Genomic DNA, 87,884 nt, shown 5'->3' on the forward strand with positions numbered 1-87,884 from the left:
ACTTCCTCCCTCATTCAGATTGTTCTCGAACCTCAATCTTGGCACGTCGATGCCGTACCGAGTGGGGGAAGTCCCTTTTATTCGCTGAACCCGGAGCCCCAACAAGGGCTTGCCGCTGCGCGGCCAATGTGGCGGGCCGGTTAGTTCGGCGTTAGCGCTATTTATGAACGATCACGGAAAGCCCAAGATTCGCATTGACCGATTTACCGCTACGGCCGGTGCAGCGGTTCTGGTGGCCATTGCTGTAGGCTTCGTATTTTTCGCGTTTAGCGCTCTAGCAACGGGTTGCATTAGCTTAGAAGGCCCGACGGATGGAACAGGAATTCTTTATTGCAAACCTGACGCGCCATATTGGGTGGCCACCTTATCGTTTCTCTTAATAGGGCTTGTGCTAATTTTTGTCAGCGTCAAGCTTGTGCAAGCTGCGGATAAACATATTTGAAATGACTCAGAAGAGCGCTAACAAGTCACTCAACCCGGACCTCGCAGCAGAGACATGCCGCTTCGCGGCACGTGCTGCGGCCCCGTTAGCGTGGCGTTGGGCAGATTTCTAGGCGCCTTGACAATGCGTAGCCAATTGGCTACATTTGGGTATGCTCGAAATTCGCAAAACCGACATTTATGCCGATTGGATCGATAACCTTCGGGACCTCCAAGGGCGTGCCCGTATTTTGGTCAGAATCGAACGTCTTGCCATGGGGAATCCTGGCGATGTGAAGCCTGTCGGCGAAGGAGTTTCTGAGTTACGAATCAATTACGGACCTGGCTATCGCGTTTATTTCACCAAGCAGGGTGACAAAATTGTGATTTTGCTGGCAGGAGGTGATAAGTCAACACAAACCGCCGATATCAAGACCGCATTGCGGCTGGCGCGAAACCTGTAGGAGTTAATCATGGCGAAAACTATTACCACCCGTTACGACGTTGCTGAACACCTTCGCACTCCGGAAGAAATGGCGGCCTATCTTGAGGCATGCATGGAGGAAGCGAACGGTGACGCGTCTTTTATTGCTAAGGCATTGGGAGACATTGCTCGCGCCAAAGGTATGACACAAGTCGCCCGCGATGCTGGCCTCTCGCGTGAAAGCCTCTACAAAGCCCTTTCCGGTGATCGTGCTCCAGGTTTCGACACTATCCTTAAGGTTATCGGTGCACTTGGGTTGAAGCTGCATGCCGAGCCGGCTCATCATTGAACAACTGCCCAACTCGTTGCTGAACCCGGACGCGCGCCAACAGCTCGCCGCTTCGCGGCCACTGTCGCGTGCCCGTTAGCTCGGCGTTAGAACTACAAAAGGAGCGCATCGAACGTGTCAGACAGCTTTTCTCTTCCGACTCTACTAGACGGTGAAAACATTGTTCTTCGTCCCCTAGCTGCTAGCGACTATGAGTCGCTTTATCAGGTCGCGTCTGATCCGCTGATTTGGGAACAACATCCGAGTCGGACGCGTTATCTAAGATCAGAATTCGATCCGTGGTTTCAATTGGCAGTGAAATCGCGTTCCGCCCTCATCGTAATAGATCGTAATTCCGGTAGCGTGATCGGGACATCGCGGTACTACAATTGGAATAAGGAAAAGAAAGAAGTGGCGATTGGCTACACTTTTATCGCTCGTGCTTACTGGGGCGGTCCTACCAATGCCGAGCTAAAAAAGCTGATGCTTAATTTTGCGTTTCAGACTGTCGACCGGGTCTGGTTCCACGTGGCTGTCACCAATACGCGCTCGCGCAAGGCGGTTGAGAAAATCGGTGGAGTTTTCTCTCATACCGGTATCGAAAATTTATCGGGCGGAGCTCAAGAATATGCGTTTTATCGGATTGATCGTCCAGGTGTCAATCATGAACCTATTGCGTAAAGTTCCAACTCGTCGCTTAACCCGGAGCCCCAACAGGGACTTGCCGCTACGCGGCAGCGTGCTGCGGTCCCGTTAGCTCGGCGTTAAATTGATTTTCTATGAGCTACGACTATTCGTTATTTAAACCACTGAGCGATGGACCAATGAGCTCCTGGCCAGTCGAGTTGCCCAAAAAGCTTGGCTCGGTAGAAGAAGTTAAGCAAATTCTTTCGGCAGTTTTCCCCAATACGGATTGGGAACTATGTGATGATACATGGTTTGGTCGGTGGGAGAGCGAAGCAGCGTATGCCGAGTTCCAGCTAACACCGGAAAGTGATGCAGGAGTTCATTTTCTGACCATGAGAAGGGTTGAGCGCGCGGAAGTGGAGAGATTATGTGGGCACTTAGACGTGATCGCTATCGATAGCCAAACGATGGAGCAGTATTCAAATTCAAGTCAGCGCTGGCGTCGAACAGAATAAAAACTAACATGCTGTTGTTTCAGTACAGATCCGCCTGCCGCTCAGCTAGGCGTCAAATAGAACAGTCACAAAACTCTTCAACAAATCATTTATTCAACTTTACGGGGAATTTATGGAGAAGTTTCATCGTTTGGTATTGATAATGTTTGTCGGGTGGCTTTCTAAAACAGTTAATTCCTCGGCACATGCAGAAGATCGTATCGGTGTCTTAATGCTGCATGGTAATTTGAACACGCCCGGCGAAGCAGCCGATGCAGTGGTCGACTGGATAAAAACTAATGTTGGTAAGTGACTTGTGTATCAAACCGCCTTTGGGCATCTATTTATCTCGCCGCTCAACCCAGATTCGCGCCAGAGAGTTCGCCGCTTCATGGCATATGGCGCGGCCTGGTTAGTTCGGCATTAAATTTCAGGACAGCACGAATGACACCATTTCTCGCATTCCTCCATCATTTGGCCATCTTTATCCTTTTCGGCGCGTTAGTCGCAGAGCTCGTATTGCTGCAAGAAGTACTGACTCTGCGAAGTGCTCGCAAAATTCGCATCGCCGACATGGTGTATGGGGCAGCCGCTGGCACTGTGATCGTTGTCGGGTTGCTTCGAGTCTTCTATTTCGAAAAAGGCGCGGCGTATTATCTGCACAGTGTGCCGTTCTGGATAAAAATGGCGGCATTCGTTTCGGTGGGGGTCGTGTCGATTTGGCCCACGATTGAGTTTTTTTCTTGGGCCAGGTATTTAAAGGCGGGGCAGGCGCCGGTTATAACGCCACAAAAATTGAGCGTCATTCGTAAGCTGATTCACCTGGAGCTGATTGGGATAATGATCATTCTATTGGCTGCGGCATTCATGGCAAAAGGTATTGGCTACGTCGGCTGATTGCCCAGATATACGGGCATAGGCGTAAGCCAGGCGAGAAAGCAAACCAAGAATGCATAAGTAACGCGTTGCTTAACCCCGACTGCAACAAGAGCTGCCGCTTCGCGGCATGATCTGCGGCTTGCGGGTCCGGCGTAAGACTTCATATGGCGAAGCAGTTGACTCTTGAATCGTCAGCTACGTGCCACCCTCAGCCTGGCTTAAAATCCATAAAATATAAATTTAAAGTTCGAGGAAATTCGCCCATGAAACGCGCTCTCGTCGTTGCTTCGCTGGCCATGGCCCTGGCAAGTCCGGCTCATGCAGTCGGGCCGCTCGGCGCTATCCTGCTTAGCTACGTCAAGCAAGCATTGAAGGAAAAAATCGTTTCCTATGCCAAGGAGCAGGCAACCGGCTTGGTGAGAGATTCGCTGGCTGGAACTCCGGGAGGCAGCATGCTTGCCATGGTGCCCGGCATGGGCGGCTTCGCGCCGCGGCCTGGCATGCCGCCGGAAGCGATAGCGGCATTGAAGGCTTCCGGCGTCTACGATACGAATGCCGCGCCATTGACGGATGCGGAATGGGAAGAATACGAACAAACCATCACGAGGATGGCCAAGGCAGCCGGCAATGAAGATGACGTGCCGGATGTGCGACAAATGCGCGCCATGATGGCGAGCATGCCGCAAATGTCCGGTGTGCTGCGTATGCAGCTGCAAACGTTCCGGGAAGTGAAGTCCGAGCAGGCACGGATGCGCCAGGCGTATGCTGATATGTCGGAGGCGGAGCGGCAGGAAGTAGTGGCTGAACTGGTGAAGAATTTCCGTGAACAGTCGCCGGAAGATCAGCCCGCCGCGATGCGGGTGCTAAAGAGCGATGCGCTTGGTCTGCCGGAAGATTTGACGCAGCGCTTGCTGGTGGCGCTAAACTAGCATCGATGTCACCGACGGCATAGGATTCAAATAAATGAAACGACTATTCCCGCTTCTGCTACTTCTTCCCTGCCTGGCGCATGGTGGCGAGCCGCCCGCTGCGGCTCGGCAGGAAATCGCTCATCTTGTCGCTTACCTGAAAGAGTCCGGTTGCCAATTCAACCGCAATGGCAAGTGGTACAGTTCCGCCGAAGCGGTGGACCACATTAACGAGAAGTACCAGTACTTGCTTAAAAAAGACCTGGTCTCTTCTGCCGAAGACTTCATCGATCGCGCCGCCAGCCAGAGCAGCATGAGCGGCAAGCCCTATCAGGTCAAATGCGGCGGCAACGTGCCGGCGAAAAGCGGCCCGTGGCTGATGCAGGAATTGGGCAGGTATCGCGCGGGTAAAAAATAGCTTGCGCTGTTCGGCGGCGAGATTGATTGATCCGGCGACGGTCCCGCGTCACTACATGGCACACATGTGCCAGCGACATGGAAAGCATCTTGATAAGATGCCTGCTTCGCCGTTGGCGCGTTAATCGTCATGATCTGCCGCTATGCTTGAACTTCGTACCTTCGCCCTGTTTGTCGTAACCGCCATCGCGGAAATTGTCGGCTGTTACCTCCCCTATCTCTGGCTCAGGCAGGGCAAGAGCGCGTGGTTGTTAGTGCCGGCGGCGATCAGCCTGGCGCTGTTCGCCTGGCTGCTGACCTTGCATCCTACCGCTGCCGGACGCGTGTATGCCGCCTACGGCGGCGTCTATATCTGTGTGGCGATCCTGTGGCTATGGGTGGTCGACGGCATCCAGCCGACTGTCTGGGACATAGCCGGTGTCCTGGTGGCGCTGGTCGGCATGGGAATTATCATGTTCGCGCCCAGAAGCGCATGAGCGTTAAATCCCCACAATCGGCACGTGCCTCAGTCGCATCAACCTCAAGCTCAGCATCGTTAAGCCTCCCCATTCTTCCTTGCTGATACTGTTATTGCATACAGTATAATTTGCAGGATCATGATTTCGTTTCACTTCAATTCCGCACCAGGACCGCGCCGGGTTTTGTCATGAAGCGCGAACTCCGCCGTGTCGCCCACCTGGATATGGATGCGTTCTATGCATCCGTGGAGCTCTTGCGCTATCCGGAGTTGAAAGGGCAGCCCGTGGTGATCGGTGGCCGCTCGGTGGATAGACCTGTCATGCAAGCCGATGGCACTCGGCGCTTTGCCCGCTTGCGCGACTATGCCGGGCGCGGCGTGGTCACCACGTCCACGTATGAAGCGCGGGCGCTGGGCGTGTTTTCCGCGATGGGGTTGATGAAGTCGGCCCAGCTGGCGCCAGATGCGATTCTCTTGCCGGTGGACTTCGACGCCTATCGGCATTATTCGCGCCTGTTCAAGCAGGCCGTGGCCAGCATCGCGCCGCAGATCGAGGACCGGGGCATCGATGAAATCTATATCGACTTGAGCGACCTGCAAGAGGATACGCATTCGCTGGCGCAGCAGATCAAGCAAGCCGTGCGCAACGCCACCGGCTTGTCGTGCTCCATCGGCGTGGCGCCCAACAAGCTGCTGGCCAAGATTTGCTCGGATCTCGACAAGCCGGATGGGTTGACGCTCCTGACTCCGGAGGACATTCCCAAGCGGATCTGGCCGCTGCCGGTGCGTAAGATCAATGGCATCGGTCCCAAGGCCGGCCAAAAGCTTGAAGCGCTCGGCGTTCATACGATCGAGGACTTGGCCAAGGCCGCGCCCGGCCTGCTGCAGGATCACTTCGGCCGCAGCTATGCCGCCTGGCTGCTCGATGCGGCGCAAGGGGTCGATGAGCGGCCCCTCATCACCCGCTCGGAACCCAAGTCGATCAGCCGCGAAACCACCTTCGATCGCGACTTGCATGCGCGCCATGACCGCGAAAGCTTGTCGGGTATTTTTACCGCGCTGTGCGTGAAGGTGGCGGAAGACTTGCGCCGCAAAGGTTATGTCGGCCGCACCATCGGCATCAAGCTGCGCTATACGGACTTTCGCATCGTCACCCGCGACTTCACCTTGCCGGCGCCGACGGCCGATGCCGCCACCATTCGCCGTGCCGCCGGCGAATGCCTGAAGCGCGTGCCGCTGGAGCAGCGCTTTCGCTTGCTCGGCGTGCGCGTGGGCGCGCTGGAGCGGCCCAATGCCGCGCAGGATGGCGCGCAGTTTTATCAGGAACAGTTGCCCTTCGCGGAGTGAGCGATACGGCAAAGCTGGAGCATTCTGGTCGGTCTTTCAGGGATCGGTGTCAAGGTCGGGTATGCTTGCATTGTCGATGACGTTGGCAATTCCCATGAACTCTCTTCACTCCGCAAAAGAACGACTCCTCGCCCAGGCGCGGCAGGATTATCAACCCGAACTCGTCGCGGTCGACAGCGAGGCAATTTCCCGCCTGCCAGCCCGCGCCGATCGTTTCAGCCACATGACCGTTGGTTTGTTCGGCAAGCCTGCCGGACAAACGCCCGAGGGCGCGGCGGCCTATTGCGTCGCCTTGAACAGCGTGAACTTCATGTTCTGGACGCCGACCACGGATGGCGTGGCGCGCTACCACTGGGGCGATGAAGGCGGCGCGCATGGCTTGAAGGCGGCATTCGACGCCATCTGGGGCGACGAGACCACACCGGTGCGCTTGCGTGCCCGCCTTGGCTCGGGGGTGGAACAGGTGCTGATCGATGCCTTGGGCGAGATTTCCCTGGCGCGGCGGCGCGCGCAGTTTTTGCGTGAAGTGCTGTTTGAAGACCAGCTGGAACAGGCGGCTGCCGAACTGGTGGTTGCGGCCGGAACCGGCCGATTGACCGCCGACGATGCCGAGCGGCTGGCCAGGCGCTTTCCGATGGCGTATGGCCAGGACCCCTATCTCATGCGGGCGCAGCTGGCCATCATGTGGTACGCCGGTTATCTGCTCGAGCAAGGCATCCAGGTCGATTGCGATATCACGGTGGCGGCCAGCTACCAGATGCCGCGGGTGATGCGGTCGATTAAGGTGCTGCGCTTTGCGCCGGAACTGGCGGCGAAGATCGACAAGCATACGCTCATCATGCGCCACAGCGCCGAAGAACGCGCCATCCGCAGCGCGACAGTGCTGGGGGCGCAGGAAATGGCGCGGCACCTGGGCGTGTCCGAACATGCCATGGTCAACGTGTTATGGCAAAACCGCCATGCCTGCGGGGCGACGCCGTATCACCTGACCATTACGACCGATTACTGAGAGCGAGAAAAAATCCCGCATGCGGCGTTGGGCTTTTAGCCATGGGCAATTGGCTCCCCGTTCCAGGCTCAAGCCACATGCCACATGCGGGAGATACGCCTACTTCACGTCGATCGCGAAGTAATCCGGATTCGGCGGCGGATAGTTGAGTTTTAAGTCTTTCATGCTTTCTACCATGATCGATGCAATCGCCAGATTGCGGTGGCTCTTGCTGTCGGCCGGGATGACGTACCAGGGTGCATGGTCGGTATCGGTGGCCTCGATCGCCTTTTCATACAAGCGCTGGTATTGGTCCCAGTGCTGCCGTTCCTTCAAGTCGTTGAGATCGACTTTCCAGTGTTTTTGCGGATCGGCCAGCCGGGCTGCCAGGCGTTCCTTCTGTTCCTCGTAAGAGATGTGCAGGAAAAATTTCAGCAGCACCGTGCCGGTCTCTGTCAGCATGCGCTCGAAATCCTGAATCTGCCGGTAGCGCCGCTTGCATTCCCTGTCATCGATCAGCCCGTGCACCGCCGGATACAGCACGTCTTCATAATGGCTGCGATTGAAGATCACCATCTCGCGTTGCGCCGGCACTTCGCGGTGCACGCGCCAGAAGTAGTCATGCTCGCGTTCGGTAATGCTGGGGGCGCGAAACGAGACGCAACGCACGCCCAGCGGGTCGAGCCGGCCGAAGACGCCGCGCACCGTGCCATCTTTGCCGCTGGTATCCATGCCTTGCAGGATGATCAGCATCTTGCGGTCGTTTTCCGCATAAAAGATATCCTGCATGGCCGAGATTTCTTCAGCCAGTTCCGCCGTGCGCACCTGATCGGCCGCCTTGTCGCCGCTGGAAATCGGCTTGGTCTTGGCAGAATCGTCCTTCAGCTTGAGCGGAAGTTTGGCGCGGAAAAGGTCTTGTGCATGCACGCTGCGGCCTTTCAATGAATGTTGATCGGTTCAATACAGCATAGCGCGCCGCGCCGGGTCTGGCATTGATCGGCAGCGCCCTTGTCATCGTCCTGGGTTAAGTCTTCCGGCGATGGCCGCGACCCAGTTCAGATGCCGTCGAGCGGCAATGACGTTTTGCTGACGACGCGGCGCAAGACGAAACTGGAATGCACGCCGGTGACGCCTTCGATGCGCGTGATCTTGTTGAGCAGCAGTTCCTGATAGGCATCCATATCGCGCACCACGACTTTCAACTGGTAGTCGGCATCCTGTCCCGTAATCAACAGGCACTCCAGCACTTCCGGCAAAGCCGCCACGGTCGATTCGAAATGATTGAAGCGTTCAGGCGTATGACGATCCATGGAAATATGCACCAGCGCCATCAGCGTCAGGCCCAGCGTCTTGGCATCGAGCAGCGCGCGGTACGCAGTGATCAAGCCGCTTTCTTCCAGGGTGCGCAGGCGGCGCAGGCACGAGGAAGGCGACAGGCCGATACGGTCGGCCAGGTCCTGGTTGCTGATGCGGCCATCCTGTTGCAAGACTTCCAGGAGGTGGCGATCGTAACGGTCCAGTTGCATGATATATGGGTGTTTTTGGATGTATTGGCAATATATTCTATATTTTAAATGGTAAATGCAAGTAAATTGCAAATATTGAGAATAATAACCAATTTTTGCAAGCACATTGCAAGGCCGTTGCGTTATTCTTTCACCCATACCGCCGCATCCGGCATGGCAGCGTCACCGATCGCTGTCATGGCTGAATAGCTCACGAGGCTGGCAGGCTGGCCACCGGTGCGGACGCGTATACCTAATCGAAAAGAGAGAACAACATGAAAGCCTTTGACCACCGCAAATACCGTGCTGCCCCCGTCATCAACCTGCCCGACCGCCAGTGGCCGAACCGCACCATCACCCGTGCGCCGCGCTGGGCCAGCGTCGATCTACGTGACGGTAACCAAGCCCTGCTGGAGCCGATGAATGTCGGTCAGAAGCGCCGCTTGTGGGCATTGCTGGTCAAGCTCGGTTTCAAGGAAATCGAGGTGGGCTTTCCCTCCGCTTCGCAGCCCGATTACGATTTCGTGCGCTGGCTGATCGAAGCCAAACAGATTCCCGACGATGTCACGCTGCAGGTGCTGGTGCAGGCGCGCGAGGATCTGATCCTGCGCACCTTTGACGCCTTGAAAGGCGCCAAGCGCGCCATCGTCCACGTGTACAACTCGACCTCGACCGTGCAGCGCGAGCGCGTGTTCGGCCTCGACCGTGACGGCATCATCAAGATCGCCAGCCAGGGCGCGGCCATGGTCAAGCGCGAAGCCGACAAGCATCCGGAAACCGAATGGACCTTTGAATATTCTCCGGAGAGTTTTTCCAATACCGAGGTGGATTTCGCCGTCGCGGTATGCGAAGCGGTGATGGATGTGTGGCAGCCGAGCGCGGAGAAGCCCTGCATCATCAACCTGCCCTCGACGGTGGAGAGCACCACGCCCAATGTCTATGCCGACCAGATCGAATACTTTGCCACCCGCATCAGCCGCCGCGATGCGCTGATCCTGTCGGTGCATACGCATAACGACCGTGGCTGCGGTGTGGCGGCGGCGGAACTGGCCGTGTTGGCCGGTGCCGACCGCGTCGAAGGGACCTTGCTTGGCAATGGCGAGCGCACCGGCAACATGGATATCACCACCATGGCGATGAACCTGTACAGCCAGGGCGTCGACCCGGAACTCGATCTCTCCAACCCGGACGAAATCATCGCCGTCGCGCAGGAATGCACCGGCATCGCCCTGCATCCGCGCCACCCATGGTTCGGCGAACTGGTGTACACGGCCTTTTCCGGCAGCCACCAGGATGCCATCCGCAAGTGCCTGCACCAGCAAAAAGAAGACGAGCCGTGGCAAGTGGCTTACCTGCCGATCGACCCGAAAGATCTCGGTCGCGATTATCAGGCAGTCATCCGCGTCAATAGCCAGTCCGGCAAGGGCGGCGTGGCTTTCGTGCTGGAACGCGACTATGGCCTGGTGCTGCCGCGCTGGCTGCAGGTCGATCTGGCCCAGGTGGTGCAAAAGGCCAGCGAAGCCAGAAGTGGTGAAATCGACGGCGCCAGCATCCATGCCCTGTTCCGGCAAAACTTTGTGGTCGACCAGGGCGCGGTAGCCTTGCATGGCTATCAAATCCGCCACGAGGGTGGCCATGACGTCGTTGAAGCGACGATCAGCGAAAATGGCGCGCAGCGCCAGTTGCACGGCGAGGGTGAGGGCGCACTCTCGGCATTCATCGATGCGCTGATGCGCTTCAGCGGCCGGCAGATCAATGTGGTCGATTACAGCGAGCATGCCATTGGCGCCGGCACCGATGCCGAGGCGGCGGCCTATGTGCAGCTCAATATCAATGGCCAGCGCTATTCCGGCGCCGGCTTCGACCATGACACGGTGAGCGCGTCGCTGAAGGCGGTATTGTCGGCATTGAATCGCGCCTGCTCCATCGCAGGCGAGGCGATGGCGGCTTAAGCTTTAAGCACCGGCAAACAAAAGGCTCCATCGAGTGATTGGAGCCTTTTATATTTAGGGGCGCGCGTGGTGTCCCCAGCGCTTACGCCTAGGTCGCCAGAAAGCGCTCCAGCACGGCATTGAACTGCGCCGGCTTTTCCATCGGCAGCGCATGGCGGGCGTCGTTCACCACTTCCAGCCTGGCGCCCGGTATGCGCGCCACATAAGCTTCCTTCATCGACAAGGGCGTGTAATCCTGGTCGGCGGCGATCGCCAGCACCGGACAGGTGATGCCGCCGATGCGCTCCGCCACGCTCCAGCCGATCAGCGCGGCAAAGGCGTTCAGGTAAGCTTGTGGATCGTTGCGCGAGGTGCGCTCGATGAAGCGCTCGCGTTCGGCGCGGTTTTCCGGCTTGGGAAACAGGCGCAGTGCGATCATGGCGGCGAGCTTGGCCATACCCTTGCGGCGGACTACGTAATTGCGCATCCAGATCGCCAGTTTTTCCTTGAAGGTACGTACGGTCGCATCCGGGCCGCTGTTGACGATGGTGAGCGACTGCACCAGGCCCGGATAGTCAACGGCGAACTGAAAGGCAACGGCGCCGCCGAGTGAAATGCCGACCACGTGCGCCGACTCGATCTGCAGGGCATGCAGCAACCCCGCGGCGTCATTGGCGAATTGCGCCATGCTGTACGGGCCGGCAGGCTTGTCCGACGCGCCATGTCCGCGCAAGTCGAAGCTGATCACCCGGAAGCGCGCGGCGAAATGCGCGACCTGCGCTTCCCAGTCTTCCTTGCAAGAGCCCAGTCCGTGGATGAACAACAGTGGCGGGCCCTCTCCTTGCATGTCGTAGTCGATGCCGATGCCATTGATGTGAGCGCGTGCCATGATTTTCCCTTCTTGTTCCTTGCGCGATTCACGATGTCGCCGCTCTCCTTGATTCAATCAGGTCGCGCGGCAATGTCGTCACTAATAACGTCACTATAGGGATTTTTTGTTCGCTTTCCACTCGCCGGCCGGAGAGGCGCCGGCGCTTGACAAGTGCGGCTCGCTACGAGCCTGGCCGCAATCGAGGAATGGGATGGGGATCAGCCGTGCAAGGACACGACGCTGGAAATGCGTTGCGCGGCGGCCTGGAGCGGGCCAAGGAATTCCTTCACCATTTGCTTGGCGGATTTGCGTTGCGCATTGCCGCTGATGTTGACTGCCGCGATGATCTTGCCGTGGCGGTTTTTGATTGGCGCCGACAGCGAAATCAATCCCGCTTCCAATTCCTGGTCGACCACGGCCCAGCCTTGGGCGCGCACCGTGGCGATTTCCTTGCGCAAGTCTTTCGGTGTCACGAGCGTGCGCGGCGTATGGGCGCGCAAGTCCGACTCCGCCAGCACGGCATCCAGCTGTGCTTCGTCCAGGCCGGAGAGCAAGACCCGCCCCATCGAGGTGCAATACGCCGGCAAGCGGCTGCCGATGGAGAGGTTGATGGCCATGATCTTGTGGGTCGGCACCCGTACCACATAGACGATTTCGGTGCGGTCCAGCACGGCGGCCGAACTGCTTTCATGCACCTGCTCCACCAGGTCTTCCATCACCGGCCCTGCGCTATTCCACAGCGGCATGGACGTCAGATAGGCAAATCCCAGGTCGAGGATTTTCGGCGTCAGCCTGAACAATCGGCCATCCGCTTCGACATAACCCAGTGCCTGCAGGGTCAGCAGGATGCGGCGCGCGCCGGCACGCGACAGGCCGGTAGCGGCGGCGACGTCGGAGAGCGTTTGCGCCGGGCGGCTGGCATTGAATGAACGAATGACCGCCAGGCCGCGCGCGAACGACAACACGTATGAGTCGCCGGGACGTTCCGCCGCCTCATCGGCGGGATTGGGGATAGCGGGAAGAGCGTCGTTCATGGCCAGAAGTGCAGGTTCACGTTTGCAAAATGGTAAAGCCGTTGCCGCATGCAGGAAGCGGCGTGATGCCGCGCCGCAGCGTTGGCGGATTATACCAACCCGGGTCGGTACGCATGATGAAATTGCCAATGGTCATGTTCGACGATGCCATGAAGAAGCCGGGATTTGGCGGCAAATTGCCGCAAAACCATAAGAAATGGCTGCGACAGATTGAATGTCACCGATGGCTTGACAGTCATTTTTTTCACGCCTAGAATCGCCGCACATGTTCGCTAAATGAACAAACGTTCGTAAAACGAACAAATTATACCGTCCTTATTTCCGGGCTGGCGATTTTTTCAACAGCCCTTTGCAAGGCAAAAAATGATTAACAAGATCGTTTCATCCCTGACCGAAGCGGTTGCCGACATCCGCGACGGCGCGACCGTCATGATCGGCGGCTTCGGCACGGCGGGCATGCCGTCCGAGCTGATCGACGCCTTGATCGACCACGGCGCCCGCGACCTCACCATCATCAACAACAATGCCGGCAATGGCGAAACCGGCCTGGCCGCGCTCTTGAAAGCGCGCCGCGTGCGCAAGATCGTGTGCTCGTTTCCGCGCCAGGCCGATTCCCACCATTTCGACGCGCTTTACCGCGCCGGCGACATCGAGCTTGAACTGGTCCCGCAGGGGAATCTGGCTGAACGCATCCGCGCCGCCGGCGCCGGCATCGGCGGCTTCTTTACGCCGACCGGCTACGGCACCTTGCTGGCCGAAGGCAAGGAAACCCGCGAAATCAATGGCCGCCAATATGTCTTCGAGACGCCGCTGCATGCCGATTTCGCCCTGATCAAGGCGCTGGCCGGCGACCGCTGGGGCAACCTCGTGTACCGCAAGACGGCGCGCAATTTCGGCCCGATCATGGCCATGGCCGCCAAGACCGCCATCGCCCAGGTCGAACGCATCGTCGATCTCGGCGAGCTGGACCCGGAAGCGATCGTCACCCCGGGCATTTTCGTGCAGCGCGTGGTCGCCATCGGCGCCGCCGCCAAGAAGGAGGCAGCGTAATGACACAAGTGCGCAAGAAACTGAGTCGTGATGAAATGGCGCAGAAAGTCGCCCGCGACATTCCCGAGGGCGCTTACGTCAATCTCGGCATCGGCGTGCCGACTCTTGTCGCCAACCATATCGGCAGCGACAAGGAAATCATCCTGCACAGCGAAAACGGCGTGATCGGCATGGGCCCGGCGCCGGCGGCGGGCATGGAAGACCCCGACCTCATCAATGCAGGCAAGCAGTACGTCACCCTGCTGCCAGGCGGCGCCTTTTTCCATCATGCCGATTCGTTTGCCATGATGCGCGGCGGCCATCTCGATTACTGCGTGCTGGGCGCCTTCCAAGTCTCGGAAAAGGGTGATCTGGCCAACTGGCATACCGGCGCGCCCGACGCCATTCCGGCCGTGGGCGGCGCCATGGACCTGGCGCTGGGCGCCAAGAAGGTGTTCGTCATGATGGACCACCTCACCAAGCAAGGCGAAAGCAAGATCGTCAAGGCGTGCAGCTATCCCTTGACCGGCCAGGCGTGCGTGAACCGCATCTACACCGATCTGGCCATGATCGACGTCACCAGTGACGGCCTGGTAGTGCGCGAAATTTACACCGACCTCGATTTCGATGCCCTGGTCGAGCTGACCGGCGTGCCGATGAAGAACGGCACCGCGGCTTGAGCGTAAAGGAAACAAGATGAAAGACGTATTTATCTGCGATGCCATTCGCACACCGATTGGCCGTTACGCCGGTTCGCTGTCGTCGGTGCGCGCCGACGACCTGGGCGCGGTGCCGATCCGCGCGCTGATGGCGCGCAATCCCGATGTGGACTGGAAGGCTGTCGATGAAGTGATCTATGGCTGCGCCAACCAGGCCGGCGAAGATAACCGCAACGTGGCGCGCATGTCGGCGCTGCTGGCCGGTTTGCCGGTCGAGGTCGCCGGCAGCACCGTCAATCGCTTGTGCGGCTCCGGCATGGATGCCATCGGTTCGGCCGCACGTGCGATTCGCACCGGCGAAGCTTCCTTGATCATCGCCGGCGGCGTCGAGAGCATGAGCCGCGCGCCGTTCGTGCAAGGCAAGGCTACCACGGCCTTTTCGCGCGCTGCGGAAATCCATGACACCACCATCGGCTGGCGTTTCGTCAATCCGCTGATGAAAAAGGAATACGGCGTCGACTCCATGCCGGAAACCGCGGAAAACGTCGCCGACGATTACAAGGTCAACCGCGCCGACCAGGACGCCTTTGCCCTGCGCAGCCAGCAAAAGGCAGCCCGCGCCCAGCGCGACGGCACCCTGGCGGAAGAAATCATCGCCGTGCAAGTGCCGCTGAAGAAAGGCGAAACCGTCATGGTCGAGAAGGACGAGCATCCGCGCGAAACCACGCTGGAAGCGCTGGCCAAGCTGAAGCCCATCGTTCGTCATGACGGCACCATCACTGCCGGCAACGCTTCCGGCGTCAACGATGGCGCTTGCGCCGTGCTGCTGGCCGATGAAGAGGCTGTCAAGCGCTATGGCTTGAAGCCGCGTGCCCGCATTCTCGGCATGGCGACCGCCGGCGTGGCGCCACGCGTCATGGGTATCGGCCCGGCGCCGGCCACCAAGAAGTTGCTGGCGCATTTGAACATGACGATCGACCAGTTCGACGTCATCGAACTCAATGAAGCCTTTGCCTCGCAAGGTCTGGCCGTGCTGCGCGAACTGGGCGTGGCGGACGACGATACCCGCGTCAACCCGAATGGCGGCGCGATTGCGCTGGGCCACCCGCTCGGCATGAGCGGCGCGCGCCTGGTCACCACGGCGACGTATGAATTGCAACGCAAGGGTGGCCGCTATGCGCTGTGCACGATGTGCATCGGCGTCGGCCAGGGTATCGCGATGGCCATCGAGCGCGTCTAGAGCCGGATACAGCCTCAGATTGCCTTTCAGAACGGATAGCGACAGTTTGATAGAAGTACGAAGCAGTGCAGGAACGCATCGCGGTAAGCCGCCATGCATCACATCATTAACAAGCAAGAAGACAACCAAAAAAATTGGAGAGATTATGAAAAGCACCTTCACCAAGTTTTGCCGCCGCCGGCTGGCCGCTGCCATCGCCACCCTGGCGCTCGGCGCCGCCAGCACGGCTGCCATCGCCCAGGATCAAAAAAAGGGCATTTCCGATGACGTCGTCAAGATCGGCCTGCTGCTCGACTTGTCGGGCGTGCTGACCGATATCGCCGGCCAGGGCACCGCGACTGCCGTGCAGATGGCCATCGACGATTTTGGCGGCAAGGTCAATGGCAAGAAAATCGAACTGGTGTTTGCCGACCATAACAACAAGGCTGATATCGCCGCCGCCAAGGCACGCGAATGGTTCGATACCGCCAAGGTCGATGCCTTGCTGGATGTGGCCGGCTCCGCCACCGCCTTGTCGGCGCTGGAAGTCGCACGCCTGAAGAACAAGATCATCGTCTTCAATGGCCCGGGCACGCTGCGCATCACCACCGACCTGTGCGCCCCGACAGCGATCCACTATGCCTACGACACCTATTCGCTGGCCAATGTGACTGCCAAGGCGATGCTGAAAAACGGTGGCGATAGCTGGTACTTCCTGACTGCTGATTATGCCTTCGGCGCATCGTTGCAACAAACCGCGACCGAAGTGATCAAGGAAGCCGGCGGCAAGGTGCTGGGCGCGGTCAAGCACCCGACCAACGCTTCTGACTTCTCGTCTTACATTCTGCAGGCGCAATCGAGCGGCGCCAAGGTGATTGGCTTGGCCAACACCGGCGCTGACACGGTGAACGCCATCAAGGCAGCGCAGGAATTCGGCTTGCTGAAATCCGGTAAGCAAAAGCTGGCTGGTTTGCTGATGTTCATTAACGACATCCACGCGATCGGTTTGCCATCGGCACAAGGCTTGCTGCTGTCCGAAGCGTTTTACTGGGACCTGAACCCGGAAACCCGTGCCTGGTCGAAGCGCTACTTTGAAAAAGCCAAGCGCATGCCGAACATGATCCAGGCCGGTGCCTATTCCTCGACCATGCTTTATCTGAACGCCATCAAAGCAACCGGCACCGACGATACCGAGACCGTGATGAAGAAGATGAAGGCGACGCCGATCAACGACTTCTTCGCCAAGAATGGCAAGATCCGCGACGACGGCCGCATGGTGCATGACATGTACCTGTTCCAGGTGAAGGCGCCGAACGAATCCAAGTCCCCATGGGATTACTACAAGGTGATTGGCACCGTTCCTGCCGACCAGGCGTTCCTGCCGCTGGCAAAATCCACCTGCCCGCTGGTGAAGAAGTAAGTCTGGAAACCCGAATGCGCAAGGCGTGCATGGCAGCGCCATCGATGCCATGCGCATTCGGAATGCAATGAATCGACACAAGGGAAGCGTCATGAGCAATCCGCGCTGGAAACAACGGCCACCCGGTTCCAACTGGGGCGATTTCGGTCCTGACGACCAGCTCGGCCGCCTCAATCTTTTGACGCCGGAAAAACTGAAACAAGGCTTGGCGGAAGTGCATGATGGCCGCGCCTTTTGCCTCTCCCTGCCGCTGGATTACCCGGGCGGTAACGCGCTCAACCCCAACCGTAACCCGCCGATCCTGCGCCCGACCCTGCGGCGCGGCAAGGTCAACGTCAATTGCCAATTGTCGGAGCTGGAGCCCGGCCGCCCCGATGTGCTGTCGGATGACCTGGCGATTTTGCACCTGCAATATTCGACGCAATGGGATGGCTTGCCGCACGTCGGTTCCATGTTCGACGTCCATGGCGATGGGGTGCCACGCGCGGTGTATTACAACGGCTATGCCGCCGGCGACGATGTGATCGGCCCGGACGATGTGGCGGATTGCGGCTTGCCCGCGAATATCAAGCCGGAAAGCACGTCATGCGCAAAAGCCCTCGGCATTGAACACATGGCGCAAACCTGCGTGCAGGGCCGCGCCGCCATGATCGACCTGCGCGCGCACTACGGCGACGCCTATACCCTGGTCGGCTATGACAAGCTCATGCGCGTCATCGAACAGGACCGCGTGGAAATCGAAACGGGCGATATCGTTTGCATGCACACCGGCTTTGCCGATGTCGTGCTGAAGATGAACAAGCAGCCTGACCCGGCGGTATTGAAGAATAGTTGCGCCGTGCTCGACGGGCGCGACGAGCGTTTGCTGCAATGGATCAGCGATAGCAATCTCGCCGCCATCGCCACCGACAATTACGCCGTCGAGGCGTATCCGGCGCGCGACGACCATCACTGCTGCGCCTCCCTGCCCTTGCACGAGCATTGTCTCTTCAAGCTGGGCGTGCACCTGGGCGAATTGTGGCACCTGACGCCGCTGGCTGCATGGCTGCGCGAGCGCGGCCGCTACCGTTTCCTGCTGACGGCGCCGCCCCTGAAGCTCCCGGGCGCTTTCGCGTCGCCGGTGACGCCGGTGGCGACGGTCTGAGGCATTACCAAGGATGGAAAGACTGAAATGAGCAAGCAACGAGTATTGATCACCGGCGGCGCAGCAGGCATCGGCGCCGCGGCAGCCGAGCGCTGCCGCCAGGATGGCTACGAACCGGTCATCATCGACCGCGTCGGCGACGGCATAATCGCCGATCTCGCCGATCCTGTCGCCACCGGTAAAGCGCTGGCGCAAGCCCTCGAAGGCGGACCGATCACGCGGCTGGTCAACAATGTCGGCATGGTCTGCCCAGCGGACGCCGAGAACCAGACGCTGGAAGAACTCGAGCGCGCCTGGGCATTGAACGTGCGCTGCTCGATGCAATGCATGCAGGCGCTCTTGCCGGGCATGAAGGAAGCCGGCTTTGGCCGCATCCTCAACATGTCGTCGCGCGCCGCGCTGGGCAAGCAATTGCGCACTGCCTATGCCGCCACCAAGGCCGGCTTGATCGGCATGACGCGCGTCTGGGCGCTGGAGCTGGGCGCCTACGGCATCACCGCCAATGCCATCGGGCCGGGACCGATCGCCACCGAATTGTTCGAGCGCGCCAATCCGCCCGGCAGCCCGCGCACGCAAGCCATCATCGATTCGGTGCCGGTCAAGCGCATCGGCACGCCGGAAGATGTGGCGCAGGCAGTATCGTTCTTTCTGGACGAGCGCAGCGGCTTTGTCACCGGACAGGTCTTGTATGTCTGCGGCGGCATGACCGTGGGCGTGGCAGGTGTCTGACGTGAATACGTCCTTGCCAAACCGGAGCGACCAGACAGTAGCCATCGTCGGCGCCGGCAGCATCGGCGTAGCCTTTGCGCTGGTGTTCGCGCGCGCCGGCTGGCAAGTGCGCCTGCAAGACCCGGATGCCGCTAGACTGGCGGCGGTTCCCGGCGAAGTGGCCGAACGTGCGGCGGCGCTCAAGACATTCGACTTGCTCGATGAATCGCCGCAGACAGTGTGCGAACGCATCTCGACCATAACTGCATTGAGCGACGCCGTCGCGGAGGTGCCGCTGGTGCTGGAATGTGCGCCGGAAAAGGTCGAGATCAAGCGCGAATTGTTTGCGCAACTCGATAGCCTGACGCGCCCGGACACCATTCTGGCGAGCGTATCGTCAGCCCTGCCGGTGTCATTCTTTGCGGCAGAGTTGCCGGGCCGCTCGCGCTGCCTGATCGCCCATCCCGGCAATCCGCCATATCTGATTCCGGTCGTGGAAATCGTGCCGGCGGAATTTACCGCGCCGGCAGTGGCCGAGCGCGCCGAGCAGTTGTTTAATGAAGTCGGCATGGCGCCGGTGCGGGTGCGGCGCGAAGTCGAGGGTTTTATTTTCAACCGACTGCAAGGCGCCGTGCTGCGCGAAGCGTATTGCCTGGTGCGCGATGGCGTGGCGACGGTCGCCGACATCGACCGCGTCATGCGCGACGGCCTGGCGCCGCGCTGGTCCGTGATCGGGCCCTTCGAGACGGTAGACTTGAACACGCGAGGCGGCATCGCTTCGCATGCGCAAAAGATGGGGCCGGCTTACGCCCGGATGGGCAAGGAGCGCGGCCAGGATGACCCCTGGACGCCGGAGCTGGTCGCCGAAGTGGAACGCCAGCGGCGCGCAGCCTTGCCGCTGGATGAATGGTCATCGCGCGTCAGCTGGCGCGACCGCGAATTGATGGCATTGGCACGTGACCGCAAGAAGCGCGCCTCCAAGAATTGAACCTGTCGCAAGGCAGGAAGACAGTAAATCGAACGAATCATTGATTGACGAAAGGATCACCATGCTATTTCTCGTACATATGCAAGTCAACATTCCCGACACCGTGCCGGCCGAGCGCGCCACGCAGCTGAAGGCCGATGAAAAGGCGCTGGCGCAGGAATTGCAAAGAAGCGGCAAATGGCGCCATCTCTGGCGCGTCGCAGGCCAGTATGCCAACTACAGCGTGTTCGATGTCGAATCCAATGACGAGCTGCACAATGTCCTGATGAGTCTGCCGCTGTACCCGTTCATGAAGATTGAAGTCACGCCGCTGGCGCAGCACCCGTCGGCCATCGCCAAGAACTGAAACGGAGGCGCGTCATGCCCTATATGATCGAAACCTTCGACAAGCCCAATCGCCAGGAATTGCGCAAGCAAACCCGCAACGAGCATCTGGAGTATCTTGCCGCGCAGGCGGCCAAGCTGCTGGCATGCGGCGCCAAGCTCAACGATGACGGCAGCGATGCCGGCGGCGGCATCTATATCGTCGATGTGGAAACGCGCGTCGAAGCCGAGCAATTCATCGCTGCTGACCCTTTTTCCAAGGCCGATCTGTTCCGCGAAATCCGCATCACGCGCTGGCGCAAGGCTTACCTGGCTGGCCAGAGCTATCTGTGATGCGCCGGTCTCATTTTAATCGGAGGTAAAACATGCCCCAAGCCCAACTAGCCGACGTGAGCATCCATTACCAGCTCGACGGCGATGAAAAAAATCCCGTGCTGGTGATGTCCAACTCGCTCGGCACCACGATCGACATGTGGGCGCCGCAGGTCGCCGCCCTTTCCCAGCATTTCCGCCTGCTGCGCTACGACACACGTGGCCACGGCCAGTCGCAAGTCACGCCCGGCCCCTATTCCATTCCCCAGCTCGGCGGCGATGTGATCGGCTTGCTGGATTGCCTCGGCATTCAAAAGGCGCATTTCTGCGGCCTGTCGATGGGCGGCATCACCGGCATGTGGCTCGCCTCGGCGCATCCCGAACGCATCAATCGCCTGGTGCTGGCCAATACCGCCGCACTGATCGGCCCGCCGGAAAACTGGACCACGCGCGTGGACAAGGTGCGCCAGGAAGGCATGGCATCGATTGCCTCCGCCGTGGTGTCGCGCTGGCTGACGCCGGAGTACGCGGAAAAGCACCCCGAGCAAGTCGCCTACCTGGAAAACATGCTCAAGGCGACTCCAGCCGAGGGCTACGCGGCCAACTGCATCGCCGTGCGCGACGCCGATTACCGAGAAGCGGTCAAGAAGATTACGGCGCCGACGCTCGTGATCGCCGGCGCGGGCGACTTGCCTACGCCGCCGTCCGAAGGGCGTTATTTGGCCGAGGCGATCCCTGGCGCGAAATATGTCGAATTCGCCGGCGCCCACCTGACCAACCAGCAGGAGCCGGAACGCTTCAGTAACGCGGTAATCGAGTTCCTGCAAACCTAAAAATATCGTCTTCCTCCTCCTTCCCGCCTCCTGGGAAGGTTACATGCCCTGGCGTCGTGGACGACCAGGGCATTTTTTTACGCCGGCGTGACATGACCACGAACTTAGTACATCGTCGTGCTGATCCGCGCGGGCAAGTCCGCATCGTACTGCTGGCCATCGATATCGCCATGGCTCAAGTCTGCCAGGATGGTCCCTACGCTGGGCAAGCTGCTTTTCTCGACGTGGCTGTCGGCATGCCAGAGCCTGGAGCGCAGAATCGCCCGCGAGCATTGGAAGAATACCGATTCGACATGCACCTGCAAGACCGAGCGAGGCAGCTTGCCCTCCATGGCATGCTGCTCCAGGAGCTGGGGGTCGACGAGAATCCTGGCGCGGCCATTCACCCGCAGCGTCTCGCCGAGACCCGGGATTAAAAACAGCAGCGCCACGCGCGGATCCGCAATGATGTTGCGCAGGCTGTCGATCCGGTTGTTGCCGCGGCGGTCGGGAAGAATCAGGGTCTTGTCATCGACGATGGCGACGAATCCAGCCGGGTCTCCCCTTGGCGAGACATCCAAACCGTCTTCGCCCTTCGTCGCCAGGACGACGAAGGGCGACGCCTTGATGAGTTGCTGGTAGTGAGGATGAAGATAGTTGACTTCTTTCTTCAGCGAGGCAACGACCGGCTCTCCATAGATGTTTTCCAGCGATTCGAGATCGGAAATTTGATAGGGGTCTGACATGGTCTCCTCTATAAATTGGACTGGTTTTATGCCGCAACACCGACTACAGGCGCAAACGGCTGGTTCAGCAAATCGATGAAGGCATTGCCTTCCAGCGGCGGCGAATGCAAGTAGCCTTGCGTCTGGTCGCAGTCGAGGTCCTGCAGCAAGCTGAGCTGCTCTTCCGTTTCCACGCCTTCGGCCACGACTTCGATACCCAGCGAGTGCGCCAGCTGAATGATGGCCACGACGATCGAATAGCCCTTGGGGCTGATGGCCATGTTGTGGATGAAGCTGCGGTCCACTTTCATTTGCTGCACGCCGAACTGCTGCAGGTAACTGAGGCTGGAATAGCCGGTGCCGAAATCGTCGATGGCCAGCTCGAACCCGGCTTGCTGAAGCTTTTCAATGGTTTGCATGGTTTCGACGGCGTTTTGCATGGCCACCGTTTCGGTGATTTCAAACATCAGCTTGGCCGGAGCGATCTGGTGTTTGACGGTGATGCCAAGAATATCTTCGACGATGCGGGCCGAGCGCATCTGGATTTGCGACAGGTTGATGGCGATTCGCACGGTTTCCAATCCTGCCGTTTGCCATTCCTGCAATTGCCGGCATACCTCTTCAATGACCCAGCGTCCGACTTCCAGGATCTGGCCGGAGCGCTCGGCGATTGGAATGAATTCGGCGGGCGAGATCATGCCCAGCTTGGGATGCCGCCAGCGCAGCAAGGCTTCTGCGCCAAGGATATGGGTGCGGTCGCAGCTGAATTTGGGCTGATACACCAGGAATAGTTCGTCGTTCTGGATCGCCGCAGGCAAGCTGCGCTGGATATCGATGGCGCGGCGCGTGGAAGCATTCATGGCCGCTTCGAAGAAGCGGTAATTGTTGCGGCCGCTGGTCTTGACCTCGTACATCGCCGCATCGGCATGACTGATGAGCTCATCCACGCTCTTGCCATCGTCCGGATAGATGGCGATGCCGATGCTGGGAGAAATCCGCATGCCGAGCTGATGGGGTACGAATTCGTCATGGAAGCATTCGAGTAGTTTTTCTGCGATATGCCCGGCCATGCCCACGTCAGGCAATCCCTCGACCAGGATCACGAATTCATCGCCGCCCAGCCGTGCCACGGTGTCTTCCTTGCGCAAGGATTGTTGCAGGCGCGCCGCCACTTCCTGCAACAAGGCGTCGCCGACGGCATGACCCAGCGAATCGTTGATCGCCTTGAAGCCATCCAGGTCGATGAAGTAAAGCGCCACCCGCGCCCTGGCGCGTTCGGCAGCGACAAGGGCATGGCGCACGCGTTCAAACAGCAAGGAGCGGTTCGGTAAACCGGTCAGGGCATCGTGCATGGCCTGATGGTGCAACTTTGCATTGACCGTGGTGAGTGACTTCACATACTCGTTGGTGCGCATCTCCAGGCGCGCATCGAGAATGGACAGCATCAGGGTGATGGTCAGGATGCCGAAGGTGAGGCCGGCAATCGTCAGCGCCAGCCAGTTGGGGCTGATTTCCGACGCCACCGTGCAGACCGAGCCGAGCGGGAAATCGGCGGCGGCCATGCCCGTGTAATGCATGCCGGTGATGGCGATACCCATGACCAGGGCCGCGACAATGCGGCGCAGAAGCAGATGCTTTTCACGCTGATGCCGCAACCTGACCATGAGCCACAGCGCCGCCGTGGAGGCGCCGACCGCGATCAGGATCGAGAGCGTGAAAATGCCGGGGTGCCATTGGATGGCGGGATTCATCCGCATCGCGGCCATGCCGGTGTAATGCATGGCCGCGATGCCGGCGCCCATCATGATGCCGCTACTGAACAGCCGGGAGAGCGAAACCTTTTCCCGCGTGACGAGATGCAGCGCAAAGAAGGAAACCAACACCGCAATGACCAGTGACGCTGCAGTCAGGCCAAAATCGTAGCCGAGCGGGATCGGCAAGGAAAAGGACAGCATGCCGACGAAATGCATGCACCAGATGCCCAGGCCCATGGCAATGGCGCCGCCAGTCAGCCAGTACAGGCGCTGGTTTTTTCCGCTGACGGTGGCGATGCGCCCGGTAAGGTGGAGCGAGGTGTAGGACGCCAGCGTTGCGATTGTCAGGGAGGCAATTATAAGCGCAAGGCTGTAGGTGGGCTGCAGCATGACTCAATATTCAGCATATTTTTCTTGGGCCGAGCACAATACCGTAGTTATTAAGGCAAAGCCAATTAAAGGTTTTAATGCAATAGATAGTATTAACTTGCAGCTAACGTTTTGCAGCGCCAGGGCGGTCAATACCCTGATCATGTATGCAAATCCTTGCGCTGCACTGCCTTCATGGCGCCGCGTCTTTCATGTCGAGCTTGCGCAGCATGGCCTTGCTGATTGTCTGGCGCGTGTTCCCATACGCTTCCCATGGATCCTTCTTCAGCGCTTTCAAGCGCGCCGGCAGCGATTGGATATTCCACATGGCCGAATTGGTCACGTCATCGAGTTCATCCCAGGACAGCGGTGTGGAAACGCTCAAGCCTTGGCGCGCGCGCACCGAGTATGGCGCGACAGTGCTGGCCATTTTCTGGTTGCGCAAATGATCGATGTAGATCTTGCAGACGCGGTTTTGCTCGCCCATCTTGATGCCGAACTTGCGCGGAAAGGTCTCGGCCAGATGACGTGCCACGGCTTCGGAACAGCGCGTGACGGTTTCCCAGGTATGCCGGCGCGCCAGCGGCACCACCACGTGCAAGCCCTTGCTGCCGCTGGTTTTGACGAAGGAGTCCAGACCCAGCTCGTTCAGGAATTCCCTGAGCAGGCGCGCGCCGTCGACCACGCGCTGCCATTTGAGCTTGGGATCGGGATCGAGGTCGAATACCATGCAATCCGGCTTATCCATGCAATCGGCCCGGGCATTGCAGGTGTGGAGTTCTATCGTGCCCATTTGTGCCGCCGATACCAGGGCCTTGGCGGAATTGATGACCAAGAGCGGTTGATGTTCCGGATCGACCGATGGGTCAAGAATTGCGATTTCCGGAATCGCGGCGCGGATGGCATGCCGCTGAAAAAAGGCCTTGCCTGTCAATCCGCCCGGCGAGCGAAGCAGATAGACCGGGCGGTTTTTCAGGTAAGGCAGCAGGTAAGGTGCAACCGCATCGTAGTAGTGCGCCAAGTCCAGCTTGGTCAAGCCGCTTGCCGGGTCGATCACGCGCTCGGGGTGCGTGATGGTGATGCCCTGCAGCGTGGCAGGCTTCGATGGGGCATGCTTCAGCAACTTGCCTACCGGTTTATCCGCTTCCTCATCGATGCCGCTGTCGCTGCGCGCCGCCTCGTCCCTTTCCTTGATCAGGAGCCATTGCTGCTTGTTGCCGCCGCCAGCCATGCGCGTGCGCACCAGCGTCCAGCTGCCATGCAGCTTGTCGCCATACAGATGAAACTTGAGCTTGCCGTCACGATAGCCTTGCGCCGCATCCCCTCGCGCTTCCCAGATGCCGCTATCCCAGATCTCCACCTTGCCGGCGCCATACTGGTGCGCAGGGATGATGCCTTCGAAATCGGCATAGCTGATGGGATGATCCTCGACTTGCACCGCCAGGCGCTTGTCGGCCGGATTCATGCTCGGCCCCTTGGGAATGGCCCAGCTTTTCAGCGTGCCATCGAGTTCGAGCCGAAAATCATAATGCAGCTTGGACGCGTCATGCCGTTGCACCACGAAGCGCAATTCATCTTGCGCGCGCTGCGCTTGGCCGCGTGGTTCGCTCGTGATGCGGAAATTCCGTTTGGCATGGTAGGTCGCAAGTTTATTCGGCATGGCTTTTCCTCTATCTTGCTTGTGGTGCATAGGTCCGATGCGAATTTGCGGCAATGCTTTTGGCATTCACCTGTCGGCAAGCGCCGTGGTCGAATGGGCTGACGCACCGCTGTAACCATCGAATGCCATACGATTAATGTTACAAATTCGACAGACGAGGTACTGCTTAGTTCTTGTGCAATTGCAAGGCTGCGCTTGGCGATGGATTTTTGCCGACGCGGCGAATGTCGTACCAGTCATGAATATCTATGTCGGCACGAGTGGCTTTCAGTACGCGCACTGGAACAATGGCGTGTTCTATCCGCCGCGCACCAAGGATCGCCTGGCGTATGCCTATTCCAAAATGAACGTGTTGGAAATCAATTCCACGTTCTATAGCATCCCTAAGCCGGAGATGGTCGCTGGATGGGCAGAAAAGATTCCCGCTGGCGCCAAGATGATTTTGAAGGCGCCGCAGTCAGTCACGCATCGCCGCCGCCTGAGGCTGCAAAGCGCGCCGCATGTCAAACCGGGCGAACACTTGCTGCATTATTTCGCCGATGGCTGCCTGCGTATTCCCGAAGAAAAACGCGGACCCGTGCTGGTGCAACTTCCCAATCGCATGGCAATCGATCTGCAGCGCCTGGAAGCGGTATTGCAGTTACTGACGCAACGCTCGCTCAAGGTCGCGCTGGAAGTGCGGCATGCCTCGTGGTGCGTGACACCGACCTTCGAGCTGCTGGCGAAATATCGCGCCGCCCTGGTGGCGTCGGATTGGCACGAATTTGCCACGCCACTGGTGCCGACCGCGGATTTCATTTACTTGCGCCGGCATGGGCCGGACAGCGTCTACAGCAGCTTGTATAGCGAGGAAGCGGTTGCCGAAGACATCGCGCTGATCCGGCGCCAGCAGGTCGATGAGGCTTATGAGCTATTCAATAATGACGTGCATGGCTATGCACCGCAGAATGTGATGCAGATGCTGCGATTGCTGCGGCAGGAATGAGTTTCAGCCGGGCATAAACGGCATAAATAGCATTCACGTCATTACGGAAATCGATGTGTCTTGCGAGGCCGGCGGTCCGGCGCGTTCCAGACAAGGATGGCAGATATTCTCATTCCGGGAGGTCTGCCAGCTCCCATCGGGCTGCGCTGGCCAAACCCCATTCATGGCACCGCGTTAATTGCGAGCCGAGAATTTGCATCCGATAAACCCTCTGCTTTCGCTCATTGCCGGCGCCGCAACTCAATCTGAAATTTTTAGTCTACTTTGACAGAATGCTGGTTACAAGCAGGCTGTGCATTGGTTGGGTAAAGTGTTCTTACACATCATTAACGGGCGGGCAAATGTCGGTTAACGAATGGAGTGGTACCGAGGCGCTCGAAATTGCGGAACAGCGTTTCAGGGAATTTGCGGATGCGATGCCGCACATTATCTGGACTGCCCGCGCAGATGGCACGATTGATTATGTGAATCAGGTCTATCGCGACTTCGTGCAGCGCGACCTTGATGTGCCTAGCCAGAGCTGGATAGACATTCTGCATCCCGATGATGTGACGCCCACGCTGAGCGCCTGGCAGCATGCCGTCGCCACCGGCACCGAATACTCCATTGAATTTCGCGCGCTGCACCATACGAGCGGCAAATATCGCTGGCTTGCCGTCCGTGGCAAGCCGGTTCGGGATGAAGCTGGAAATATCCGCAAATGGTATGGCATTTGCACCGATATCCAGAGCGTCAAGGAAGCGCAAAGTGAAATCCAGCGTCTTGCCAACCTCGATCAGTTGACCGGATTGCCGAACCGACGGCTTTTGCAGGACCGCCTGGAACATGCCATGCGCGTCAGCAGCCGCAACCAGCAATGGGGCGCGGTCATGCTGATCGACCTGGATAACTTTAAACTGGTGAACGATACGCAGGGACATAGCCAGGGCGACGTGCTGATCCAGCAAGTGGCGCAGCGATTGGCGCGCTATCTGCGTGGAAGCGACACGGTGGCGCGTCTCGGTGGCGATGAATTTATCGTCATACTCGAAAGCATAGGCCATACCAGCATCGAAGCCGGCAGCCGCGCCGCACAAACTGGCGAAAAAATTCTTGCCATCCTGGGCGAGCCCTTTCAGCTATGTAATAGCCAGCACAGCAGCACTGCCAGTATCGGCGCGTCGCTTTTTCACGGCACGCAGCGCCCGGCGGAGGAATTGCTGAAGCGCGCCGAGGCCGCCATGTACCAGGCCAAGGCGGCCGGCAGAAATCTTTTTTGTTTTTATGATCCGGTGATGCAGTCGGCGATCAGCAAGCGGATGGCGATCGAGGATGCAATCCGTCATAGCCTGGAGCATGAGCTATTCACCGTGCATTACCAGCCACAGGTCGACTTGCACGAGCGCGTCATCGGTGCCGAAGCCTTGCTGCGCTGGACGCATCCGGATTATCGGCACGTTTCGCCGGCTGAATTCATTCCCGTTGCAGAAAATTCCGGGCAAATCCTGCAGCTAGGCCAGTGGGTGCTGCAATCGGCATGCGAGCAATTGGCGGCATGGGCGCGGCATCCCGCAACGGCGCGGCTGACGCTGGCAGTCAATGTCAGCGCCAAGCAATTCCGCCATCCCGAGTTCATCCATCAGGTGATCGGCATCATTGAGACAACGGGAATCCATGCAGGCAAGCTGAAGCTGGAAATTACGGAAACGGCATTGATCGAGAATATCAGCGATGCCGTGGACAAGATCCTTGTGCTGAAAAAACACGGCATTGGCATGTCGCTGGATGACTTTGGCGTGGGCTATTCTTCCCTGGCGTATCTGTGCGATCTTCCTCTTGATCAGATCAAGCTGGATCGCTCATTCATCCGGCGCATTCCGGGTAGCGCCAAGGATATGGCGATCCTGCAAGCCATGATCATGCTGGGCCAGAAACTGGGACTCACCATCGTCGCCGAAGGCGTCGAATCGACCCAGCAGTTACATGCGTTGACCGGAATCGGCTGCCAGCATTTTCAAGGCTTCCTGTTTTCCAAACCCTTGCCGGCGCCAGACTTTGCCGCTTACTTGCAAAAAAGCGTGGCGGATTGAGCCATCGTTTGCGATCGATGGCTGCAACCTGCCAGGCGCACGTGCAGCCGTCATCGCCGCGCCGCTTACGGCAAGGATTGCGTCGGCGCGACTTGCTGGTTGACTGGCGAATTGCTGCGTGCCGGCTGTGACGGCGCCGGGTTGCCATTGCCGCCGCCGAAAAGGCGGTTCCACAGACTGCTGATCGGGTCGCGCTCTTCCGCGCCGACGGTGCGCACCGCGCCCTGGTCGGCAAATTCCTGGTAAGCCCAGTCGCCATTGGCTTGCACCAGGCCATCGGGCATCGCGCGCTGGCCATCCGGGCGGCCGCGCAAGGCGACGCGCATGTAATCGACCCAGATCGGCAGCGCCAAGGTGCTGCCGAATTCGCGGTTGCCCAGCGACTTGGGCGTGTCGTAACCCAGCCAGGCCACGGCCACCACATCGCTGGCATAGCCGGCAAACCAGCCATCCATCGCATCGTTGGTGGTACCCGTCTTGCCGGCCAGGTCGGCGCGGCCAAGCTTCTGGCCGGCGGCTGCGGCCGTGCCGGAATGGGCGACGTCGCGCAGCATGCTATCCATCAGCCAGGCATTGCGCGCATCGAGCACGCGTTCGGCTTCATTTTCCGCCTCCGGCTTTTGCGCCAGGACGTTGCCCTTGGCATCGGTGATCTTGGCGATCAGGTAAGGCTGGCGCAGGTAGCCGCCATTGGCAAACACGGCATAGGCCGACGCCATCTGTGCCGGCGTCACCGACCCGGTGCCGAGTGCCAGGGTCAGGTTGTTCGGGTGCTTGTCCGGCGTAAAGCCGAAGCGGCCGAGATAGTCTTGCGCATACTGCGGCGTGACCTGTTGCAGGATGCGGATCGATACCACGTTCTTGGAACGCTTCAAGCCATAGCGCATCGATACCATGCCATCGTAGCTGCCATTGTCGTTTTGCGGCGTCCACGAGCGGCCATTGGCATCGGTCATTTCCAGCGGCGCATCGTTGATCAAAGTGCCGGGCGACAAGCCTTTTTCCAGCGCGGCGGAATAGACAAAGGGCTTGATGGTCGAGCCCGGCTGGCGCCAGGCCTGGGTGACATGGTCGAACTGGCTCAAGCCATAGTCGAAGCCGCCGACCAGGGCGCGGTACGAGCCGTCATGGGCATTGAGAGCGACAAAGGCTGCCGCCACTTCCGGCAATTGCACGATCGCCCATTTCTGCTTGGCGTCTTGCATGATGCGGATCACGGCGCCGGGTCGCACGCCGCTGTCACCCTTGGCGCCGAGCTTGGCGGCGGCAAAACGCAAGCCTTCGCCGCTGATGGTGATTTCTTCGCCGGAGAGCACTTGCACGCGCACTGCCTTGGATGACGTCGCCAGCACCACGGCTGATTTCAATTCACCGCTGTCCGGGTATTTCAGCAAGGCTTGGGCAATCGCTTCATCGCGGTCTTCTTCATCGTCCGGCAATTTGATGAAGGCTTCCGGCCCGCGATAGCCATGGCGGCGGTCGTAATCCAGCACACCGCGGCGCACGGCCGCATACGCCGCATCCTGATCGGTTTTGACGAGCGTGGTGACGACATTGAAGCCGCGCGTGTACGTCTCTTCCTTGAATTGCGAATACATGAACCTGCGCACCTGTTCGGCGGCGTATTCGGCATGGGCGCCGAAGCGTTGCGCGTTACCGCGGATTACCGGCTTTTCATTCACTGCCTGCTGGTACTGCGCTTCAGTGATGTAGTTCAGCTCGCGCATGCGCTTGAGGATATACAGCTGGCGCTGGCGCGCGCGCTTGGGGTTGACCACCGGGTTCATGGTCGACGGCGCCTTGGGCAAGCCGGCCAGCATGGCGGCTTCGGCCACGCTGATGTCGCGAATCGGCTTGCCGAAATAGGTGTAGGCGGCAGCGGCAAAACCATAGGCGCGTTCACCCAGGTAAATCTGGTTCATGTACAGCTCGAGGATCTGATCCTTGGAGAGTTCGCGCTCGATCTTATAGGCCAGCATGATTTCGTTGACCTTGCGCGAATAGGATTTTTCGCGCGACAGGAAAAAATTGCGCGCGACTTGCATGGTGATGGTCGAGGCGCCCTGCGCATTGCCGCCTTTGACAAAATTCGATAGGGCGGCGCGCAGCACGCCCTTGTAATCCACGCCATCGTGCCGATAGAAGCTTTCATCCTCGATCGCCAGGAGCGCCTTGGTCATCAGGGGCGGCATTTGCTTGATCGGCACGAACTCGCGCCGCTCTTCGCCGAATTCGCCGATCAGTACATTATCGGCGGTGAAGATGCGCAGCGGGATCTTGGGACGATAATCGGTCAGCGTATCCAGACTGGGCAGGCTGGGAGCGACCAGTATCAGCGCATAAGCCGCGAGCAAACCGCCAACCAGCGCCACGATGGCCAAGCCACCCAGAAACAGGCCGGCCAGGCGCCGGCGCCAGGAACGTTTGCCGGCGCCGGATTTGGCGCCCTTGGACGATTGTGAAGAGGAAGAGGATTTGGAAGATTTCGTTGATTTCATAAAGAAGTGCGCGCAGCCAACAATGCAGGTAGCAAATATGTGCGCGGCTGGACAAGCCAGAAAATAGCAATTTTATAAAACTAACCGCATGCAACTGTATCAGGCATTGCGAATCGGGGGTATGGTGATTACTTTTTGTAACGACAAAGTTGTGTAAGCGCAGCAATATCTTGCCGCCATAATGATCTTAGGCAATGTATCGGCGGAAAAGTTGCTCATGCACCATTAAATATCTCGGATCCGTCATCCTGCGTATCGCCTGCTGGCGTCATCTGCGGCCAAACTGGCAGTCGACGCGAGCGATTTGTGTTTAAATGCCGTCTTTCCGCCAGTTGGCAAAACTCTAGCCAGCATAATCATTTCATCGCTTGCCATTCATGTCTCTTGCGTCATCCCTCTCCACTCCTTCCCTCGCCGGCGCGGCGGTAGAACAGCCGCAACTCTGCTGGAATGAAGCAGGTGAAAACCGTTGCGCCTCGTGGCGCGCCGAAGGCGGCGCGACTGTGCCGAAACGCGTGGTGATCGGCGACGATACCCTGGCGGCCGATACGGCCTATCGTCTGGCTTGCGAGGGAACGGCCATCCTGTGGCGCGGCGACTTTCAGAATGCGCGGCAATTGCTGCAGGCGCTGGCACGGCGCCTCGACGGCAAGGGACGGCGCAAGGGCGGCAAAAAGCCCAAAGCCGCGGCCAACATCACCGAAGCTTTTCATTTCCATCGCCAGGCGCAGGCGCAGCGCGCCCGGGTGCTGGGCATGCTCCTGATTCCTTTCGATGCTGATTACGGCATTCCCCTGCGCCGCGCGCCCGATGTGCGCCAGGCTTGCCGCGAAGCGTACGGAGACAATACTGCGCCTTTCGTGACATCGCTGCGGGAGCTGCAAGGCATCATCGGCGCGCATGAATGGCGCAAGAAAGGTGTCGAGATTCCGGTGCTGGGAGCGCGCATTCATCCACATTACGGCGTGTTTTCACCGGTACGTGGCGAGTATCTGGAGCTGGTGGTCAAGGCGCCCTTGCCGGCGAATCCGCTGCCGCAGGCATTCGATATCGGCACCGGCACTGGCGTGCTGGCGGCCTTGCTGGCGCGCCGGGGCGCTACTCATGTCGTGGCGACCGATTGCGCACCGCGTGCACTGGCTTGCGCGCGCGACAATATCCAGCGCCTGCAACTGGAAAAACAAGTCGACATCGTTGAAGCCGACCTGTTTCCGCCGGGGCAAGCGCCGCTGATCGTGTGCAATCCGCCCTGGTTGCCGGCGCGCCCCAGTTCCGCGCTCGAACAGGCGGTGTATGACCCGGATAGCCGCATGCTGCGCGGCTTTCTGACAGGTGTTGGCGCGCACCTGGCACCCGGCGGCGAAGCCTGGCTCATCCTGTCTGACCTGGCCGAGCATCTCGGCTTGCGCTCGCGCGAAGACTTACTAGGATGGATCGATGCGGCAGGATTGAAGGTGGCCGGCCGGCTTGATGCACGGCCAATTCATCCCAAGGCCAGCGACCCCGACGACCCGCTGCATGCTGCACGGCGCGCCGAAGTGACATCGCTGTGGCGCCTGGCTGCCAAATAAGCGCGCAGTAAGCACGTATTCAGCAGGTACTGAGTGTGTATCCCTGATTAAAAATTGTCCGGCTTGCCGCCGAAAAGGCGTCGCCACCAGCCGCCTGGCTTGGCGGTATGGCGCCTTTCCACGCCGCCTGGTGCGCCCGTAGCACCGCGTGCAGCGGTGGGATAGGTGTGGATCGTCGTTGCGGCAGGTTGGGTGGTGACAGTTTGCGGTGCCGACGCGGCAGCATGACCAGAATGGTCTGGATGAGGGCTGGCGGAAGTGCTCTGCGGCGTAGTTGATGTAGTTGACGCAGTGGCGGCAGTAGGCGCGGTGGCGGTTGGTGCTGCTGGTGCCGCAGGCGGCACAGCGGCAGGCTTTGCGGCAGACGCAGCGGATGTTCCCGGTTGACGGGCTGGCGGCCGCACCGCCTGTTCCGGCTCCAGCGTCGGCACGGCGCGGGATTGCAGCGCCTGCTTGTCATATTCCAGGAACAGGATTTTGCTTTCCAGGATCTTGATCATGTGATCCTTGTCAGCCAGGCGCAGACGCAATTCGCTGGTCACCTGGTCTTTCACACGGCGCAGCTCGGCTTCGAGCGCAATGACACGCTCGAGCGAACGAATGCGCTCTTCCAGCAGCGCGATCTTATTCTTGTCGGCAGGATCCTTGCGGGGCTCCCGCGGCTTGGGAGCGGCTGCCGGACTATGCAGGCGGCCGTAAAAGCGCAGCAATTCCGCGGTGTCGATGCGGACGTCGCCATCCTGCAGCACGGTTCTGGTCAAACGCCCGTTTTCAATATCGCGCAACAGGGTCGTGCGCGCTTTGCGCACCAGCTTTGCTGCATCGGAAAGGTTCACAAGTGCCATGCCGTCAGTGAATTGGCAAATCCATAATTGACCATGCTAAGCCAGAAGAATTCGCCCGATAGCGGCATAGATCAGAGGCATGGCAGTCTGTCGGCGGATCGCTACATTTTTGCTTGCATTCGCCACACTTGACGCTGGCTCCGTCATGGCTGCCTGTTGTGTAATCGACCAGAAAGCGCTCAACTTTGGCGTCAGGGATTGACGGCAGCGGCAATAACTGCAAAAGTTCCATCAAGAAATTTACAATTATTAACAATGCGGAGACTGGCAACGCACGGCATCCCTTTTCTTTGAGGCGGCATGGATAACTACACCATCTTTACCAAAACGGCCAAAGGGTTGGGCGAAGCGCTGGGTAAAACCAAGAACCTGTCACGCGAACACCGCAAGATCCTCAAAGAAATCGATGGGAAGGCAAGTTTCGAAAACCTGATCGATCAGCTTGGCATGGACGACGCCCGGCTGGAGAAAGTCATCAGCAAGTTGCTGGCCGAGGATTACATCCGCGAATTCGGGTCGTCCGCGCCGCCCGGCACGCAATCCACCGGTGAGACCGTATTCGGCCTGACCGCGCCGGCGACGATTGAAGTCGCCAACAGCCAACTCACCATCGGCGACTTCTTTCGCGCCATGGAAGAGCCCGACGTAGCGTCGGGAGCGCATGCGGGCAACCTCGACTTCAGAAGCCTGGGCATGCTCGACGCGGACAGCGCCCGCCGGGCACGCGAAGAACAGGTCGCGCAAATCGACCAGACGCGTCGCGCCATCGAGGAAGAAGCCCGGCGCATTACCGAACAAATGCAGCGTCAGGCCGCCGAATCAGCGCGCCGCGAAAGCGAACGGCTGGCACTTGCAGCGGCGGAGCAGGCTCGCCTGGAAGCAGAGGCCAAAGCCAAGCAGGAAGCCGAACTCGCGCGCCAGCAAGCCCTATTGCAAGAACAGCTTCGCGCCAGACAGGAAGCGGAAGAACAGGCACGGCGCGCCGAGCAAGAGCGCGCCAGAAAAGAAGCCGAGGAAGCGGAAAGACAAGCCCGTATCAAGGCGGAGCAGGAAGCGCGCCGGCTGGCCGAAGAAGCGGCCCGGCGCGAGGAACAGGAACGCCAGCGCCGCGAGGCGGAGGAACGCGCCCGGCAGCAGGCTGAGGAAGACGCCAGGAAGCGGGCAGAAGCCGAGCGACAGGCGCAACAGGCCGCCGAAGCCAAAGCCAGAAAAGAGGCCGAGGCGCAAGCCAGGCGTGAAGCGGAAGAAGAGGCACGTCGCCAGGAAGAAGCAGCGCGCCGCGCCGCAGAAGAAGCCGAAAGGCTGGCGCAGGAACAGGCGCGCATCAAGGCATGGGAAGCAGCCCGTCGCGCCGCCGAAGAATTGGCAAAGCGCGAGGCGGAAGCGGCCGCCAAGGCAGAAACAGAACGTCAGGCGAAATTGAAAGCGGAGGAAGAAGCGCGGCTGGCAGCCGCAGCGCAGGCGCGCCTGCAGGCCGAGGAAGAGACACGTCGCGCTGCCGAGGAACAGGCCCGGCGCGAAGCAGAAGAACAGGCACGCTTGCAGGCGGAAGCGGAAGCACACCGCGCGGCGGAAGAAAAAGCCAGGCGTGAAGCGGAAGAGCAGGCCCGGCAGGAAGCGCGCGAACGGGCCCGGAAGGAAGCCGAGGAAGCGGCACGCCTGAAGGCAGAGGATAAGGCCCGTCAGAAAGCGGAAGCCAAAGCCAGGAAAGAGGCAGAAGCACAGGCCAAACGCGAGGCGCGCGAACAGGCTCGACGCGAAGCGGAAGAAAAAGCGCGCCAGGAAGCCGAGCGCAAGGCGCAGCAAGCCGCCGAAGCTAGGAGCAAAAAGGAAGCCGAGCAGCAGGCCAAGCGCGAAGCCAAGGAAAAGGCAAGGCAGGCCGCGGAAGAAGCAGCGCGCCTGAAAGCCGAAGAAGCGGCCCGCGTAAAGGCAGCTAAGGAAGCCGAGAAAGAAGCCGAAAAAGCGGCAAAGATTGCAGCCAAAGCCGAAGTCAAGGCAGCGGTCGGCGCAGATGCCGACAAGGCGGCAGCTCCCGCGTCGCCAGCGCCGGATGACACCATACAGCCAGCCATGGCGAGCGAAGAGCCGGCATCCAGGCGCGCCGTGCGCATCGCTCTGCCGTCATTGAACCTCGGCAGGCTGGTGCGCACGGGTGCCGTGGCAGTGGCGGCATTGTCTGTCATCGGCCTGGCAGCAGTCCACGTCATGCCATTCACCAGCCGCCTGGCGCTACTGCAAAAGGAAGCCAGCGCGCAGTTCGGCCAGCCGGTGCGCATCGGCGGCCTGAACCTGGCGCTGCTGCCGCAACCGCACTGGCGTTTGCAGGAAGTGGCGATCGGCGAGAATAAACAGATCGTCATCCCGCAGGTCAAGGCCAGAGCTTCGCTGGCCAGCCTGTTTGACGGCACCATGCAATTCACCTCCATCGAACTGGTCTCGCCCGCCATCGATGAAGAAGGCCTCGCCTGGATTCTGTTCGGACCAACATCGGGCACTTCATCAGGCGCACCAACCGGCGCACAAGCCGACACCCCATGGCAAGCCGCCATGCTCACCGCGAGCGATATCCGCCTGCGCACGCCACGGCTGCCGCTCCCGGTCTTTGACGGCAGCGTCGAAATCGATGACAAGAGCGGTTGGCGCAAGATCGCATTGAATGCGGCGGCGGAAAAACTCCACATCGACTTGATCCAGAAAGATGGCAAGCTGCAGTTCGAATTCACCGCCAATGACCTGCTCTTGCCGTTCGGCGCCACTCAGGGATTCGACAGTTTCAATGCCAGCGGCGCCATCGCGCGGGATGGCTTGGAGATCGATAAATTTACCGGCGTTGTCTATGACGGCACCCTCAGCGGCAACGCCGTGCTGCGCTGGAAGCAGGGCTGGAACTTGAAAGGCGAGGCGCAGGCCAAGCGGTTCGCGCCGGCGAAGCTAGTGCCTACTCTAATGCAGGGCGGCGCGCTGGATGGCAATTTCAAGTTTGCGATGCGCGCCGACGAAGCCGATAAATTGTTCGCCGCGCCGCAAGTTCGCGGCAGCTTCAATGCCAGCAGCGGCACCTTGCTCGGCATCGATATGGCCAGCCAGATCATGGGGCAGGCCGGCAGCGGCAGGACGGCATTCAATGAAATCGATGGCGATTTCATTCTCGATGGCGGCAAGCTGAAGCTGGCGAAAATGCACATGGCTGCCGGATTGCTGTCGGCGGCGGGCGACGCGGCCCTGGATGCCGATGGCAGGCTCGACGGCCAAATCAATATGGATTTGCGTACCGCGACCAGGCAGGCGCATGGCATCGTCAAGCTTGGCGGCACGGTGGGCGCGCCGAAGTTCAGCCGCTAGCTCATCGTCGCGCGACCGGCTTGCCTCATGCGTCGTGTGTCAGCGACGGGCGTATCGTTACGCTGACATGCCGAACAGTTTGCGCAGCGGGGCAAAGAGTCCGCCTGCCGCAGGTTTCACGACGCCGCTGAGCCGCTCGACGTAATGACGCACCAGGGCACGGTCGCTCGGATTCAAACTGATGAATTCGACGCCGAACGAATCGCCCAGCACGTGACGAATGCGGCCGCGCACGCTGAAGTGGCGCGAAATCGGCGCCGGCAGATGCACGATCAGCGACGCCGGCAAGTCGACATGGCAGCCGGCGAAGCGATGCTTGACGCTGATGCGGATACCGCCTTCGCTGATATCGACGGCATTGGTGACTTCGATGAAACCATCGCCATTGATATGCACGCGCACCGGTTGCTGGCGCTCGGGAGCGACGCGCGCAAACTGGCGCCGGTTTGCCGCAGTGGTATTGGTCTTCTCTGGCATGGGTAGTCTCTCCCTTTTAATCCAGTGTACGAACAGAAATTTTCACTGTCTACTTGCAGCGCCGCAAAGCCACTGCGGCGACACAGTCTTTAACAAACTGTGGTAAGGCCGATGCATCATGCGCTTAAGCGCAGGCCAGCAAAAAAGCTTGTGCATTGTTGAACAAACCGGTGCCGATAATGTCCTACGGGCTATAAGTCACCACTGCTACAACGAAAGATGGAACCAACAAGGGAAGAAATGCTGGCCAGGCTAGCCAAGGATGTATTCAACAAGCGCCAACGCCTGCTGCAAGCGGTGCAAGCCAGCGCGCAATCGCAAGGCAGCGACATCGCGCCAGTGCTCGAGGCGGAATACCGCGCCGCCGAACAGGAATACAGTCAAGCCAAGGCGGCATTCGCGCGCGCCATGAAAACGGATAAGCCGGCGGTCAGCTAGACATCGACTGCATAGTCAGCATGCCTGCGATCTGCCCGGTAACGACAAGGAAAACACCATGCCACCATGCTCTGCTTGCGCCGCGCTCGAGGGCGCGTCGGTTTCCACTTCGCCGCACGCCAATTTATTACTGTATTCGGAAACCGGGATCAATTTCTGGGAAAAGGCAACCGGCCGGGCCGACTATTACATCTGCCATGAATGCGGCACGGTATGGGAACGGGATCTGGCGCGCAGCGAGCCCAACGCCGTGTGGAAGCATGCTACCCGGCCGCTGGAGGGCGCGGAGATCGTCAAGGATATCGCGCGGCAGCAAGACCATGGGCAGCCGTGAGGCTTGCCCTGGCCTTGGTTGGCTTGAAGCGACAGAAATCATGTCCGGCTTCGGCAGGTGCGGCGCGGCTGTATTCGCGCTCTAGTTCTATGCTGCGCCGGCCGCGTAGCGTTGATCGCTGGCGCGTCCAAACTCGCTGATCGGCACCGGACGGCCAAAGAAATAGCCCTGATACGCATGGCATCCCAGCTCCTGCAGGAAGCGCCATTGCACTTCGGTTTCCACGCCCTCGGCAATGACTTTCATGTCGAGATTCTTGCCCAGCCCGACGATGGTGCGAACGATCGCCGCATCGTGGGGATTGGTGAGGACATCGCGCACAAAGGAGCGGTCGATCTTCAACTGGTCCAATGGCAGGCGCCGCAAGTAGGATAGCGAAGAATAGCCGGTGCCGAAGTCATCCAGCGAAAAGCCCACGCCATGCGCGCGCAACTGGGTCATCTTGGTGATCACGTCTTCGACATCGTCGAGCAGGATGCTTTCGGTCAGTTCCAGCTTCAGGCGCTGCGGCTTAGCGCCCGTCTTGTCCAGCACCGCCTTCACCTGGGCCACGAAGTCGCGTTCGCGGAACTGGCGGGCGCTGACATTGACGGCGACCGTCAAGTGAGCGGTGCCGGCGACGCCTGCCCATGCCACCAATTGCTTGCACGCGGCTTCCAGCACCCAGCGCCCGAGCGGCAGAATGATCGCGGTCTGCTCGGATAGCGGAATGAATTCGAGCGGGCCGACCAGCCCGCGTTGCGGATGCTGCCAGCGCACCAGGGCTTCGGCGCCGGTGAGGCGCCCGGCGTCATCGACCTGCGGCTGGTAAAAGAGTCGGAATTCTTCCAGGTCCAGCGCCTGCCGCAACTCTTCCTCCAGCTGGGCGTGAGCAGTGACCACCGATTGCATTTCCGGGTCGAAGAAACGCAGGCAATTGCGCCCTGCCGCCTTGGCTTCGTACATGGCGAGGTCAGCGCGCTTCATCACTTCTTCCACGCTGTTCATCGGCGCGCCGAACAGCGCCACGCCGATGCTGGGCGTGCAGTGATACTGATGGCCGACCAGGTGGTAGGGCTGGTTCAGCGCGGCGATGATCTTTTCTCCCACGGCTTCGGCCTGGATCGCCGCCTCGGCGGGATTGGCGCTCAAGTCTTCCAGCATCACCACGAATTCATCGCCGCCCAGCCGCGCGATCGTGTCGCAATTGCGCACCGACCAGGGCAGGCGCTCGGCGACCTGGCGCAGCAGCGCATCGCCATTGTCATGCCCGAGCGTGTCGTTGAGGATCTTGAAATTGTCGAGGTCGATGAACATCAAGGCGCCTTCATGTCCGCTGCGCGCGCTGGCAGCCAAGCCCTGGCGCAGGCGGTCCATCAGCAGGCGGCGATTCGGCAATTGCGTCAGCGGGTCGTAGAACGCCAGGTGGCGGATTTCTTCTTCGGCGGATTTGCGCGAGGTGATGTCGGTCTGGGTAAAGACGTAGTGGGTGGTCTGGCCTTCGTTGCCCTTGACGGCGGTGACGGTGGTCCAGTTCGGAAAGATGTCGCCGTTCTTGCGGCGGCACCAGACTTCGCCTTGCCATCCGCTGGTGCGCTGGATGGCGTGCTGTACCGCCGTGTAAAAGGCGTCGTCGTGGCGGTCGGAGCGCAACAGCGTGCTGGCCGTCTTGCCGACGGCTTCATGCGCGTCGTAGCCGGTGTTGTCGATGAAGGCATGATTGACGCGCAGGATAACCTGTTCGGCATCGGTAATCATGATCGCTTCCTGCGATTCGAAAGCGGTCGCGACGATGCGCAATTCTTCCTCGGCACGCTTACTGGCCGTGATGTCGCTAAAGCTCCAGACCCTGCCCACGACCTTGCCATCGAGCCGCTGCGGCAGCGAATTGCGCTCGAAGATGCGCCCATCCTTGAGCCGCACGATATCGTTGCTGGACATGTCCGGATGCTCATACAGATACTGCACCTTGGCCAGAAACGCCTGCGCATCTTCCACCTGGTCGATCACGGTGTTGAGGAGTACATCGTCGCTGTCGGGGGCCAACGCTGCCGGCGGGATGCGCCACATATCGATGAAGCGGCGATTGCAGATCTCGACCTTGCCGCCGGAGACGACCAGGATGCCATCCGCCGTCGCTTCGATGGTGGCGCGCTGCAGCGAGTTGGCCTTGCGCAGGCTGCGCACCAGGCCGGGCAGCGGCACCAGCACCAGCCACGCCGCGAATGCCGCGATGAACCATGACACGGCTGGCCGGTTGATGAAATATGGCTCGGGAGCCAGGCCCAATTTACTGAGCACGATATAGCTGCCCCAGGCCAGCATGTACGTGGCGATAAACAGGGTGCCCAGCTGGATGCTGGTGACGATGCAAAGCATCATGGCGATGGCCACGGCGGTGGCCACCGTAATGGGCGGCAAACCGAAAAAGATCAGGCCGACCAGCAAGACCCACATGAAGGAGGCAAACAGCTTGAGCGACAGTTCCGGCTTGCCGCTACGGCTTAGCCGCCACAGGCTCAGGATGATGACAACCTGCGCGGACGTCAGGATCGCCGTGACAAGCTTTCTGTAGAAAACGAAGGGAACGCCAATGCAGAGAAATACCAGCGCCAGAATCAGGAAGATGCGGTAGAAACTGTCCAGCAGCTTGATATTGGAAGAGGCGTCGTGTCTGGCGTCCATGAATCGAACTGGGCTGTATTGTTAGTATTGTTTTCAAACTTCAGCGAAGCATGACGGTCGCAAGTTTCGTGCGGTATGGGGAAACCTTCCGGGATGAAGTGTTTGCATCCATATAGTAATTAAAGTTTCATGCATGTATAGAACTATTTATGCTGCCTGTGCCGTTTTTGCTGCATTACTGAAAGTCGGTTTCTCCTTTTTGACTTGCTCATCCGCGTTGACAAAAAAATAGCCCCGCCAGGCGGCGGGGCTGAAGTGGCACACGGGAGAAGTCTTACTTGCTGACCTGGATGTTATCGATCAGCACGCGGCCGCTTGGCTTGCGGTCGAACTTGAAGACGATCCCCTTGATCTGGTTGAGCGCCAGCAGCGGTCTGCCGGCGACGAAATCCGCCATGGGAATACGCACCGTGCGCAGCATCGTGTGGGTAAAGTCGCTGCCGATGTTATCTTCGCCGCCCATCTGGTAGGCACGGTCGGGATAAGTCAGGCGCGCATAGTTTGATACCGGCAGCGCATTGCTGGCATAGGTAACACCAAGGTAGTTGATCAGCAATTGCACGGTGAAATCCTGGTCCATCCCCTTCGGATTCTTGTCCTGAACGAATTCGTACATCTGGCCGACGTCGAAGGACAATACCGGATAAGTGCTGACCAGCGAGCCCACCGTGGCGGTCGTGGCGAAATTCAGGCGGTATTCCGCGGCATTGCTTTGCCACGCCAGGCGCAGTGCATTGGTGGCCAGGTAAGTGTGCGGATAATTCTGATATGCCATGGGCGAGCCGAAGAACCAGATCTCATTCGGGAAGGTGTACATCTCTTCCATCTCGAACAGGCTGGAACCGGCATTGGTCACGCCGCTGCGCGAACCCGTCGCCGTATTGGCATCTTCCTCATAGTGATTCAGCACGACCCTGCCCTTGTCCTGGTAGCGCGGCGTAATCGTCACGCCGGCCGGCAGGCTGTTGTCCGGCGTCTTGTTGGTCAAGACATCGGTGGTGTTGGTCGCGCCCAGCACATTCTTCAGATAAGCGGTCAGGTACACCTTCAAGGTTTGCTGGCTCTGGTCCGGACGGATCAGGCCGGACAATGGGCGCACATGGAATGCCGCGTCGGCGCAAGCCTCGCTTTGATAACCGGCCACGCAAGGTGCGGCCCAGATGCTGTTGAAGTGCTTGTGGTTGGCGCCATCGACCATGTAGGCCGCCTTGATATGGGTCGGCGTGCCGAGCGTGGCGCGCTGCGCGCGCTCGAACTGGTTCTGGCCATAGAAGAAGCCGACGTCTTCATCGTGCGAGCCGTACAGCGTGGCATAGCCGACATCATCCAGCACGATCGGCGTCGACTGCGCCGGGTCGTTCGGATTGGCAGGATTGGCGAAGTACGGCAATTGCGTCTTCGGATCGGTGTCCGTCAGGATGTACTTGTCGGTCGGCGCGATCGAGAAGAGCGCGGCGATATTGAACTTGTAATAGTCCGGCGCAGTGGTCAGGCTGGACGAATGGAGGTTGTTCAATACCTTCGCCACCGAGATCGCTTCGCCGCCGCGCGAATGGCCGACCAGGGCGATCTTGGTCATGTCGACCTTGTTGTAATACTGGTTGCCGAAGGTGGTGCTCCACTTGCGCCACAGCTGCATGTGGCGCAGCAGGACGATGGCGCGCGCATCTATTTCACCGAAGGCGCCGTTGAGGAAATCCTCGTCGACGGCGACGGCGATGTAGCCATGGCTGGCCAGGTGCTGCTGCAGGTAAGCGTGGCCCTGGAAGCTCGGCTCTTCCGGCGCATGGTTGCCATGCAAGATGAAGACGATGGGGAACTTGCCGGTGGCGTTGGGCCGGTAGACGGTCGCGCGCAGCGGCGCCTTGTCCATGGTAATGCCCAGCACTTCGCTGACATGATAGGCCGGCGAATTGAAGTAACTGGTGATATCGGTGGTGGTGTTGGCGCCGCCAGTCCAGCTGCCGTAGGATTCCTGGATCACGGCATAGGTGCCGGGGTCGCCGTAGCCGGCGTGCGCAGGTTGCGTGAAGCCGGCCAGCGCGGCCAGCATGAAGGCGGCGCGTGCCGCCAGGTTTTTCAGGATGCTCATGTGCCGTTCTCCCTTATTCTGCCGGCGCTTTGAAGACGAGCGCGGTTTGTTGGGCGGCCTTGCCGACGGTGGCGTAGCGGAAGGGCTTGCCATTCATTTTTTTCAGCACTTGCGGGTCGTACACCTTGAAATAGATGCCATCCCTGGTGGCGCCGTATTCGCGCACCGGGATATCGCCGACGAAGAGCTGCACCGGCAGCGCATAGTTGGTCGGCACGATGCCCTTGACCTTCACCAGGTACACGGCATGGAAGCTGCGTTCGGCACCGGCGGCATCGCGTGCCGCCTGCGGCGCGACCAGCGCCTTCTTTTCGATCGAATAGGAATCCAGGCGAACGTTATTCGCCGCGTATAGCCCTGGAGCTGCGAGACATCCCAGCAGCAGCATCGGTATGGTTTTCTTCATGTTTTCTCCGACTGGTTTAAGAAATGCGCATGCTGCAGGCCGTGGATGCGGCGTTGCAGCATGCCAGGTCAGAAACGCCGCTACGTGTCGCAACGGGCTGGATCCTTGCCGGGTAGGCAGGGAGGAGACGGGCTGATTATGGTGCGATGCAAGATATAAGACAATTAACTAGTTGTAATACCAGTTATTTTTCTCTTGAATGAATGCGTGACTCCCGGCAATTGCAAGCCAAGGTAAAGGAGGGGGCGGTAACGAGGAAACGCGCTTGCCGCAGCGAGTGTGCACGTTGCGGCAAGCGTGTTAAAAGGAAGGAAAAATAGTGAAGGCGCCTAGCGACGCGACGACAGGACAATGCCACAGACGATGAGCACGAAAGCAGCGCCATGGTACAGCTGCGGCAATTCACCGAGGATGGCAGAGGACATGAGCGCCGTAAAAAGCGGGATCAGGTTGGTGAAAAACGCTGCGATATTTGGACCTACCCGCGCCACGCCGACACTCCACAAGCCCAGTGCGATGATGGCTGGTGCGGTCGAGACATACAGCAAGCCCAGTGCAAGCGTCCAGCCCCAATGGAAATGCGTCTGTCCCAGCGTCCATTCGCCTGCGGCAAACACGGCTGACCAGGCCGCGCCAAACATGACTTGTGCCAGAATGGCGCTGCTCCAGTTCTGACGGATCGACGCCGGTTCGGTCGGACGCGCCAGCATCCAGCTATAGATCGACCAAAGGATCGTGGCGACGATCATGATCGTATCGCCGAGCACCAGGTGCAGCGTCAGCAGGGCATGCAAGTCGCCGCGGCATAGCACGATGACGACGCCGATGATTGACAGGAGCGCGCCGACGATCTGCTTGCCGGTGAAATGCACGCCGAAAAAAATGCGGCCGATCGCCATCATGAAGATGGGCATGCTGGCGCCGACCAGCGTGACATTGATAGGCGCGGACGTATGCAGCGCCAGGTACAGCAAGCCATTGTAGAGGCTGGTGCCCAACAGGCCGAGCATGGCAAAGCGCTTCCAGTGCGGCCATAGACCGCTGTCACGGCGCAGTACCGTTCGTCCGAGCGGCAGCAAAATCACTAGTGCCACCAACCAGCGCACGAAGTTGATGATAAAAGGTGATGCCAGATTGCTCAGCATACGTCCGGCAATGGCGTTGCCAGCCCATAGGAATGGCGGGGTGAGCAACATAAGTACCGTGGTGAAATTCAGGGGCTGATTCAACAGAAAACTCGTGAGGTAGGATTGACGTCCGCCGTGGACATGCATGAACGGACGAGGCTGCAAGGATACCTTATTTTGGCAAAGTCAGACTGCCACGAGTGCGTTGTTGTATGAATTATAGAATGGCAACGAAAGAAAAAAATCATATCGCCGTCGCTGCCAGGAGCTGAAGCCGGAGGTTCGTAGTCATAGCGATAGGCATGAGCAATCTGTCAATCCTCTGCCAATCATTAAGCAAGCCGTTACAATGCCCGGCATGACTTGACGCTTCGACCTGTATCGATTCATCCAAAACGATCCGCATGAAAATCCAGTTCGCGTCTGACCTGCATTACGAATTCCTCGAAAAGCAATTCCCCGGTTACCGCATCATCCAGCCGGCTGAAGCCGATGTGTTAGTGATCGCCGGCGATATTCATCACGGTCCCATGGCGATCGACACCTTCGCCGACTGGCCGGTGCCGGTGGTGTACGTGCATGGCAACCATGAGCTGTATCGCCATGAGTACGGCGCGATGCTGAAGGCGCTGCGCGCCAGGGCACAGGGAAGCAACGTGCATTTCCTGGAGCGGGATGAGGTAGTCATCCAGGGCGTGCGATTTCTCGGCTGCTGCCTGTGGACCGATTACTGCCTGCCTCCCTACGAGATGGACTCGGCCATGCAGGCAGCTGAAGGCACATTGCCCGATCATCGCTTGATCAGATTCGGCGTGGATGTGTTTTCCGCGCGCGATGCACAGCACATTCATGCGCAATCGCGTCATTGGCTGGAGAACAAGCTTGCCGAGAGCTTTGCCGGTCCGACTGTCGTGGTCAGTCACCATGGTCCGCATCCGGAATCGGTGCATGCCCGTTTTGCCGGTTCAATCATCAATGCCGCCTTCGTCAGCGACTTGACTCCACTGCTGGGACGTGCCCAGCTATGGATTCACGGCCACGTGCATGACAGCTTCGACTATGAAGTCGCCGGCACGCGCGTCGTCACCAATCCGCGCGGCTATGCCACCAACCGCCTGGCGGCGGCTTCGCCCGAACAACTGGTATGGGAAAATCCCGTCTTCGATTCGCGCCGAGTGGTTGAAGTCAGCTAGCGCGTTTTACTCCGCCGTCACACAAAATTCAAAGCCCGGCATGGCTATGCGATTTGCAGTACACCCGCGCCACATTCAAAAAATTATGCAGGATGGGCGACTGGTCTTCCTTGCGGTACAGGCAGCTCAGGTCCACCGTTGGCGCAGGCACCTTCTTGATGGGGCGGTAGACGACATTGGGTATCTGCAGTGCGGTAGCAGACTCCGGCACCAGGCAAATGCCGAAACCGCCGCCAACCAGAGCGACGCCGGTCACAGCATCAGCAACTTCCTGCGTCGCCTGCATGTGGAAGCCTTCGGCGAGGCACAGTTCCATGACATAGTCGATGAAATTCGGCCGCGAACCGCTGGGGAATAGCACCACCGGATTGTTTGCCAGTGCGGAGAAGGCGATTTCCTTTTGCCGCGCCAGCGCATGGGTTTGATTCACGGCGACGTATAGCCGTTCATTCATCAAGACTTCCGCCGTAATGTCGGGCGTATCCCAGACCAGCCGGTTAAACCCTACTGCCAGGGTATGATTTCGTAGCGCATCGATCTGCTCCTTCTTGCCCATGGTATGCAGCACGATTTTCACATCCGGATAAATGGTCCGATAACTCAGCAGCAGTCCCGGGATCAGGCTCAGGATACTGGAACCGAAGACACCGACATCGATGCGGCCGAGCTGGCCGGCCTCGGCGCGTTGGGTCCTCTCCGTAGTCTGTTCGATCAGCTCAAAAATATTACGCACGCCATCAAGAAACATGCGTCCGGCATCGGTCAATTCCATGCCTTTGGCGGTGCGCAGGAACAGCGTCGCGCCGACGGTCTCTTCCAATAGCTGAATCTGACGCGTCAAGGGCGGTTGCGAGATATGCAGCCGCGCTGCGGCGCGCCCCATGTTCGATTCTTCGGCGACCGCCATGAAATATTTAAGCTGACGAAAATCCATGATCTGGAAAGTCTCCGGAGAAACGCCCATACGATTTAGGTATGGGATTTAGGCTAATTTGGTATTGGAAAGTATTGCCTGTTGCCGCTAATTTACCACATACGCACTGACGCCGAATCTGGAATCGGCGCCAAAAGCGAACCAATTACAAGACGACTAGCGAGACAAAAACATGCAATTTTTAATCTTCCTGTACGACGCAACCGATGCCGGCGCACAAGAGCGCCGCGCCAAAATCCGCCCCGACCATCTCAAGCGTGCCGAGCACTACCAGCATGCGAACCACCTGTTGATTGGCGGCGCCTTGCTCAACGAGGCTGGCGATGTGATCGGCTCGGCCGCCGTCATCCAGTTCGAAACCCGCGCCGAGCTCGACGAATGGTTCAACACCGATCCTTACAAGATCGGCAACGTCTGGGCGCGCATGGAAGTGCACAACTTCCGCGTCGCCCCCCATTACAACATCAAGCCCATCATCAAGGAGGCCCACTAATGGCAATCAAGGAAAATCTCAAATTGCGCGTCGTGCATGATCAACTGGAAGCCGGCGCCAGCATTACCCTGGACCCGGCAATGCGCGTCGTCTATTGCCGTACCGGCAACGTGCGCATTATCGAAGGTGGCCGCCGCCGCATCCTCAGCGAAGACAATGCGCAGCTGGTGCAAACCGAGACCACCATCGAAGCCGCCGTCGGCCCGGCCACCGTATGGCGCTGGGAACTGGTGCCGGTGGAATCCGACGATGCCGCCACGCTGGCGCACGGCGCCGGCGTCGTCAGCGAGAACAAGGGCGCGTACCCGTTGCCGCTGCCGGACGACGAACGCCAATTCTCGATCCGCTGCGACCGGGTCGCCTTCCCGCCAAGCGGCGAAGCGCTGACGCATATCCATGCCGCGCCGGGCGTGCGCTGCGTCCATACCGGCGAATTCTTCCACGATTCGCTCGGCAAGCAGTGGACCATCAAGCCGGGCGTAACCTGGCTGGAACGCGGACCGGAACCTGTGTACGCCAAGGTCTGGGACAAGGGCCCGGCCAATTTCATCCGCGTGATGGTTATCCCGAGCGCGTATTCCGGCAAATCGACGATCTCGTACGTCAAGCCTGAAGACGCGCAAAAGCCGAAGTCGCAGCAGTATTACCGCTACCTGGAAGAGGAAATCCAGCTGCCCGGCTAACGCCAGTATGGGAAGTAAAAATTTCAATTAAAAGGCCGCGGACACACGCGGCCTGGAGACAAGCATGGTAGAGAATGTGGCACGGCTAACCCCGACTCCCAGGATGACGCCATTCATTGAGGTGAGCGGCCTGGAGAAACGTTACGACACCCGTAACGGTCCGATCAATGCAATCGAAAAGGTCTCGTTCAGCGTCAGCAAGGGCGAGTTCATTTCCATAGTCGGCCCTTCCGGCTGCGGCAAGAGCACATTGATGAAAATGATCGGCAAGCTCTTGCAGCCGACCAGCGGCTCGATCCGGTTCCACGGTTTGCCCGCCGGCGCCGACAGTCCCGATCTCGGCATGGTGTTCCAGGATGCGGTGCTGCTGCCATGGCGCACCGTGTTCCAGAACGTCTGTCTGCCGATCGAGGTCATGGGCCTGGAGCGCGCCAAGTACGAGCGGCGTGCCCGCGAGCTGATCGAGCTGGTCGGGCTCAAGGGGTTCGAGAACAAGTACCCGTCCGAGCTGTCCGGCGGCATGCAGCAGCGCACCTCGATCGCCCGCGCGCTGGTCAGCGATCCGTCGCTGTTGCTGATGGACGAGCCATTCGGTGCGCTCGATGCCTTGACGCGCGAAACCATGACCCAGGAACTGCAGCGCATCTGGATGGAGAGCAAGAAGACGGTGCTTTTCATTACCCACTCGATCCCCGAATCGGTGCTGCTGTCGGACCGCGTGGTGGTGATGTCGGCCCGGCCGTCGAAGGTGCAGGAAATTATCGACATCGACTTGCCGCGTCCGCGCCAGCTGACCGATACCACTTCGGCGGCTTTCGGAAAATATGTTTCCCACATCCGCGGCCTGTTGTCCGCTACTACGGAGTTATAAACACCATGAGCCAGGTCATATCAGCAACCATTACTCCTGTGCGCCGTCTGCCCCGTTTCGACACCGGCAGCGTACTTTCCGTCGTTGTGGCCGTGGTGCTGCTGGGCGGCTGGGAATACTGCGTCCGGGCCGGCGTTATCCCCGGCTACCTGCTGCCCTCGCCGTCCAAGGTCGTCATGCAGCTGTACGCCGACCTGATGCATGAAAGCGTGCGCGTTGACATCTACTACACGCTGGCCGAAATCCTGCTGGGCTTTGCGCTGGCCACCGTGCTCGGCCTGCTGTTCGGCGCCGCGATCGCGCTGATCCCGATCGCCGACAAGATCCTGTCGCCCTACATCACCTGCCTGCAGACGATTCCAAAACCGGCGATCGCGCCGCTGCTGATCATCTGGTTCGGCTTCGGCATCAGCTCCAAGGTCGTCATCGTGGCGCTGATCGCTTTCTATCCGATCGTGGTGAATGCGGTGGTCGGCTTTCGCGGTTCTGACCCGCGCCAGATTCTGCTGATGCGCGTGATGAAAGCCTCGCGCTGGCAAATCTTCCGCATGGTGCAGTTGCCCAATGCGCTGCCTTACCTGATGGCCGGGCTGCAGATCGCCATGGTGTTTTCGGTGATCGGCGCAATCGTCGGCGAATTCCTCGGCGCTTCCCGTGGCTTGGGCGCGTTGATCATCCAGCGCCAGGCGGCAATGGATGTGGCGGGCGTGTTCTCGGTGCTGGTGGTGTTGTCGACGGTGGGCATCGTATTAAGCGTGATCATCAAGGCACTGTCCAAGAAATTGGTGTTCTGGGGGCCGGCAGAAGAAATTCGCGGCGTGTGACATTGATTTGAACCTGATTCAAAACTAATAACGGAGACGACATGAACAAGATTCTCAATCGCAGCATCAAGAAAGTAACAGCCGCTTCGGTAGCTATCACGTTCGCTTTTGCAGCCGGCGCCGTGCAAGCCCAGACCAAGCTCACGGTGCAAGGCGGCGCGCCGGTGCCGACCTATACTCTGCTTGGCCTGTACGTCGGCCAGCAGCTCGGCTATTTCAAGGCCGAAGGAATCGACCTGGAAATTCGTAATACCGCTAACGCCTCGACCGCTGTGCAGCTGATGGCGTCCAATAATGCAGACATTGCCCTGGCCACGGTCGAGCCGCTGCTGCTCGGTCAGGAAAATGGTGTCAAGGCCAAGGCATTCCTGCTAAACCACAAGACCCTGATGTACAACATTGCGGTGCCCAAGGGCTCAAACATCACGTCGCCGGCAAACCTCAAGGGCGTGAAGATCGGCGTCAGCAATCTCGGCAGCGCGTCGCTTACCGTGGCCAAATCGATATTGCTGAGTGCAGGCGTCACGCCGACCGCCGATACCTTTGTGCCGGTCGGCGTGGGCGACCAGGCATTGACCGCGCTGCGCAGCGGCAAAGTGCAGGCACTGGCGATGTGGGATGTGATGTACGCGGCGATGGAGCGCAATGGCCAGCAGTTCACTTACTTCAACCATCCAACCCTTGGCACCTTCGGCAATCTGGCCTCGATGGCATCGGACGCCACCATCGCGACCAAGCAGAAAGCCCTGTGCGGTTATGGGCGGGCGCTGGCCAAGAGCTCATTGTTCGCCGCTGAGAACCCGGAAGCCGCCCTGCAATTGTATTGGGACTTCAATCCGGCTGCCCGTGTCCCAGCCAACAATCCCGAGGAAATCAAAAAGGCAGTCGCCGAATTGAAATACATCGCTGATATCTTCAACGTAGGCTTTGGCCCCGGCGAAAAATATGGCGTGATCGATGAGGAAAAATTCAAGCAATACGCCGAGCTGCTGTACAAGGATAAAGGGACACCGGAAAAAACCCCGGCCGTTTCCAGCGTGGCAACCTCGGCGCTGACGGCTTGCATCAATGAGTTCGACCGCGCAGCGGTGCGCAAGGCCGCTAAAGAGTGGAAAAAGTGATTGCCTGGAGAACCTTATGAAAAAGATTAAATGCGCGCTGATCGGCTCCGGCAACATCGGCACCGATCTGATTTACAAGCTCAAGCGCAGCCCGCTGCTGGAGCCGGTGTGGATGGTCGGCATCGACGCCGAATCGGAAGGGCTCAAGCGGGCTCGCGAGATGGGCTTAAAAACCACCGCTGCCGGGATCGAGGGATTGCTGCCGCACGTGCAGGAAGACGGCATTCAGATCGCTTTCGACGCGACTTCGGCTTATGTGCACGCCGAGAACTCACGCAAGCTCAATGCGCTGGGCGTGCTGATGATCGACCTTACGCCAGCCGCCATTGGCCCGCTGTGTATCCCGCCAGTGAACCTGCGCGAACACGCCGGCAAAGGCGAAATGAACGTCAACATGATTTCCTGTGCCGGGCAGGCGACCATCCCGATGGTCTACGCAGTGTCCAGCATCCAATCCGTGAGCTACGGTGAAATCATCGCCAGCCTGGCCTCCCTGTCGATCGGCCCGGGAACACGCAAGAACCTCGACGAGTTCACCTATACCACCTCGAACGCTATCGAAAAAATCGGCGGCGCCAAGCTGGGCAAGGCCATGGCCATTATCAACCCGGCTGAGCCGCCGATGGTCATGCGGAACACGATCTACTGCGAAACCGATGAGCTGCCCGACCAGGAAGCCATCACCAGGTCGGTGAAAGCCATGATCGCCGAAGTGCAGAAATATGTGCCGGGTTACCGGCTGGTGAACGGCCCCGTGTTCGACGGTCATCAGGTCTCGATATATCTGGAGGTGAAGGGCTTGGGAGATTTTCTGCCCGCCTATGCGGGCAACCTCGACATCATGACCGCCGCTGCGACCCGTACCGCTGAAATGTTTGCCGAAGAGATGAATGCCGGACGTTTCAAGGCCCAATCGAAAACAATGGAGACGGTATGATGTCCCTTAAAGGAAGAAAAGTCATGTTGCATGACATGTGCCTGCGCGACGGCATGCATGCAAAGCGTCATCAGATGACGCTGGACGAGATGGTGCGCGTCGCGACCGCGCTGGACGATGCCGGCGTGCCCCTGATTCAAGTCACGCATGGCGATGGATTGGGCGGCTCATCGCTGAACTACGGCCGGTCACGTCACACCAATGAAGAATACCTGAACGCGGTCATCCCCAAACTCAAACGCGCCAAGGTATCCGTCTTGCTGGTGCCGGGCCTGGGTACGATGGACCAGTTGCGCTCGGCGCGCGAGTGTGGCGTGCATAGCGTTCATGTGGCAACCCACTGTACCGAAGCCGACGTCGCCGAGCAGCACATCGCCTACGCCCGCGGCATGGGGATGGACACCACTGGGTTCCTGATGATGTCGCATCTGAATTCGCCGGAAGGGTTGCTGAAGCAAGGCTTGCAGATGGAATCCTATGGCGCCAACTGCGTCTACGTGACCGACTCGGCCGGCTACATGCTGCCGGAAGACGTGCGCGCCCGCATCGGCCTGCTGCGCAATGCGCTGGATCCCAAGACCCAGTTGGGCTTCCACGGCCATCATAACCTCGGCATGGGAATCGCCAATTCCATCGCCGCCATCGAAGCCGGCGCCAACCGCATCGACGGCTCGGTGGGCGGCCTTGGCGCCGGCGCCGGCAACACCCCGCTGGAAGTGTTTGCCGCAGTATGCGAACGCATGGGTATCCAGACCGGCGTCGACCTGTTCAAGATGATGGATGTGGCCGAAGACGTGATCCTGCCGCTGATGGACCAGCTGGTGCGGGTCGACCGCGAGTCGCTGACCATCGGTTACGCCGGCGTGTATTCGACCTTCCTGCTGTTCGCGCGCCGCGCTGCCGCGAAATACGGCGTGTCGGCACGTGAAATCCTGATCGAGCTCGGCAAGAAAAAGCTGATCGGCGGCCAGGAAGACATGATCGAAGACACCGCGATGACCATGGCCAAGGAACGCGGCCTGCTCCCGAGCTGAACGCTTTCACAGGAACTGGCCATGTCAATATTTAAAGAATTAGCAGTCGTTGTCGGCGCCACCGGATCATTCGGCACGGAGATCGTTGCATCCCTCACAGCCGCAGGGCTCGGCGTCATTGCCGTAGCGAGAACAGCAAGTTCGCTGGCATCGTTGCAGGACCGGTTTGCCAATCTGATTCCTTGCGCGGCCGACATCAGCGACGACAGCGCGATCGAGAAGATTCGCGCCACGCTCGACCGGCCGGTGCGGATGGTGGTGCACGGTCCGGGCGTGGCGGTCGCCGGCGGCATTCTGGCGGCTCCGACTGCGGCGGTAGTCGACTCGGTCAACATCAAGGTGGGCGGCATGTTGCGCCTGACACGGGCAGTCGATGACCGACTGCTGCCACATTCGCGGCTGGTCGCCATTGGCGGCCATTATGGCCTGGAGCCGACGGCTTATGCGGCGGCGGCCGGAATTGCCAATGCCGCCCTGATCAACCTCATGCGCCAGTTAAGCCTGGCCTACGGCGAACGCGGCGTGACGGCTCACCTGATTGCGCCGGGACCTGCCGATACCGAGCGCTTGCATCGCGTCGCAGCCGATCGTGCCGCCAATCGTGGCATCAGTGTCGAACAGGTGTTGACCGAGATGAAAGCGGAGTCGTCCATTAAGGCGTTCACCACGCCGAAGCAAGTCGCCTGGGCAGTGGCCATGCTGCTGGCGGAAGAGGCCGATGCCATGACCGGCGCGACCCTCATGCTCGATGCCGGACGCCGGCGCGGACTGCCTTGATCAGCTGAAAAACGGAGACCTCGCATGCCAGTCGTTAACTTTCATATCGTCGAAGACAAATACACGCCAGGTCAACTGGAATGCCTGCTGCTGGAGTCGAGCAAACTTTATGCGGAAGTCCTGCAGTCGCCAATTGAACGGGTGCGCGCTTTCATTACTCCACATAAACGCTCGCTCTTCGCCGTGGGAGGAAAAATGGTGGCGTACGGCCAAGCCGATGCACCCTATTTCAGCTTCATCGTGCTGGAAGGGCGCTCGCTTGAAGAACGCCACCGATTGATGGCCGGCTTCACCGAGCTGATCGTCAACATCCTGGGCGTCAAGCGTGACCTGGTGCGAGGCAGCTGTACGCCAGTCCATCCGGATAACTGGTGCATTGCCGGCACACCTGCCAGCGTGGTGCGCCTCGCTGAAATTCGGGCGCGCGAAGAGAACGCATCCTGAGCCCGCATTTTCTTTTTCTTAATAATGACTGCAAAGATCATGGATCCCAAAAAAATTGAACAGTACGGAGACGAGCTGTACACGGCCTTCCTGGGTCAGACCACGGTGGCGCCCTTGATTGAACGCGAACCGGACATCACGATCGACGACGCCTACAAGATCCAGCAGCGCATGGTGGATCGCCGGGTCGCCGCCGGCGAAAAAATCGTCGGCAAAAAAATCGGCGTCACCAGCAAGGCGGTGCAGGATTTTCTCGGCGTATTCCAGCCTGACTTCGGCCAGCTCACTTCGGGCATGATTTACCAGGAAGGCGACACCATCGACCTTGGCAAGTTGATCCAGCCAAAAGCGGAAGCCGAACTGGCATTCGTATTGAAAGAGGATTTGAAAGGCCCTGGCATTACCGCAATGGACGTGATTCGCGCGACCGACTATGTCGTGCCCTGCTTCGAGATTGTCGATTCGCGCATCAAGGACTGGAACATCAAGATTCAGGACACTATTGCGGACAATGCTTCTTGCGGCGTCTACGTTCTGGGGAAAACCAAAGGCGATCCGCGCGCACTGGATATCACCATGGCCGGCATGGTGCTGGAAAAAAATGGCGAACTGTTTTCCACCGGGGTCGGCGCCGCGGTGCAGGGGTCGCCTGCCAATGCGGTTGCATGGCTGGCCAATACGCTGGGCGCGCTGGGGATTCCATTCAAGGCGGGGGAAGTGATCCTCTCCGGTTCACAGTCGGCGCTGGTATCGGTCGTCGATGGCGATGAACTCGCATGCACAGTCGGCGGCCTCGGCAGCTGCCATGTCAAATTTGCAGGAAGGAGCGCGGCATGAACGGCACCACATTATCTCGCGAAGAAGTCGTCCGTTTGACCGAGCGCGTCGAGGGCGCACAACTACGCGCCTATGAGATCCCCAAACTGACCGAAGAATATCCGGGCATGACCGTCGCCGATGGCTATGCGGTGCAAAAGGAATTGCGCCAGCGCTCGATTGCCCGCGGCAATCGCTTGATCGGCTGGAAGGTCGGTCTGACTTCGAAAGCCAAGATGGTCCAGATGGGCATTCATGAACCAAGCATCGGCTTTCTGATGAATGACATGGCTTGCCCTGAAAATTCGGCGATCGATATCTCCAAGCTGGTGCATCCGCGCGTCGAATGCGAAGTGGCTTTCGTGACGAAAAAGGCCTTGCAAGGACCGAACTGCACGAAAGAACAGGTGCTTGATGCGACTGACTTTGTATTGCCGGCGATTGAAGTTATCGACTCGCGTTTCAAGGCATTCAAGTTCGACCTGCCCAGCGTCATCGCCGATAACGGTTCCAGCGCGCGCGTGGTCAGTGGCGGCAGGGCGCGCTATCCGCAGGATGTCGATTTGCGCACGCTGGGCGCGGTGATGGAAAAGAATGGCGAGATCGTGTCGCTCGGGGCTTCCGCTGCGGTCCTCGGTCATCCGGCGGAAGCGATCGCCTGCCTTGTCAACATCTTGTATACACAGGGCGAGACCCTGCCTGCAGGAAGTTTCGTGATGAGCGGCGGCATTACCGAAGCGATTCATGTGAAAGCCGGCGACAGCATCATCGCGCGCTTCCAAGACCTGGGCAGTGTCTCGGTGCGTTTTGTCTGAAGGACAGTCGCCATGAAAGTCTTGATCGTCTTCGCGCATAACGAGGAAAAATCCTTCAACACCGCCATGAAAAACCTGGCGGTGGAGCGGTTGCTTGGCAATGGCCATGAAGTGATCGTCTCCGACCTGTATGCGATGAAGTTCAAGGCGGTCGCGGATGGCGACGATTTTCTTGAGCGCGCCAACCCTGACTACCTGGTATATGCCATGGAACAGCGCGTCGCCTATAAAAACGGCACCCTGGCGCCGGACATCATGGCGGAACTGGAGAAGGTGAAGTGGGCAGACCTGATTATCTTCAACTTCCCGATTTACTGGTACTCGATGCCCGCGATCATGAAAGGTTGGGTGGATCGCGTGCTGGTGTCCGGCTACTGCTATGGCGGCATGCGGTTTTATGACCGCGGCGGACTAGCCGGAAAGAAGGCCTTGGTGGCCACCAGCCTGGGCGGGCAGCCGCATATGTTCGAAAAGGATGGCATCCACGGCGAGCTTGAACTGCTGCTCAAGCCTATTTTGCAGGGGACGCTGGCCTATACGGGGATGGCGGTGTTGCCGCCATTCGTGGCATTTCATGTGCCTTATATTTCTGCCGAAGCGCGTGCTGCATATCTGGAAGACTATGCAGCGCGGCTGGACGCGCTGGAGTCTACCGAGGTAATGCGGTTTCCCAGCATGGATGACTTCGACGAAAAGTTGCATCCCAGGGTGGACAAATCTGCTTTGGCTATTTGACACACGCTCCCTCTGTTAAAGAGGGAACCCGGTAGTCAAACGGATATCAAGAAGCGTCAGCGAATGGCGTTTACAGGAAGCGGTCGAGAATCCTGCGGCTATGCTTGTCCAGCGCCTGCATATCGCGCACCAGGAATTGAATCCCGTGGCTGTCGGAAATCAGCAAGCCATTGCTGCCGACGCGACGGATATCCTCTTCGCCCCGCAAAACAAAGGAAGTGGCGCCGCGATCGGTGACGACGCTCCAGGTGCAAGGCGTGGCAAAGCTGGTGACGGACTCGATGCGCGAAACTTCCGGCATGAATTCGCGCCCGGCCAATTCTTCCTCGATCAGGCTGCGGATCGCCGGCGTCAGGTCGGATAAACGGTCGATCCACGCCACTTCGGCGCCATCGCCATTGACCAGCGCGATACCGTCATTGGGCGCCTGGATCGGGAAGGCGCGCACCGGCACCACGCCTTCATGAATGTTGCCATCTTCGCTGGTCAGGAGCAGGCGGCCGAACGGGTTGCGAGTCAAGGTAAAACGGGTGGTAGCCATGGTCTTATTCTCCCTGCAAGGCCATTTCGGCGGCATTCCGGGCTTGCGCCTGGTAGAGGCGATAGTAAGCCCCTTCCATTTCCATCAATTCATCGTGCGGCCCTTCCTCGACCACCTGGCCGCGGTCCAGCACGATCAGGCGATCGGCGCGCTGCAGGGTCGACAAGCGGTGGGCAATCGCAATCGTGGTGCGGCCCTGCACCAGGTTATCGAGCGCCTTCTGGATTTCCTTTTCGGTTTCCGAGTCCACCGACGAGGTCGCTTCATCGAGGATCAGGATGCGCGGGTTGATCAAGAGCGCGCGGGCAATCGAAATGCGCTGGCGCTCGCCGCCCGACAAGCCCTGGCCGCGCTCGCCCACCATCGAGTCGTAACCTTGCGGCAGGCGCAGGATGAATTCATGCGCATGCGCGGCGCGCGCCGCCGCCATGATTTCTTCGCGGGTGGCATCCGGTTTTCCATAGGCGATGTTTTCCGCGATGGTGCCAAAGAACAGGAAGGGTTCCTGCAACACCAGGCCGATATTGCGGCGATAGTCCGACAAGCCATAATTGCGGATATCCACGCCATCGACGCGGATGGCGCCTTCGGCGACATCGTAGAAGCGGCAGATGAGGTTGACCAGCGTACTCTTGCCCGAGCCGCTGTGGCCGACCAGGCCCACCATCTCGCCCGGCTTGATGCTCAAATTGATGCCGCGGTTGACGGCGCGGTTGCCATAGCGGAAACCGACATCGACGATCTCGATGCCGCCCTTGACGTTCTTCCATGGCACCGGGTTGGCCGGCTCCGGCACGCTGGAGACGTGATCCAGGATATCGAAGATGCGCTTGGCCGCCGAAGCCGATTTCTGCGTCACCGAGACGATGCGGCTCATCGAATCCAGCCGGCCGTAGAAGCGGCTGATATAGGCAATAAAAGCAGTCAGCACGCCCACCGTGATATCGCCCTTCGACACTTGCCAGATACCGAAGCCCCACACCACCAGCAAGCCCAGCTCGGTCAACAGCGACACCGTCGGTGAAAACAGCGACCAGGTTTTGTTCAGCCTGTCATTGACGGCGAGGTTATGTTTATTCGCTTCGCGGAAGCGGTTGGCTTCGCGCTGTTCCTGGGCGAAGGCTTTCACCACGCGCACGCCGGGAATGGTATCGGCCAAGACATTGGTCACCTCGCCCCAGACGCGATCGATCTTTTCAAACCCGGTGCGCAGCTTGTCGCGCACCACGTGGATCATCCAGGCGATGATCGGCAAGGGCAGCAAGGTCACGAGCGCCAGCCAGGGGTTGATCGAAAACAGGATCGCCGCCGTCATGGTCAGCATCAGCACATCGGTGGCGAAATCCAGCAAATGCAGCGACAGAAAGACGCAGATGCGGTCACTTTCGCTGCCGATGCGCGAAATCAGGTCGCCGGTACGCTTGCCGCCGAAGTATTCCAGCGACATTCTTAATAAATGTTCGTAGGTCGTGGTGCGCAAGTCGGCGCCGATGCGCTCGGACACCAGCGCCAATATATATGTCTTGGCCCACGACAGTCCCCAGGCCATCAGTGCCGCGCCCAACAGGCCAGCCAGATACAAGCCGACCAGGTGAGGATCGATCTGCTTGCCGTTCTGGTAAGGAATCAGCACGTTATCCATCAGCGGCATGGTGAGATAAGGCGGCACCATGGAAGCTGCCGTGCCCAATAGCGTCAGGAAAAAGCCAAGCAGTAGCTGACCCTTGTAGGGATGGGCAAAGCGCCACAGCCGCAACAGGGTCCAGGTCGACGGCGGCGTGTGAATCACGCGGGTGCACACCGGGCAGACATCCTGGTCCGGGTCGAGCGGCGCCTTGCAGCTTGGGCACGCATTGCCATCGGGTTCGGCCACCGGCTCGCCAGAGACGTGGCTCGCCTGCAACAAATTGAATTGGTCAATCAGCCGGATGGCTTGCAGGTTTTGGCCAAGGGTGAAGCGCCAGGATGCCAGCAAGCCGGTAGCGTCGACCAATTCCAGATGGCCGACGCCGGCATGATCGTGATGATGCAATGCCAAGCCATTACGAAAATGCCAGTTTTTCCACTCGGTTTCGCCCGGCGCCAAGGTCAGCAGGCGCTGCTCGGTCAAGGCCAGCAAGCCTTTTTTGAAGTGAAGGCGCTGGTCGAGGTCAACCTGAACCCATGCGACAACGTTTTCTCCTGGAGCAAGCTGCGTTGCCAGAGGGTTTTGCCATTCGGCTGGAAGGTCGTTGCGGGAAAGATCGGTTACAGGAGATGGGCTTGTCATTCTGGGATTGCTTGCGTAAGTGCCGGCAGTATGCAGTGCAGCAAAGTTAATTCAAGTAAAAAATGAGACAGTGAACGGGCCGACAAAATTCCGGTCAGCACTATAAACGGATGAGGCGGCAACTGGTTGAACCAAAAAGGAAATTTTTCTGCTGAAGGTAAGAGGCATGAAGGTTTGACAACAACGCCCTGGTTTGCCTTCGTTTCAGTGCCAGCAAAGCTACATGCAAAAAATTTTTGCATGTAGCTTAAGCGAAACTTAAAGAAATAGCTAATAATGCGAAGCCAGCGCTGCCTGCATTTACGTAACAATACATGAGCAAACACGACATTCAATTTCTGCGCGTGACCCATCTGCGTGGACCAAACATCTGGACTTACCGTCCCGTCATTGAAGCCTGGGTCGATATCGGCTCTCTCGAAGACTCTCCCTCCAACACCATTCCCGGACTGTACGAGCGCCTGACCACCTGGCTGCCAGGCTTGATCGAGCACCGCTGCGGCGTCGGCACGCGCGGCGGCTTCCTGGAACGGCTGCGCGAAGGCACCTGGGCTGGCCACATTCTCGAGCACTTGACGCTGGAATTGCAAACCATGGCTGGCATGAAGACCGGCTTTGGCAAGGCTCGCGAAACCGGCGTGCGCGGCGTTTATAAAGTCGTGTTCCGCACGCGCCAGGAAGAAGTCGGCCGTGCCGCCCTGTCCGCCGCCCGCGACCTGCTGCTGGCAGCCATCCATGACATGCCGTATGACGTCGGCGCCACGGTCGCGATGCTGACCGACATGGTCGATTCCCTGTGCCTGGGACCCAGCACTTCGCATATCGTCGACGCCGCCACCAACCGCAATATCCCGCATATCCGCCTCACCGACGGCAACCTGGTGCAGCTCGGCTATGGCAATGGCCAGCGCCGCATCTGGACCGCCGAAACCGACCGCACCGGCGCCATCGCCGAAGGCATCGCCAGCGACAAGGATATGACCAAGTCGCTCCTGCAATCCTGTGGCGTGCCGGTGCCGCAAGGCGTCATCGTCACCAGCGCCGAGGAAGCCTGGGACGAAGCGCAGGATATCGGCTTGCCGGTGGTCTTGAAACCGCAGGATGGCAACCATGGCCGCGGCGTCTCGCTCGATTTGAAGACCCGCGAAGAAGTGATCAATGCCTTCGAGCTGGCCGCCAAGGAAGGCGACGGCAATGTCATCGTCGAGCAATTCATCACCGGTAACGAGCACCGCCTGCTGGTGGTCGGCAACCGCGTCGTCGCCGCTGCCCGCGGTGAAACCGCCTCGGTCGTCGGCGACGGCGTGCAGAATGTCACGCAACTGGTGGATAGCCAGTTGAACACCGACCCACGCCGCGGCGACTCGGAAGAATTCCCCTTAAGCCTGATCAAGCCATCCGAATGGGGCGAGATCCTGCTGGAATTGCAGCGCCAGGGCTTGACGCCGGACTCCATCCCGGCCGCCGGGCAAAAGGTGCTGATCCAGCGGAACGGCAACGTCGCCTTCGATGTCACCGATGACGTGCATCCCGAGGTCGCTGCCCGCGCCACGCTGGCGGCACGCATCGTTGGCCTCGACATCGCCGGCATCGACCTGGTGGCAGAAGACATCAGCCGCCCGCTGGAAGCGCAGCGCGGCGCCATCATCGAAGTCAATGCCAGCCCCGGCTTGCTGGCCCATATCAAGCCGGCCAGCGGCAAGCCGCGCGATGTCGGCGCCGCCATCGTCGAGCACTTGTTCGGCACGGAGGAAGATGGCCGCATTCCGGTCATCGGCATCGCCGGCAGCCGCGATACCGCGCTCATCGGCCGCCTGACGGCATGGATGCTGTACGTGGGCGGCCGCCACGCCGGTCTGGCTTCCGGCACGGATGTGTTCATCAATGGCCGCAAGATCCAGCGCGGCGTCTGCACCAGCTTTGAAGCGGGCCAGCGCCTCCTGATCAACCGCGCGATCGAAGCCGCCGTGTTCGATAATAGCGCGCACATGATCCTGGCCGAGGGCCTGCCCTACGACAAATGCCAGGTCGGCGTGGTCACCGATGTGACCGTCACTCCCGAGCTGGCCGAGTTCTATATCCGCGAGCCGCAGCAAGCCTATAACGTCTTGCGTTCCCAGATCGATGTTGTGCTGCCTGAGGGCAGCGCGGTCTTGAATGCCGCCGATCCGCTGGTGGTCGAGATGGCTGATCTGTGCGACGGTAGCGTGCTGTTCTACGCCGTGAATGAAGACACGGCGGCGCTGGCATCCCATCGTAATGAAGGTGGCCGCGTCGTATTCCTGCGCCACGATGAAATCGTGCTGGCGCAAGGCGAAGACGAGCTTGCACAATTGCCGTTGCTGCCGTTTGCCGCCGGCGTGGAGCCGGAATCGGTCGTGGCCGCGGTGGCCACTGCCTGGGCTGCCGGCGTCGAGCCGCAATTGCTCAGTGCCGGTTTGCGCACTTTCGCTTTCCAGGCAGGCAAGGCTGCATAACGAGTAGTCGGGTAGTCAACAAGGCAGCCGCCGCTTATCGAGATATAACAGGAACAATAGGACCTAGTTCAACATGCAAGTTTCACGCATCCGCGCCCTGCGCGGCCCGAATCTCTGGACCCACCATACCGCCATGGAAGCGGTGGTCTCCTGCAGTGAAAGCAAGATTGCCATCAATAGCATTCCCGGTTTCGAGGAACGCTTGCGCGCGCGCTTTCCGCAATTGCCGCCGTTTCAGCCTGCCGGCCGCAACAGCGTCGTCTCGATCGCCCAGGTATTGGAACTGGCCACGCTGGCGCTGCAGGCCGAAGCCGGCTGCCCGGTGACCTTCAGCCGCACTACCGCCACCGTCGAGCCCGGCGTATTCCAGGTCGTGGTGGAATACAGCGAGGAAGCCGTCGGCCGCCTGGCGCTGGAAAAGGCTGAAGAACTGTGCCGCGCTGCCGATGAAGACCGCCCCTTCGACCTCGAAGGCGCGCTCGCCCAGTTGCGCGAACTTGATGAAGATGTGCGTCTCGGCCCCAGCACCGGCTCCATCGTCAATGCCGCGATTGCCCGTAATATCCCATTTCGCCGCATGACCGAAGGCAGCATGGTGATGTTCGGCTGGGGCAGCCGCCAGCGCCGCATCCAGGCGGCCGAGACCGATGCCACCAGCGCGATTGCCGAATCGATTGCGCAAGACAAGGAATTGACCAAGAAACTGCTGGCTGCCGCCGGCGTGCCGGTGCCGCATGGCCGCATCGCTGCGAACGCCCAGGATGCCTGGGAAGCGGCCTGCGAAATCGGCTTGCCGGTGGTGGTGAAACCCAAGGATGGCAACCAGGGCAAGGGCGTGACCGTCAACATCACGACCCGCGAACAGGTGGAGGCAGCGTTTGCCGCCGCCGAGGCCTACCGCGACGATGTCATCGTCGAGCGCTACCTGCCGGGACATGATTTCCGCCTGCTGGTGGTGGGCGACAAGTTGATTGCCGCCGCTCGTCGCGAGCCGCCGCTTGTGATCGGCGATGGCGTGCATACCGTGCGCGAGCTGGTCGAGATCGTCAATAGCGACCCGCGCCGCGGCAGCGGCCATGCCACCTCGCTGACCAAGATCCGTTTCGATGACATCGCCCTGGCGCGCCTGACCGAACAAGGCATGAATGCGGACAGCGTGCCGGCGCGCGGCCAGCGCGTGCTCTTGCGTAACAATGCCAATCTTTCCACCGGCGGCACGGCCACCGATGTGACCGACGATGTCCACCCGGATGTGGCGGCCTGCGCCGTCGCGGCGGCACAGATGGTCGGACTCGATATCTGCGGCGTCGACCTGGTGTGCGAAACCGTGCACAAGCCCATCGAGGACCAGAACGGCGGCATCGTCGAAGTCAATGCCGCGCCGGGCTTGCGCATGCACTTGTCGCCCTCGTACGGCAAGGGCCGCGCAGTGGGCGAAGCCATCGTCAATGACATGTTCCCCGACGGTGACGATGGCCGCATTCCCGTGGTGGCCGTCACCGGCACCAATGGCAAGACCACCACCGTGCGCGTGATCGCCCACATCTTCGGCAAGGATGGCCTGCGTGTCGGCATGACCAATACCGATGGCGTGTACATCGAGGGCCGCCAGATCGATAGCGGCGACTGCAGCGGTCCGCGCAGCGCCCGCAATGTTCTCTTGCATCCCGATGTCGATGCGGCCGTGTTTGAAACCGCGCGCGGCGGCATCCTGCGCGAAGGCCTGGCCTTCGACCGTTGCCAGGTCGGCGTCGTCACCAATATCGGCAGCGGTGACCATCTCGGTCTGAACTACATCACCACCGTCGAAGACCTGGCGGTCCTGAAGCGCGTGATCGTGCAAAACGTCGCCGCCGATGGCATGGCGGTCTTGAATGCCGCCGATCCGATCGTCGCCGGCATGGCCGATATCTGCCGCTGCGCCGTCACTTTCTTTGCTGCCGATGGCCAGCACCCGCTGCTGGCCAAGCATCGCGCCCTGGGCAACCGTGTGGTGTATGTCGACAATGGCGCGCTGGTAGCAGTGGAAGGCAAGTTCGAGCAGCGCATTCCTTTGGCGGAAGTGCCGATTACCGCCAATGGCGCGATCGGCTTCCAGGTTGAGAATGTCATGGCAGCGCTGGCAGCCGCCTGGGGCGCGGGCGCGAGCTGGGATGCCATCCGCAAGGGCTTGGCGACCTTCACCACCGATAGCCACAATGCGCCCGGCCGCTTCAATGTCTTCCATTATCGCGGCGCCACCCTGATCGCCGACTATGGCCATAATCCCGATGCGATCAATGCGCTGGTGCGCGCAGTCGAATCGATGCCGGCCAAGCGCCGCTCGGTCGTCATCAGCGGCGCCGGTGACCGGCGCGATGAGGATATCCGCGAGCAGACCCGCATCCTTGGCAATGCCTTCGATGATGTGGTGCTGTATCAGGATGCCTGCCAGCGCGGGCGCGCCGACGGCGAAGTAATCGCTCTCTTGCGCGAAGGCTTGAAGGGCGCCAAGCGCACCACCTATGTCGAGGAAATCAATGGTGAATTCATCGCCATCGACAGCGCACTGGCGCGCCTGCAGCCGGGTGACTTATGCCTGATCCTGGTCGACCAGGTCCAGGAAGCGCTGGCGCATATCGCCAAGCGCGTTGCCGAAGCCTGATCCTCTTCTTCCGCAAGACCTGCCTGTATCAGGGGGCGCCGGGCAATGCTCCGGCGCCCCCCTTTTCTCCAACGCCATTCCCTGCTGATCACATGCGGCGAACCTTCGGGCGTTGAAACCCGCCATGCGATCCTCATGGATTAATACGTGACTGGCCTGGCTGCCGGTATCGATGCGCCCGATGCATGCGGCGACGTGTCCGCCCGGCGCCGAAGGGCCTACCCAAATGCCATTTTTGAAAGGTCTATTCTTGCGCTAACGTGGCAGGATGATGCCACCCTTGCATCGTAAGGATGTAAGGGCGCAACAGAAATGTTAATAATCTTTACCCGCTTCGCCACCGGCAAAACGATGCTGCTAATATCGACCAACATAAAACGATATAAAAAAATGAGGCGCGGCGCGCCCTGCATCCTTGAGACTGGAAATCCATGGTAAATGTCGACACTCCCAAACTGCTGCGGTCGCTCGCCAAGCTGATCGAAAAGCCGGAGATCAAGGCGCTGCAAGTCTCCCTGGTGCAGACGCTGGAGCAATTGATCGAAGCGGAGGCGATTGCGCTATTCGACATTCGCACGCTCAAGCAGGTCGAATCCGACCATGCCGAGGATTTCCTTATCCGCGTCGGTGTCGACGATACCTTTGAAGACGATGATGCGCCCCTGATTTTGCTGCGCGAAGAGCCGCAGTTCATGGAATGCTATCGCAGTGAGCGCATGGTCGTGACGCGGCGCGAGGATGCGCCCGGCGCGCCGCTGCGCTTCATCCACCCGATTCTCGGGATGAAGAAAGTGAGCGGCTTTTTGGTGATCGATGCGGCGCAGCATATCGAGCGCGACCAGGAGATGGCGGCGATTTTCCTGGGGTTCATTCGTAATTACATGCTGCTGTTGAACGATAACCAGCGCGATCATTTGACGGGACTATTGAATCGCAAATCCTTCGACGACAAGGTCATGAAGATGATCCTGTCGCTCAGTACCGCTAACAAGCGCGACGCCGATAAGGTATGCTACTGCCTGGCCGTCCTCGATATCGATCACTTCAAGCGCGTCAACGATACGTATGGCCATCTCATGGGCGATGAAGTGCTGCTGCACTTTGCCCAGTGCATGAACCAGACCTTCCGCGATTACGATCTCTTATTTCGCGTCGGCGGCGAGGAATTCGTGGTGGTGCTGCGCAATGTCGATGGCGACCGTGCCGCCGCCGTGATGGAGCGCTTCCGCCGCGTGGTGGAAACCCATTACTTCCCGCAAGTGGGCCAGATCACTGCCAGCATCGGCGTGACTTTCATCGGGCCGCACGACTTGCCCGGCCTGGTGATCGACCGTGCCGATCAGGCGCTGTATTACGTCAAGCAGCATGGGCGTAACCAGGTGGCGTTTTACGAGACCCTGGTCGCGCAGGGAGCGCTGCAGCAAAAACAGGTAGAGAGCGACGTCGAGTTGTTCTGACTTTACAATAAACATGCCCTTTTCGATAGAACAAAAATACGCGCTGCTCGAGCGAATTACGCGAGCGGCGAGCTTGTCCTCCCTGCTGGATTTGCTGGGGGAGGAAATCGAACGGCTTGGCCTGGTGGATGGCTATATCGTCAATCTTTTCGACAACGACGGTGAAATCCTCAGTAGCCAAAAGGTTCGCCTGCCTTCCGAATACCGTTATCTGGAAGACACCTATTTCGGTTACAAGGTCTCGCTCAAAGGCGATACGCGCAATACCAATGTGCGGGCATTTCTCACGCGCCGTATCGCCCGCTTGAGCACGCATGAAAGCTCGGAGGATGAGCGCGAGAGCCTGGCGCGCTGGCGCGTGGAAGATTGTGTCGCCTTGCCGCTCATGCTCGAAGGCCAGCCCGAGGCGGCGCCCATCGGCACGCTCATGCTGCTCAAGCAAGGCGGTTCGATCGATGAGCGGATATTCGCCCTCATCGACGAGCTGACGGCATTATTCCTGGCGCCTGTGCGCGCCGCCTGGGCCAGCGCTTACCTGCAGGATTTTCATGACCGTTTCCAGCGTGCCGCCGGCGAGCATGCGCGCGCGCTCGATTTCATTATCGAGATCAACAACCTGACTGCACTCGAAAGTGTCTTTGACAAGTTTGCCGGCGATGTCTTCCGTCAGATTCCTTTCGAATGCATCGGCTTTTTCCTGCTGGAAGACGATCTCCTCAAGAACAAGCGGGTATCGGTTGCCGCGCCGCGCTTCCAAGCCATTGGCGATGCTTGGACGAGTTACCTGCGCGACTGCGATTACGACTTGCATAGCCTGTCGGGTGGCGTCTCGCATGCCTTCCTGAAAAATTCTCCGCTGATGTTCCATGATGCGCAGGAATTGCTGCACCTGCCGATGTCGGAGATGGATAAGCAGGCGCTACGCATCATGCAGACGCCGCGCACCTTGCTGGTGCTGCCGATCCGCTATCAGGGCAAGCCCATCGGCAGCATGGCTTTTTTCAGCCTGACGCAGATCGTCGCCATCCCGACCGCCGACTTGCAATTGCTGGAAAAGCTTGCCGCCTTTCTCGGCACGGCCGTCATCAACTGCAAGAATTTCGCCCTCAACCAAGCGCAAAACGCCGAACTGGAACGCCTGGCCACGCATGACGTGCTCACCGGCTTGCCCAACCGCGCGCTCCTGCGCGACCGCCTGCAACAAGGCATGGCGCGCTGGGCACGGCAGCGCCAGGCAGCCACGATTGCCTTCGTCGATCTCGACCACTTCAAGAATATCAACGATACCCTGGGCCACAGCGCCGGCGACCGCGCCCTGGTGGCCATCACCAACCGCTTGCGCACTTGCCTGCGGCAGAGCGATACCGTGGCGCGCTTCGGCGGCGATGAATTCGTCATCATCCTCGAAGACCTGGATAACAACGGCAACCATGAGCAAGTCCTGCAGCGCGTGCTGGAAGGCTTGTGCGAACCGATCCGCGACCTGGGGCAAGACTTCAGCCTGTCGTGCAGCATCGGCTATTGCCGCTATCCGGATGATGGCGAAGATGCCGATACGCTACTCAATGCCGCCGACGTCGCCATGTACCAGGCCAAGCAACTGGGACGTTCCAATATCCAGTGCTACAGCCCGGACATGCGCGTCAATGCCGGCAAGCGCCTGACGCTCGAAGGCAAGCTGCGCCACGCCGCCGAAAACAATGAACTGGTATTGCATTACCAACCCAAGGCCGATCTCAAGACCGGACGCATCGTCGGCGTCGAAGCGCTGGTGCGTTGGCAGAATCCCGAACTGGGCATGGTGTCGCCCGGCGTGTTCATCCCGATTGCCGAAGAGTCCGGCCTGATCGTGCCGATCGGCGACTGGATTTTGCGCACCGCCTGTACCCAGGCGCTGGCATGGCAGCAGGCGGGCTTCAGTATTCCGGTGGCCGTGAACCTCTCGGCCAAGCAATTCCAGTCACCCGGCATTGCCGCCCGCGTGCGCGACACGCTGAATGCCACCGGGCTCGATCCGCATTATCTGGAACTGGAACTCACCGAAAGCATGTCGATGGGGAATCCGGAAAAGAGTATCGAGATCATGCAAAGCTTCAAGGCGCTCGGCATCACGCTGACCATCGATGATTTCGGCACCGGCTACTCCAACCTCAGTTACCTGCAGCGCTTCCCGCTGGATAAGCTGAAACTGGATCAATCGTTTGTCCGCGACATGGCCGATAGTCCGGAAGCGCTGGCGATCTCTCAAGCGGTGCTTGGCGTGGCCCACAGCCTGCGCCTGAAAGTCGTTGCCGAAGGCGTGGAAACGGCCGAGCAATTGCAATTACTGATGGATAATCATTGCGATGAAATGCAGGGGTATTACTTCAGCCGTCCTTTGCCGGCTGAACAATGCACGCAATTTCTTCAGCAAAAACAGCAGCTTTCGCTAGCGCCCGTTTCGCCTTCCAAGGTACCGACGCCCGTCTGACGGCTCTTTTCCATTTCTTCTTGTCGCTGCATTTCCGCCCGCGCGGAGGCCAGCGACCGCCTTCGCGCTGGCCACTTCGGCCTTCCTCGCATTTCCCTGCCACTCTGGCAAACCTTTGGCGCATCATGCAGCCTAAGCAAACATGGGCTAAAATAAAACCAAGCTATTGATTTAAAGAGATGTGATTGATTATGTCTATCGTGTTGATGGATATTATTCATTTCACAGCAGAAGCGATAGTCGATAAGATTCACTCATGCAGTTTTGATTAACCAACAGAGGAGTTAAGCAATGTCCCAGATTAATACCCAGGTAAAGCCATTTAATGCAACCGCTTACCACAATGGCAAGTTTGTACCGGTCTCTGATGCTGATCTGAAAGGCAAGTGGTCCGTGTTTTTCTTCTACCCGGCCGATTTCACCTTCGTCTGCCCGACCGAACTGGGTGACTTGGCTGACAACTACGAAGAATTCAAGAAGCTGGGCGTGGAAATCTATTCGGTCTCGACCGACACCCACTTCACCCACAAGGCATGGCACGACACTTCGGAAACCATCAAGAAGATCCAGTATCCGATGATTGGTGACCCGACCGGCGCCATCTCGCGCAACTTCGACGTCATGATCGAAGCCGACGGCCTGGCCGATCGCGGCACCTTCGTGATCGACCCGGAAGGCAAGATCCAGCTGGTGGAAATCACTGCCGGCGGCATCGGCCGCGACGCTTCCGAGCTGCTGCGCAAGATCAAGGCAGCCCAGTACGTGGCAGCACACCCGGGTGAAGTTTGCCCGGCCAAGTGGAAGGAAGGCGAGAAGACCCTGGCACCGTCGCTCGACCTCGTCGGCAAGATCTAAACAGGCGCGGCGCGCCACGCATCATCCAGGCGCGCCTTTCTTGCCGCACTTGCCGGAAACGATTCAGTTTCCGGCAGGTCCACCCCCAGATTAGCCTGTTTTAACAATCGAATTCCGGGAGCCACAAGCTCATCCGGCGGTGGTTTTGCACCCTAAAAAAAAGCAAACGACACATCATAGAAAGCGAGCACATCATGCTGGACGCCAACCTGAAGACCCAATTGAAAGCCTACCTCGAAAAGGTCACGCACCAGATCGAGATCACCGCCAACCTGGATGGCAGCGACGCGTCGCAGGAAATGCAAGGCCTGCTGAACGATATCGCCGAACTGTCCGACAAGATCACGCTGAAGGAAACCAGCGAAGCCGACGTGCGCGCGCCCTCGTTTGCGCTCAACCGCGCCGGCAGTAACATGGGAATCCGCTTTGCCGGCATCCCGATGGGCCACGAATTCACCTCGCTGGTGCTGGCGCTGCTGCAGGTCGGCGGCCATCCGCCGAAGGTTAGCGCCGACGTGATCGAACAGATCAAGAATATCCAGGGGCAATTCAACTTCGAGACTTATATCTCGCTGTCTTGCCAGAATTGCCCGGACGTGGTGCAGGCATTGAACCTGATGGCCATGCTCAACCCGAACATCCGCCACGTCATGATCGATGGCGCGCTGTACCAGGATGAGGTGGAAAAGCGCCAGATCATGGCGGTGCCGACGGTGTACCTGAATGGCGAAGTGTTTGGCCAGGGTCGCATGGACCTGGAACAGATCATCGCCAAGCTGGACACCGGCGCGGCTGCGCGCGAAGCCGAAAAGCTGGCGCAAAAAGGCGTGTTCGATGTGCTGGTGGTCGGCGGTGGCCCCGCCGGCGCGGCAGCGGCGATCTATGCCGCGCGCAAGGGCATCAACACGGGCGTCGTGGCCGAGCGTTTCGGCGGCCAGGTGCTGGATACCATGGCGATCGAGAACTTCATCTCGGTCAAGGAAACCGAAGGGCCGAAGCTGGCAGCAGCGCTGGAACAGCACGTCAAGGAATACGACGTCGATATCATGAACGTGCAGCGTGCCGAGAAGCTCATCCCGGGCAATACCATCGGCGTGCAGCTGGCCAGCGGCGCCACCCTGCAAGCCAAGACGGTGATCCTGGCAACCGGCGCGCGCTGGAGATCGATGAACGTGCCGGGTGAGCAGGAATACCGCAACAAGGGCGTGACCTATTGCCCGCACTGCGACGGTCCGCTATTCAAGGGCAAGCGCGTGGCAGTGATCGGCGGCGGCAATTCCGGTGTCGAAGCAGCGATCGACCTGGCCGGTATCGTCTCGCACGTGACCCTGCTGGAATTCGGCAGCCAGTTGCGCGCCGATGCGGTCTTGCAGCGCAAACTCCATAGCTTGCCGAACGTGACGGTGCTGACCGATGCGCAAACGACCGAGGTGACCGGCGACACCACCAAGGTCAATGGCTTGAACTACACCGATCGCAAGACCGGGCAGTCGCACCGCATCGAGCTCGAAGGCATCTTCGTGCAGATTGGCTTGTTGCCTAACACCGAATGGCTCAAGGGTACGGTGGAGCTGAGCAAGACCGGCGAAATCGTCGTCGATACGCATGGCCGCACTTCGGTGCCGGGCGTGTTCGCCGCCGGTGACGTCACCACGGTGCCGTACAAGCAGATCGTCATCGCCATGGGCGAGGGTTCGAAAGCGGCGCTGTCCGCCTTTGATCACCTGATCCGCACTTCCGCTCCGGCGGAAGAAAAGGCGGCAGCCTAAGCTTCGCCTTTCCTCGTAAGGATAAACGCCGGCTGATGCCGGCGTTTTTTATTGGACGGCTTAATCCCAGCCGCTGCGGTGTTCGCTTTCCCGCGCCGCGATATCCCGCGCGAACATTTCCGCCAGTTCGTCGCGGGCTTGTTTGGCCATCGAAACGAATTGTTCCTGGTCCTTGTAATACGGATAGACCGCCTGCACCGAAGCGAGATTATGCCGGCGGAATTTCATCGCCGCCTGGCGCGCCTGGTAAGCGCCATAGCCGAGCACTTGCAATACCTCGCGTCCCAGGCGCAAGGAGCTTTCAAAGGTTTCCCGCTCGATCAACGTGACGCCGCGATCCATCAAATCGTAATAGTGCGAAATGTTGCGGGCCCGCGCCAGGATCGGCAATGCAGGAAATGCCTGTCTGACCGCATCCACCAGTGCCAGGCTGTCATTGACGTCGTCGATGGCGACCACCAGCGCGCGGGCCTTTGCCGCGCCTGCGGCTTGCAGCAAGTCGAGCCGCGTGGCGTCGCCATAAAACACCTTGAAACCGAACTTGCGCAGCAAATCGATCTGGTCGGGATCATGATCCAGCACCGTCAGCTGAACCTGGTTGGCATGCAAGAGGCGTCCGACGATTTGCCCGAAGCGGCCGAATCCAGCGATGATGACATGGTCTTCATGCTCTTCGATGGCATCGGCCGGACGCTGCTTGGCCGCCTGAAATCGCGGCGCAATCAAGCGGTCGTACAACAGGAGCAACAGCGGCGTCGTCACCATCGATAGCGCCACCACCAGCACCAGCATGGAAGAGATTTCGGCCGTGACGACGCGCGCGGCAGCGGCTGCGGCAAACACCACGAAAGCGAATTCCCCGCCTTGCGACAGCAGCAAGGCAAACAGCAATTGCTGGCCGCGCGGAATGGCAAAGCGCTTCCCCAGAACATACAGGACACCGATCTTGATCGCCAGGAAGGCGATGACGGCAAGAGAAACCAGCAGCGGATGCGCCAGCAGCACGGCAAAATTCACCGACATGCCCACGGCAATGAAAAACAGACCGAGCAGCAAGCCCTTGAATGGCTCGAGGTCAGACTCCAGCGCATGACGGTATTCCGAATCCGCCAGCAGCACGCCGGCCAGGAAAGTGCCCAGCGCCATCGATACGCCCACCGATTGCATCAGCAAGCCGATGCCGATGACCAGCAGCAGGGCAAATGCCGTAAACAATTCGCGCATGCCGGTCTTGGCGATGATCCGCAACAGCGGCCGGATCAGGTAGCGCCCGCCGACGACGAGCGCGACCACCACGCCCAGCACTGCCAGGGCATCCAGCCAGCCGCGCGTGCCGCTCCCTGCCGCCGCGCTTCCGAGGAGCGGCACGATGGCGATCATCGGGATGGCGGCGATATCCTGAAACAGCAGGATGGAAAAGCCGGCCGAGCCTGCCGGTGTGGCCATCAGGTTGCGCTCTTCCAGCGTCGCCAGGGCAATCGCGGTGGAAGACAGCGACAAGCCGAGCGCGGCAATCAGGGCGGTTTTCCAGGACAGGCCGGCCAGCATGGCGGCTGCGCATAATGCCGCCGCCACCAGGCCGACTTGGGCGGTTCCCCAGCCGAAAATCGGTTTGCGCAATGACCAGAGATGTTTCGGGTCGAGTTCCAGCCCGATCAGAAAGAGCAGCAGGACCACGCCGAATTCCGAAAAGTGCAGGATGACTTCGACTTCGCGGATCAATCCCAGGCCGAAGGGGCCGATGGCGATGCCCGCCGCCAGATAGCCGAGCACGGCACCCAGCCCCAGGCGCTTGGCGATCGGCACCGTGATGACCGCGGCGGCCAGGTAGATCAGGGCATTCAATAGCAGCTTGTTTTCCATGTCGCGCCAGCTCCTGTTTATGCTTTCCCCGACCAGTCTTGTTCATCCGTCGGCGAGATGATGAGCGGCTTGCCGCACCACGCCGGATAATCCATCAGGCGCGCTGAATAGCCGTCGATATGCCGGGCGGCGTCGGCGTCGCTCAGGCGATGCGCATCCTGCAGGATGTACGGCGGCAGCCAGCGCATGCCGCACAAGGCGGCGATTTGCTCGAATGGCGGCAACAAGGCGGACAGCTCATAGCCGTGATAGCCGCCCTCCTGGTCGGCCTCTTGCGAGCCACCCGCCGTGGCAACCAGCCAGAAATCCTTGCCATGCAAAGCGGCGCTGCCACGGCCATGCGCCCACCCACTTTCCAGCACGACATCGACCCATTCTTTCAACAGCGACGGCATGCTCGACCACATGACGGGATGCTGGAAAATGATCAGGTCCGCCGCTTGCAGCAAGGCTTGTTCGCGCGGCACGTCGATATCGAAGTCGGGATACATGTCGTACAAGTCATGCACCTCGACATGAGGCAGGGCGCGTGCCGCATGGATCAGCGCCCGGTTGATGCGGGAACGGTGTGGCGCGGGATGCGCGTAGACAACAAGAATGGCGGGGCGAGGGTTCATGATGGGCCCGTTAGCGTCTCGTGTTGGTATTGTAATGACTGCACGGGTGGATGCTTAGCGAAAGCGCATGAGCAAAATCGGTAATAATGATGGCCGGCCAGCTTCAGGCCGCATTGAGAAGGATTGCCCATGACGACTTTGAAAAAAACCATTCTCTATACCGATAGCGACGGCTACGCCAAATTCCGCGAGGAAGATGTGGCGCTCACCGAAGGCACGCCGCAATCCCGCCTGTCGCCGTTGATGCCGTCATCCGGTTTTCAATTGCGCCAGAGCCCGCTCGGCTTTCGCAGCCAATTCCATTGCACCACCGCGCCGCAATGGCTGTTCGTCTTGAGTGGACAGATGGAAATCGGCTTGCAGGATGGCACATCGCGCATCTTCGGCCCGGGCGAGCATTTCTATTCCGCCGACGTGTTGCCCGAAGGCGCAGAGTTCGATCCGAAGGTGCACGGCCACTGGAGCCGGCAAGTCGGCGATACGCCGCTGGTCACCCTGTTCGTGCGCGACTGAACAAGCGGCAGGGCGCTAGGGCGCTTACCTAGCCCTTCGACCATGCCGCCGGCGCAAGGCGGCATTCTGTGCCTGCAGCATGGCATCGACCCGTTCGGAGGCTTCGCGCGCCAGTTCGTGCGCCAGTTCGCCGTCCGGAAAATATTCGGGAATGCGAAAGCTCAGCCACGCATAGGCCGAATACATGCGGCAGGTATCTTCCACTTCCTGCAGGTTTTGCCGCGCCAGATCATGCGGATCGCGCTGCAGCGTGCAAACCTTCCTTTTCGCCAGCGCACGCGCCCAGTTTTCCCAGACATTATGCAGATACGGAATGCGCGACGAAATCGGCACCAGCGATAGCGTGAACTTGTCCGCCACCGAGAGCGCGAGGGTATCGAGCCAGAGCGCGCGCTCGGCCTGCTCCTCGGTGATGCGCGGATAAAAGAATCCGTCGGGCACATCGATATTGTGCACGAAGCGCTTGAACAGGCGTGTCAGGGATTGTTCGCCGGTGACGGAGGCGATGCGGTGCAAATGCTCGATCGATGGCGCCACGGCAAAGCCGGCGGCCGGCACCGGCGGGATTTTTTCCTTCATCAGCGAGCGCATGACGTAATGCGTGTCGTCATCGAAGCCGGCAACGAAGCCTTCCTCATGCACGCCAAAGCGCCCGGCGCGACCGGCAATCTGCCGCGCCAGGGCGATCGGAATCTCTTCTTCATCCACGCCATTGAATTTCACGTAAGTCGTCATGACCACGCGCTCGATCGGCAGGTTCAAGCCCATGGCAATGGCATCGGTGCCGACGACAATATCGGCGGTGCCATCGCGAAAGCGCGCTGCCTGCGCCTGGCGCACTTCCGGCGACAGGTTGCCGTAAATGGTGGCGACGGAAAAGCCATGCTCGGCAATCAGGTCGCGCCACATCAGTACGTCGCGCCGCGAAAAGGCAATCACGGCGTCGCCGCGGCGCAGGTTGCGCATTTTCTTGACGGGGCCGGCTTCCATGGTGAGCGGCGCCTTGCGTTTTAAAACATGCACTTCCAGCGGAATTTCCAGGCGCTCGGCCAACGCTTCGACCGCACGCCGGGCTTCGAGCGAGCCGACCAGATACACCACATGGGCTGGTGCGCCGCACACCGCCGCCGTCCACGCCGCGCCACGGTCGCGGTCGGCCAGCATCTGGATTTCATCGATGACGGCGACTTCGACACGCAGATGCGGGTCGAGCATTTCGACCGTGCTGGCGACATGCGTGGCGCCTTCCTCGATGCGGCGTTCTTCGCCGGTGATGAGATTGACCTTGAGTTCCTTGCCATGCGGCCTGGCCGCGCGCAGCCGTTCGTAATTTTCCAGCGCTAGCAAGCGCAGCGGCGCCAGGTACATGCCGCTCTTGGCCTTGGTCAGCGCTTCCATCGCCTGGTGCGTCTTGCCGGAATTGGTCGGCCCCAGCAGCGCGATGAAGCGGCGCGGCATGCGGCGCGCCACTTCAAAGGACGCGGGGTATTCGGCCAGGTTGATGCTTTCGCGAGTGAGCGCGGCGTGCCGTTCTTCCTGCTGGCGCTCGATGGCGTGAGTCAGGCGCTGTTCGATGCGCTCGAAGACTTGCGGCGCCGGCACCGCAGTCGGCGCATCCGCCAGCGTGCTGAGAAAGGCCCGGGTATCGAGGCCGGCATCTTCGGATTCGGCGGCGATTTTGCCGACGAAGGCCACCACGCTGCGGCGCAGCTCTTCCATGGCATCGGGATGCACGCGTTCCTGGACGAGTTCGAGCTGGCCTTCCGGGCCTAATTTTCTCCACTTGGACGGCTTGGCCAGCACGCCTCGGCTTGGCACCAGCGCATACGGCACACGTAATTCACCCAGTTCCGCGATGCCGGAAAAGCGCACCACCACGGCGCCTTCGAGCTTGAGCAATTCCGCACCCAGACGTTGCGCATACGCTTCCGGGGTATCGGAAGAACCAGCGGGATCATCGGCTGGCGTTGGGTTGATGACAGAAAAGGGAGTCGACATGGTTTTACAAAATAATGAATAGCAAGCGTGACGAGAATTATTGCAGACGCTCATGCTTGGCCGACTGCATTATCCAGCTACTGCAATTAAGTCCCGTATTTTCCTGTTTGGTTCTTTTAAACTTTTGTCAAAAATTACAGCCTTACTAAGGCTATCGCATCGGCGTGGCGTTGGTGGAGTTTGTCCTCTCGCCACAAAACCGCCAATGCGGTAGCGCCGTCATTTTTTCGGGATTCGTATGAGCAAGTTGGGTCCATTCCTTGGCAGTATGGATCTGGAGGCAATACTCGATGCCTCGCCATTCCCCTATGTCATTGTCTCCCCGAGTTTCGTCATTCTGGGTGCGAACGAGGCTTATCTTCGTCTGACCCGCCGCACGCGCGAAGACCTCGTCTCGCGCAACCTGTTCGATGCTTTCCCGGCAGATCCAAACGGCCCCAACAAATCCAATGTCGCCGTACTTACAGCTTCCTTGAATCGTGCCGTGCTGACCAGGCAGCCGGATTATCTCTCCCTGGTGCAGTACAACATCCCGTTTCAGACCGCGCATGGCGTTGAATTCGAGGAACGCTACTGGAGCATCATTCATACGCCCATTCTCAATGCGCAGGGCGAGGTCGGGATGCTGGTGCTAACTCCCATCGACGTCACGGAGCTGGCAAAGAAGCAAATGCAATCGGGCCAGGCAGCGCCCGACAATAGCGATTACCGGATTGCCGGCAGCGTCTTCAGCCAGGCCAAGGCGCTGGAAGAAAATAATCGCATGCTCGACAAGGAACGCGAGCATTTGCTGAATCTGTTCAAGCAGGCGCCGGGATTCGTCGTCGTCGTGCGCGGTCCCTTGCATGTGATCGATATGGTCAATGAAGCCTTTTATCAACTCGTCGGCCATCGCGATATTGTCGGCAAGACGATAAGAACGGCCATGCCCGAGCTGATCGAACAGGGATACGATGGCTTGCTGACGAAGGTCTACCAGGAAGGCGAGGCTTTCGTCGGCAAGCAAATGAAATTCATGATTGAGCAGCATCCGGGAGAAGGCTTGAGCGAGCGTTACGTCGACTTCGTTTGCCAGCCATTCACCGATACCCGCGATGAAACCACCGGCATTTTCATCCAGGGGCATGATGTCACCGAACAAAAGCGCGCGCAGGATGCGCTCGACATCAGCAACGAACGCCTCAAGCTGGCTGTGGAAGGCACGGGCGACGGGATCTGGGATTGGGATTTGCGCTCCGGTGTCGTCGTGTATTCCCGCCGATTCAGGGAAATGTTCGGATATGCGGAACAGGATTTTCCCGACCGGATCGAATCCTGGCTCAGCCGCGTGCACCCGGAAGATTTGCCGCGTGTATGGGCCAACATCAATGCCGCTTCCAGCACCACGCTGCCGGTCAGCGCGGAGTATCGTTTTCAATGCCATGACGGTAACTGGAAATGGGTACGCTCCCGCGGCATCGTCGTGCGGCTCACCGACGATGGCAAGCCATCGCGCATGACGGGCACGATCACCGACATTTCCGAACAAAGAAAATCGGAAGAGCGCATCTGGTATCAGGCCAATTTCGATACGCTCACCGGCTTGCCAAACCGCCGCCTGTTTCGCGACAGGCTGGAGCAGGAGGTCAGAAAAGCCCCGCGTTCCCCGCATACCATCAGCCTGATGTTCATCGACCTGGACCGCTTCAAGGAAGTCAACGACCTCATGGGGCATGATGCCGGCGACCAGTTGCTGGTGCAGGCGGCAAAACGCCTGATCCACTGTGTCCGCGCATCCGATACGGTGGCGCGCTTAGGCGGTGACGAATTCACCGTGATTCTCACCGAGCTGACCGATCTGGCGCATGTCGAAAACGTCGCGCAGAAAATCCTCGAGGCGCTGGCCGAACCTTTCGTTCTCGGCAAGCAGACTGCTTATGTATCGGGCAGCATCGGCATCACGCTGTACGATACCGACGCGTCCACGGTCGAGCAGCTCATCAGCAATGCCGACCAGGCGATGTATGCCGCCAAACATGCCGGCCGCAACCAGTTCCGCTACTTTACGCCGTCGATGCAGGAATTGGCGTATCGGCGCCTGACGCTGGCGCACGACTTGCGCACGGCAATGGCATCAGGCCAGCTGGAAGTCCATTACCAGCCGGTGATTGACCTCGCCACCGGCCAGATCGCCAAGGCCGAGGCATTGCTACGCTGGACTCACCCCACACTCGGGAAAGTGGAGCCCACCCAGTTTATTCCCATCGCCGAGGAAACCGGTTTGATCGATGAAATCGGCGACTGGGTATTCAGGGAAGCGGCGGCATGCGCCAGGCAATGGCAGGACAAACTGGGTAAAACGGTACAGATCAGCATCAATGCCTCGCCGATCCAGATCCGCTCGGTTGAATCCGGCAAGAACTGGCTGCGACACCTTGGGCAGCTCGGTTTGCTTGGCAGCGCCCTCGCCGTTGAAATCACCGAGGGCTTGCTGCTGAATGCCTCGGCGAGCGTGGCCGACAAGCTGTTCGAGTATCGCGATGCCGGCATTCAGGTCGCCCTGGATGACTTCGGCACCGGTTATTCATCGATGCAGTACCTGAAGAAATTCGATATCGATTATCTGAAGATCGACCAATCCTTCATTCGCGATATGGTGACCGATGCCAGCGACCGCACCATCGTCAAGTCGATTATCGTGATGGCGCATGAACTGGGATTGCAGGTGATCGCCGAGGGCATCGAGACACCGGAACAAAAACAATTACTGCAGGACGCGGGCTGCGACTATGCGCAGGGATTCTTGTTTTCCAGGGCGGTTCCGGCGCCAGCCTTCGAGAGCTTGATCGTTCAGCGAACTTCGCTCGCGTGACGGCATCGTACAAGCAGCAAGATTTCGCACGTCCTATAATCGGCGTTCCGGGCGCTGAACAAGAATGAACAACACAGAACAATCCCAACGCATGCTGCTGTGGCTGGTAGCCATTGCCTTTTTCATGCAAACCCTCGACGGCACCATCGTCAATACCGCGCTGCCAGCCATGGCGGTCAGCCTCAATGAAAGTCCCTTGCGCATGCAATCGGTCGTCATTGCGTATTCGCTGACGATGGCCATGCTGATTCCCGCGTCGGGCTGGATCGCCGACCGTTTTGGCACCCGCCATGTATTTCTCGGCGCGCTGCTGGTGTTCAGCTTCGGTTCGCTGTTGTGCGCTTATTCGCCGACGCTGTCGATGCTGACCGCCTCGCGGGCGATACAAGGGGCGGGCGGCGCCATGCTGCTGCCGGTCGGCCGGCTGGCGGTATTGCGCGCCTTCCCGCGCGAGAAGTTCATGCCGGCGATGACCCTGGTCGCCATCCCCGGCTTGATCGGCCCGCTGCTGGGCCCGACCCTGGGCGGCTGGATGGTGGAGTACGCTTCCTGGCACTGGATTTTTTTGATCAACATCCCCATCGGTTTGCTGGGCTGCACTGCGGCGCTCATCCTGATGCCGGATTTCCGCGGCGAGACGATCGAGCGCTTCGACCTTGCCGGCTATCTCCTGCTTGCCGCCAGCATGGTCATGATTTCGCTGGCGCTGGACGGGCTGGGAAGCATGGGCTTTCGCCATGCCGTCGTGCTGATGATGGTCATTGTCGGGCTGATCTGCATCGCTGCTTACTGGCTGCGCGCCGCCCATCATCCGGCACCGCTGTTTTCGCTGGACTTGTTCAAGGTGGGGTCGTTCACTGTCGGCAGTCTGGGCAATTTGTTTGCCCGCATCGGCAATGGCAGCATGCCCTTCATGATTCCCTTGCTATTGCAAGTCAACCTGGGTTATTCCGCTTTCCATGCCGGGCTGATGATGATCCCTGTGGCGATCGGCGGCATGGCGGTCAAGCGCTTCGCCACTCCCCTGGTGCGCCGCGTCGGCTATCGGCGCATGTTGATCGTCAATACCCTGCTGGTCGGCGCATGCATCGGCAGCTTCGCCCTGTTTTCCGAGACGGTGCCGATCTGGTTGCGCATGCTGCAGCTGGGAATATTCGGCGCCATCAATTCGCTGCAATTTTCAGCAATGAATGCCGTCACGCTCAAGGACTTGCCGCCAGCGCTGACCAGCAGCGGCAACAGCCTGCATTCCATGGTGCAGATGCTGTCGATGAGCCTGGGCGTGGCGGCGGCCGGCGGCTTGCTGGCGACCTTTACCGATTTGCTGGCAACGGCGCCCGCTAACTCGACGCCGCTGGCATTTCAGGCGACCTTTGCCTGCATGGGATTCATCACTGCCTGTTCCGCCTGGATTTTCTGGCAGCTGCCGCCGCAAGACGATGGCACGGGACGTGCCGAAGGCGGCGGCGACGCCGAGCTCGCCTGACTGATTGTCAATGCACGTCGCGCGGCAGCGTAGTGGCGCCAGGAAGCGGGCGCCGCTCATGCTCCAGGCGTTCTTCCATCTGCCCCATGTAAGCGGCCATGGTGTTGTTGGAGTCCTGCAGGGCATTGCGCAAGGCTTCATCCATCCGGTCCATTTTCGCCAGCAGCGCGCTATGCATCTCCGCATCGCGTGCCGTGCGTGCATTTAATTCCAATTCAATAAAGCGGCGCAGTTCGGTAAAGCGCGACGCTTCCGCCTGATCGGCCAATGCGCGATGCGCTTGCAGTTCGCGGGCATGGCGGCGCGTTTCCAGCAGGACGGAAGTTTGCAGGGTGACCAGATAAGCCAGGAAGATGGCGCTCACCGCAACCAGCAAGCCGAGCATGACCAAACCGATTGGCGCGGTCACGGAAGTGAATCCGAGCGATAGTGTGGTCGGCTGGTTAAAGGCTGGCCAATTCAATGCCGCAAATACGCCGATTGCAGCCAGGACAAGCAATAGCAAGACGGTGCTGACTCTCATGGCAATCTCCTGAAATGACAATGCATGCATTGCATGTTCTGCCCAAAAAATAGGCAAACGTTGCTATTAAAGACTGTAATCCGGGAGGGGCGTTCAGCTAATTCTTCGAGATATGCATCCGCTTTATTTCTGATATAAGCGGCTTTCGGAAAATTTCTTCCGCACAGAAACTATTTCCAACGAGCAGGGATCACAAAGGCTTTCCGAAGAACATTATTGAGCCCGTTATCCATGCACGTTATTGCTCTTGAACGATCCCAGTCTTACCCATTACAACAATTCAAGTCGCTGGCATTGCCAGGCATTTTCATCTTGTTCGGCTTGATCATGGGCTCGTGGACCGGCCGCATCCCCGCCATCCGCGAAGCATTGCATATGCCGCATTCCGCGCTCTCCATGGTGCTCTTGTGCGGTGGCTTTGGCGCTGTGCTGTCCTACCCGGTGTCATCCTGGATGATGTCGAGATTGGGCGGTCACAAGACCGTTCTGATTTCCGGCCTGGCGTTGCTGGTCGCATTGCTTGGCATTGGCTTTGCGCCCCGCGTCGGCTTGTTGATGGGCGCGGTGTTCCTGATGGGGATTCCCGCCGGTTGCCTGAATGTGGGCATGAATGCCGTCGCGACCAGGGTGGAAAAGCGCACCGGCAAGTCGATCATGGCCAAGTTGCATGCCGGTTGCTGTGCCGGCGGCCTGGGCGGCGCCATGCTGGGCGGGCTGATGGCCACGATGCATGTCGCGCCGGTGCGCCAGTTCATCCTGATGGCGATGCCATTGGCCATGCTGTTTTGCCTGGCTTGTTATCTGCTCAAGGATGAGAGCAAGGATCAGCGAGAATCCGCTGAGGACGAAGCTGGCAGCAACAAGATGTTTGCCCTGCCGCGCGGCCCGCTGGGCTTGCTGGGCGCGCTGGTCTTTCTCGGCGCGATGTCTGAAGGCAGCATCGCTGACTGGAGTGGCGTGTTCTTGAAGGATCACTTCGGCGTGGGAGATGGCATGGCGCCGATGGGCTTTGCCGCCTTCTCCGTCATGATGCTGCTGGCGCGCCTGACCGGCGACCGCCTCAAGAACCGGTACGGCGCCCGCCGCCTGGTCAGCGGAGGCGCGACCCTGGCTGCTGTCGGCATGCTGTTTGCCGTCTCGGTATCGGGCCCGTATCTGGCGCTCGCAGGCTTTGCCGCTGCCGGCTTCGGCCTGGCGCTGCTGTTCCCGTTCGTGTTCAGCGCGGCAGGCACGCAAGGCCCGGTGGCGCTCGCCGGTGTCGCCACCATGGCCTATAGCGGCAGCCTGATGGGGCCGCCGGTGATCGGTGGCCTGGCCCACAGTTTCGGCATGCAGGCGGCGATCGGCTTTATCGGTGCCCTGGCCTCGCTGATCGCCGTGATCGCTGCGCGCGCCAAGTTGCTGAAGTAATCCAGCCCTGGATTCCGTCGCGCCTGGCGGACCAGTACCATGGACAAATGCCGGCCTTGTGCCGGCATTTTTTATTGCGCGCCAAGCGTCTGCAATTGATTATGTCTGCAATGGAGCGCGTGCCGGCCCGTCACTTCGCCGGACGCGGCGTGCCATCGGGAGACTGGGTCACCGCCCGACCATAATTGATCGGATTGGCTTCATCCTGGTCATCCGGACGCCCGGCATTGGGGTCGCCGAACGAGGTGCCTTCCATGACATGCGCGCTTTCATCGATGCCGCCGTCATGATCGAGCGCCTTGGCTTGCCGGTGGGCCTTGGCCTGATGTTGTGTCTCGCAAAAAGTTTGGTAGAAGGCCAGGTCTGTCTGCGACAAGTTATGCGTGCCGCCTTCTTGTTCTACTTGCTGCTGCAAGCGGCGGCATTGTTCGGGCTGGGAAGTCTGCGACGATGGAGTAGTCATGAGTCATTCCTGATAATTGCCAGCAAGATTTGGCGGTGTCTCATTTCAATGAGGCCTCACCTTGTCGTGCTTAACATTGAAAAACTTGATATCCGTTTGGACAAGGTCTTGCCGGGTTTGTTTAACGAAATGACGCCCGGCCTTTAAGTCGAACCTGCAAGGGGTGTTAGCGGGACGCGGCCTGTTTGCCATTTGCCGCTTTGCCCGGCGGCGGCGCTTGCGGTTTTTTCTGCGCTTCGGCCAGGAGGCTGGCGCAGGGGCTTTCCTTATCGGGACCAGGATTGATCAAGGCCAGCAGTGCCGCCAATGGCGACGCCACCGTGCCCAGCACCGTCGCCGCACCGGCTTTCAATGCCACCACGCCCTTGTCGATGCCGACATCGGGCTTTTTGAAAGTGCCGCGCACATACAGCGGCGAACGCAGGGAAATCAGGCGCACGCCCTTGCTATCGGGACGGATCGTCAATCCCATCTCTTCGCTGGCGAGGTTGATCTTGCCATCCACGCCGATGATCGCGTCTTCCGTATCGACGACGAAGGTGCGTGTCTGCACCACGCCATCTTTCACGGCGAAGTCGCTCGCCAGGCAATTCAACTGCACTTGGCGGTCGCCGAATAATTGCGTCACGACGATGCTGCCGATATTCAATCCCATCGCTTCCAGAATGAATTTGCTGACCGTGCCCTGGGTGATGAATGCCTTGAATTCGCCATTGGCGGCGCCGGCCAATTCAGCCAGGGAATTGCCTGCGCTGGTTAATTCGGCATTGGCATGGATTTGACCTAGGCTGGCGCGCATCGATTCAACCTGGGGAAACAGCTTGCTGAGCTTTAAGCCACGCGCTTCGACTTTCATGCGCGCCCTGGCCGGTTCGTGCTTGCCCTCGATCGTCAGCTCCGTGACGAACTTGCCACCGGCCACGCCAAAGTTCAGCGGCGCCAGTGAAAGCGTGCCGTTGTCCAAACGCACCCGCGTCGATAAATCATCGATGGGAATATCCTCGCCCCGCACGATCTTCTTGCCGGTGAACCGGACATCGGCATCGATTTTGTCCCAGCGCTCGGTGCGAAATGGCGCCACCGGCAGCACCTTGTCGGGCGGTTGCTTGGTCTTGTCGCCGCGGGCTTTTTTTTCCTCCGCGCTATCGGTTCCCACCAGGGCGCCGAGGTCTCCCAGGTTCAGATATTTCGACACCACTTCGCCGCGCAATTGCGCACGCGGCTCCTTGCGGATGTATTCCAGGGTGCCGCCGATATCGCTGTCGCCAACCTTGCCGGTGAAGTTTTCATAGCGCAGATGAAAATCGTCGGACGCCAGCGAGCCGACTACGCGGCCCGAAGTCGAGAAGTGCGGCGTATCCGGCAGCACGATGCCGGAAAAGGGAAACAGTTGCGACATGCTGGCGCCACGTATGGTCAGCTTGACGTCGAGCGCGCTGATGCTTCGAGGGTTGGTCAGCGTGCCGCGCGCGGTCAGTTCCGATTTGCCAACTTTGAGGTCAGCTTCCACCGGATACTTGTTGCCTGACTCTTGCAGCGAGAGCAGCGCGCCAGCCTTGCCATTGCCGGAGACTTTATCCTTGTCGAGCGTGCCGCTGATTTTCCATACCACGCTGCCATCGTCGAGCGTATCGATGCGCGTGGTGACGTCGGCCTTGCGTACAGGGTCCACCAGGCGGATCGTGCCCTCGTTCAGATCGAGGTCACGCAACTCGAACTGCCACTGCGACGGTGCTTTTTCTTCCTTGTCCTTGAAGGTCCAATTGTTCTTGCCGTTCTTCCCGATTTCCAGCACCAGATCGGGTTCGGTGAGGATCAGTTTCGACACGCTGACCTTTTTCGCAAACAGCGCCAGCGGGTTCAGGCTGAAATCGACTTGCGGCACGGTCGCCATGGTCTCGCCGGTGGTTGCCCAATCCGGATTACCCAGCACGAGGTCGTGCGCGCGCAAGTGCGGCCACGGCACCAGGCGCCGCCAGCCGACTTCGGTTTGCGCCGGCTTTTGCCAACTGAGAGATAAATCGCCATTGATGGCAAACGAGCGCCCGGTGGCATCGCTGACGCGTTGCGCAATCCAGGGCTTGGCGAAATTCCAGTCAATGACACTGAGCAGCAAAGGAATAACCACCAGCACTGCAGCAATCGCCACCGCGCCGATTACCAGGATTTTTTTTCTTTGCGCCATAGGGGTCAGTGTGATTGACGTAAAGGTTTATTCCTTGGACTGGCGTGGTTGCGCAGGGCCTAAATGATCCGGATTCAAGCCTTTATGATCGGGGTTTACTTGCTCGACAGGCGGATTGTCGAGAGCGGATTTTTCGTCTGCACTGATTTCCTCTTGTCCTTGATGCTGCGCGGCTTTGTCAGCCTGCGGATTACGCGCGGGATCGCTATGCTGTTTAGTGTTCGTCATGTGTTCCCCATCTTCATGTCGACGTGGCTATCAATTCTATAGAGCACCGAAACCGGAGAAAGTTTGCAGGTTTTGCAAGCAAATTGCGATCGACGATAAGAATCAAAGTCGTGTATCAAGTTGGAAAATCATTGGTCAGCAATCGAAGCTCGCCACGCCGCCATTTTTTTATTTCATTGGAGAAGCAGCATGCCTGCCCCTGCCACCGTACAAGGAAGAGCCCTGCGCGGCATCGCTATCTTCGAAGCATTCAAGGGCGTCATGGTGCTCGCCGCCAGCTTCGGCTTATTGAGCCTCCTGCATCATGACGTCAGGCATCTTGCGCATGAATTGATCGCCCATTTGGGCATGAATCCGGACGGGCGCTATCCGACGGTGCTGTTGCATTACGCCGACCTGCTGGAGCGAGCCGATGTACAGGCGCTGGTGCTGCTGGCCGTCGGCTACGTCGTGCTGCGTCTGATCGAGGCGTATGGGCTATGGCATAACCTGGCGTGGGGAGAATGGTGTGGCGCCTTGTCGGGGATGCTGTACATGCCTTTCGAAATTCATCATTTCCTGCACAGGCCATCCGCGATTGGCGCACTGGTGTTTGTCGCGAATGGATTCGTGGTCGGCTTCCTGGTGCTGCAGCTATATCGTCGGCGCGATACCGCGGATGAGGGCGCTAGCACACGCCGATAACGATTTTGTGCGGCCGCAGAACTACTCAATTTAATCCGGCGCTCCATTCCAGTCTTGCTGATTGAAAATGCGGCTGCCTGGAACTTCAATTTACGTTTCTTGTCGGTTATATAAGATCTTTCAAGTTGAAAAGGACTGGCATGGAATGGAATGCAACGCTTGCTTGGCTTAGCCAGACGACGCTCTTGGGCATGTCACTTCTCAACTGGATCATCGCTTCCGGTGTCGCGATCTTCAGCTACATCGTGATGACAACTGCCGTGAGCATCATCGTCAACCGGCTGGATAAGATCAAAGACCGTACCGTCACCCACGTTGACGATTTTATCGTTGATGTATTGGGCGGCACCAGCAAGATCGTGCTGGCCATCGCAGCATTCCTCATCGGTTTCGGCGTGATCGAGCCGCCGCTGCGCTGGGTGGAACAGGCCGACCACCTCTGGTTCCTGGCGCTGAGCCTGCAGATTGGACTCTGGCTTAACCGCGCCATTACGATCACTTCCCGCCACCGCCTGATGCGTAGCGCGGACATGAGCCATATGCGCGCAAGCGCCACCACGACCTTGCTGGTATGGGCCTTGCGGGTATTGCTGTGGTCCATAGTTCTGCTGGCGATGCTCTCGAACCTGGGCGTAAATATCACCGCCTTCGTCGCCAGCCTAGGCGTGGGCGGCATCGCCATTGCGCTGGCGGTGCAGAATATTCTCGGTGACTTGTTTGCCTCTCTGGCGATCGCCATCGACAAGCCCTTCGAAGTGGATGACTTCATCATCATGGGCGACATCTTGGGCAGCGTCGAAGAGGTCGGCCTGAAGACGACGCGGGTACGCAGCCTGAGTGGCGAACAAATCATCCTGTCCAATACCGAGCTGCTGAAAAACACGATCCGCAATTACAAGCGCATGGATGAACGCCGGGTGGAATTCCGTTTCGGCGTCATGTACGGCACGCCCGCCGATCGGGTTGAAGCCATACCGGCAATGGTCAGAAAGATTATTGAAAGCCTGGACAAAACCCGTTTCGACCGCGCCCACTTCAAGGAATTCGGCACCAGCTCCCTGACCTATGAAGTGGTGTATTACGTGCTGTCGCCGGATTTCAACCTGTATATGGATATCCAGCAGAAGATCAATTTGCAATTGATGCGCGAACTGGAATCCCTTGGCGTGAAATTCGCTCTGCCGACGCAAACGGTGTTACTGAGCACCACGCCGTCGCAACAACCGGCATCGAATACCGGGCCGATGATTCCGCAGCCCGCTAAAAACACCCATTATTTCAGCGGCACCTGAGAGGCGGCCGCGCAGCATTTTCAGCCAGCGTGATAACGAAGCATTTGCCAGGTCACCCCCAGCCGCACGTCGGTTTTCAGCGCAACCAACTGTCGTGACAGGTCTAGTTGCGCACGTTCCTTGCGCAGCCGCTCTCCGAGCGGATTCATGAGAATGCCGGCGCCAGCCAGCACCTGCTCCAGGCTGCCATAGCTTTGCAAGAGTTTGGCCGCTGTCTTGAGGCCGACCTTGGAGACGCCAGGAATGTTGTCCGAGGCGTCACCCGCGAGGGCAAGCAAGTCGGGCAAGCGTTCCGGCGGCACGCCGAACTTTTTCTCGACCCAGGCGCGGTCATGCCACTCCTGTTTGAAGTGATCCCAGATCAGGGCGCCATGCGTGATCAGGCTGTGCAAATCTTTATCGGTTGATGCAATGACCGCCTCGCCGCGGTTTTCACCGAGCCAGCGCAGCACGGCGGTGGCAATGACATCCTTGGCGGCGACATCGGGCACCGAAACGGGCTTCAAGCCGAAGGATGCCAATTGTTCGTAGAACTTCGGCAGGCGCTCGCTTAGCTCGGAAGGGAGCGGCGCGTGGTTTTCCCGGTAATGGGAATGGATTTCATGGCGCCAGGTCGAGCCGCCGAAATCGAAGACGCACAGCGCGTGGGTTGGCGCTTGCGTGGTCAGCAGGCGCCGGAACGAAGGCAAGGCATGACGCAGCGCGGCTTCCGCCTTTGCCTGAGGGGCGGTTTCATCGCTGGCTTCGTAGATGCGACGGACGATGTGTAGGGCGTCGATGGCGAGGAGTTTGGGCATGAGTGAGATGGTGTCGGTTAGATTGGTAATGCGAAATGTAACCGATGGTGGCATCTGAGCGATTGCCAATAATGTAATTTTGAACGTTGCTCGAAGAATTTTACTTGGCGCTACTTATGTGTAGTAGTTCTGACTTGATCTGACAGAAAGACCTTGCCAAAGGGTGGGGTTACCCGGTTTGATAGAGGTGCGAATCTTTATCAATCTGCGCTAA

Annotated in this window: 81 protein-coding genes; 54 read left to right on the forward strand and 27 right to left on the reverse strand. The window is 59.4% G+C overall.

What is annotated here, in order from left to right; all coding sequences use genetic code 11:
• The first annotated feature begins 163 nt into the window (after window positions 1–163).
• From EDC30_RS16960 to EDC30_RS17015, 12 genes are all read left to right on the forward strand, one after another.
• Window positions 164–442 (forward strand): hypothetical protein, encoded by a 279-nt coding sequence (locus EDC30_RS16960; RefSeq protein ID WP_132260046.1) that lies wholly within the window; start codon window positions 164–166, stop codon window positions 440–442.
• Between the two features lie 151 nt (window positions 443–593).
• Window positions 594–884: a type II toxin-antitoxin system RelE/ParE family toxin gene (locus EDC30_RS16965; protein WP_132260047.1), complete on the forward strand. Its 291-nt coding sequence runs from the start codon at window positions 594–596 to the stop codon at window positions 882–884.
• A 9-nt stretch (window positions 885–893) separates the two neighbouring features.
• Window positions 894–1,193: an addiction module antidote protein gene (locus tag EDC30_RS16970; RefSeq protein WP_132260048.1), complete on the forward strand. Its 300-nt coding sequence runs from the start codon at window positions 894–896 to the stop codon at window positions 1,191–1,193.
• 114 nt (window positions 1,194–1,307) lie between these two features.
• Window positions 1,308–1,853, forward strand: a complete 546-nt coding sequence (locus tag EDC30_RS16975; protein WP_132260049.1) for a GNAT family N-acetyltransferase — start codon at window positions 1,308–1,310, stop codon at window positions 1,851–1,853.
• A 98-nt stretch (window positions 1,854–1,951) separates the two neighbouring features.
• Window positions 1,952–2,314: a hypothetical protein gene (locus EDC30_RS16980; RefSeq protein WP_132260050.1), complete on the forward strand. Its 363-nt coding sequence runs from the start codon at window positions 1,952–1,954 to the stop codon at window positions 2,312–2,314.
• A 112-nt stretch (window positions 2,315–2,426) separates the two neighbouring features.
• Entirely contained in the window at window positions 2,427–2,606 is a 180-nt protein-coding gene (locus EDC30_RS16985) for a hypothetical protein (protein ID WP_132260051.1), read from the forward strand.
• A gap of 131 nt (window positions 2,607–2,737) precedes the next feature.
• Window positions 2,738–3,190: a DUF2214 family protein gene (locus EDC30_RS16990; RefSeq protein WP_132260052.1), complete on the forward strand. Its 453-nt coding sequence runs from the start codon at window positions 2,738–2,740 to the stop codon at window positions 3,188–3,190.
• Between the two features lie 245 nt (window positions 3,191–3,435).
• Entirely contained in the window at window positions 3,436–4,101 is a 666-nt protein-coding gene (locus EDC30_RS16995) for a hypothetical protein (RefSeq protein WP_132260053.1), read from the forward strand.
• A gap of 34 nt (window positions 4,102–4,135) precedes the next feature.
• The gene (locus EDC30_RS17000; protein ID WP_132260054.1) at window positions 4,136–4,498 is read left to right on the forward strand and encodes a YfeK family protein; all 363 of its coding nucleotides are present in this window, start codon (window positions 4,136–4,138) and stop codon (window positions 4,496–4,498) included.
• Window positions 4,499–4,640: 142 nt separating this feature from the next.
• On the forward strand, window positions 4,641–4,973 hold the full coding sequence (locus EDC30_RS17005; RefSeq protein ID WP_132260055.1) for a YnfA family protein: 333 nt from the start codon (window positions 4,641–4,643) through the stop codon (window positions 4,971–4,973).
• 170 nt (window positions 4,974–5,143) lie between these two features.
• Window positions 5,144–6,301 carry a DNA polymerase IV gene (gene dinB / locus EDC30_RS17010; RefSeq protein WP_132260056.1) on the forward strand — a complete coding sequence of 386 codons (1,158 nt, stop codon included), beginning with the start codon at window positions 5,144–5,146 and terminating at the stop codon, window positions 6,299–6,301.
• A 94-nt stretch (window positions 6,302–6,395) separates the two neighbouring features.
• A complete protein-coding gene (locus EDC30_RS17015) occupies window positions 6,396–7,310 on the forward strand; it encodes a queuosine salvage family protein (protein WP_165973863.1) in 915 nt (304 codons plus the stop codon).
• Between the two features lie 99 nt (window positions 7,311–7,409).
• On the opposite strand, the gene EDC30_RS17020 is transcribed toward EDC30_RS17015, so the two are convergent.
• Both EDC30_RS17020 and EDC30_RS17025 read right to left on the reverse strand, forming a co-directional pair.
• A complete protein-coding gene (locus tag EDC30_RS17020) occupies window positions 7,410–8,216 on the reverse strand; it encodes a PPK2 family polyphosphate kinase (RefSeq protein ID WP_132260058.1) in 807 nt (268 codons plus the stop codon).
• 128 nt (window positions 8,217–8,344) lie between these two features.
• Window positions 8,345–8,815, reverse strand: coding sequence for an Lrp/AsnC family transcriptional regulator (locus EDC30_RS17025; protein ID WP_132260059.1), 471 nt, complete (start codon window positions 8,813–8,815; stop codon window positions 8,345–8,347).
• 254 nt (window positions 8,816–9,069) lie between these two features.
• On the opposite strand from EDC30_RS17025, the gene leuA reads away from it, so the two are divergent.
• Window positions 9,070–10,746, forward strand: a complete 1,677-nt coding sequence (leuA, locus tag EDC30_RS17030) for a 2-isopropylmalate synthase (protein WP_132260060.1) — start codon at window positions 9,070–9,072, stop codon at window positions 10,744–10,746.
• 88 nt (window positions 10,747–10,834) lie between these two features.
• On the opposite strand, the gene EDC30_RS17035 is transcribed toward leuA, so the two are convergent.
• From EDC30_RS17035 to EDC30_RS19935, 3 genes are all read right to left on the reverse strand, one after another.
• Window positions 10,835–11,614 (reverse strand): alpha/beta fold hydrolase, encoded by a 780-nt coding sequence (locus tag EDC30_RS17035; protein ID WP_132260061.1) that lies wholly within the window; start codon window positions 11,612–11,614, stop codon window positions 10,835–10,837.
• Between the two features lie 200 nt (window positions 11,615–11,814).
• Window positions 11,815–12,630, reverse strand: a complete 816-nt coding sequence (locus tag EDC30_RS17040) for an IclR family transcriptional regulator (protein ID WP_132260062.1) — start codon at window positions 12,628–12,630, stop codon at window positions 11,815–11,817.
• 16 nt (window positions 12,631–12,646) lie between these two features.
• A complete protein-coding gene (locus EDC30_RS19935; RefSeq protein ID WP_279389773.1) occupies window positions 12,647–12,781 on the reverse strand; it encodes a hypothetical protein in 135 nt (44 codons plus the stop codon).
• Between the two features lie 212 nt (window positions 12,782–12,993).
• Between EDC30_RS19935 and EDC30_RS17045 the strand changes: the two genes are divergently transcribed.
• From EDC30_RS17045 to pcaD, 10 genes are all read left to right on the forward strand, one after another.
• A complete protein-coding gene (locus EDC30_RS17045) occupies window positions 12,994–13,680 on the forward strand; it encodes a 3-oxoacid CoA-transferase subunit A (RefSeq protein WP_132260063.1) in 687 nt (228 codons plus the stop codon).
• A complete protein-coding gene (locus EDC30_RS17050) occupies window positions 13,680–14,339 on the forward strand; it encodes a 3-oxoacid CoA-transferase subunit B (RefSeq protein WP_132260064.1) in 660 nt (219 codons plus the stop codon). The genes EDC30_RS17045 and EDC30_RS17050 overlap by 1 nt, the downstream gene beginning before the upstream one ends.
• Window positions 14,340–14,355: 16 nt before the next feature.
• Window positions 14,356–15,558, forward strand: coding sequence for a 3-oxoadipyl-CoA thiolase (gene pcaF / locus EDC30_RS17055; protein WP_132260065.1), 1,203 nt, complete (start codon window positions 14,356–14,358; stop codon window positions 15,556–15,558).
• A 145-nt stretch (window positions 15,559–15,703) separates the two neighbouring features.
• Entirely contained in the window at window positions 15,704–16,957 is a 1,254-nt protein-coding gene (locus EDC30_RS17060; RefSeq protein ID WP_132260066.1) for an ABC transporter substrate-binding protein, read from the forward strand.
• A 91-nt stretch (window positions 16,958–17,048) separates the two neighbouring features.
• Window positions 17,049–18,101: a cyclase family protein gene (locus EDC30_RS17065; RefSeq protein WP_132260067.1), complete on the forward strand. Its 1,053-nt coding sequence runs from the start codon at window positions 17,049–17,051 to the stop codon at window positions 18,099–18,101.
• A gap of 27 nt (window positions 18,102–18,128) precedes the next feature.
• On the forward strand, window positions 18,129–18,830 hold the full coding sequence (locus tag EDC30_RS17070) for an SDR family oxidoreductase (RefSeq protein WP_132260068.1): 702 nt from the start codon (window positions 18,129–18,131) through the stop codon (window positions 18,828–18,830).
• A 1-nt stretch (window position 18,831) separates the two neighbouring features.
• On the forward strand, window positions 18,832–19,797 hold the full coding sequence (locus EDC30_RS17075) for a 3-hydroxyacyl-CoA dehydrogenase (RefSeq protein WP_243656836.1): 966 nt from the start codon (window positions 18,832–18,834) through the stop codon (window positions 19,795–19,797).
• Between the two features lie 61 nt (window positions 19,798–19,858).
• The gene (gene catC / locus EDC30_RS17080; RefSeq protein ID WP_132260070.1) at window positions 19,859–20,143 is read left to right on the forward strand and encodes a muconolactone Delta-isomerase; all 285 of its coding nucleotides are present in this window, start codon (window positions 19,859–19,861) and stop codon (window positions 20,141–20,143) included.
• A 14-nt stretch (window positions 20,144–20,157) separates the two neighbouring features.
• The gene (locus tag EDC30_RS17085; protein ID WP_132260071.1) at window positions 20,158–20,454 is read left to right on the forward strand and encodes a YciI family protein; all 297 of its coding nucleotides are present in this window, start codon (window positions 20,158–20,160) and stop codon (window positions 20,452–20,454) included.
• 32 nt (window positions 20,455–20,486) lie between these two features.
• Window positions 20,487–21,266 carry a 3-oxoadipate enol-lactonase gene (gene pcaD / locus EDC30_RS17090; RefSeq protein ID WP_132260072.1) on the forward strand — a complete coding sequence of 260 codons (780 nt, stop codon included), beginning with the start codon at window positions 20,487–20,489 and terminating at the stop codon, window positions 21,264–21,266.
• A 104-nt stretch (window positions 21,267–21,370) separates the two neighbouring features.
• On the opposite strand, the gene EDC30_RS17095 is transcribed toward pcaD, so the two are convergent.
• The 3 genes from EDC30_RS17095 to ligD form a co-directional block, all read right to left on the reverse strand.
• Window positions 21,371–21,991 (reverse strand): pyridoxamine 5'-phosphate oxidase family protein, encoded by a 621-nt coding sequence (locus tag EDC30_RS17095; protein ID WP_132260073.1) that lies wholly within the window; start codon window positions 21,989–21,991, stop codon window positions 21,371–21,373.
• A 26-nt stretch (window positions 21,992–22,017) separates the two neighbouring features.
• Window positions 22,018–24,114, reverse strand: a complete 2,097-nt coding sequence (locus EDC30_RS17100; RefSeq protein ID WP_243656837.1) for a putative bifunctional diguanylate cyclase/phosphodiesterase — start codon at window positions 24,112–24,114, stop codon at window positions 22,018–22,020.
• A 172-nt stretch (window positions 24,115–24,286) separates the two neighbouring features.
• Entirely contained in the window at window positions 24,287–25,753 is a 1,467-nt protein-coding gene (ligD, locus tag EDC30_RS17105; RefSeq protein WP_132260074.1) for a non-homologous end-joining DNA ligase, read from the reverse strand.
• Window positions 25,754–25,991: 238 nt separating this feature from the next.
• Here ligD and EDC30_RS17110 point away from each other — a divergent pair, with 238 nt between their 5' ends.
• Window positions 25,992–26,738 carry a DUF72 domain-containing protein gene (locus tag EDC30_RS17110; protein ID WP_165973864.1) on the forward strand — a complete coding sequence of 249 codons (747 nt, stop codon included), beginning with the start codon at window positions 25,992–25,994 and terminating at the stop codon, window positions 26,736–26,738.
• Window positions 26,739–27,079: 341 nt separating this feature from the next.
• Entirely contained in the window at window positions 27,080–28,807 is a 1,728-nt protein-coding gene (locus EDC30_RS17115) for a putative bifunctional diguanylate cyclase/phosphodiesterase (RefSeq protein WP_165973865.1), read from the forward strand.
• A 65-nt stretch (window positions 28,808–28,872) separates the two neighbouring features.
• Here the strand turns inward: EDC30_RS17115 and EDC30_RS17120 are convergent, their stop codons facing one another.
• On the reverse strand, window positions 28,873–31,305 hold the full coding sequence (locus tag EDC30_RS17120) for a penicillin-binding protein 1A (RefSeq protein WP_132260077.1): 2,433 nt from the start codon (window positions 31,303–31,305) through the stop codon (window positions 28,873–28,875).
• Between the two features lie 377 nt (window positions 31,306–31,682).
• Between EDC30_RS17120 and EDC30_RS17125 the strand changes: the two genes are divergently transcribed.
• Window positions 31,683–32,876 (forward strand): methyltransferase, encoded by a 1,194-nt coding sequence (locus tag EDC30_RS17125; RefSeq protein WP_132260078.1) that lies wholly within the window; start codon window positions 31,683–31,685, stop codon window positions 32,874–32,876.
• 47 nt (window positions 32,877–32,923) lie between these two features.
• Here EDC30_RS17125 and EDC30_RS17130 read toward each other — a convergent pair whose 3' ends face one another.
• Complete coding sequence (locus EDC30_RS17130; RefSeq protein WP_165973866.1) at window positions 32,924–33,712, reverse strand: hypothetical protein; 789 nt, start codon at window positions 33,710–33,712, stop codon at window positions 32,924–32,926.
• Between the two features lie 309 nt (window positions 33,713–34,021).
• On the opposite strand from EDC30_RS17130, the gene EDC30_RS17135 reads away from it, so the two are divergent.
• On the forward strand, window positions 34,022–37,063 hold the full coding sequence (locus tag EDC30_RS17135; protein ID WP_132260080.1) for an AsmA family protein: 3,042 nt from the start codon (window positions 34,022–34,024) through the stop codon (window positions 37,061–37,063).
• A 57-nt stretch (window positions 37,064–37,120) separates the two neighbouring features.
• Here EDC30_RS17135 and EDC30_RS17140 read toward each other — a convergent pair whose 3' ends face one another.
• Complete coding sequence (locus tag EDC30_RS17140; protein WP_132260081.1) at window positions 37,121–37,540, reverse strand: PilZ domain-containing protein; 420 nt, start codon at window positions 37,538–37,540, stop codon at window positions 37,121–37,123.
• A 219-nt stretch (window positions 37,541–37,759) separates the two neighbouring features.
• Here EDC30_RS17140 and EDC30_RS17145 point away from each other — a divergent pair, with 219 nt between their 5' ends.
• Together EDC30_RS17145 and EDC30_RS17150 are read left to right on the forward strand one after the other, a co-directional pair.
• Window positions 37,760–37,978: a hypothetical protein gene (locus EDC30_RS17145; protein ID WP_132260082.1), complete on the forward strand. Its 219-nt coding sequence runs from the start codon at window positions 37,760–37,762 to the stop codon at window positions 37,976–37,978.
• A 58-nt stretch (window positions 37,979–38,036) separates the two neighbouring features.
• Window positions 38,037–38,312 (forward strand): hypothetical protein, encoded by a 276-nt coding sequence (locus EDC30_RS17150; RefSeq protein ID WP_132260083.1) that lies wholly within the window; start codon window positions 38,037–38,039, stop codon window positions 38,310–38,312.
• An 87-nt stretch (window positions 38,313–38,399) separates the two neighbouring features.
• Here EDC30_RS17150 and EDC30_RS17155 read toward each other — a convergent pair whose 3' ends face one another.
• The 4 genes from EDC30_RS17155 to EDC30_RS17170 all read right to left on the reverse strand — a co-directional run bounded on the left by EDC30_RS17155 (window position 38,400) and on the right by EDC30_RS17170 (window position 44,703).
• Window positions 38,400–40,976 (reverse strand): putative bifunctional diguanylate cyclase/phosphodiesterase, encoded by a 2,577-nt coding sequence (locus EDC30_RS17155; protein WP_165973867.1) that lies wholly within the window; start codon window positions 40,974–40,976, stop codon window positions 38,400–38,402.
• Window positions 40,977–41,250: 274 nt separating this feature from the next.
• The gene (locus EDC30_RS17160; RefSeq protein WP_165973868.1) at window positions 41,251–43,068 is read right to left on the reverse strand and encodes an alpha/beta hydrolase; all 1,818 of its coding nucleotides are present in this window, start codon (window positions 43,066–43,068) and stop codon (window positions 41,251–41,253) included.
• A gap of 13 nt (window positions 43,069–43,081) precedes the next feature.
• On the reverse strand, window positions 43,082–43,474 hold the full coding sequence (locus EDC30_RS17165) for a hypothetical protein (protein ID WP_132260085.1): 393 nt from the start codon (window positions 43,472–43,474) through the stop codon (window positions 43,082–43,084).
• 329 nt (window positions 43,475–43,803) lie between these two features.
• Window positions 43,804–44,703 carry a DMT family transporter gene (locus tag EDC30_RS17170; RefSeq protein ID WP_243656838.1) on the reverse strand — a complete coding sequence of 300 codons (900 nt, stop codon included), beginning with the start codon at window positions 44,701–44,703 and terminating at the stop codon, window positions 43,804–43,806.
• 302 nt (window positions 44,704–45,005) lie between these two features.
• Between EDC30_RS17170 and EDC30_RS17175 the strand changes: the two genes are divergently transcribed.
• Window positions 45,006–45,794 (forward strand): metallophosphoesterase, encoded by a 789-nt coding sequence (locus EDC30_RS17175; protein WP_132260087.1) that lies wholly within the window; start codon window positions 45,006–45,008, stop codon window positions 45,792–45,794.
• A gap of 28 nt (window positions 45,795–45,822) precedes the next feature.
• On the opposite strand, the gene EDC30_RS17180 is transcribed toward EDC30_RS17175, so the two are convergent.
• Window positions 45,823–46,728 (reverse strand): LysR family transcriptional regulator, encoded by a 906-nt coding sequence (locus EDC30_RS17180; RefSeq protein WP_132260088.1) that lies wholly within the window; start codon window positions 46,726–46,728, stop codon window positions 45,823–45,825.
• A gap of 172 nt (window positions 46,729–46,900) precedes the next feature.
• Here EDC30_RS17180 and EDC30_RS17185 point away from each other — a divergent pair, with 172 nt between their 5' ends.
• From EDC30_RS17185 to EDC30_RS17240, 12 genes are all read left to right on the forward strand, one after another.
• A complete protein-coding gene (locus EDC30_RS17185; RefSeq protein WP_132260089.1) occupies window positions 46,901–47,221 on the forward strand; it encodes a YciI family protein in 321 nt (106 codons plus the stop codon).
• Window positions 47,221–47,904, forward strand: coding sequence for a hypothetical protein (locus EDC30_RS17190; RefSeq protein ID WP_132260090.1), 684 nt, complete (start codon window positions 47,221–47,223; stop codon window positions 47,902–47,904). The genes EDC30_RS17185 and EDC30_RS17190 overlap by 1 nt, the downstream gene beginning before the upstream one ends.
• A gap of 64 nt (window positions 47,905–47,968) precedes the next feature.
• Window positions 47,969–48,775, forward strand: coding sequence for an ABC transporter ATP-binding protein (locus tag EDC30_RS17195; protein ID WP_243656839.1), 807 nt, complete (start codon window positions 47,969–47,971; stop codon window positions 48,773–48,775).
• 5 nt (window positions 48,776–48,780) lie between these two features.
• Window positions 48,781–49,599: an ABC transporter permease gene (locus EDC30_RS17200; RefSeq protein WP_132260092.1), complete on the forward strand. Its 819-nt coding sequence runs from the start codon at window positions 48,781–48,783 to the stop codon at window positions 49,597–49,599.
• A gap of 41 nt (window positions 49,600–49,640) precedes the next feature.
• Window positions 49,641–50,720 (forward strand): ABC transporter substrate-binding protein, encoded by a 1,080-nt coding sequence (locus EDC30_RS17205; RefSeq protein ID WP_132260093.1) that lies wholly within the window; start codon window positions 49,641–49,643, stop codon window positions 50,718–50,720.
• Between the two features lie 16 nt (window positions 50,721–50,736).
• The gene (locus EDC30_RS17210; protein ID WP_132260094.1) at window positions 50,737–51,657 is read left to right on the forward strand and encodes an acetaldehyde dehydrogenase (acetylating); all 921 of its coding nucleotides are present in this window, start codon (window positions 50,737–50,739) and stop codon (window positions 51,655–51,657) included.
• Window positions 51,657–52,691 carry a 4-hydroxy-2-oxovalerate aldolase gene (gene dmpG, locus EDC30_RS17215; protein WP_207907322.1) on the forward strand — a complete coding sequence of 345 codons (1,035 nt, stop codon included), beginning with the start codon at window positions 51,657–51,659 and terminating at the stop codon, window positions 52,689–52,691. Before EDC30_RS17210 ends, dmpG begins: the two co-directional genes overlap by 1 nt.
• Before the next feature lie 21 nt (window positions 52,692–52,712).
• Window positions 52,713–53,468 (forward strand): SDR family NAD(P)-dependent oxidoreductase, encoded by a 756-nt coding sequence (locus EDC30_RS17220; protein WP_132260096.1) that lies wholly within the window; start codon window positions 52,713–52,715, stop codon window positions 53,466–53,468.
• Between the two features lie 24 nt (window positions 53,469–53,492).
• A complete protein-coding gene (locus tag EDC30_RS17225; RefSeq protein ID WP_132260097.1) occupies window positions 53,493–53,912 on the forward strand; it encodes a tautomerase family protein in 420 nt (139 codons plus the stop codon).
• Between the two features lie 39 nt (window positions 53,913–53,951).
• Window positions 53,952–54,749, forward strand: coding sequence for a 2-oxopent-4-enoate hydratase (dmpE, locus tag EDC30_RS17230; RefSeq protein WP_132260098.1), 798 nt, complete (start codon window positions 53,952–53,954; stop codon window positions 54,747–54,749).
• The gene (gene dmpH / locus EDC30_RS17235; RefSeq protein ID WP_132260099.1) at window positions 54,746–55,543 is read left to right on the forward strand and encodes a 2-oxo-3-hexenedioate decarboxylase; all 798 of its coding nucleotides are present in this window, start codon (window positions 54,746–54,748) and stop codon (window positions 55,541–55,543) included. The genes dmpE and dmpH overlap by 4 nt, the downstream gene beginning before the upstream one ends.
• Window positions 55,544–55,555: 12 nt before the next feature.
• Window positions 55,556–56,278: an NAD(P)H-dependent oxidoreductase gene (locus EDC30_RS17240; protein ID WP_132260100.1), complete on the forward strand. Its 723-nt coding sequence runs from the start codon at window positions 55,556–55,558 to the stop codon at window positions 56,276–56,278.
• 70 nt (window positions 56,279–56,348) lie between these two features.
• Here the strand turns inward: EDC30_RS17240 and EDC30_RS17245 are convergent, their stop codons facing one another.
• From EDC30_RS17245 to EDC30_RS17255, 3 genes are read right to left on the reverse strand one after another with little or no spacing between them, the layout of a single operon-like run.
• Window positions 56,349–56,819 carry a cyanophycin metabolism-associated DUF1854 family protein gene (locus EDC30_RS17245; protein WP_132260101.1) on the reverse strand — a complete coding sequence of 157 codons (471 nt, stop codon included), beginning with the start codon at window positions 56,817–56,819 and terminating at the stop codon, window positions 56,349–56,351.
• A 4-nt stretch (window positions 56,820–56,823) separates the two neighbouring features.
• Window positions 56,824–59,088, reverse strand: a complete 2,265-nt coding sequence (locus tag EDC30_RS17250) for a cyanophycin metabolism-associated ABC transporter (protein WP_132260102.1) — start codon at window positions 59,086–59,088, stop codon at window positions 56,824–56,826.
• A complete protein-coding gene (locus EDC30_RS17255) occupies window positions 59,085–59,414 on the reverse strand; it encodes a hypothetical protein (protein WP_132260103.1) in 330 nt (109 codons plus the stop codon). The genes EDC30_RS17250 and EDC30_RS17255 overlap by 4 nt, the downstream gene beginning before the upstream one ends.
• On the opposite strand from EDC30_RS17255, the gene EDC30_RS17260 reads away from it, so the two are divergent.
• The 6 genes from EDC30_RS17260 (at window position 59,403) to ahpF (ending at window position 70,760) form a co-directional block, all read left to right on the forward strand.
• Window positions 59,403–61,565 carry a cyanophycin synthetase gene (locus EDC30_RS17260; protein WP_132260104.1) on the forward strand — a complete coding sequence of 721 codons (2,163 nt, stop codon included), beginning with the start codon at window positions 59,403–59,405 and terminating at the stop codon, window positions 61,563–61,565. The two genes, EDC30_RS17255 and EDC30_RS17260, sit on opposite strands and share 12 nt — an antisense overlap.
• Window positions 61,566–61,638: 73 nt before the next feature.
• Window positions 61,639–64,209, forward strand: coding sequence for a cyanophycin synthetase (cphA, locus tag EDC30_RS17265; protein WP_132260105.1), 2,571 nt, complete (start codon window positions 61,639–61,641; stop codon window positions 64,207–64,209).
• A gap of 431 nt (window positions 64,210–64,640) precedes the next feature.
• A complete protein-coding gene (locus EDC30_RS17270; RefSeq protein WP_132260106.1) occupies window positions 64,641–65,666 on the forward strand; it encodes a GGDEF domain-containing protein in 1,026 nt (341 codons plus the stop codon).
• A gap of 13 nt (window positions 65,667–65,679) precedes the next feature.
• Complete coding sequence (locus tag EDC30_RS17275) at window positions 65,680–68,136, forward strand: putative bifunctional diguanylate cyclase/phosphodiesterase (protein ID WP_132260107.1); 2,457 nt, start codon at window positions 65,680–65,682, stop codon at window positions 68,134–68,136.
• 291 nt (window positions 68,137–68,427) lie between these two features.
• Entirely contained in the window at window positions 68,428–68,991 is a 564-nt protein-coding gene (gene ahpC / locus EDC30_RS17280; RefSeq protein WP_132260108.1) for an alkyl hydroperoxide reductase subunit C, read from the forward strand.
• A gap of 194 nt (window positions 68,992–69,185) precedes the next feature.
• Window positions 69,186–70,760: an alkyl hydroperoxide reductase subunit F gene (gene ahpF, locus EDC30_RS17285; RefSeq protein WP_132260109.1), complete on the forward strand. Its 1,575-nt coding sequence runs from the start codon at window positions 69,186–69,188 to the stop codon at window positions 70,758–70,760.
• Between the two features lie 60 nt (window positions 70,761–70,820).
• On the opposite strand, the gene kefC is transcribed toward ahpF, so the two are convergent.
• Both kefC and kefF read right to left on the reverse strand, forming a co-directional pair.
• On the reverse strand, window positions 70,821–72,623 hold the full coding sequence (gene kefC / locus EDC30_RS17290) for a glutathione-regulated potassium-efflux system protein KefC (RefSeq protein WP_132260110.1): 1,803 nt from the start codon (window positions 72,621–72,623) through the stop codon (window positions 70,821–70,823).
• Window positions 72,624–72,640: 17 nt separating this feature from the next.
• Window positions 72,641–73,240, reverse strand: a complete 600-nt coding sequence (kefF, locus tag EDC30_RS17295; protein WP_132260111.1) for a glutathione-regulated potassium-efflux system oxidoreductase KefF — start codon at window positions 73,238–73,240, stop codon at window positions 72,641–72,643.
• A gap of 129 nt (window positions 73,241–73,369) precedes the next feature.
• Between kefF and EDC30_RS17300 the strand changes: the two genes are divergently transcribed.
• Window positions 73,370–73,753: a cupin domain-containing protein gene (locus EDC30_RS17300; RefSeq protein ID WP_132260112.1), complete on the forward strand. Its 384-nt coding sequence runs from the start codon at window positions 73,370–73,372 to the stop codon at window positions 73,751–73,753.
• Window positions 73,754–73,777: 24 nt separating this feature from the next.
• Here the strand turns inward: EDC30_RS17300 and EDC30_RS17305 are convergent, their stop codons facing one another.
• Complete coding sequence (locus EDC30_RS17305) at window positions 73,778–75,751, reverse strand: helicase-related protein (RefSeq protein ID WP_132260113.1); 1,974 nt, start codon at window positions 75,749–75,751, stop codon at window positions 73,778–73,780.
• 238 nt (window positions 75,752–75,989) lie between these two features.
• Here EDC30_RS17305 and EDC30_RS17310 point away from each other — a divergent pair, with 238 nt between their 5' ends.
• Entirely contained in the window at window positions 75,990–78,602 is a 2,613-nt protein-coding gene (locus tag EDC30_RS17310; protein WP_132260114.1) for an EAL domain-containing protein, read from the forward strand.
• Window positions 78,603–78,666: 64 nt separating this feature from the next.
• A complete protein-coding gene (gene mdtD / locus EDC30_RS17315; protein ID WP_132260115.1) occupies window positions 78,667–80,088 on the forward strand; it encodes a multidrug transporter subunit MdtD in 1,422 nt (473 codons plus the stop codon).
• Between the two features lie 7 nt (window positions 80,089–80,095).
• Here mdtD and EDC30_RS17320 read toward each other — a convergent pair whose 3' ends face one another.
• Window positions 80,096–80,611 carry a LapA family protein gene (locus EDC30_RS17320; protein ID WP_132260116.1) on the reverse strand — a complete coding sequence of 172 codons (516 nt, stop codon included), beginning with the start codon at window positions 80,609–80,611 and terminating at the stop codon, window positions 80,096–80,098.
• 231 nt (window positions 80,612–80,842) lie between these two features.
• Here EDC30_RS17320 and EDC30_RS17325 point away from each other — a divergent pair, with 231 nt between their 5' ends.
• Window positions 80,843–82,021: an MFS transporter gene (locus tag EDC30_RS17325; protein ID WP_243656840.1), complete on the forward strand. Its 1,179-nt coding sequence runs from the start codon at window positions 80,843–80,845 to the stop codon at window positions 82,019–82,021.
• A gap of 130 nt (window positions 82,022–82,151) precedes the next feature.
• On the opposite strand, the gene EDC30_RS17330 is transcribed toward EDC30_RS17325, so the two are convergent.
• From EDC30_RS17330 to EDC30_RS17340, 3 genes are all read right to left on the reverse strand, one after another.
• Window positions 82,152–82,484, reverse strand: a complete 333-nt coding sequence (locus EDC30_RS17330; RefSeq protein ID WP_132260117.1) for a hypothetical protein — start codon at window positions 82,482–82,484, stop codon at window positions 82,152–82,154.
• A 166-nt stretch (window positions 82,485–82,650) separates the two neighbouring features.
• Complete coding sequence (locus EDC30_RS17335; RefSeq protein WP_132260118.1) at window positions 82,651–84,669, reverse strand: AsmA family protein; 2,019 nt, start codon at window positions 84,667–84,669, stop codon at window positions 82,651–82,653.
• 27 nt (window positions 84,670–84,696) lie between these two features.
• A complete protein-coding gene (locus tag EDC30_RS17340) occupies window positions 84,697–84,897 on the reverse strand; it encodes a hypothetical protein (RefSeq protein ID WP_132260119.1) in 201 nt (66 codons plus the stop codon).
• A 189-nt stretch (window positions 84,898–85,086) separates the two neighbouring features.
• Here EDC30_RS17340 and EDC30_RS17345 point away from each other — a divergent pair, with 189 nt between their 5' ends.
• A complete protein-coding gene (locus tag EDC30_RS17345; protein ID WP_132260120.1) occupies window positions 85,087–85,581 on the forward strand; it encodes a DUF2127 domain-containing protein in 495 nt (164 codons plus the stop codon).
• Between the two features lie 140 nt (window positions 85,582–85,721).
• Window positions 85,722–86,873, forward strand: coding sequence for a mechanosensitive ion channel family protein (locus EDC30_RS17350; RefSeq protein WP_132260121.1), 1,152 nt, complete (start codon window positions 85,722–85,724; stop codon window positions 86,871–86,873).
• Between the two features lie 20 nt (window positions 86,874–86,893).
• On the opposite strand, the gene EDC30_RS17355 is transcribed toward EDC30_RS17350, so the two are convergent.
• Window positions 86,894–87,670, reverse strand: coding sequence for a 5'-3' exonuclease (locus EDC30_RS17355; protein ID WP_132260122.1), 777 nt, complete (start codon window positions 87,668–87,670; stop codon window positions 86,894–86,896).
• Between the last annotated feature and the right edge of the window lie 214 nt (window positions 87,671–87,884).

The organism is Paucimonas lemoignei (assembly GCF_004342585.1).
In the GTDB taxonomy this organism is placed as follows: Bacteria; Pseudomonadota; Gammaproteobacteria; order Burkholderiales; family Burkholderiaceae_D; genus Paucimonas; species Paucimonas lemoignei.

What these genes read in the sequence shown, in the direction of transcription:
- EDC30_RS16960 (WP_132260046.1), top strand. Translation starts at nt 164, where the DNA reads ATGAACGATCACGGAAAGCCCAAGATTCGCATTGACCGATTTACCGCT.
- EDC30_RS16965 (WP_132260047.1), top strand. Translation starts at nt 594, where the DNA reads ATGCTCGAAATTCGCAAAACCGACATTTATGCCGATTGGATCGATAAC.
- EDC30_RS16970 (WP_132260048.1), top strand. Translation starts at nt 894, where the DNA reads ATGGCGAAAACTATTACCACCCGTTACGACGTTGCTGAACACCTTCGC.
- EDC30_RS16980 (WP_132260050.1), top strand. Translation starts at nt 1,952, where the DNA reads ATGAGCTACGACTATTCGTTATTTAAACCACTGAGCGATGGACCAATG.
- EDC30_RS16985 (WP_132260051.1), top strand. Translation starts at nt 2,427, where the DNA reads ATGGAGAAGTTTCATCGTTTGGTATTGATAATGTTTGTCGGGTGGCTT.
- EDC30_RS16990 (WP_132260052.1), top strand. Translation starts at nt 2,738, where the DNA reads ATGACACCATTTCTCGCATTCCTCCATCATTTGGCCATCTTTATCCTT.
- EDC30_RS16995 (WP_132260053.1), top strand. Translation starts at nt 3,436, where the DNA reads ATGAAACGCGCTCTCGTCGTTGCTTCGCTGGCCATGGCCCTGGCAAGT.
- EDC30_RS17000 (WP_132260054.1), top strand. Translation starts at nt 4,136, where the DNA reads ATGAAACGACTATTCCCGCTTCTGCTACTTCTTCCCTGCCTGGCGCAT.
- EDC30_RS17005 (WP_132260055.1), top strand. Translation starts at nt 4,641, where the DNA reads ATGCTTGAACTTCGTACCTTCGCCCTGTTTGTCGTAACCGCCATCGCG.
- dinB (WP_132260056.1), top strand. Translation starts at nt 5,144, where the DNA reads ATGAAGCGCGAACTCCGCCGTGTCGCCCACCTGGATATGGATGCGTTC.
- EDC30_RS17015 (WP_165973863.1), top strand. Translation starts at nt 6,396, where the DNA reads ATGAACTCTCTTCACTCCGCAAAAGAACGACTCCTCGCCCAGGCGCGG.
- EDC30_RS17025 (WP_132260059.1), bottom strand. Translation starts at nt 8,815, where the DNA reads ATGCAACTGGACCGTTACGATCGCCACCTCCTGGAAGTCTTGCAACAG.
- leuA (WP_132260060.1), top strand. Translation starts at nt 9,070, where the DNA reads ATGAAAGCCTTTGACCACCGCAAATACCGTGCTGCCCCCGTCATCAAC.
- EDC30_RS17035 (WP_132260061.1), bottom strand. Translation starts at nt 11,614, where the DNA reads ATGGCACGCGCTCACATCAATGGCATCGGCATCGACTACGACATGCAA.
- EDC30_RS17040 (WP_132260062.1), bottom strand. Translation starts at nt 12,630, where the DNA reads ATGAACGACGCTCTTCCCGCTATCCCCAATCCCGCCGATGAGGCGGCG.
- EDC30_RS19935 (WP_279389773.1), bottom strand. Translation starts at nt 12,781, where the DNA reads ATGGCATCGTCGAACATGACCATTGGCAATTTCATCATGCGTACCGAC.
- EDC30_RS17045 (WP_132260063.1), top strand. Translation starts at nt 12,994, where the DNA reads ATGATTAACAAGATCGTTTCATCCCTGACCGAAGCGGTTGCCGACATC.
- EDC30_RS17050 (WP_132260064.1), top strand. Translation starts at nt 13,680, where the DNA reads ATGACACAAGTGCGCAAGAAACTGAGTCGTGATGAAATGGCGCAGAAA.
- pcaF (WP_132260065.1), top strand. Translation starts at nt 14,356, where the DNA reads ATGAAAGACGTATTTATCTGCGATGCCATTCGCACACCGATTGGCCGT.
- EDC30_RS17060 (WP_132260066.1), top strand. Translation starts at nt 15,704, where the DNA reads ATGAAAAGCACCTTCACCAAGTTTTGCCGCCGCCGGCTGGCCGCTGCC.
- EDC30_RS17065 (WP_132260067.1), top strand. Translation starts at nt 17,049, where the DNA reads ATGAGCAATCCGCGCTGGAAACAACGGCCACCCGGTTCCAACTGGGGC.
- EDC30_RS17070 (WP_132260068.1), top strand. Translation starts at nt 18,129, where the DNA reads ATGAGCAAGCAACGAGTATTGATCACCGGCGGCGCAGCAGGCATCGGC.
- catC (WP_132260070.1), top strand. Translation starts at nt 19,859, where the DNA reads ATGCTATTTCTCGTACATATGCAAGTCAACATTCCCGACACCGTGCCG.
- EDC30_RS17085 (WP_132260071.1), top strand. Translation starts at nt 20,158, where the DNA reads ATGCCCTATATGATCGAAACCTTCGACAAGCCCAATCGCCAGGAATTG.
- pcaD (WP_132260072.1), top strand. Translation starts at nt 20,487, where the DNA reads ATGCCCCAAGCCCAACTAGCCGACGTGAGCATCCATTACCAGCTCGAC.
- EDC30_RS17095 (WP_132260073.1), bottom strand. Translation starts at nt 21,991, where the DNA reads ATGTCAGACCCCTATCAAATTTCCGATCTCGAATCGCTGGAAAACATC.
- EDC30_RS17100 (WP_243656837.1), bottom strand. Translation starts at nt 24,114, where the DNA reads ATGCTGCAGCCCACCTACAGCCTTGCGCTTATAATTGCCTCCCTGACA.
- ligD (WP_132260074.1), bottom strand. Translation starts at nt 25,753, where the DNA reads ATGCCGAATAAACTTGCGACCTACCATGCCAAACGGAATTTCCGCATC.
- EDC30_RS17110 (WP_165973864.1), top strand. Translation starts at nt 25,992, where the DNA reads ATGAATATCTATGTCGGCACGAGTGGCTTTCAGTACGCGCACTGGAAC.
- EDC30_RS17115 (WP_165973865.1), top strand. Translation starts at nt 27,080, where the DNA reads ATGTCGGTTAACGAATGGAGTGGTACCGAGGCGCTCGAAATTGCGGAA.
- EDC30_RS17120 (WP_132260077.1), bottom strand. Translation starts at nt 31,305, where the DNA reads ATGAAATCAACGAAATCTTCCAAATCCTCTTCCTCTTCACAATCGTCC.
- EDC30_RS17125 (WP_132260078.1), top strand. Translation starts at nt 31,683, where the DNA reads ATGTCTCTTGCGTCATCCCTCTCCACTCCTTCCCTCGCCGGCGCGGCG.
- EDC30_RS17135 (WP_132260080.1), top strand. Translation starts at nt 34,022, where the DNA reads ATGGATAACTACACCATCTTTACCAAAACGGCCAAAGGGTTGGGCGAA.
- EDC30_RS17140 (WP_132260081.1), bottom strand. Translation starts at nt 37,540, where the DNA reads ATGCCAGAGAAGACCAATACCACTGCGGCAAACCGGCGCCAGTTTGCG.
- EDC30_RS17145 (WP_132260082.1), top strand. Translation starts at nt 37,760, where the DNA reads ATGGAACCAACAAGGGAAGAAATGCTGGCCAGGCTAGCCAAGGATGTA.
- EDC30_RS17150 (WP_132260083.1), top strand. Translation starts at nt 38,037, where the DNA reads ATGCCACCATGCTCTGCTTGCGCCGCGCTCGAGGGCGCGTCGGTTTCC.
- EDC30_RS17155 (WP_165973867.1), bottom strand. Translation starts at nt 40,976, where the DNA reads ATGGACGCCAGACACGACGCCTCTTCCAATATCAAGCTGCTGGACAGT.
- EDC30_RS17160 (WP_165973868.1), bottom strand. Translation starts at nt 43,068, where the DNA reads ATGAGCATCCTGAAAAACCTGGCGGCACGCGCCGCCTTCATGCTGGCC.
- EDC30_RS17165 (WP_132260085.1), bottom strand. Translation starts at nt 43,474, where the DNA reads ATGAAGAAAACCATACCGATGCTGCTGCTGGGATGTCTCGCAGCTCCA.
- EDC30_RS17175 (WP_132260087.1), top strand. Translation starts at nt 45,006, where the DNA reads ATGAAAATCCAGTTCGCGTCTGACCTGCATTACGAATTCCTCGAAAAG.
- EDC30_RS17180 (WP_132260088.1), bottom strand. Translation starts at nt 46,728, where the DNA reads ATGGATTTTCGTCAGCTTAAATATTTCATGGCGGTCGCCGAAGAATCG.
- EDC30_RS17185 (WP_132260089.1), top strand. Translation starts at nt 46,901, where the DNA reads ATGCAATTTTTAATCTTCCTGTACGACGCAACCGATGCCGGCGCACAA.
- EDC30_RS17190 (WP_132260090.1), top strand. Translation starts at nt 47,221, where the DNA reads ATGGCAATCAAGGAAAATCTCAAATTGCGCGTCGTGCATGATCAACTG.
- EDC30_RS17195 (WP_243656839.1), top strand. Translation starts at nt 47,969, where the DNA reads ATGGTAGAGAATGTGGCACGGCTAACCCCGACTCCCAGGATGACGCCA.
- EDC30_RS17200 (WP_132260092.1), top strand. Translation starts at nt 48,781, where the DNA reads ATGAGCCAGGTCATATCAGCAACCATTACTCCTGTGCGCCGTCTGCCC.
- EDC30_RS17205 (WP_132260093.1), top strand. Translation starts at nt 49,641, where the DNA reads ATGAACAAGATTCTCAATCGCAGCATCAAGAAAGTAACAGCCGCTTCG.
- EDC30_RS17210 (WP_132260094.1), top strand. Translation starts at nt 50,737, where the DNA reads ATGAAAAAGATTAAATGCGCGCTGATCGGCTCCGGCAACATCGGCACC.
- dmpG (WP_207907322.1), top strand. Translation starts at nt 51,657, where the DNA reads ATGTCCCTTAAAGGAAGAAAAGTCATGTTGCATGACATGTGCCTGCGC.
- EDC30_RS17220 (WP_132260096.1), top strand. Translation starts at nt 52,713, where the DNA reads ATGTCAATATTTAAAGAATTAGCAGTCGTTGTCGGCGCCACCGGATCA.
- EDC30_RS17225 (WP_132260097.1), top strand. Translation starts at nt 53,493, where the DNA reads ATGCCAGTCGTTAACTTTCATATCGTCGAAGACAAATACACGCCAGGT.
- dmpE (WP_132260098.1), top strand. Translation starts at nt 53,952, where the DNA reads ATGGATCCCAAAAAAATTGAACAGTACGGAGACGAGCTGTACACGGCC.
- dmpH (WP_132260099.1), top strand. Translation starts at nt 54,746, where the DNA reads ATGAACGGCACCACATTATCTCGCGAAGAAGTCGTCCGTTTGACCGAG.
- EDC30_RS17240 (WP_132260100.1), top strand. Translation starts at nt 55,556, where the DNA reads ATGAAAGTCTTGATCGTCTTCGCGCATAACGAGGAAAAATCCTTCAAC.
- EDC30_RS17245 (WP_132260101.1), bottom strand. Translation starts at nt 56,819, where the DNA reads ATGGCTACCACCCGTTTTACCTTGACTCGCAACCCGTTCGGCCGCCTG.
- EDC30_RS17250 (WP_132260102.1), bottom strand. Translation starts at nt 59,088, where the DNA reads ATGACAAGCCCATCTCCTGTAACCGATCTTTCCCGCAACGACCTTCCA.
- EDC30_RS17260 (WP_132260104.1), top strand. Translation starts at nt 59,403, where the DNA reads ATGAGCAAACACGACATTCAATTTCTGCGCGTGACCCATCTGCGTGGA.
- cphA (WP_132260105.1), top strand. Translation starts at nt 61,639, where the DNA reads ATGCAAGTTTCACGCATCCGCGCCCTGCGCGGCCCGAATCTCTGGACC.
- EDC30_RS17270 (WP_132260106.1), top strand. Translation starts at nt 64,641, where the DNA reads ATGGTAAATGTCGACACTCCCAAACTGCTGCGGTCGCTCGCCAAGCTG.
- EDC30_RS17275 (WP_132260107.1), top strand. Translation starts at nt 65,680, where the DNA reads ATGCCCTTTTCGATAGAACAAAAATACGCGCTGCTCGAGCGAATTACG.
- ahpC (WP_132260108.1), top strand. Translation starts at nt 68,428, where the DNA reads ATGTCCCAGATTAATACCCAGGTAAAGCCATTTAATGCAACCGCTTAC.
- ahpF (WP_132260109.1), top strand. Translation starts at nt 69,186, where the DNA reads ATGCTGGACGCCAACCTGAAGACCCAATTGAAAGCCTACCTCGAAAAG.
- kefC (WP_132260110.1), bottom strand. Translation starts at nt 72,623, where the DNA reads ATGGAAAACAAGCTGCTATTGAATGCCCTGATCTACCTGGCCGCCGCG.
- kefF (WP_132260111.1), bottom strand. Translation starts at nt 73,240, where the DNA reads ATGAACCCTCGCCCCGCCATTCTTGTTGTCTACGCGCATCCCGCGCCA.
- EDC30_RS17300 (WP_132260112.1), top strand. Translation starts at nt 73,370, where the DNA reads ATGACGACTTTGAAAAAAACCATTCTCTATACCGATAGCGACGGCTAC.
- EDC30_RS17305 (WP_132260113.1), bottom strand. Translation starts at nt 75,751, where the DNA reads ATGTCGACTCCCTTTTCTGTCATCAACCCAACGCCAGCCGATGATCCC.
- EDC30_RS17310 (WP_132260114.1), top strand. Translation starts at nt 75,990, where the DNA reads ATGAGCAAGTTGGGTCCATTCCTTGGCAGTATGGATCTGGAGGCAATA.
- mdtD (WP_132260115.1), top strand. Translation starts at nt 78,667, where the DNA reads ATGAACAACACAGAACAATCCCAACGCATGCTGCTGTGGCTGGTAGCC.
- EDC30_RS17320 (WP_132260116.1), bottom strand. Translation starts at nt 80,611, where the DNA reads ATGAGAGTCAGCACCGTCTTGCTATTGCTTGTCCTGGCTGCAATCGGC.
- EDC30_RS17325 (WP_243656840.1), top strand. Translation starts at nt 80,843, where the DNA reads ATGCACGTTATTGCTCTTGAACGATCCCAGTCTTACCCATTACAACAA.
- EDC30_RS17330 (WP_132260117.1), bottom strand. Translation starts at nt 82,484, where the DNA reads ATGACTACTCCATCGTCGCAGACTTCCCAGCCCGAACAATGCCGCCGC.
- EDC30_RS17335 (WP_132260118.1), bottom strand. Translation starts at nt 84,669, where the DNA reads ATGGCGCAAAGAAAAAAAATCCTGGTAATCGGCGCGGTGGCGATTGCT.
- EDC30_RS17340 (WP_132260119.1), bottom strand. Translation starts at nt 84,897, where the DNA reads ATGACGAACACTAAACAGCATAGCGATCCCGCGCGTAATCCGCAGGCT.
- EDC30_RS17345 (WP_132260120.1), top strand. Translation starts at nt 85,087, where the DNA reads ATGCCTGCCCCTGCCACCGTACAAGGAAGAGCCCTGCGCGGCATCGCT.
- EDC30_RS17350 (WP_132260121.1), top strand. Translation starts at nt 85,722, where the DNA reads ATGGAATGGAATGCAACGCTTGCTTGGCTTAGCCAGACGACGCTCTTG.
- EDC30_RS17355 (WP_132260122.1), bottom strand. Translation starts at nt 87,670, where the DNA reads ATGCCCAAACTCCTCGCCATCGACGCCCTACACATCGTCCGTCGCATC.